This window comes from Pseudomonas sp. F220 (assembly GCF_057813935.1).
Genome location: NZ_JBVASJ010000003.1, coordinates 168,203 through 279,521, shown reverse-complemented (window position 1 = coordinate 279,521; position 111,319 = coordinate 168,203). Strand labels below are relative to the sequence as shown.

The window sequence follows — 111,319 nt, the reverse complement described above, 5'->3', positions numbered from 1 at the left end:
TTGCACATGCTGAGCGGCGTCCCGACCCAGGCTGGTCAGATAACCACCATCGGTTTGGGTGATCAGTTCTTTGTCGAACAGCCGTTGTGCAGCAGCGATGGCTTTCGGGGCAGCGGTCTGATGAATTTTCAGACCTTCCTGGGAACTGTCCAGGTTGAAGAGTGCAAGGATTTCCAGTTCGGCAACCAACTCAGGGGTAAGCGACATAAGGACTCCAGACTTTCTAGGAATTAGACGGTAGCACCTCTAAGGTGACCGCACTCATGCAGCCTGTCTAGTGTTGACTGAGGGCTTTTTTTGCCCGGGACAGCATCACCCCATGGGGCGTGCGGCAGCAGGGTGGCTAATAGTGTAGTCCGGGTCTGGAGAAATGCCGGACCGATCGGCAACCCTGTGGGACTGCGGTGTATCTGATGCACCGCAGAATCTGTGGCGAGGGAGCTTGCCCCCTCGCCACAAAAAGCCAGTCCGATAGGGGGGACGACTTACTTCTTCTCCGGCGGCAACTCCGGCAATGCTCGCAGCGCAGCCTCGTACCACTCGGTATTGAACGCACGGTCCTCTTCGAGGATCGCATCGATCTCGACAGCCAGCACATGGGCCATCAGTTGCAGGATTTCTTCGCGTTCGTAGCCGACCAGGGTCAGTTTGTTGAGCGTCGCCTTGGCTGCTGGCGGATTGTCGCTTTCAATTTGGTTCTCGATCGCTTCGATCAAAGTGGTTTCGGTGAAATCTTCTTCGTCGTTGTCGTCATTGTTGGTGCCGGGGGTTGGCTCGCTCATGGCAGGCTCCTCAAGGAAAGGCGGCCAGTTTAACTGCATTAAGCGATTTGATGCTGCTGGTCAGACTTGCGCTGAAGTTCTATAACTTGAGCGGCCAACCCCTACACGGCCTGGAGGCTTTGTGATGCTCAAGCTTTATGGATTTTCAGTCAGCAACTACTACAACATGGTCAAGCTGGCGTTGCTGGAGAAGGGACTGCCGTTTGAAGAAGTGCCGTTTTATCCCGGTCAAAGCCCGGAAGCACTCGCCATCAGCCCGCGCGGAAAAGTCCCGGTGCTGGGTGTCGAGCAAGGTTTCATCAATGAAACCAGCGTAATCCTTGAGTACATCGAACAAACCCAGCCAGGCCCGGCACTGCTGCCGAGTGATCCGTTTCAGCGGGCTCAGGTGCTGGCGCTGGCCAAGGAAATCGAGCTGTACATCGAGTTACCGGCCCGCGCGTGTTTTGCCGAGGCGTTCTTTGGCATGCCGGTGCCTGAGGCGATCAAGGAAAAAGCCAAGGCGGAGCTGTTGCTGGGATTTGCTTCGCTGGGTCGACATGGCAAGTTCGCGCCGTATGTCGCGGGCGACAGTTTGAGCGTGGCGGATCTGTATTTTCTCTACAGCGTCAGCTTGGCCTGTGCGGTCGGCAAAAAGCTGTTCGATCTGGATTTTCTGGCCGGGTTGCCGGAAGCTAAAGCACTGCTTGAGCGTCTGGAGCAGACGCCGCATGCACAGCGGATCGCAGCAGACAAAGACGCGGCGATGCCGCAGTTCCTGGCGATGATTGCGGGTAAGAAGTAGGTTTTGTAACGCTTTTGAGTCAGTCATCGTCGGAACGCCGCCCGGAGCAAGCTCGCTCCGGGCGGCGTTCCGACGATGCTTTTAGCGGCTAGCCAGTAACGCCTGGCCGCGAACCACCGCCGCCTTGACCTGAGCCGGTGCGGTGCCGCCGATGTGGTTACGCGCATTGACCGAGCCTTCCAGGGTCAAAACGGCAAACACGTCCTGCTCGATCTGGTCGCTGAACTTGCGCAGTTCTTCCAGGCTCATCTCCGCCAGGTCCTTTCCGCTTTCCACGCCGTACTTCACGGCATGGCCGACGATTTCGTGGCAGTCGCGGAAGGGCAGGCCGCGACGCACCAGGTAGTCGGCAAGGTCTGTGGCAGTGGAGAAACCGCGCAGAGCCGCTTCACGCATGATGGCGTGCTTGGGCTTGATCGCCGGGATCATGTCGGCAAAGGCCCGCAGCGAATCGCGCAGCGTATCGGCGGCGTCGAACAACGGCTCCTTGTCTTCCTGGTTGTCCTTGTTGTAAGCCAGTGGTTGGCCCTTCATCAAGGTCAGCAGGCCCATCAGCGCGCCGAATACCCGGCCGCTCTTGCCGCGGACCAGTTCAGGGACATCAGGGTTTTTCTTTTGCGGCATGATCGAGCTGCCGGTGCAGAAACGATCAGGCAAATCGATGAACTGGAATTGCGCGCTGGTCCACAGCACCAGCTCTTCAGAGAAACGCGACAGGTGCATCATCGCCAGGCTGGCGGCAGCGCAGAATTCGATAGCGAAGTCGCGATCGGAAACGCTGTCCAGCGAGTTGCCGCCGACGGCATCGAAGCCCAGCAGCTTGCATGTCAGCTCGCGGTCGATAGGGTACGTAGTACCGGCCAGTGCGGCGCTGCCTAATGGCATGCGATTGGTGCGCTTGCGGCAGTCAACCAGTCGCTCGTAGTCACGGCTGAGCATTTCGAACCAAGCCAGCAAGTGATGCCCGAAGGTCACGGGCTGCGCGGTTTGCAGGTGAGTGAAGCCAGGCATGATGGTGCCGGCTTCGCGCTCGGCCTGTTCCAGCAGACCTTTTTGCAGGCGAGTGATTTCCGCCAGAATCAGATCGATTTCATCACGCAGCCACAGGCGGATATCGGTCGCCACCTGGTCGTTACGGCTACGACCGGTGTGCAGCTTCTTGCCGGTGACGCCGATGCGGTCAGTCAGGCGGGCTTCGATGTTCATGTGCACATCTTCCAGATCGATGCGCCAGTCAAACGTACCGGCTTCGATTTCGCTCTGGATAGTCTTCAGGCCATCGATGATGCTGTCGCGCTCGGCATCGGTCAGTACACCGACTTTGGCCAACATCGTGGCGTGGGCAATCGAGCCCATGATGTCGTGGCGATAGAGGCGCTGGTCGAAGGTGACGGAGGCGGTGAAGCGGGCGACGAAGGCGTCGACGGGTTCACTGAAGCGGCCGCCCCAGGACTGATTGGTCTTGTCAGTGCTCATGAATTCGCTCGTGATTTGCTGAAGGAAGATGGCGTGAAAAGTTGTCGCGGATAATAACAGGGTTGCCAATCCTGTCGTTGACACTGGTCGATACGTTTTTTATTTCTCCAAGGGACACTTGGCGCCTTGCCGTTGAACCCGCGTGCGCAGAGACTGGGTACGTGGCGTATTGCCACTCTGGCGATCAACCCGCATCTGACCGAGCAGCGATGCCGACCCTTGCGATCTGTTCCGGGCAAATCTGGCGAGCCAGGAGGCTCGGTGTTTTGACGTGATGAGCTTGCGCTGACAAAACGATATTTGTCGATTGATCAATGTCGTCTTGGCGAGCGTCTACAGTTGGACTAGAGGATCAGCGTAAATGCAGATGATTTGCCAATCGCGCAACTGACCTTGCAACCGTTGTGGGAAAAGGCTCTGATTCAGGGCGTCGCGTCGCGTCGCGTCGCGTCGCGAATCGACGACGATGCGGTCAGAGTAGAAGCCAGCTATAAAGAGGGAGTGTTCGTATTGTGTATCAGCAATCCCAACGACGATGCCGCGCCAGAACGGGCTTCGAGTGGTAGTCAGCGGACACTGGTAAATATAGGTGTCCGACGAAGGGCACTTTTTGGCCCTCGCGCTAGTCTTAGCGTGGATCGCCGTGACGGATGTCACGTCACCTGTCTACGCTATCCTTGTGCGAGACTCACGCAGGAATCCAGCGCTATATGAATGTCCTGATCGTTGATGACGAACCCCTGGCCCGCGAGAGACTGAGCCGTATGGTCAGCGAGCTCGAGGGTTACAGTGTCCTGGAACCGAGCGCCACCAATGGCGAAGAGGCGCTTGCCCTGATTGACAGCCTTAAGCCGGATGTCGTGTTGCTCGACATCCGCATGCCTGGCCTCGACGGCTTGCAAGTGGCCGCCAGGCTGTGTGAACGCGAAACACCACCAGCGGTGGTGTTTTGTACTGCCCATGACGAGTTTGCCCTGGAGGCTTTTCAGGTCAGTGAGGTGGGGTATCTGGTCAAGCCTGTACGCGCCGAGCTTCTGCTCGAAGCGCTGAAAAAGGCTGAGCGACCCAACCGCGTCCAGCTCGCTGCCCTGACCCGCCCGGCAGCAGAAAGCGGGAATGGTCCGCGCAGCCACATCAGCGCACGTACCCGAAAAGGCATCGAGCTGATTCCCCTTAATCAGGTTGTCTATTTCATTGCCGATCACAAATACGTGACCTTGCGCCATGAAGGCGGCGAAGTCCTGTTGGACGAACCGCTGAAGGCCCTCGAAGACGAATTTGGCGAACGCTTTGTGCGGATCCACCGCAACGCGCTGGTGGCCCGCGAGCGAATCGAGCGTTTGCAGCGAACGCCCCTTGGGCATTTTCAGCTGTTTCTCAAAGGTCTCAATGGCGATGCCCTGATCGTCAGTCGACGTCATGTCGCCGGCGTGCGCAAGATGATGCAGCAGCTTTAGTCCGGCGCTTGCGCGCGGATCCCACGCCCCGACGCCAGGTAGGCGAGGCAGGGAGGCCGCGCAGTTTCTGATTCAAGTCAAAGCTGATTTGGCTGAGATGTTATTATCTGCCGTATCTATTCAGTACGGATTGATCCATGTCCTCTCGCGAAATCCGCATCGCTACCCGCAAAAGTGCTCTGGCCTTGTGGCAGGCCGAATACGTCAAAGCCCGTCTGGAGGCGGCCCATCCTGGCCTGCTCGTGACGCTGGTGCCTATGGTCAGTCGCGGCGATAAGCTGCTCGACTCACCGCTGTCGAAAATCGGTGGCAAGGGCCTGTTCGTCAAAGAGCTGGAAACCGCCCTGCTCGAACACGAAGCTGACATCGCCGTGCACTCAATGAAAGACGTGCCGATGGACTTCCCTGAAGGCCTCGGTCTGTTTTGCATCTGCGAGCGCGAAGACCCGCGCGATGCGTTCGTCTCCAATACCTACGTCAGTCTTGATGACTTACCCCATGGTAGCGTGGTCGGCACCTCGAGCCTGCGTCGCCAGGCTCAGTTGCTGACCCGTCGACCTGACCTGAACATCCGTTTCCTGCGTGGCAACGTCAACACTCGTCTGGCCAAGCTGGATGCCGGTGAGTACGACGCAATCATTCTGGCGGCCGCTGGCTTGATTCGTTTGGGCTTCGAAGATCGCATCAGCTCCGCGATCAGTGTCGACGACAGCCTACCGGCGGGCGGTCAGGGTGCAGTCGGTATCGAATGCCGCAGCGCCGATACCGAAATACATGCCCTGCTCGCGCCTCTGCATCATCAGGACACCGCCACTCGGGTCACGGCTGAGCGTGCTCTTAACAAACACCTGAATGGCGGCTGCCAAGTGCCGATCGCCTGCTACGCGGTGCTCGAAGGCGAGCAAATCTGGTTGCGCGGCCTGGTCGGAGATCCGAAGGGTGGTCTGCTGCTGAGCGCCGAGGCTCGTGGCCCGCAAAGCGCGGCGCAGGCACTGGGCGTGCAAGTGGCTGAAGACCTGCTGGCCCAGGGGGCCGATGCCATTCTGCAAGCGGTATACGGCGAGGCCGGCGAAGAGTGAAGGGCTGGCGCCTGCTGCTGACTCGTCCCGCGGATGAGTCAGCAGCGCTGGCCGCAGTCCTGGCGGAGGTCGGGGTTTTCAGCAGCAGCTTGCCGTTGCTGGAAATCGAGGCGTTGCCAGTCTCTGGCGCACAACGCGCCATGATTCTCGACCTGGATCGCTATTGTGCGGTGATTGTTGTCAGTAAACCTGCTGCCCGGCTGGGTGTGGATCTGATCGACCAGTACTGGCCGCAGCCACCGATCCAGCGCTGGTTCAGCGTGGGAGCGGCCACCGCGCAAATTTTGGCTGATTACGGTCTTGATGTGAGTAACCCCCAGGCGGGAGATGACAGCGAGGCATTGCTTGAACTGCCACAGTTGCGCGAGGCTATCTCGCGGCCTGACGCTCAGGTACTGATCCTCAGGGGTGAGGGTGGACGCGAGCTGCTGGCTGAGCGTTTACGCGAGCAAGGTGCTAGTGTCGATTATCTGGAGCTCTATCGTCGCTGCCTGCCACAGTATCTCCCCGCGGCGTTGCCTGAGCGGATTGCCGCGGAACGCTTGAACGGCCTGGTGGTCAGCAGTGGACAGGGTTTTGCGCACCTGCATCAATTGGCAGGAGCGGCCTGGCCCGAGTTGGCGCGGTTACCGTTGTTTGTTCCAAGCCCTCGGGTCGCTGAGATGGCGCGCGCTGCCGGGGCCAAAAAAGTTGTGGATTGTCGCGGTGCCAGTGCCGCGGCTTTGCTAACGGCGTTACGGGAGCAACCCGTGCCCGTTCTCTAACGCAAAGGATGGATACGTGAGCGAAACAACCTTGCCTAAAGATGAAATCCAGCCAGTGCCCGAAGCGCCGACTGAACCTGCGACCATTGCCCCGCAACGCCGAGGCAATGGGTTGGTGATTTTGGCCTTGTTGTTGGGGGCTGCGGGCGTCGCCGCTGGCGGTTGGGGGATTTGGCAGGTTCACAGCCTGCAAGCTAATAACCAGCAGCAGCTTGGGCAGTTGCAGGCGCTTGGCGATCAGGCTCAAACCCTCAAACTCAGTGAGCAGCGTCTGACCGCGCAGTTGGAGCAATTGCCTGCTGCTGAGGAGCTGGAAAGTCGGCGACGTTTGGTGGCCCAGTTGCAGGGCGATCAGCAGCGCTTGAGTCAGCGACTGGAAACCGTTTTGGGCGCCAGCCGCAAGGATTGGCGTCTGGCCGAAGCCGAGCACTTGCTGCGTCTGGCCAGCCTTCGCCTGTCGGCGTTGCAAGATATCAGCAGTGCACAGGCGTTGGTGCAAGGCGCCGACGAGATCCTTCGCGAACAGAATGACCCCGGCTCCTTCGCTGCCCGCGAGCAGTTGGCGAAAAGCCTTGCGGCGCTGCGCAGTACCGAGCAGCCGGACCGTACCGGGTTGTTTCTGCAGCTGGGAGCCTTGCGTGATCAGGTGGTCGAACTCAGCGCACTGGCACCCGAGTATCAGGACCGCGGCGATTCGCTGTTGGGCCTGACTTCTGATGGCGATGGTGCCAGTCGCTGGGCGCAGTGGTGGGATGAAGTCTCGCGTTATATCCGCATCGACTTCAATGCCGACAAGACCATTCGACCGCTGTTGGCGGGGCAAAGCCTGACCCAGGTACGTCTGGCGCTCAGCCTGGCTCTCGAGCAGGCGCAGTGGGCTGCGCTGAATGGGCAGGCACCGGTTTATACCCAGGCATTGGCTGAGGCCCGGGATGTTCTCAAAAACAACTTCAACCAGGACAACCCGCAAAGCAAAGTGATGCTTGAGCGTGTCGTCGAGTTGAGCAAGCAGCCGGTTACGGTGATCACCCCTGATCTGACGACGACGTTGAGCACGGTCCAGGCCTACCTGGAGCGTCGTAATCTGAGTGCCGAAGAATCGGTGAAAACTTCCGCCAAGCCTGCCGCGAACACTGCGCAGGAGACCAGCCCATGAAGCGCGTCTATGTGATTCTGTTCGTGGTTATCGCCGCTGCTGCGTTACTGGGGCTGGCAATCGCCGAGCACGCAGGCTATGTCCTGATTGCCTACAAGAGCTTCCGCTATGAGTCGAGCCTGTGGGCGACCCTGGCGCTGTTGGCAGTTATCTGGCTAGTGGTCTGGGGTGTGAAGGTGCTGATCGAGTTGGTGACAACGTCCGGTGGAGTGGTCAATCCATGGTCGCGACGCAACCGTAGTCGCCGTGTGCAACTGGCGATCGAGCAAGGCCAGATGGACCTCGCTGAAGGTCGATGGGCCAGCGCTCAACGGCATTTGCTTCGCGCCGCCGAAGCTGAGCGTCAGCCGTTACTGTACTATCTCGGTGCTGCGCGAGCGGCGAACGAACAGGGCCTTTATGACGAAAGTGACAGCTTGCTTGAGCGTGCTCTTGAGCGCCAACCTCAGGCCGAGTTGGCGATTGCCTTGAGCCACGCGCAGCTGCAGACCGACCGGAATGATACGGAAAGCGCGCTTGTTACACTGCAAGTCATGCATGAGCGCCATCCGCGCAGCGTTCAGGTCCTGCGTCAGTTGCAGCGCCTGCATCAGCAGCGAGGTGATTGGTCGGCAGTGATTCGTTTGTTGCCGGAGCTGCGCAAAGACAAGGTGCTGCCGCCCGCTGAACTGGCCGAACTGGAGCGTAGAGCCTGGGGTGAAAATCTCACGTTGGCAGCCCAACGAGAAGAAAATGGCGCGGTCGGATTGCAGTCACTCAATCGTGCCTGGCAGCAACTGACTTCCGCTCAACGCCAGGAGCCGCAACTGGTGATGGCGTACGCCGAACAGCTGCGCCAACTGGGCGCAGAAGTTGAGGCCGAAGAGATTCTACGCAGTGCGCTCAAGCGCAAATACGACAGCCATCTGGCCCGGCTCTATGGGCTGCTTCGTGGCAGCGATCCTTCGCGGCAATTGCAAATCGCTGAGAGTTGGTTGAAGGATCACCCGGCGGATTCAGGCCTGTTGCTGACCCTCGGTCGTCTGTGCCTGCAGAGCAGTCTGTGGGGCAAGGCGCGTGATTATCTGGAGAGCAGTTTGCGTGTGCAGCGCAATCCAGAGGCCTGCGCCGAGCTTGCACGGTTGTTGGCTCAACTGGGTGACACCGAGCGCAGCAATCAGCTCTTTCAGGAAGGTCTGGGTCTTTTGGACGAACGCTTGCTGGCTTCACCTCTGCCGGTTCCGGCTCGCGTGTAAGGCGCGCCATGGATGGCTGGCTCTTGCGCGAAGGGTGGGGGGCAGCCGTTCAGATGAGACAGATTTTTCTGTGCATGGCTGTCCGTAATGGCTGTGTCTTACATGGGGCTACACTCAATCTTCTCTTTTCTGTCGGAAATTCCTTACGGTCTTGAGGATGTGTCCGCTACGACCTGTCTTGAAAGGGTTGAGCGCTTTCCTCTACCGTAACTGTCTGTCTCTTCTGTTACGGATAAGCCATGCTTTTGGCCCCCTCACGCGTCTTGTTCTTCATGGCATTCATTGCAGGCGCTCTGGCCTTGGGTGCTTCGTTGTATCTGGAGTATGCGGTCGGGCTCCAACCTTGCTCGCTGTGTATCGTGCAGCGGTTCTTTCTGGTCGTGTTCACGGCCACTTGCCTGATTGCAGCCGTGCATGGGCCAAAGCGCTCGGGTTGTTACGTGTATTGGCTATTGAGCGTACTCAGTTGTCTGGGCGGAATGGTCACCGCATGGCGTCATGTATTGCGGCAAAGTGCAGCGCCGGAACAGTGGTTGACGTGTTCGCCCAGCCCTGAGTGCATGCTTGGGGACATGCCCTGGCTATATGCGTTGAAACAAGCCTTCCAGGGGGCCGCGGATTGCGCACAGATTTCATGGACGCTGTTTGATATGAGCCTTCCCGAATGGAGCCTGTTGTTCTTCGTCGGGATGTTGATCCTGGGCATTTTTCAGCTTCTGCACGTTCTGCGTTCCACGTACCGGATGGCCGCCAGGTGACGGTCGTCGTTCTGCGATACCGTTCAAGATTAAACGCTTGTATGAACTTTATCTCCTGCGTACCTTGAAGCCGTTGTCGCGCGGGCATAATCTGGCCCGCACGTGTTATTGGAATTATGTTGTTCGGTGGCGTTCTGCTTGGCCGAATCTTGATCTTTCAAGGCTTGCGGCGGGTGTAGGGCGGCACGACCCTTAAGGGAAGAGAGACCATGCTCGAAAGTTGTCAGAATGCTCAGGAACGCTGGGGTGGAGTGCATCTGCTGATCGATCGTTGGTTGCAGGAGCGTCACGAACTGGTTCGGGCCTATGATGCTCTCGGCGCCAAGCCAGACGCGCTAGCCGAGAACCGCAAGCCATTGCAGGAGTTCTGCGGAACTCTGGTCGATTATGTTTCGGCCGGCCATTTCGAGATTTACGAACAGCTGACCGGCGAAGCAAAGGCGTTTGGTGACAAACGTGGGCTGGAGTTGGCCGAGACGATTTACCCCCGCATCGATGTGATCACCGAGAAGTTGTTGGCGTTCAATGATCTTTGTGACGCTGGAAAGTGCGTTGCGGAAAAATTCAAAGAGCTGGGCGGCCTGTTGCATGAACGCTTCGAACTGGAAGATTGTCTGATCGAAGTGCTACACACGGCTCACAAAGAAGAGGCTCCGGCTCAGGCCTGAGTTTCGCTTTAGCGAAAAAGATCCCCGAAACGGTGCGCTATGCGCGCCGTTTTTCGTTTGTGCTATTGCTCAGCCAGTGGCACCGAGCAACTCAATGTCGAAGACTAGTGGTGTGAAGGGCGCAATCAGGTCGCCCGCTCCGTCGGCGCCGTACGCTTGGGCTGATGGAATGACCAATCGCCATTTCGCACCGGTAGGCATCTGTTGCAATGCGCTGCGCCATCCATTGATCACGCTGTCGAGGCGAAACCACTGCGGCTGATTGTTCTGATCGAACACGGTGCCGTCGGGCAGGTGACCGATATAGCGAACCTGGACTTTGCCGTTTGGTCCTGCCTTTGGGCCGTTGCCAGGCATCAGCTCGGTCAGCAGAATTCCATCCGCCAACTCGCGAACTCCCGGCTTGGCTTTTTCAGCTGTGAGAAAACGACGCTCCGTTTCGAGGGCAACTTCGCTTTGCGGTAGAGCCGATTTTTCTGTGACTTGAGCTTCGTGCTCGGCAAGGATCTGTTCAATTCGCTCCTCTTTGAGTGCCAATGGCTTGCCTTGATAGGCTTGTTGCAAGCCGTCCACCAACGCTTGAATTTCAAGATCGGGAACCTCTTGGCGCAGTCGTTCGCCAAGGCTTGCGCCGAGACTGTAAGCGAGGTCGTGGGAGTCATTTTCTTTGATTTTTTCAGCGGCCTGGGCCAAAGAAAAACACACGCATAACGATAAAAAAAGGTAACGCGACATGGGCACTCTCCGGCCTGAGATGCGAGGGATTATGCCAGTGCGAACGTGCTGACGGCTGAGCAACTTTCAAGCGCGCGAAGAACATTTTCAATTCGCTGCAACGTAGAGCATTCGATACTGTCAAGATGCCCTAGCGGCGGTAGCAGCAGAGGTCTAGTATGAGCCGCACTCACGTCAGCCAGGAGGTAAACCATGTCGGCCAATAAGAAGCCAGTAAATACTCCGTTGCACTTACTCCAACAGCTCTCGGGCAGTCTGCTCGAACATTTGGAAAATGCTTGTTCCCAAGCTTTGGCTGATGCTGAAAAACTGCTCGCCAAGCTGGAAAAACAGCGTGGAAAAGCACAGGAGAAACTGCACAAGTCCCGTACCAAATTGCAGGACGCTGCGTCGGCCGGAAAGGCCAAGGCACAAGCCAAAGCCAAGGATGCAGTGACGGAGCTTGAAGATCTGCTTGATGCACTCAAGGGTCGTCAATCCGAAACCCGCACCTACATTCTTCAGCTCAAGCGCGATGCCCAGGAAAGCCTGAAGCTGGCCCAAGGTGTTGGTCGCGTGAAAGAAGCTGTCAGCAAGGCGTTGACCCTGCGCTCCGCCAAACCTGCCGCTGCCCCGGCGAAGGCGCCAGCGGCCAAACCGGTTGCAGCTAAAGCGCCGTCCAAGGCACCTGCAAAAGCCGCTGCCAAACCAGCCGCCAAGGCACCGGTTAAAGCTGCGAGCAAACCTGCTGCAAAACCTGCGGTGAAAAAACCAGTCGCTGCCAGCGCTGCCAAACCAGCTGCTAAGTCGACTGCTGCGAAACCTGTCGCGGCCAAACCGGCAGCTGCAAAAACTGCTGCCGCTAAACCTGCCGCTAAACCCGCTGCCGCGAAAGCGACGGCTGCAAAACCAGCGGCCAAAACAGCAGCTGCGAAACCTGCAACCAAACCGGTTGCTGCTAAAACCGCCGCTGCCAAACCTGCCGCCAAACCTGCCGCTGCGAAACCAGTTGCTGCTAAAGCGCCTGCCAAAGTTGCCGCAAAACCGGCAGCCAAACCCGCAGCACCAAAAGCCGCGGCCAAACCTGTTGTCAAGCCAGCTGCAAAACCAGCAGTGAAAAAGCCGGTCGCCGCCACTAAACCAGCAACGGCTCTAGTTATGGCCAAGCCAGCGACTCCAGCACCCGCCTCAGTCGCATCGCCAACCGCAAGCACCCCGGCAGCGTCTCCTGCTACAACGACAGCAACTTCTGCCACCACCCCAACCAGCGCTTCCTAAGCCCCGGTTACCGCGACGCGTAGTTTATTCAGCGCGTCGCGGTTCAGGCTGGCGGCTTTCGCCGCCAATCCTTCCAGCCAGGCAGGTAAATCCTTTGCCTCATCTTCCGGCCAGTCTCGCGCCGTCGTCTCCAGACGCAATAACAATTGCCGTTCCGCTTCGAGCTCCAGCGCTTTAACGCGTTCGCGCAGAATATTCAGTTGCACATCCTGAAGGGCCATTGAGCGCCATTGCATACGCAGTTGCCTGAGTGGTTGCACAACATCGTCATGCCACGGTCCGGCCTGCTGATGCAGTTGCTGCAGGCGTTGTGCATTGCACGCCACACCTCGTTGGCCCAGCCAGACCGCGCACAGCAGTAGGCAGACATTGGCGCCCGCTGCTTGCATTTCCAGGCACGCGCCTTCGACGCCGGGACGGGCGTAGGTCGTGAGGGTGGAGCTCCACAGGTCAGAGGACATAGTGCTACTCGCGCCAGTTGCGAGCGAAGCTGGTAGACTCCGCCGCCATTATGATTCGACTTCAGAACCTGACTTTACAGCGTGGCCCGCAACGTCTGCTAGAAGACGCCGAGCTGACCCTGCACGCCGGCCACAAAGCCGGCCTCATCGGTGCCAACGGCGCCGGCAAATCGAGCCTGTTCGCCTTGCTTCTGGGGGATCTGCACCCGGACTCGGGTGACTGCTTCTTGCCGGCCGACTGGCGCATCGCCCACATGCGCCAGGAGATCGACACCCTCGATCGCATCGCGGTCGACTACGTGCTCGATGGTGACCTGCGCCTGCGCGAGGTGCAACGCGACCTCGCCGCAGCCGAAGCAGCCCATGACGGTGCCGCTCAGGCCCGCCTGCACGCAGAACTCGACAGCGCCGACGGTTACACCGCCGACGCCCGGGCGCGCAAGCTGCTGGCCGGTCTGGGGTTCACCAACGATCAGATGGATCGTCAGGTCGGAGATTTCTCCGGTGGCTGGCGGATGCGTCTGAACCTGGCACAGGCATTGATGTGCCCCTCGGACCTGCTGCTGCTCGACGAACCGACCAACCACTTGGACCTCGACGCCATCATCTGGCTCGAAGACTGGCTCAAAAGCTATCCCGGCACATTGATGCTGATCTCCCACGACCGGGACTTCCTCGACGCTGTGGTTGATCACGTGGCTCACGTCGATCAGCGCAAAATCACCCTCTATCGCGGCGGCTACAGCGCCTTCGAACGTGCCCGTGCCGAACGTCTGGCCCAGCAACAGCAGGCCTACGAGAAGCAGCAGGCGCAACGTGCGCACATGGAAAGCTACATCGCCCGCTTCAAGGCCCAGGCCACCAAGGCCCGCCAGGCCCAGAGCCGAATCAAGGCGCTGGAGCGCATGGAAGAGCTGTCCGCTGCCCATGTCGATTCGCCATTCGACTTCATTTTTCGCGAATCGCACAAAATCTCCAGCCCGTTGATTGATATCTCCGATGCTCGACTGGGTTACGGCGAGCGGGCCGTGCTGGAGAAGGTCAAGCTGCAACTGACTCCGGGCGCGCGCATCGGTTTGCTCGGGCCCAACGGTGCCGGTAAATCGACTCTGATCAAAAACCTCGCCGGCGAGCTCGAACCATTGTCCGGTCGCCTGACCCGTGGCGAGAACACCGTGGTCGGCTACTTCGCCCAGCATCAGCTTGACTCCCTGGATTCCAAGGCCAGCCCGTTGCTGCACATGCAGCGCCTGGCACCGACCGAGCGCGAGCAGACCCTGCGCGACTTCCTCGGTGGTTTCGACTTCCGTGGTGCACGTATCGATGAGCCGGTGCTGAACTTCTCCGGTGGCGAGAAGGCCCGTCTGGCACTGGCGTTGATCGCCTGGGGCCGGCCGAACCTGTTGCTGCTCGACGAACCGACCAACCACCTGGACCTGGAAATGCGCCTGGCGCTGACCATGGCGTTGCAGGAGTTCAGCGGTGCGGTACTGGTGGTTTCCCACGATCGTCATTTGCTCAAAAGCACCACCGACAATTTCTATCTGGTGGCGGACGGCAAGGTCGAAGAGTTCGACGGCGACCTGGAAGACTACACCCGCTGGCTCGTGGACTATCGCCAGCGCAATGCCCCGGTCAGTAACACGCCAGTGAACCCGGACAAGACCGACAAGAAGGCTCAGCGTCAGGCCGCTGCTGCGTTGCGTCAGCAATTGGCGCCGCATAAGCGTGAAGCCGACAAGCTCGAAGCTGAGTTGGGCAAGCTGCACGAGAAACTGGCGAAGATCGATGCCAGCCTCGGCGACAGTGATATTTACGAACCGGCGCGCAAGAACGAACTGCGAGATCTGCTGGCCGAGCAGGCCAGGCTGAAGGTTCGCGAGGCCGAGCTGGAAGAGACCTGGATGGAGTCGCTGGAGCTGTTGGAAAACATGCAGGCGGAGCTAGAGGCGCTGTCCTGATGGAGGCGTTCAAGCTGCCGCTGCCAGCCGTATGGATTGAGCCGCTGTTACTCGGTGGGCAAATTCTGCTGATTCTGCTGGCCGGTTATCTGACCCAGCGCTTCGTGGCCAAATGCCTGACCAATCTGGGTGAGCGCTACCCATTCCCGCCGCAATTGCTGATGCCGCTGCGTGGCGGCTTGCGTTGGCTGATCATGGGTAGCGCGCTGATCTTTGTGCTGGAGCGCCTTGGCGTCTCGGCGACAGTGCTCTGGACTGCATTGTCGGGGTTTGTTGCGGTGGCTGCGGTGGCGTTCTTCGCCATGTGGAGCGTACTGTCCAATCTGCTCTGCGCGATTCTGATCTTCACCGTCGGGCCGTTTCGCTTGGGTGATGTGGTCGAACTGGTCGACACCATCGATAAGCCTGGCGTCAAAGGCCGGGTGGTGGCGATCAATCTGCTTTACACCACGTTGATCGAGTCGGCTGAAGCCGGCACCGGCAGCGCCATGGTACAAGTCCCCAACAGTCTGTTCTTCCAGCGTTCCGTGCGCCGCTGGCGTGGCAGTGATGTGTTGCCGCTGAGCTCCAGCGAAAAACTGCCAGGCAGCTGAGCAACCTGTAACCGCAGCCTCCGGCAGCGGCTACAAGGGGCTGTGCCGGTCATCTGTCCTACAAAAAATTGATAGTCATCCGCCAAAAGGCGCATTAGCTTAGACACCTATAACGAGTCTGAGTGAGGTGTGCGATGGTGCTTGAAACATGGCTGGCGTTTTTTGCCGCCTGCTGGGTGATCAGTCTTTCTCCTGGCGCCGGGGCCATTGCGTCGATGTCCTGCGGGTTGCAGTACGGTTTTTGGCGCGGTTACTGGAACGCCTTGGGCCTCCAATTGGGCTTGGCGATGCAGATTGCGATTGTTGCCGCAGGTGTCGGTGCAATTCTCGCGACCTCGGCCACAGCCTTCTACGCGATCAAATGGTTTGGTGTGGCCTATCTGGTCTACCTGGCAGTCAAGCAATGGCGCGCGCTGCCGAGCGATATGAGTGACGACGCGGCGATCAGGCCGATCGGCAAACCACTGGCCTTGGTATTCCGTGGTTTTCTGGTGAATATCAGCAACCCCAAGGCGCTGGTGTTCATGCTCGCGGTGTTACCGCAGTTCATCGACCCGCACGCGCCTCTGGCGGCGCAGTATCTGATCCTCGGCGTGACCATGATCATTGTCGATTTGATCGTGATGGCGGGTTATACCGGTCTTGCTTCAAAGGTGCTGCGCCTGCTGCGTACGCCCAAGCAGCAGCGCCGCATGAATCGCACATTTGCTGGTTTGTTCATCGGCGCAGCCGGGTTGCTGGCGACCATTCGCCGCGCGGCGGTTTAAAAGCTTCGCTCACAAAAAGGCGCCCTTGAAGGGCGCCTTTTTCGTTTGAATGACCTTTGAAGCGATGTCCGCGGCCAGACGTCATTCAACTTTTAGGGCTTTTAGGGCTTTGGCCGACGCGATACTGAAGCGTTATTACATTGTTTGTGATCGCTAAAAAGCGGTTCTACGCCTTGAGTGGCAAGGGCTTCGGAGATTTTTTCTGCGGTTGGGTTTCAGGCATGAGTGGATGACAAGGCTTGAGTGAAACTCATTTGAAGTGAACAATGTATTACTTCGTATTTTCAATTGAGATTTATTCATGACTGCCCCGTCCCGTTTCCTGGCCTGGCTGGTGCTGCCGGTGTTCGCGTTATGCAGCTTCAATCTGCTGGCCAATACCGAGGAAGGCGCTCCACAGGCGCTGCATTTGCTCGACTACATTGGTGCGGATTACCCACCCACGGTCGAGGCGGGGAAGGTCATTGATGAGTCCGAATATCGCGAGCAGCTTGAGTTTCTGAGCGTTCTGCAAGGACTGATCGTTGCCTTGCCGACCAAACCGGAACAGGCCGAGCTGGAGCAGGGTGTCAGCAGCCTGCGCGCCGCCATCACTGCTCGCCAGGACGGTGCCATTGTCAGCCGTCAGGCGCGACAGCTGGGGGCCAAACTGGCAGTGGCTTATGAAGTCAGCCAGGCGCCGATCATCACTCCAGACCCGACTCGTGGTGCACCGCTGTATGCCCAGCATTGCTCTGTGTGCCACGGCGGTACAGGTGCTGGCGACGGCCCTGCTGGCGTCGGTCTGACGCCGCCACCGGCCAACCTGCGCGATGCTGATCGGATTGATCGCTTGAGCCTTTATGCGATCTACAACACCCTCGGATTGGGCATTGAAGGTACGGACATGCCGTCCTTCGCCGATCAACTGGATGACCGCCAGCGCTGGGATCTGGCGACCTACATCGCGAGCTTCAGCGCTGCCCCGGCTGCGGCGAAAAGCGAGAAACGCTTCAACCTAGCTGATCTGGCCCGCCAGACCCCGAATGAAGTACTGGCCGCCGAAGGCCCTGAAGCAGCGGCGACTTTCCGTGCCCAGCGCGCTCAGCCGCCGCAGGTCAAGCGAGGTCCGGCGCAGTTGCTCGATTACACCGCAACGACGCTGGACAAGAGTCTCGCAGCCTACCGCGCGGGCGATCACGAACAGGCCTATGACCTGTCGGTAGCGGCGTACCTGGAAGGTTTCGAGCTGGTCGAGAGTTCCCTGAACAACGTCGACGCCAACGTGCGTAAAGACACTGAAAAATCCCTGATGGCGTACCGTCAGTCGTTGCAGGATGGTTTGCCGGTGGCCCAGGCCGAGCAGCGCCTGAATGCCGCGAAAGCCAAGTTGAAGCAATCCGCCGATCTGTTGGGCAGCGATGGCTTGAGCTGGTCCCTGAGCTATATCTCCGGTTTGTTGATTTTGCTGCGCGAAGGCCTGGAAGCGATCCTGGTGCTGGCTGCGGTCTTGGCGTTCCTGCGCAACACCGGCCAGCAATCGGCAGTGCGCGGCGTCAACATCGGTTGGGGGTTGGCGCTGGTGGCCGGTCTGGCGACATGGGCGGTGGCGGCTTACCTGATCGATGTGAGCGGCGCCCAGCGTGAATTGCTCGAAGGTGCGACGGCGTTGTTCGCCAGCGTCATGGTGCTCTGGCTCGGCGTGTGGATGCACGACCGCCGACACGCGGCGGCCTGGCAGGACTACATCAAGAGCAGCCTGGTCAGCGGCGGGGGACGTTTCGGCTTTGCGATGCTGGCATTCTTCTCGGTTTATCGTGAGCTGTTCGAAGTGATCCTGTTCTACGAAACCCTCTGGCTGCAGGCCGGCCCGGCCGGTCACAACGCCGTGCTGGCGGGCGGCGCGACGGCGCTGGTGCTATTGATCGGTCTGGCCTGGGTGATTCTGCGCGGTTCGGCGAAACTGCCGCTGGCGTTGTTCTTCGGGATCAACGCCGGGTTGTTATGCGCGCTGTCGGTGGTCTTCGCCGGGCATGGCGTCAAAGCCTTGCAGGAAGCCGGGATCTTCGGCACCCGTCCGGTGGCATTCTTTGACTTCGACTGGCTGGGGATCCACGCTGATGCTTATTCGCTGAGTGCCCAGGCCGTGGCGATTTTCGCGATCATCGTGCTTTACAGTCGTAGCCGCATGGCAGAGAAGCGGCGGTTGCAAGCTTCTTAAGGCATTCGCTGCGCTCATTTCGCGGGCAAGCCTCGCTCCTACGGTTGGTACTGTTCTGTAGGAGCGAGGCTTGCCCGCGAAGCTTTTAGAGGAAGAAACAAAACATGCGTGTCTGGATCGATGCTGACGCCTGCCCCAAGGCGGCGAAGGATCAAATAATCAAGTTTGCATTAAAGCGCCAGTTCGAAGTGGTGCTGGTGGCGGGGCAGAGCCAGCTCAAGCCGAGCTATGCCTGTGTAAAACTGATCGTGGTGCCCAGCGGCCCGGATGCGGCCGATGATTATTTGGTCGAACACGCGGTGCCCGGCGAACTGGTAATTTGCAGTGATGTGCCGCTGGCCGATCGTTTGATCAAGAAGGGCGTCGCTGCCCTCGATCCGCGCGGCAAGGAATTCGACCCGCAGAACATGGGCGATCGGCTCGCGGTACGCAACTTGTTCACTGACCTGCGCGATCAGGGCCAGATGGGTGGCGGCCCGCCACCCCATGGCGAACGTGAGAAGCAGGCGTTCGCCAATTCTCTGGATCGGATCCTGACGCGGCTGATGCGAAAAGCTTGATCGTTGATGAGTGATCATTCCCACGCGGGAGCGTGGGAATGATCAATTTACGCATCGTCTTCGTGAGTCAACTCCAGCACCCGGTCCACCAGTTTGTTAATCCCCGAAGCCGCTTCGCTGATGGATTGCGCGAGCATGTAAGCCGGAGTGCTGACCAGTTTACGTGCCTTGTCTTCGATGATGTCGCCAACGGCGCATTCTTCATGGCTGGCGCCCATCTTGTTCATCGCTGCGGCCGTATCGGCATCGTTGCCAATGGTGCAGATCACGCCCGGGCCGTAGATCTTTGCGGCCAACGCTGGCGAGATGCAGATCAGCCCGACCGGTTTACCGGCTTCGGCAAAGGCTTCAGTCAGGGCCAGTACTTCTGGCTGGACGCTGCAACCGGCACCCTCGATGGCGAAGTTGGAGAGGTTTTTCGCCGCACCGAAACCGCCGGGCACAATCAGCGCGTCGAAGTCGGAGGCATCGGCTTCGCGAATATCCTTTACCTGACCACGGGCGATGCGCGCCGATTCAATCAGTACGTTACGCGACTCGGGCATTTCTTCGCCCGTCAGGTGGTTGATCACATGCAATTGGGCGATATTCGGGGCGAAGCACTGCACCTGCGCACCGCGCTGATCCAGGCGTAACAGGGTAAGCACGCTTTCGTGGATCTCGGCGCCGTCATAGACACCACAGCCGGAAAGAATCACTGCAACTTTTTTGCTCATGGGGTTTTCTCCAGGTTCATGGCGTTAAATGTCCACTAATTTGTCACTCGTTGCCATAGGGTTATGGGGCAACTACACCTAATCGTTCGGTAACGATTCTGATCAGGTCGCGTCATGAACTTCATCCTTTATGCAGTGCCGTTTTTCTTTGTGCTGATAGCCGTCGAGTTACTGGCTGACCGCTGGTATGGCGTGAATAACTATCGCGTGGCGGACGCGATCAACAGCCTAAGTACCGGGGTGTTGTCGACGACAACCGGTCTTTTGACCAAAGGTGTAGGGCTGATCACCTACGCTTTTGCCTTGAAGCATCTGGCCGTGATTGAGCTGTCGGCGGCTATCTGCTGAAGCTGGGCGACAGCTTGCCGATGGCCGCGCTGGTGCTGGGCTGGAGTTACATGGCGTTTGGTTTGTTTGTGCTGGGCGTGGCCCTGGAGAATCGCCCGTGGGCGTTCAGGCTGGAACTGTTGCACCTGGCGTTGAGCGTGCCACGGGTGTGGCTGGCGCCGATTCTAGGGCTTTGGCCGGCCAGCGCGGTGGGCTGGGTCGGCCTGCTCAGTTACAGCTTGCTCAGTGGCATCGGCCTCTACTGCTGTAGAAACCGACTCACTCGACTGGCGTTGTAGGTTTGCTGGTTTTGGCGTGTTCGGCGTGTTCGGCCTTTTTGACCAGTTCATCTTCGTAGATTTTTTTGGCGAGGCGGGCATTCTTGAAGCGGCGACGCAGCCATAGGACGAAGCCGAGCAGTAACAGCCCGCCCAGTACCCACAACTCGTATTTTTTGACGCTGCCCAGTATCCCTTCGAGTATCGCGCCGAAATGGTAAGCCGCCGCAGCCAGGGCTGTGGCCCAGACGGCGGCGCCAATCCCGTTGAGCAGCAGATAGCGTCCCGGTGGATAACCGGACAGGCCGATCGCCACTGGCATTACCGTGCGCAAGCCATAAACGAAGCGAAAGCTCAGCACCCAGATGTCAGGATGCTTGCGGATATGCTCCAGCGCCCGATCGCCCATCATTTGCCAGCGCGGTTTGCGCGCGAGCAATTTGCGGCCGTGTTTACGCCCCAGGAAGTACCACAGCTGATCGCCGGCATAGCTGCCGAAGAAGGCCACGACGACCACCAGGTTGATATCCATGTATCCGCGGAACGCGAGGAAGCCTGCGAGAACCAAAATGGTTTCGCCTTCGAAGAACGTGCCGAGAAAAAGGGCGAAGTAGCCGAAATCCTGAAGAAATTGTTGGAGCATTGTCTGGATGCTGGCGAAATGAACGCGCAGCCTACCCCTTCAGACACATTCAGGAAAGTATCGAAATGTGTCTCGACGTGAACATTTCCTACAAGGACAATGGCTGCGGCTACCAGTCACAGGGGTAAGCACAACTGTCATTCGTTCGTCATAATGACCGCTTATAACTGTCACACTCGTCCGCCAGCGCGGGCTCAGGAGTCTGTCGTGAGCTTCACCCCTGCCAATCGTTTGTTTCCTGCTACCCGCCTGCGTCGCAACCGTCGTGATGATTTTTCGCGTCGCCTGGTTCGTGAAAACGTTCTGACTGTTGATGACCTGATCCTTCCAGTTTTTGTGCTGGACGGTGAAAACCGTCGCGAGTCGGTGGCTTCGATGCCGGGTGTCGAGCGTCTGACCATCGACTTGCTGCTCGAAGAAGCCGCCAAGTGGGTCGAGTTGGGGATCCCTGCGTTGGCACTGTTTCCGGTGACGCCGCCTGAGCTCAAATCCCTCGACGCCGCCGAAGCCTGGAACCCGGATGGCATCGCCCAGCGTGCGACCCGCGCGTTGCGTGCGCGCTTCCCTGAACTGGGTGTGATCACTGACGTGGCGCTAGACCCGTTCACCACCCACGGGCAGGATGGCATTCTCGATGAAGAAGGTTATGTGCAGAACGACATCACTGTCGATGCACTGGTCAAACAAGCGCTATCCCACGCTGCTGCCGGTGCTCAGGTGGTCGCGCCATCGGACATGATGGACGGTCGGATCCAGGCGATCCGCGAGGCCCTCGAACTGGCCGATCACGTCAATGTACGGATCATGGCCTATTCGGCGAAGTACGCCAGCGCCTATTACGGCCCGTTCCGTGATGCTGTCGGCTCCGCGCTGAACCTGGGTAAGGCCAATAAGTCTTCCTATCAAATGGACCCGGCCAACAGCAACGAAGCCCTGCATGAAGTGGCCGCCGACTTGTCAGAAGGCGCGGATATGGTCATGGTCAAGCCTGGCATGCCGTACCTGGATATTCTTTTTCGGGTCAAAGCTGAATTCAAGGTGCCGACTTTTGTCTATCAGGTCAGTGGTGAGTACGCCATGCACATGGCGGCGATCCAGAATGGCTGGTTGAGCGAAGGGGTTATTCTTGAATCCCTGACCGCTTTCAAACGTGCAGGCGCTGATGGCATCCTGACGTACTTTGCCGTTCGTGCTGCTCAATTGTTACGAGAGCAAAAATAGCCCTCCCAGGAACACGTGATGAATACCGAAGGACTCACTGAAGTTGCAGTAAAAGACGCTCAACCTGTGGTCGAGCAAGTCGTCGAAACCCTGCCGGAGCTGGAAGCCCCGTCGCCGGCAGTGGTCGAGCCGCAGCAAGCGGTGCCGGCGATCGCGATTCCCAGCCTGGATGACAGCAGCCTGTACATCCATCGCGAACTGTCGCAACTGCAATTCAACATCCGCGTGCTGGAACAGGCGCTGGATGAGTCCTATCCGTTGCTGGAACGGCTGAAGTTCCTGCTGATCTTCTCCAGTAACCTGGATGAGTTCTTCGAGATTCGCGTGGCCGGTCTGAAGAAACAGATCACTTTCGCCCGTGAACAGGCCGGTGCTGATGGTCTGCAACCGCATCAGGCGCTGGCGCGCATCAGCGAACTGGTACACGGTCACGTCGACCGCCAGTACGCGATCCTCAACGACATTCTGTTGCCGGAGCTGGAGAAACATCAGGTCCGCTTCATTCGACGCCGCTACTGGACCACCAAACTCAAGACCTGGGTACGCCGCTATTTCCGTGACGAGATCGCGCCGATCATTACGCCGATCGGTCTTGATCCGACGCACCCGTTCCCGTTGTTGGTGAACAAGAGCCTGAACTTCATCGTTGAGCTTGAGGGTATCGACGCCTTCGGTCGCGATTCCGGTCTGGCGATCATCCCTGCGCCGCGTCTGTTGCCGCGGGTCATCAAGGTTCCGGAAGAGGTCGGCGGTACCGGCGACAACTACGTGTTCCTGTCGTCGATGATCCATGCGCACGCCGATGACCTGTTCCAGGGCATGAAGGTCAAGGGTTGCTACCAGTTCCGTCTGACCCGAAACGCTGACCTGGCGGTCGATACCGAAGATGTAGAAGATCTTGCCCGCGCCCTGCGTGGCGAGTTGTTCTCGCGTCGCTACGGTGATGCGGTGCGTCTGGAAGTGGCCGACACCTGCCCAAAACACCTGGCCGACTACCTGCTCAAGCAGTTCAACCTGCATGAGACCGAGTTGTATCGGGTTAACGGTCCGGTCAACTTGACGCGCCTGTTCAGTATCACCGGTCTGGACAGCCATCCAGAGCTGCAATACACGCCGTTCACGCCACAGATTCCCAAGCTGTTGCAGAACAGCGAGAACATTTTCAGTGTGATCAGCAAGCAGGACATCCTGCTGCTGCACCCATTCGAGTCGTTCACTCCAGTGGTCGACCTGCTGCGTCAAGCCGCCAAGGATCCGCATGTATTGGCGGTCCGTCAGACCCTGTACCGCAGCGGCGCGAACTCGGAGATCGTCGATGCGTTAGTCGATGCCGCGCGTAACGGCAAGGAGGTCACTGCGGTAATCGAATTGCGTGCGCGTTTCGACGAAGAGTCCAACCTGCAGCTGGCCAGCCGCCTGCAAGCCGCCGGCGCGGTGGTGATCTATGGCGTGGTCGGCTTCAAGACCCACGCCAAGATGATGCTGATCCTGCGTCGCGAAGCCGGGGAGATCGTCCGTTACGCACACTTGGGTACCGGCAACTACCACGCGGCCAACGCCCGTCTGTACACCGACTACAGCCTGCTGACCTCTGATGACGCGCTATGTGAAGACGTCGGCAAACTGTTTAGCCAGTTGATCGGCATGGGCAAGACCCTGCGCATGAAGAAGCTGCTGCACGCGCCGTTCACCCTGAAGAAGGGCATGCTCGACATGATTGCCCGGGAAACCCAGTTCGCCCTCGACGGCAAACCGGCGCACATCATCGCCAAGTTCAACTCGCTGACCGATCCCAAGATCATCCGCGCGCTGTACAAGGCCAGTCAGTCCGGGGTGCGTATCGATCTGGTGATACGTGGCATGTGCTGCCTGCGACCGGGTATTGCCGGGGTTTCGCACAACATTCATGTGCGCTCGATCATCGGTCGCTTCCTTGAGCACACGCGGGTGTTCTACTTCCTCAATGGTGGCGAAGAGCAGATGTTCCTGTCCAGCGCCGACTGGATGGAGCGCAACCTCGACAAGCGCGTCGAGACTTGCTTCCCGGTCGAGGGTAAGAAGCTGATTCTGCGGGTCAAGAAAGAGCTGGAAAGTTATCTCACCGATAACACCCACAGCTGGAGCCTGCAGTCGGACGGCCGTTACATTCGCAACACGCCGACCGGCAACCAGAACCCTCGCAGTGCCCAGGCCACTCTGCTCGAGCGCCTGAGCAACCCGGTGCTTAGCGTACGCTGAGACAGGACGCTTTCTCCCGGATAGCCCTACTTAAGGGCAGTCCGGGGAACACGGGTATCGACACATCTTTCAGAGCTGACCGGATCTCCTACGGGGTATTTTGCAGTCTTTTGATTAGCGCACGTTAAGCACGAAGCCGACTCGGGTCAGCCACTCCGCTTCCAGCGCGAAGTCGGCCTGAGTCAGCTGGTTTTCGTCCAGCCAGTTTTCCGGGAACAGCACATCCAGACTGTCGCCGTGGGCGAGCAGCGTGACTTGTGGCATCTCTTGGGTGCCGCGGATGTGATGGAACAGAATCGCAAAACGCAACAATACGCACAGGCGAATCAGCTTGATGCCTTCATCGCCAAACTCGGCGAACTTGTCCCGGGGAATATTGCGTCGGTGGCCACGGACCAGTAGCGCCAGCATTTGCTGGTCTTCGCGAGAAAAGCCGGCCAGATCGGAGTGCTCGATCAGGTAGGCGCCGTGCTTGTGATACTGGTAGTGGGCGATGTCCAGCCCGACTTCATGGACTTTGGCCGCCCAGCCCAGCAGTTCGCGCCAGACTCCGTCGTCCAGGTCCCAATCCGTCGCCACCTGATCGAAAGCATGCAGTGCCTTGCGCTCAACCCGTGCCGCTTGTTCCAGGTCGACGTGGTAACGCTCCATCAGCGAGCTGAGGGTGCGCTCACGGACGTCTTCGTGGTGATGACGTCCCAGGAGGTCATAGAGCACGCCTTCGCGCAGAGCGCCTTCACAGTGGTCCATGCGTTGCAGTTCGAGGGCATCGAAAATCGCTTCGAGAATTGCCATGCCGGCAGGGAAAATTGCCCGGCGATCCGGTTTGATACCGTCGAAGTCGATTTTCTCGACGTCGCCGAGCTTGAAAAGCCTGCGTTTGAGCCAGGCCAGCCCATCGGCGTTGACCTCGCCAGTACCGTGACCGCCGGCCTTGAGGGCTAGACCGATGGCGCGGATGGTGCCCGAGGAGCCGATGGCTTCATCCCAGGTCAGGCGATGCAGGGCGTGTTCGATGCTCATGATCTCTAGCCGCGCCGCAGTGTAAGCCTGGGCGTAACGGGCCGGGGTGATCTTGCCGTCGCGGAAATAGCGCTGGGTATAACTGACGCAGCCCATTTGCAGGCTTTCACGCAGCAGCGGTTCGAAGCGCTGGCCGATGATGAATTCGGTACTGCCGCCGCCGATATCGGCTACCAGGCGTTTGCCAGGGGTGTCGGCGAGGGTATGGGAAACGCCGAGGTAGATCAGGCGCGCTTCTTCACGGCCGGAGATGACTTCTACCGGGTGGCCGAGGATTTCTTCGGCGCGGCGGATAAATTCGCCACGGTTACGCGCCTCGCGCAGGGCGTTGGTGCCCACGATCCGCACCGCACCGGGGGGCATGCCGATGATCAGTTGAGCGAAACGCTTCAGGCAATCGAGCCCGCGCTGCATGGATTCTTCGGTGAGCTGACGCTCTTCGTCGATCCCGGCGGCCAGCTGAACCTTCTCGCCGAGCCGCTCCAGAATACGGATTTCACCGTTCTGGGTTTTGGCCACGACCATGTGAAAGCTGTTGGAGCCCAGGTCGATAGCGGCGATCAGAGAAAGATTAATGGCTTGGGATTGCGGCATGGTTAAAGGGTCTCGGTCGATAACCTTGTCATCCTGCCACGATCAACCGCTGACGCCAACGCGGACCTGTCGAAGGCTGCGATCTTTTGATGTGGCTCACTGTAAAGGTCGATTAAACCTGCGAGTGCTTCGCACTCGATCGCGGGCAAGGACTAGGCGCCCCCCCCTCTGCTTCTACAGGATAGCGGACGCCTAGTCCTTGCCCGCGAAAGCCGACTGGCAGGGACCACAGAAGCTTTAGACCGCGTGTTCGACTGTCCCGATAAAGTTCGCCAATTCCGCCGTCTGGGGATTGGCGAACAAAATCTTCGGATCCCCAACCTCGTGCACCTTGCCCTGGTGCATGAACACCAGCTTGTCGCCCACCTCACGGGCGAAGCGCATTTCGTGGGTGACCATGATCAGTGTCATGCCATCCTTGGCCAGTTGTCGGACCACGCTGAGCACTTCGTTGACCAGTTCCGGGTCCAGAGCCGAGGTGATCTCGTCGCAGAGCAACACTTTGGGTGACATGGCCAGCGCCCGGGCAATCGCCACGCGCTGTTGCTGGCCACCGGACAGGCGGTCTGGAAACGCATCGAATTTTTCTCCGAGGCCGACCCGTTCAAGCATCTGTCGCGCGAGGTCGGCAGCCTTGGCCTTTGGCACTTTCTGCACCACCTGCGGCGCGAGCATCACGTTTTCGCCGACGGTCAGGTGCGGGAACAGGTTGAACTGCTGAAACACCATCCCGACCTTCTGTCGCAAGCTGCGCAAATCGGCGCGAGCGGCGTCCAGGTATTCGCCGTCGACCTCAATCACCCCGTCGTTGATCGACTCCAGTCCGTTCAAGGTCCGCAGCAGGGTGCTTTTGCCCGAGCCGCTACGGCCGATGATCGCAACGACCTGACCTTCCTCGATACTGAGGTCGATGCCTTTGAGCACATGGTGGTCGCCGTAATATTTATGCAGGGCGGAAATTCTAAGCAGGGGCATGCAGTCTCCTTTCCAAGTAGTGCGCACTGAGGGACAAGGGGTAGCAGAGCAAGAAGTAACCGAGCGCCACCAGGCCGTAGACCATGAAGGGCTCGAAGGTAGCGTTGGCGAGCATGCCGCCGGTCTTGGTCAGTTCGGTGAAACCGATGATCGAGGTCACCGCAGTGCCTTTGACCACTTGCACCGAAAAGCCCACCGTTGGTGCCACGGCAATGCGCAAGGCTTGCGGCAGGATCACGTAGCGCAGTTGTTCAAGCGGCGTCAGAGCCAGGCTCGATGAGGCTTCCCACTGGCCATGGGGAATCGATTCGACGCAGCCGCGCCAGATCTCCGCCAGATAGGCGCTGGTGAACAGCGTCAGGGCAATCGCTGCTGCCAGCCACGGCGAGATATCCAGCCCCGGCAGCGCCACGCCAAAGAACACCAGAAACAACTGCATCAACAGCGGCGTGCCCTGGAACAGTTCGATGTACGTGCGGGCGAATGCACTGGGGAAAGCCTTGCTGGAGATTCGCAGCGTCATGACCAGCAAGCCGATCAGTCCGCCACCGATGAATGCCACCAACGACAGTGCCAGGGTCCACTGCAGGCCGGTGAGCAGGTTGCGCACGATGTCCAGGAACGTGAACTCGCTCATTGGCTGTTCCTCGCGCTGCTTCTTGCTATATACCGGCGGCCGATCCAGTTCAGCAATTGGCGAATCATCAGCGCCATGCACAGGTAAACCAGCGTGGTCAGGGTGTAGGTTTCGAAGGCGCGAAAGTTGCGCGATTGAATGAAGTTGGCGGCAAAGCTCAGTTCCTCGGTGGCGATCTGCGAACACACCGCCGAGCCGAGCATGACGATGATGATTTGGCTGCTTAGCGCCGGCCAGACCTTGCCCAGCGCCGGTAGCAGCACGACGTGACGAAAAGCCTCGAAACGAGTCATCGCCAAAGCCGCCGACGCTTCAAGCTGGCCGCGCGGGATCGCTTGAATGCCCGCGCGAATGATTTCCGTGGAGTAGGCGCCCAGGTTAATCACCATCGCCAGCACGGCGGCCTGCCATTCGGAAATCTGCACGCCGAGTGATGGCAGACCAAAGAAGATGAAAAACAGCTGCACCAGAAACGGCGTGTTGCGGATCAACTCGACATACACCCCGAATATCGCTGCGAACGGTTTGATCTGCCAGGCTCGAACCACTGCGCCGACGATCCCCAGGCTGACTCCAAGCATCGCGCCAATGGCCGTCAGCTCAAGGGTGAACAGCGCTCCACGCAGCAGCAGCCCGGTGTTTTCCAGTACCGGTAAAAAGTTGAACTGATAAGCCATGGCTAACCTCCGTGACAGCGATCAGAGATCAGCCGGTAGCGGCTGCTTGAGCCACCTCTGAGAGTTTTTTTCCAGACTGCCGTCGGTTTTCGCCGTGGCCAGAATCTGATTCACCTTCTCCAGCAGCGCCGGCTCGTTCTTGTTCACGCCGACGTAGACCGGCGAGTCCTTGAGTTTCACCTTCAGGGCTGGAATACGCTTCGGGTTGCGTTCGCTGATGGTGACCATCACCACGTTGCCGCTGGCAATCAGGTCAACCTGGCCGGCCAGGTAGGCGGCGATGGTCGAGTTGTTGTCTTCGAAGCGCTTGATGGTCACACCTTGTGGGGCCACGGCGGTCAGTTCGATGTCTTCGATGGCGCCACGGGTGACGCTGATGGTTTTGCCTCTCAGGTCGTCCAGGGTGCCGATAGCCGCATCGGGCGGGCCGAACACCGCGAGATAGAAGGGCGCGTAGGCGTGGGAGAAGTCGATGACTTTTTCGCGCTCAGGGTTTTTGCCGAGGCTGGAAATCACCAGGTCGACCTTGCCGGTCGTCAGGAACGGAATCCGGTTGGTGCTATTGACCGGGGTCAGTTCGAGTTTGACCTTGAGCTGCTCGGCCAGCAGCGCAGCGGTGTCGATGTCCAGGCCGCGGGGCTTCATGTCCGGCCCGACCGAGCCGAAGGGCGGGAAGTCCTGCGGCACGGCGACCTTGAGGGTGCCGCGTTTGACGACATCTTCCAGACCGTCGGCATGGGCGGGCACCTGACTCAGCATCAGGCTGGCAAACAGGGCAGTGAGCAGGGCGCTGCAACGCTGGGTCATGGCAATTCTCCGAATTCAGGGAAGTGATTTCTGCGTTCAGACACTGCACAGCCCATGCCAGCCGCCTCGAAATGTGCTGGCGAGCCGGGTTTGTCTGGGCTCTATCGGTCTTACTGGTCTGAACAGTTGAAGCGCTTTTTGCCCCGTTATCGAGCGTCGTCCGGCAGGCCTGAACCCGCTTGGGGCATGACTTGCCGTGAGTCGCCAATAGCTTTACAACTAGCCGGTCACTGGCCAGATCTCTCTGAAAAAAACATGAATTCGATCTCCCGAGCCGTACCCGAAGTGGCCCTGCAAGCCATTCGAAAACTGATTCTCGAACAAGGCTTCGGGCCGGGGGATATGCTGCCCTCACAGCGGGATCTGGCGTTGCGACTGGGTGTTAGCCGGGCCTCGTTGCGTGAGGCCTTGTCGTCCTTGAGCGCGTTGGGGGTGATCAGTGTGCAGCCGGGAAAAGGTGTGTTCGTGCAGTCGCTCATTGACTTGCCTCGCAGCGAGTCGGGTTTGTCCTGGCCCTTCGCGGCCCAGGCATCGCCTGTGGATATCTTCCAGTTGCGCTATGCCCTGGAAGGTTTTGCGGCTGGTTTGGCGGCGGTGACGCTGACGGCGGATGAACTGGATGCTCTGGAGGACAATGTCGAGGCCATGCGCAACGAGCTGCGTGCTGAAGATTTCGACGCAGCGGCGCGGCTGGATTTCGAGTTTCACCAGCGAATCCTGCTGGCCAGCGGCAATCAGGCGATGCTGAGCATTCTCAGTACCAGCGCCGAGATCTTTCTGGAAAGTCAGAAGTTACCGTTCATCCGGCCCGAACGCGCCATGGAAACCTGGCAGGAACACCGAAAAATCCTGCGTGCATTGGCTCGTCGTGCATCTGGTGCCGCGCAAAAGGCCATGCAGGAACACGTGCGTAACGCCGCCCTGCGCACCGGGATTGCCATCGTGACTCCCACGACGTCCTGAGTTGAGCTATACCCAAACTCATGCGTCACCATAGTGAGAGTCAATCACCTTCGGCTTCCTGAACGGGGGAAGGGCGGCTATGATGGGCAACGTTTTTTTTTGCTTACAATCCCGGAGACATCCATGAGCAGCGATCTTATCAAGCACGTCACCGACGCTACCTTCGAAGCAGAAGTACTTCAGGCTGCTGGCCCTGTGCTCGTTGACTACTGGGCTGAATGGTGCGGCCCTTGCAAAATGATCGCCCCGGTTCTGGACGAAATCGCTGGCACCTACGCCGGCAAACTGACCGTCGCCAAGCTGAACATCGACGAAAACCAGGAAACTCCGGCCAAGCATGGCGTGCGTGGTATCCCGACGTTGATGCTGTTCAAGAACGGCAACGTCGAAGCCACCAAGGTCGGTGCGCTGTCGAAGTCGCAGCTTGCTGCATTCCTCGACGCCAATATCTAATCGTCGTAAAAAAGCCCCGCAAATTGCGGGGCTTTTTCATGATTCAGGGCTAGACGCTCTGAAACACAGGTGGTACATTCGGCCCCGCACTGGTTTCTCCATTGCCCCCTGCAAGCCGTCGCCGACGCTCTCCTTTTCGATTAGTACGCGATCCTGTCGCCTTCTCTGCGGCGCGGCCTCATTAAGCCAAAAGCTTAATTTCCCCCCCTCCATAAATGATTACGTCATTCCTATATGAATCTGACTGAACTCAAGCAAAAGCCGATTACCGAACTGCTCGAATTGGCCGAACAGATGGGCATAGAAAATATGGCCCGTTCGCGCAAGCAGGACGTGATTTTCTCCCTGCTCAAAAAGCACGCTAAAAGCGGCGAGGAAATCTCCGGTGATGGCGTGCTGGAGATTCTCCAGGACGGCTTCGGCTTCCTCCGCTCTGCAGACGCTTCCTATCTCGCCGGCCCAGACGATATCTACGTCTCGCCGAGCCAGATCCGTCGCTTCAACTTGCGCACCGGTGACACCATCGTTGGCAAAATTCGCCCTCCGAAGGAAGGCGAGCGTTATTTCGCCCTGCTGAAGGTCGATACGATCAACTACGATCGTCCAGAGAACGCGAAAAACAAGATTCTCTTCGAGAACCTGACCCCGCTGTTCCCGACTGTGCGGATGAAGATGGAAGCCGGCAACGGTTCCACTGAAGACCTCACCGGCCGCGTGATCGATCTGTGTGCACCAATCGGTAAAGGCCAGCGTGGCCTGATCGTCGCTCCGCCGAAAGCCGGTAAAACGATCATGCTGCAAAACATCGCAGCGAACATCGCCCGGAACAACCCGGAAGTTCATCTGATCGTTCTGCTGATCGACGAGCGTCCGGAAGAAGTAACCGAAATGCAGCGCACCGTGCGCGGCGAAGTGGTTGCCTCGACGTTCGACGAGCCGCCAACCCGCCACGTGCAGGTTGCCGAAATGGTGATCGAGAAGGCCAAGCGCTTGGTCGAACACAAGAAAGACGTGGTGATCCTGCTCGATTCCATTACCCGTCTGGCTCGTGCCTACAACACCGTGATCCCGAGCTCCGGCAAGGTCCTCACCGGTGGTGTCGATGCTCATGCCCTGGAGAAACCGAAACGTTTCTTCGGCGCTGCGCGAAACATCGAAGAAGGCGGCTCGCTGACCATCATCGCCACCGCGCTGGTTGAAACCGGCTCGAAGATGGACGAAGTGATCTACGAAGAATTCAAAGGCACCGGCAACATGGAACTGCCTCTGGATCGCAAGATCGCTGAAAAACGCGTCTTCCCGGCGATCAATATCAACCGTTCCGGCACCCGCCGTGAAGAGTTGCTGACCGCTGACGACGAGTTGCAGCGCATGTGGATCCTGCGCAAGCTGCTGCACCCGATGGACGAAGTCGCGGCCATCGAGTTCCTGGTCGACAAGTTGAAACAGACCAAGACCAACGATGAGTTCTTCCTGTCGATGAAACGCAAGTAAATCGATCAGGCAAGCAAAAGCCGGGGAAACCCGGCTTTTTGCTATCTGACCATTGATGATCTGGCAGGTCACTATTCTGAACAGGTGGGTTCGGCGCTAAACTCATGCCCCCGAACGCCACGGCCAAAACGAGGCTCACGCATGCAGTATCGCGACTTGCGCGACTTTATCAGCGGCCTGGAAAAGCGCGGCGAACTTAAGCGCATCCAGGTTCCGGTGTCCCCAGTGCTGGAAATGACCGAGGTCTGCGACCGCACCTTGCGCGCCAAAGGCCCGGCCCTGCTCTTCGAAAACCCGACGGGTTATGACATTCCGGTACTTGGCAACCTGTTCGGTACGCCGGAGCGCGTTGCCTTGGGCATGGGCGCCGAAGCGGTCAGCGAACTGCGGGAAATCGGCAAACTGCTGGCCTTCCTGAAAGAGCCAGAGCCGCCGAAAGGTTTGAAGGACGCCTGGTCGAAGCTGCCGATCTTCCGCAAGATCATTGCAATGGCGCCGAAAGTCGTCAAAGACGCGGTCTGTCAGGAAGTGGTCATCGAAGGTGATGACGTCGATCTGGCCATGTTGCCGGTGCAGACCTGCTGGCCTGGCGATGTCGGCCCACTGATCACGTGGGGCCTGACGGTTACCAAAGGCCCGAACAAGGACCGGCAGAACCTTGGCATCTACCGCCAACAGGTCATTGGCCGCAATAAAGTCATCATGCGCTGGTTGAGCCATCGTGGTGGCGCGCTGGACTACCGTGAGTGGTGCGAGAAGCATCCGGGCCAGCCGTTCCCGGTTTCTGTAGCGCTGGGTGCGGATCCTGCGACCATTCTCGGTGCGGTCACGCCGGTGCCGGACAGCCTCTCCGAGTACGCTTTCGCAGGTTTGCTGCGCGGCAACCGTACTGAGCTGGTGAAGTGCCGTGGCAACGACCTACAAGTCCCGGCGACCGCCGAGATTATCCTTGAAGGCGTGATCCACCCGGGCGAGATGGCCGACGAAGGTCCATATGGCGACCACACCGGCTACTACAACGAAGTCGACAGCTTCCCGGTGTTCACTGTCGAGCGCATCACCCACCGAATCAAGCCGATCTACCACAGCACCTACACGGGTCGCCCGCCCGATGAGCCGGCGATTCTCGGCGTGGCCTTGAACGAAGTGTTCGTGCCGATCCTGCAGAAGCAGTTCCCCGAGATCACCGACTTCTACCTGCCGCCCGAAGGTTGTTCGTACCGCATGGCCATCGTGACCATGAAGAAGCAGTACCCGGGCCATGCGAAGCGGGTAATGCTCGGTGTCTGGTCGTTTTTGCGACAGTTCATGTACACCAAATTCGTTATCGTCACTGACGACGATATCAACGCACGCGACTGGAACGACGTGATCTGGGCCATCACCACGCGCATGGACCCCAAGCGCGACACGGTGATGATCGACAACACGCCGATCGACTACCTCGACTTCGCCTCGCCGATCTCAGGCCTGGGGTCGAAGATGGGGCTCGATGCCACGCATAAATGGCCTGGTGAAACCACCCGCGAGTGGGGCCGGGTTATCGTCAAGGATGAGGCGGTCACCCGCCGGGTCGATGCCATCTGGAATCAGTTAGGAATAGATTGATGCGTGTAACCTTGCAGCCGTCCGGAGCAGTGCTTGAGATAGTGCCCGGCGAGCGGATTCTCGATGGAGCACGGCGCTTGGGCTACGAATGCCCGCAGAGCTGTCGCAATGGTAATTGCCACGTGTGTGGCGCGCTGCTGGTCGAAGGTCGGGTCGAGCAGTCAGGTGATGTACGCGACCACGGCGAGTTCTACACTTGCATAGCAGAGCCGCTGGAAGACTGCATCGTGCTGTGGGATGGCGTCCTTGCGCTGGGAGAGCTGCCGGTGAGCAGTGTGTCGTGTCAGGTCACTGAGTGCGTAGACGTTGGCGGTGATACCTGGCGGGTTCGACTGCGGGCACCGGCGGGCAAGCCACCGCGCTATCACGCCGGGCAGTACCTGCTGATCGAGCGTGAGAATGGCGAAAAATCTGCCTTCTCATTGGCCTCGGCACCACACTCGGGGCGAGATCTGGAAATTCATGTGCTGGCGCGCGAAGCCAGTGCACTTGGCTTGATCGAGCAGTTGCAGCGCAATCGCATGGTGCGGATCGAAATGCCATTCGGCGATACGCATTTGGCCGAGTTGCCTGACAGTCCGCTGGTGTTGATGGCTGCGGGTACCGGCATGGGGCAGATCCACAGCCTGATCGAACATTGTCGGGCCAAGGGCTTCAAGCATCCGGTGCACCTGTACTGGGGCGTGCGGCGACCGGAAGACTTCTATCAGATCGAACATTGGGATGAATGGCTGAAGCTGCCCAACCTGTTTCTGCACAAGGTCGTCAGCGATCTGTGCGGTTGGGAAGGGCGCTGCGGCATGTTGCACGAGGCGGTTTGCGAGGATTTCCCTGACCTGAAATCCCTGCATGTGTATGCGAGCGGTTCGCCGGCGATGGTTTATGGCACCCTGGATGCGTTGGTCAATGCCGGGATGGACGCCCACCAGATGCGCGCGGACGTCTTCGCCTACGCGCCCCGGCCGCAAGCGAGTGACCCTGCCTAGAAACGCACGCCGGCGGTGATCATGGCCGCGTTGAAGCCGAGCAGTACCAGCTCGGCGGCGACCGGGCCGTAATGAGCGCCCAGTGATGGAATGATCACGGGCGCTACGCCGAAGTGGTTGAGCGGAATCTTGTCCTTGTACTCGCCGCTGTAGCCCTGGAGTAATCCACCGGTCAGCTTTATATACACCGGATAGTTGGCACTCTCGTAGCGCTTGCCAGCGTAGGCGTAATACGAGCGTTGACTGAACGAGTTACGAAAAGTCGCTGCACCAAACAACCAGCCGGACGCTTCATCGCGTTCAAGGCCAATCAGGTCCTGATTGTTATTATGGTCGGGGTCTGGCGAATAGTGCTTGGTGTAGAGACTGGTTTGCAGGTACCAGGAACCTTGGTCTTTTTGAGTCGGGTTTTCTACTGCCAGCGCCGGGGTGGCCAGCGCCAGTAACAGCAGACAGTTAATTCGTAGGTTTTTCATCTTGCGACCTCTATTGGGCAATTCGGCTTGCGCCTGTGGAGGCTGCTATACGCCTGCATTCAAAGAAGGGGGCGGCAGGGTATCAGACGAATACGTCAGAAAGATTTGTTAAGTGACCGTTGATTCTGAATGGAAGCAAGGCTTATGCATATTTCATTCGGGTATTTAAGGAACTCCAAAAAGAGTATTAGGCTATATATCTGGCTCTTTTATGGGTGTAGCCCTTGATATAGAAGGGTCATACGTCCTTTAGCACTTTTCGTTTTACGTTTACTGCTATATGTTCTATTACGTTAATCTTACTTACATCTTGTAATACTTGTGGGGCCGAACATCATTCGCCATGACAGCCATTGAATCTGCTTTTTTGAATCTGGCTTACCCTCCGCGGCTCGATCTGGGTGCGCAGCTGACTCACGAACAATTGCTCAGCTCGATGCAAGCCACCATGGCCCGGCACAAAGGCGGGCCAGTCTGGTTATTTGCCTACGGGTCATTGATCTGGCGTCCTGAATGCTCGGCGGTCGAGCGGGTGCGCGGGCGAGTGCATGGCTATCATCGCGGCTTGTATCTGTGGTCCCACGAGCACCGTGGCACCCCGGAGTTGCCTGGGCTGGTGTTCGGTCTGGATCGCGGCGGCTCGTGCAGCGGCTTCGCCTATCGGCTGCCGGAAGAACAGCTGGAAGCCTCGCTATACGCACTTTGGCAGCGTGAGATGCCGTTCCCGTCCTATCGCCCCCACTGGCTTAGCTGCCGTCTCGAAGATGGAAGTCAGGTTCAAGCCTTGGGATTTGTGCTGGAACGGCACCTGCCCAGCTACGCCGGCAACTTGCCGGATAGCGTGCTGAGCCAGGTATTCGCCAGCGCTTGCGGGCGCTACGGCACTACTCGCGATTATGTCGAGCAAACCGTCAACGCCCTGCGTAGCCACGCCATGCCAGACCGAAATCTGGAGGCAAGACTCAAGCGCTGCCATTCAGGCTCGCATTAAGCGATCGCTTCACGCTTAAAGGTAAGTAAGGGACGTGTCCTTCTCCCAGTAAAGGGGCATCTGTTTAACGAACCTGCACAACCACTTTGCCAACCGCCTTGCGCTGGCCGAGATCATTGATGGCATTCGCCGCTTGTGCCAACGGATAAACCTGCGACACCAATGGCCTCAACTTGCCCTCAGCAAACCAGCCGAACAACTGTTGGAAGTTCGCTGCGTTATCCTGCGGTTGGCGCTGGGCGAACGAACCCCAGAACACGCCGACGACTGCTGCGCCTTTAAGCAGCGCAAGGTTCACCGGCAGTTCGGGAATGCGTCCGCTGGCGAAGCCGACTACCAGCAGGCGGCCGTTCCAGGCGATGGCGCGGATGGCTTGGTCAAACAGGTCGCCGCCGACCGGGTCGTAGATGACGTCGGCACCTTGGCCGTCGGTCAGGCGTTTGATTTCGTCTTTCAGATTGGATTCGGTGTAGTTGATCAGTTCATCGGCACCGGCGGCCTTGGCGACGGCGAGTTTCTCTGCGTTGCTGGCGGCGGCGATGACGCGAGCGCCCAGGGCTTTGCCGATTTCCACTGCAGCGAGGCCGACGCCGCCGGAAGCGCCGAGTACCAACAGGGTTTCGCCGGGTTGCAGGTTGGCGCGTTGTTTGAGCGCATGCATCGAGGTGCCGTAGGTCATGCTGAACGCGGCGGCGGTGTTGAAGTCCATGGCCGCAGGAATCGGCAGTACGTTGTAGCCTGGTACCGCGACCTGCTCGGCGAAGCTGCCCCAGCCAGTCAGCGCCATGACCCGGTCGCCGACCTTGAGATGGCTGACCTTTTCGCCCACCGCACTGACCACGCCTGCCGCTTCACCCCCGGGTGAAAACGGGAAGGGTGGCTTGAACTGGTACTTGCCCTCGATGATCAGCGTGTCCGGGAAATTTACCCCGGCCGCGTGCACGTCCAGCACGATTTCGTTCTTCTTCGCTTGAGGATTGGCGACTTCTTCCAGCACCAGCGTTTCGGCAGGGCCGAAGGCTTTGCACAGCACGGCTTTCATCAGGGCTATTCCTTTGGGAGTGATGGCCGATAAGTGTAGGTGTGTGAGTCAAGCGGTCAACGAGCATGCCCCGCCCTGATAGTCAGCCATAAGCTTGTGCTTGGGCTCGCGCAGGCGGGTCGTTATGCTAGGCCGCAAACCGGATAAGGAGCGAATTGTGAAAGCGTGGATCATGTTGATGCTGGCCCTGTCTCTGCCGATGGCGGCGATGGCTGAAGAAGCCAAAGAGGGTGCAGCACCGAAAGTCGGCTACATCAGCCTGAGCCCGCCATTCGTTGGCAACTACGGTCTGGATGGCAGCCCGAAACTCAAGGTATTCAAAGCCGACGTGGCCTTGCGTGTGACGGGAGATGAAGCGGCACAAGCGGTGAAGGCCAACGAACCGTTGATCCGCAATCAGTTGGTGGCGCTGTTTTCCCAGCAAACCACCGAGTCTATGAGTAACGTCGAAGCCAAGGAAAAGCTCCGCCAGGAAGCCTTGAAGCAAACTCAGCAAGTGATGAACGACGAAACCGGCAAGCCGATGGTTGATGATCTGTTGTTCAACAATTTGATTATCCAGTAATGCTGGATCCTGTAGGAGCCGAGCTTGCTCGCGATAGCGGCCCCAAGACCGCCATCGCCGGCAAGCCGTGCTCCGCGCCGCGATCAACGAAGCGCCAACACCGCCGCCCACTGCTCAGCCGTCACCGGCATCACCGACAGTCGCGAGCCTTTCTGCACCAACGGCATCTCTGCCAGTGCCGTTTGCTGTTTCAGATAGTCGAGTTTCAGCACTTTAGGAAATGTCTCGACGTGAGCGACATTGATCGCACTCCAGGCATTTTTCTCTGGTGTGGCCTTCGGGTCGAAATAAACACTCTCGGGCTCAAGAGCCGTGGGGTCCGGGTACGCCGCTTCGGCGATTCGTCCGATCCCGGCAATCCCTGGCTCAGGGCAGCTGGAGTGATAGAAGAAAAACTCGTCGCCCACCGCCATGGCTCGCAAAAAGTTACGTGCCTGGTAATTGCGAACGCCGTCCCAGCGCGCTTCACCGAGTTTCTCCAGGCCTTTGATCGAGAGTTCTTCCGGCTCGGATTTCATTAGCCAATAGGCCATCTTTTTGCTCCTGGAGGGGGATTGGGCAAGTTGTCGGTCAATTTTATGACAAACCGACAGTCGGTTGACGCCAGCGTTTGCGTGTCGGTTCACGTTACCGCAGAATGCCGGCCTTCTAAGCTTGACGCTGCTGCACGGCCTATATCGGAAACCGTTGCTGTCATCGTGTGTGATATGCCTGAAGGGGGGCAATCGATGAAACGCAAACCGGATTTACTCTGGATTTTGGTTATTTTGTTCGGTTTGGGCGTCGTGACCACAGGTTATGCGCAGAGCTTGTGGTCGAATAAGACCGATGCACCGATTGAAGTTGCTCAGCAACAGCACCAGCAACAGAAGTCCTTCAAACGCTGATAGTGTTCACCGGACGCCGCTGACTCAAGTGGCGTCTATTCGGCGAAATACCACTTCTTGTCCGTGACCGTTCCTTGCAGCGGTACATCCCAGCTCGCCTGAGCCAGTCGTTCGACCTTCTGACATTCATGGGCCAGCCCCAGCAACGTTGGCTTGCGCCAGGTTTTGCGGCGCGCCAGATACGCCAGGCTGCGGTCATAGAAGCCACCGCCCATCCCCAGACGCCCACCGAATTCATCAAAACCAACCAGCGGTAACAACACCAGATCCAGCGCCCAGACCTTGCGTTGTCGAGCCGAGTTGACCCGTGGCTCGAGAATGCGGAAGCGGTTGGGCCGTAACTTTTCCCCGGGGCAAATACGCTGGAACACCATCTTGGTTTGTGGCCAGGCGCTGAGCACCGGCAGATAGGTGACCTTGCCCCGGCGCTGAGCGGCGCGCAGCAGCAGGCGCGGATCGATTTCACCGTCTGTAGGTAGATAAAGAGAGATATGTTTGGCCCGGCGAAACAGCGGGTGCTGTGCCAGTTGTCGATAAAGCCCGCGGGCCGCCTCGCGTTGTTCACTGGGAGTGAGTTCGCGGCGGGCTTTGCGCAGCATGCGTCGAAGTTGCGGGCGGGATAGCGGCGCAGGTTCGGTCATGGATTCTGGCTGATCAGGATCGAGCGCGGCAGGATGGCGTACTCGTTAAAAGCCAATGCCAGTCTGGATAACTGGCATTGGATTGGAATTCAGGCTCCCCGGATGAACCGCTGTCGACTTAGCCCTTGAACCCGAAAGTTCAAGGTGGAAGATGCAGTAGGCCTTAAGGCTTTCCGTCTAGCGGACATGCACACCGGCCCAACGTGCAACCTCCAGGGTAGTGCGAATCGGCTCAGGGACATCGCCAACTGGCAAGCACCCCAGGGAGTGGTGCGAGTATACCGCAACCACCCTCAGGAATCAGCTCTTGCTGACATCCGGATCGGTGGCGAGCACCAGATCGACGCGTTCCAGCAGGTCGCGTACCTGCTCGCGGGTCGAGCCGCTGGCCTGCACTTCAGAGCGTTCCTGGTTATGCAGCAGGTCATGGGTGATGTTCAGCGCGGCCATCACGGCAATGCGGTCGGCCCCGATGACTTTGCCGCTGCTGCGGATTTCGCGCATCTTGCCGTCCAGGTAGCGGGCGGCGCTCACCAGGTTGCTGCGTTCTTCCTGGGGGCAGATGATTGAATATTCTTTGTCGAGGATCTGCACGGTAACGCTATTGCTTGAACTCATGAGTCTTGCTCCAGGGCCTTCAGGCGCGAAATCATCGATTCGACCTTACGCCGGGCGATTTCGTTTTTTTCAATGAGGTGCGCGCGTTCCTCGCGCCAGGTCTTTTCCTGAGCTAATAAGAGTCCATTTTGGCTCTTTAGTTGCTCGACTCGGCTAATTAGCAGTTCGAATCTGGCCATCAGTGCTTGCAGGTCGGTGTCTTCCATAGGGTTCCACTGGATTTGTCTGATGAATGGCACTGGCTAGGGTCTGTTGACGTTTGGTGACGAACCGCGTTGCTGTGCCAACTTGTGCGAGGCAAGGCGCGGGATGCCGCCAATGGTTGTTCCCTTGGCAAATCCCGCAACGCAGCCTCGCGCAAGTTGGCGCGCAACCCGAAGGGACGGAGCCCACTTGGCGCAGGGCTGCGTTGCTCGGAACTTATTTGGAACAACCAAACCACGCTCCTCGCGCCTTGCCCTGCGCCAAGTGGGCATCCGTCGCGGTCGTCACCATACGTCAACAGACCCTAAGCAAACGAGTTGGCGGCCTTGATAGTCTTGGCGCGTCTGCCGATGCTACGATACAAGGCCTCCATTCTAGACATTGCGCCGCTTGGCGCCTAGCAGCCCATGCCCATTCAAAATTCCCCGTATCACGCGTTCGCCACACTGCTCAACACCAGCGGCCATCCTGTCTCGCCTGCCGAACTGCATGGCCTGTTGCTAGGCCGCAGTTGCGCCGGCGCCGGTTTTGAAGCCGATAGCTGGCTCAGCGATGCTGCCGAACTGCTTGGCAGCCCTGCTGAAGACAACGTCCGCAACGCCTTGATCGGCCTGCAGGAGATGGTCAAAGGCGAACTGACCAGCGACGACATGACCGTTGTTCTGCTGTTGCCGTCCGATGACGCGCCGCTGGCCGAGCGTGCCGAGGCCTTGGGCCAGTGGTGCCAGGGTTTCCTCACCGGCTTCGGTCTGACCTACCGCGACAACGCTTTGAGCGCTGAAGCCACCGAAGTCCTGCAAGACCTTGCAGCCATCGCTCAGGTGCAAGACGCCCTGGAGGAGTCCGACGACGGCGAAAGTGACTACATGGAAGTCATGGAATATCTGCGAGTCGCGCCTCTGCTGCTGTTCACCGAGACCAAGAAGCCGACTGAGCCTGCTGTAAAGCCGTCGCTGCATTAATTGTTTGATAGGGAAATCCATCTGCCCATGATTCATATCCCGAAATCGGAATACACACGCCGCCGCAAGGCGCTGATGGCGCAGATGGAACCTAACAGCATCGCGATTCTGCCGGCCGCCGCCGTGGCGATCCGCAACCGTGATGTCGAGCACGTCTACCGTCAGGACAGCGATTTTCAGTACCTCAGCGGCTTCCCCGAGCCTCAGGCGGTGCTTGTGCTCATGCCCGGTCGTGAGCATGGCGAATACGTTTTGTTCTGTCGTGAACGCAACGCCGAACGTGAATTGTGGGACGGTTTGCGCGCAGGGCAAGAAGGCGCGATCCGCGACTTCGGCGCTGATGACGCTTTCCCGATCACCGACATCGACGACATCCTGCCGGGCCTGATTGAAGGTCGCGACCGGGTCTATTCGGCCATGGGCAGCAATCCGGAATTCGACCGCCACCTGATGGACTGGATCAACGTGATCCGCTCTAAAGCGCACCTCGGCGCCCAGCCACCGAACGAATTCGTTGCTCTGGATCATCTGCTACACGACATGCGTCTGTATAAATCGGCGGCAGAAGTGAAGGTGATGCGCGAAGCCGCGCGGATTTCCTCGCAAGCCCACGTTCGCGCCATGCAGGCCAGCCGTGCCGGTTTGCATGAGTTCAGCCTGGAGGCGGAGCTGGATTACGAATTTCGTAAAGGCGGGGCGAAAATGCCGGCATATGGCTCGATCGTCGCCTCTGGGCGCAACAGCTGCATCCTGCATTACCAGCAGAATGACGCGGTGCTCAAGGACGGTGATCTGGTGCTGATCGATGCCGGTTGCGAGATCGACTGCTACGCCAGCGACATCACCCGGACCTGGCCGGTAAGCGGTAAGTTTTCCCCTGAGCAGAAAGCGATCTACGAATTAGTGTTGGCCTCCCAGGAAGCGGCGTTTGCCGAAATCGCACCTGACAAGCACTGGAACCAGGCGCACGAAGCCACGGTTCGGGTGATCACGGCGGGACTGGTGAAACTTGGCTTGTTGCAGGGCGAGGTGAATGAACTGATCGCCGGCGAAGCCTACAAGGCGTTTTACATGCATCGCGCCGGCCACTGGCTGGGGATGGATGTGCATGACGTCGGTGAATACAAGGTCGGCGGTGAATGGCGGGTGCTGGAAGTCGGCATGGCGCTGACGGTCGAGCCGGGCATCTACATCGCACCGGACAATCAGAACGTGGCGAAGAAATGGCGCGGCATTGGCGTGCGCATCGAGGATGACGTGGTAGTGACCAAGCAGGGTTGTGAAATTCTGACCAACGGTGCACCGAAAACGGTGGCCGAGATCGAAGCACTGATGGCCGCTGCCCGGACTCAAGCGGCATGAGTCGAGTCAATCTGGCAATCATTGGTGGCGGCCTGGTCGGTGCCAGCCTGGCGCTGGCCTTGCAGGCGGGGGCCAAGGCCCGCGGCTGGAAGATCGTACTGATTGAACCTTTTGCCCCCGGTGACACTTATCAACCGAGCTATGACGCCCGCTCCTCGGCGTTGTCCTTCGGTGCCCGGCAGATTTATCAGCGCCTTGGTGTATGGCAGGAGATTTCCCGTCGCGCCGAGCCGATCAAGCAGATCCATGTTTCCGATCGCGGGCGGTTTTCCACTGCGCGTTTGTCGGCCATGGAGGAGGGCGTTCCAGCGCTCGGTTATGTGGTGGAGAACGCCTGGCTCGGTCAATGCCTCTGGCAAGGGCTGGACAAGGATGTGATCAGTTGGCGTTGTCCGGCTGAAGTGACGCGCATGGAGCCGCTTGAAGACGGCTATCTCCTGACGCTTAACGATGAAACCACCCTTGAGTGCGACTTGGCGGTGCTGGCCGATGGCGGTCGTTCCGGTTTGCGCGAGCAGTTGGGTATCGGCGTCAAAAAGCGTCCGTACAACCAGAGCGCGCTGATCGCCAACATTACCCCGAGCGAAGCCCATAACGGTATGGCCTTCGAACGCTTTACCGATGACGGGCCGATGGCTTTACTGCCACTGCCGGATAACCGCTGTGCGCTGGTCTGGACCCGCATTGGTATGGACGCTCAGCGCCTGGCCAGCCTTGATGAACGCAGCTTCCTCAGTGAGTTGCAGGGTGTCTTCGGTTATCGCCTTGGGACCCTCAAACAGGTGGGTGCGCGGCATCTCTATCCGCTGACGTTGGTGGAGGCCGAAGAGCAGGTTCGTCCCCACCTGACAGTGTTAGGCAACGCGGCCCACAGCCTGCATCCGATTGCCGGTCAGGGTTTCAACCTGTCCCTGCGCGATGCACAGGCGTTGGCCGATGCGTTGTTGGCCAGCGAGAGCGTGCCGGGCGACTTCGCTACCTTGCAGGCCTATCGGGAGCGGCAACGACTGGATCAGCAACTGACCGTCGGCTTCTCCGATCAGGTCACCCGTTTGTTTGGCAGCACGCAGCCGTTGGTCTCGCTGGGTCGCAACATCGGTCTGCTCGGCCTCGATCTGCTACCGCCAGCCAAGCGTTGGTTCGCCCGACAGGCCATGGGCCTGGGCACGCGTCCTGATGCTTAAGTGGCTGATCCAACGTTTCGAGATTCATGACGTCAGCGGCACGCTGGTGGCGCGGGTCGATAAAACCCTTTACGTGCGGCTCAAGCCGCAAGCGAGACAGGCTTAAAGCATGGAAATGCGCGCAGATCTGCTGATTGTCGGGGCCGGAATGGTCGGGAGTGCTTTGGCGCTGGCGTTACAGGGCAGCGGGCTGGAGGTTCTGCTGCTCGACGGCAGCCCATTGAGCGTCAAACCCTTCGATCCTCAGGCGCCTTTCGAGCCACGGGTGAGTGCCTTATCGGCCGCCAGCCAGCGGATCCTCGAACGTCTGGGTGTCTGGGAGGGAGTCGTCAAACGTCGCACTAGCCCCTACGCCGAAATGCAGGTCTGGGACGGCAGCGGCACCGGGCAGATCCACTTCTCGGCGGCCAGTGTGCACGCCGAAGCGCTGGGGCATATCGTCGAGAACCGGGTGGTGCAGGATGCCTTGCTCGAACGATTGCATGATTGCGATATGGGCCTTCTGGCCAATGCGCGGCTGGAGCAGATGCGCCGCTCCGGCGACGACTGGCTGCTGACCCTGGCCGACGGTCGCATGCTTCGTTCGCCCTTGGTGATCGCGGCGGATGGTGCCAACTCGGCGGTTCGCCGTCTGACTGGTTGCGCGACCCGTGAGTGGGATTATCTGCATCACGCCATCGTCACCAGCGTGCGCAGTGCCAAACCCCATCAGATGACCGCCTGGCAGCGTTTTACCGACAACGGTCCACTGGCCTTTTTGCCGCTGGAGCGCGACGGTCAGCACGATTGGTGCTCGATTGTCTGGTCAACCACTCCGGCCGAGGCTGAACACCTGATGGCGCTGGACGACGAAGGCTTCTGTCGCGAGCTGGAACGTGCCTTTGAAGGTCGACTGGGTACAGTGTTAAGCGCTGACCCGCGACTCTGCGTACCGCTACGTCAGCGCCATGCCAAGCGCTATGTGGCTGAAGGCCTGGCGCTGATCGGCGACGCCGCTCATACCATTCACCCGTTGGCCGGACAGGGCGTCAACCTCGGTTTCCTCGATGCCGCTGTGCTGGCTGAAGTGTTGCTGCAAGCGGCCCGCCGTGGTGAGCGCCTGGCAGATGTCAACGTGCTCAGCCGTTACGAGCGCCGGCGCATGCCGCACAACCTGGCATTGATGGCGGCGATGGAAGGCTTCGAACGATTGTTCCAGGCCGATCCCCTGCCGCTGCGCTGGTTGCGTAATACCGGGTTGAAGATGGTAGATCAAATGCCTGAAGCCAAGGCGCTGTTTGTGCGTCAGGCTCTTGGCTTGACTGGGGATCTGCCGGAGTTGGCGAAGGCCTGAAACCTTCGCTTGCTCGCGATGGCGGCGGAACATTCACCCCCCACGCTTGTGCAACATCTCGTAACTCCTCCGCGGAGTGTTCGGTTGAGATGCTAAATGTGAGTCACTATCATTTCGCCTCAATTTGATTTCGAGAGACCGCTCCTATGTTGGCACCGAAGCGTCTACTGACTGCCCTGGCACTCACACTGATCGGCAGCACCGTCCATGCGGCCGATGAAGTAGTGGTCTACTCCTCGCGGATCGACGAGCTGATCAAGCCGGTTTTCGATGCCTACACCCAGAAAACCGGTGTCCAGGTGAAATTCATCACCGACAAGGAAGCGCCGCTGATGCAGCGGATCAAGGCCGAGGGCGAGAACGCCACCGCCGACCTGCTGCTCACGGTCGATGCCGGTAACCTCTGGCAGGCCGAGCAGATGGGCATTCTCCAGCCGTTTACCTCCAAGGTGATCGACGCCAACATTCCGCTTCAATACCGTTCGTCCGCCCATCAGTGGACCGGTTTGAGCCTGCGCGCGCGGACCATCGCTTATTCCACTGTCCGGGTAAAACCGGCTGACCTGACCACTTACGAAGCCCTCGCTGGCAAGCAGTGGGAAGGTCGCCTGTGCCTGCGCACGGCTAAGAAGGTCTACAACCAATCGCTAACCGCCACTCTGATCGAGACCCACGGCGCAGAGAAGACCGAAGAAATCGTCAAGGGTTGGGTCAACAACCTGTCCACCGACGTGTTCTCCGATGACATCGCGGTACTTGAAGCAATCAACGCCGGGCAGTGCGACGTTGGCATCGTCAACACCTACTATTACGGTCGTCTGCACAAGCAGAAGCCAAACCTGGCAGTAAAACTGTTCTGGCCGAACCAGGGCGACCGTGGTGTGCACGTCAACCTGTCGGGCATCGGCCTGACCAAGTACGCACCGCACCCGCAAGCGGCCAAGGCGCTGGTGGAGTGGATGACCACACCGGAAGCGCAAAAAATCTTCGCTGACATCAATCAGGAATTCCCGGCCAACCCAAGCGTGCCTCCGTCCGCTGAAGTGGCAAGCTGGGGCAAGTTCGTACCCGATACGTTGCCAGTGGAAGTGGCCGGCAAGCGTCAGGCCGAAGCCATTCGTTTGATGGACCGTGCTGGCTGGAACTGAGTCGCAGGTTTACGGAGCCCCGCATTTGCGGGGCGTTTTGTTTCTGACAGATTGTCAGTGCAGTTGAGATTGCCAAAAGATCGCAGCCTGTGGCAGCTCCTACGGGATTTGTATACACCCCTGACATAGTGGGCTACACGCGGTCGGTGTAGGAGCTGCCGCAGGCTGCGATCTTTTGCGGTATGCGCCAGACCACTATCGATTCAAATCACCCACCACCAGAGAGCTTTTCGTGGCCCATCCCGCTCAACGTCGTTGGTATCCGCTGGTCTTTGCCGTTGCCGCGCTGGTCCTGTTGCCGCTGAGCGTATTGCTGCTGGCGTGGCAGTCGATTGACCAGCAGATCTGGTCGCACCTGTGGGAAACCCAGATGCCGCGTTTGCTTGGCAACACGCTGACGCTGGTGCTGGGCGTCGGAGTCGGCGTAACGCTGCTGGGCGTCAGCCTGGCCTGGTTGACCAGCCTCTGCGAGTTCCCTGGGCGGCGATGGCTGGATTGGGCACTGATGCTGCCGTTTGCGATCCCGGCCTATGTACTGGCGTTCGTCTTCGTCGGTCTGCTGGATTTTTCCGGTCCGGTGCAAACCCTGTTGCGCGAATGGTTCGGCATGGGACTGCGCCTGCCTCGGGTACGCTCCACTGGTGGAGTGATCCTGGTGCTGGTGCTGGTGTTCTATCCCTATGTCTACCTGCTGGCGCGCACAGCCTTTCTCGCTCAGGGCAAAGGTCTGATGGAAGCTGCACGGGTGCTCGGCCAGTCACCTTGGCAGGCGTTCTGGCGCGTGGCGCTGCCCATGGCGCGTCCGGCCATCGGTGCCGGTGTGGCATTGGCGCTGATGGAGACCCTGGCGGATTTCGGCGCAGTGTCTGTGTTCAACTTCGATACCTTCACCACGGCCATCTACAAGACCTGGTACGGCTTCTTCAGCCTCTCCAGCGCAGCGCAACTGGCCAGCCTGTTGCTGCTAGCAGTGATGTTGGTGCTCTATGGCGAGCGCCGGGCCAGGGGTGCCAATCGAGCGGGCAACGAACGGCCTCGGAGCAAGGCGCTGTATCACTTGCGTGGATTCAAGGCCCTGGCCGCCAGTGGTTGGTGCGGTCTGGTGTTCGCCTGCGCGTTTGTGATCCCCATGCTGCAACTGGTGGTCTGGTTCTGGCAGCGTGGACGTTTCGACCTCGATGAGCGTTATGCCGGGCTGATCGTGCATACGTTGTATTTGGGCGCCATGGCGGCATTGATCACGGTCAGCGTGGCCTTGCTGCTGGCTTTTGCCCGACGACTGGCACCGACCCGGGGAATCCGCTCCGGTGTCAGTCTGGCCAATCTGGGGTACGCCTTGCCGGGTTCGGTACTCGCGGTATCGATCATGCTCGCCTTCAGCTATCTGGACCGTGAAGTGGTGATGCCGCTGTCGTCCTGGCTGGGTGGTGCTGGCAAGCCTTTGTTGCTGGGCAGTTTGTCTGCGTTGTTGATGGCGTATCTGGTGCGTTTCATTGCGGTGGCCTACGGGCCGCTGGAAAACAGCCTGGCGCGAATCCGACCTTCGTTGCCCGAAGCAGCACGAAGTTTGGGCGTCAGTGGGCCACGACTGTTTTTCAACGTGTATCTGCCGCTTTTGTTTCCAGGCACCTTGAGTGCCGCGTTGCTGGTGTTCGTCGATGTACTCAAGGAAATGCCTGCCACCTTGCTGATGCGCCCGTTCGGCTGGGACACGCTGGCCGTGAGAGTCTTCGAAATGACCAGTGAAGGCGAGTGGTCGCGGGCGTCCCTACCGGCACTGACGCTGGTTATGGTCGGGCTATTACCGGTCATCGGATTGATCCGACGCTCCGCTCATCGAATCGGGTAGGTGCCAGTCCTACACCTTGCGGCTACAATGCGCGGCATTCGGTGCGGTCCACCCTTTGGGTCGGGTCACTGAGAGCTGCTACAAGCCGCATTTTTAAAGGCTTGCAGTCAGCGCAGTGCCTGTCCGCACCCTCGCCACGCCCGGAAGGAGAAACCCATGGGACAGCGTACGCCTCTGTATGACCTGCATCTCGCCCTCGGCGCGAAGATGGTCGATTTTGGCGGTTGGGATATGCCTTTGCATTACGGCTCGCAAGTCGAAGAACACCATCAGGTGCGACGCGATTGCGGGGTTTTTGATGTGTCCCACATGACCGTGATCGACGTCAGCGGCCCCCAGGCCAAGGCCTGGCTTCAGCATTTGCTGGCCAATGATGTCGAACGTCTGCACAGCCCCGGCCGTGCCCTGTACAGCGCCATGCTCAATGAGCGCGGTGGTGTGGTCGACGATATGATCGTCTACCGTCTCGAGGCCGGTTACCGTCTGGTGGTGAATGCCGCCACTCGTGATCAGGACATGGCCTGGATGCAGGCTCAGCTCGGCACTTTCCAAGTGCAACTGCACGAGCGCCCTGAGTTGGCGATGTTGGCGATTCAAGGCCCGCAGGCCCGGCACAAGATTGCCGAATTGGTCACCCAGGCTCGCGGCACGTTGATCCAGCAGCTCAAACCCTTTGAAGGTCAGGCCGACGGCGACTGGTTTATCGCTCGCACCGGGTACACCGGTGAAGACGGTCTGGAAATTGTTCTACCGGCCGATCAGGCGCCGGCGTTCTTCAACGATCTGGTCGGCGCGGGCATTTCCCCGATCGGCCTCGGCGCTCGCGATACCCTTCGCCTTGAAGCCGGCATGAATCTCTACGGACAGGACATTCATCAGGATGTCTCACCGCTGGCCGCTAATATGGCCTGGAGCATTGCCTGGGAGCCCGCGACACGTGACTTCATCGGTCGGACCGCTCTGGAAGCTGAACGGGCGGGCGGTGTGAAATTGAAATTGGTCGGCTTGGTGCTGGAGGAACGCGGTGTTTTGCGCGCTCATCAAGTGGTTCGCATCGCCGATGTTGGCGAAGGAGAGATCACCAGTGGTAGTTTCTCTCCTACGCTTAGCAAGTCGATCGCACTGGCGCGCGTGCCCATGGCAACCGCCGACCGTGCAGAAGTGGAAATCCGTGGCAAGTGGTACCCGGTTCGGGTGGTAAAACCGACCTTTGTGCGTCATGGCAAAGCCTTGATCTAACTTTTTCTGGCGGGCAATCAACCGCTGACATTTCTTCTTGAGGACACAGAATATGAGCGAAATCCCTGTCGACCTGCGTTTTGCCGAAAGTCACGAATGGGCCCGTCTGGAAAAAAGTGGCAACGTGAAAGTGGGTATTTCAGACCATGCTCAGGAAGCTTTGGGCGATGTAGTGTTCGTGGAGTTGCCGGAAATCGGCAAAGTGTTTGCCGCTGGTGACGCTGCGGGCGTAGTCGAGTCGGTCAAGGCGGCTTCGGATATCTACTCGCCGGTTTCCGGTAAAGTCATCGCCATTAACGAAGAGTTGGCCAGCAACCCGGAACTGGTCAACAGCACGCCATACGACAGCTGGTTTTTTGAACTAGAGCCAAGCGATACCGCTGAGCTGGACAAGTTGCTCGGCGCTGCCGACTACAAGAATGCCATCGGCGAGTAACGCTTCGATATTTATCGCGAGCAAGCTCGCTCCTACAGGGTTGGTGTGAACCTGTAGGAGCGAGCTCGCGATTGCGTTTAAGGCTTCAACACCGCCTTTACTGCTTCCACCGAACGTTCGACATCGCTTTTGCTCATCGCGGTGAACATCGGCAACGAGACGATCAAACGGCCAACCCGTTCCGAAACCGGGAACATGCCTTCCTTGAAACCGCGCTCGCGGTACAGGCTCAACAGGTGGATCGGCGGGTAGTGATAGCCGATGCCGACGCCCAGCGCCTGCATCTGCTCCATGAATGTCGCACGAGCCGGTTTTCCGTCCTTGCGCTCCGGCAGCACCAATTGGAACAAGTGCCAGTTGCTGTTGGTGAAATCGGCAGGCGGCAGCTGAGCCCCGTATTGCGCTTCGAAGTCGCTGCCGAAACAGGCAAAGTAATGCTTGGCCAATTCACGGCGGTGGGCGGTGATAGCGTCGATGTGAGCAAATTGGCCCAGGCCGATGGCGGCAGCTACGTCGGTCATGTTGAATTTACCGCCCAACACATCGACATCCAACCCATCGAAACCGGTGCGGGTAACGCCTTGCAGTCGGTATTTCTCGGCCAGACGAACCTCTTCGGCGTTGTTCAGCACCAAACAGCCACCTTCGGAAGACGTAACGTTCTTGTTCGCCTGGAAGCTGAACGAGACGAAGTCACCGGTCGCACCGATACGTTGGCCATTCCAGCTCGAGCCCAGGGCTTGCGCGGCATCTTCCAGCACTCGCAGACCATGTTTCTTGGCTAGCGCGTACAAGCGCTCCATGTCCACCGGCAAACCTGCCAGGTACACAGGGAGGATCGCCTTGGTGCGCGGCGTGATCGCGGCTTCAACCTGCGCCAGATCGATATTGCGGGTGATCGGGTCGATGTCGGCAAACACCGGTGTGGCACCGACCTCGAGGATTACGTTAGCCGTGGCCACCCAAGAGATCGGGGTGGTGATGACTTCATCGCCGGCGCCAATCCCGGCGATGCGCAAGGCGATCTCCATGGTGCAGGTGCCGGAGTTGAACGTACGTACCGGCCGACCGCCAAAGTACTCCGAGAGCTGGGCTTCGAAGGCTTGCACCTTGGGGCCGCTAGTGATCCAGCCCGAGCGCAATACGTCGCCGACAGCGGCAATCGTGGCTTCATCGATGGTAGGTTTTGAAAACGGCAGAAACGGCAGTTGACTCATGATGATTGAAGTATCCAAAAGTCCGACGGTAGAGGCGTTGATGAGAACTCGCCAAGGTTAGCGCGATAACGTTGGGCATGATGATCCGGATTGACCGAAGGCGCCATACCGTCAGCGCTCAAGATCGACTGCTATGCTGCTTTGACCGTGTTGCATAGACGCCGAGCGCCACTTAAGAGAGAGCCCGTCATGTCCCAGTTGCCATCCTTGAGCCAGTTGCGAGACCCCAATGCCTTTCTGCGGCGCCATCTGGGACCTGATGCTGCCGAGCAGCAGGCCATGCTCGACAGCCTCGGGCTTGGCAGTCGAGTCGAGTTGATCGAGCAGACGGTGCCGCCAGGCATTCGTTTCAATCGCGTGCTGGACCTGCCGCCAGCACTCGACGAAGAGGCTGCATTGGCCAAACTCAGAGGTTATGCCGAGCAGAATCAGGTCTGGACCAACCTGATCGGAATGGGCTATCACGGCACCCTGACGCCGGCGGTGATCCTGCGTAACGTGCTGGAAAATCCCGGTTGGTACACCGCCTACACACCGTATCAGCCCGAGATTGCCCAAGGTCGGCTCGAAGCGCTGCTGAATTTCCAACAACTGACCATCGACCTCACAGGCCTGGAACTGGCCAATGCTTCGCTGCTGGATGAAGCCACTGCGGCAGCCGAAGCCATGGCCCTGGCTAAACGCGTGGCCAAATCCAGAAGCAATCTGTTCTTCGTCGACGAAAACTGTCACCCGCAGACCATCTCGGTGGTGCAGACCCGTGCCGAAGGGTTCGGCTTCGAAGTGGTGATTGATGCTGTGGATAATCTCACCAAGCATCAGGTTTTCGGCGCGCTGCTGCAGTACCCGGACACCCACGGTGACATCCGCAACCTGCGTCCGCTGATCGACCATCTGCACGCGCAACAGGCACTGGCCTGCGTGTCTGCTGATCTGCTCAGCCTATTGCTATTGACCCCACCAGGGGAATTGGGCGCCGACGTGGTGTTCGGCTCGTCCCAGCGTTTCGGCGTGCCCATGGGTTATGGCGGTCCCCACGCGGCGTTTTTTGCCAGTCGCGATGAGTACAAACGAGCGATTCCCGGGCGGATCATTGGCGTTTCGAAAGACTCGCGTGGCAATGTGGCGTTGCGTATGGCGCTGCAAACCCGCGAACAGCATATCCGCCGGGAGAAGGCCAACTCGAACATCTGCACTGCGCAGGTGCTGCTGGCCAACATCGCCAGTTTTTATGCGGTTTATCACGGCCCGGAAGGGCTCAAACGTATCGCTCAGCGAGTCCACCGGTTGACCTGCATTCTGGCCGCAGGCCTGGAGCGAAACGGAGTTACGCGCCTCAATAAGCACTTCTTCGACACCCTGACACTGGAAGTTGGCGGCAGTCAGACGGCGATCATCGAAAGCGCCAAGGCTGCGCAAATCAACCTGCGCATCCTTGGGCGTGGGCAATTGGGTCTGAGCCTCGATGAAACCTGTGATGAAACCACCGTGGCGCGGTTGTTCGATGTTTTTCTCGGTGCCGATCACGGGCTGGATGTCACGCAGCTGGATGCCGAAGCATTGGCCTCTGGCATCCCCAATGAACTGCTGCGCAGCTCCCCTTATTTGAGTCATCCGGTATTCAGTGCCCATCACAGCGAAACCGAAATGCTGCGCTACCTCAAACAGCTGGAGAACAAGGACCTGGCGCTCAACCAGTCGATGATCCCGCTGGGCTCCTGCACCATGAAACTCAATGCCAGCAGCGAGATGATCCCGATCACCTGGCCGGGTTTTGCCAATCTGCATCCATTCGCGCCGAAAGAGCAGGCGGTTGGCTATTCACTGATGATCAGCGAGCTGGAGAGTTGGCTCTGCGCGATCACCGGTTTCGATGCGATCTGCATGCAACCCAACTCTGGCGCTCAGGGTGAGTACGCCGGGTTGCTGGCAATCCGCAAATACCACGAAAGCCGCCAGCAGGGCGCTCGCAACATCTGCCTGATTCCTGCTTCCGCCCACGGCACCAACCCGGCCTCGGCGCAGATGGCCGGAATGCAGGTGGTAATCGTCGAGTGTGACGATGCCGGCAACGTCGACCTGGACGATCTGAAAGCCAAGGCTCAGGCTGCAAACGACAAGTTGTCGTGCCTGATGGCGACCTATCCGTCGACCCATGGTGTGTATGAAGAAGGCATCAGCGAGATCTGTGAAGTTATCCACAGTCACGGCGGCCAGGTCTATATGGACGGCGCCAACCTCAATGCTCAGGTCGGACTGGCCAGGCCGGCGGATATCGGTGCCGATGTTTCCCACATGAATCTGCACAAGACCTTCTGCATCCCTCATGGCGGCGGCGGGCCCGGCATGGGACCGATCGGCGTGCGGGCGCATCTGGCGCCGTTCGTCGCCAATCACCCGGTGGTGCCTATCGAAGGTCCGCAGCCAGAGAACGGAGCGGTCAGCGCGGCGCCCTGGGGTAGCGCGAGTATCTTGCCGATCAGCTGGATGTATATCGCATTGATGGGGCCACAACTGGCCGATGCCAGCGAAGTGGCGATTCTCGCTGCGAACTATCTGGCTGAGCACTTGAGCGGTGCCTTCCCGGTGCTCTACACCGGACGAAATGGTCGGGTGGCCCACGAATGTATCCTCGATTTGCGGCCGCTCAAGGCGCAAACCGGAATCAGCGAAGAGGATGTCGCCAAGCGTTTGATGGACTATGGCTTCCATGCGCCGACCATGTCGTTCCCGGTGCCGGGCACGCTGATGGTCGAACCGACCGAAAGCGAATCCAAGGCTGAACTGGATCGCTTCATCGAAGCGATGCTGAGCATCCGCGCCGAAATATCCCAAGTGCAGAACGGCAACTGGCCCGCCGAAGACAACCCATTGAAGCGTTCGCCCCACACGCTGGCAGATATCACCGGAGTCTGGGAACGGCCTTACACGATCGAACAGGCGGTGACGCCCAGCGCTCACACCAAGGCCCATAAGTACTGGCCGACGGTGAATCGTGTCGACAATGTCTATGGCGACCGTAATTTGTTCTGTGCCTGCGTGCCGGTGGATGCCTATCGCTGATAGAACCAGAAGATCAAGAGATCGCAGGTTCGGGCCGCGTTCGGACGATCTTTACTCCAAATGCCACGGAGCTCCTTTGTAGAATCAAAAAAATGCCGCTCGAAGGAGCGGCATTTTTTATTCAGCAGAGCAACAGATCACTCTTGCGCGATAGCGTTCTTGGCCAAAATTGCGTTGGCCAGGTCCATATCGGTTGCCTGCAAACCTGGGTTGTCGGCACGGACTTTCTGCATCGCAGCTTCCAGATACGGGCCGCGAATACCGCCATCGCTGGCAACGAAGCTGCTGGCGTCGTCTTGAGCTGCGATGACCAGCTTGTGATCACTGGAGGTCAGGTAGGTGGAACCAGTGGTCGCACCTGAGGTAAGGACGTTACGCCAGAAGGTGTCCTCCGCCATTGCCGAGCCGACAGGAAGGGACAGCAAGGCCAGGGTGGCGACAGCTAATTTGAGACGCATGGGTGACTCCGACTTTGGGTTATCTGGCGCCTTTGATGCTGATAGCCCTACTGAGTTCCATGACCCTCAATCGATGCGTTCTACCTGGATGATGACCCCTTCCTGGCCGATCACCCGAACACGGGAGCCGACTGGCGTGTCCGGCCCTTTGGCCATCCAGACACCGTCAGCGACTTTGATCTTGCCTCGACCCCCGACAATCGCTTCATGCACCACGAAGGTCTTGCCGATCAGCTCCTGGCCACGCAGATTGAGATTTGGCTGATCACTGGCTCTGACAGCGATGCGCTGGCGTTTCCACCAATACAATGCCGTCAGCACTGATAACAGGCCGAACAACAATAATTGCACTTCCCACGACAAGTCTGGAATCAGGAAGGTCAGCACGCCGACTGCGGCAGCGGCCATGCCGACCCAGAGCAAATACCCCCCGGCACCGAACACCTCTAGAATCAGCAAGACGGTGCCCAACGCCAGCCAGTCCCAGAACGACAAATGTTGCAGGAATGCCCACATAGGTCGCGCCTCAGGCCTTTTTGCTGTCAAACGTGGCTTTGACGATTTCGCCGATGCCGCCAACAGCACCGATCACCTGGCTGGCTTCCAGCGGCATCAGAATGACTTTGCTGTTGTTGGCCGACGCCAGTTTTCCCAGTGCATCGATGTATTTCTGTGCGACGAAGTAGTTGATCGCCTGCACGTTGCCGCTGGCGATCGCTTCGGATACCACCTGAGTGGCTCGGGCTTCGGCTTCGGCTTGTCGCTCGCGGGCTTCGGACTCAAGGAACGCGGCCTGACGACCACCTTCGGCTTCGAGGATCTGCGCCTGCTTTTTACCTTCAGCGGTTAGAATTGCCGACGCCCGCAGACCTTCGGCTTCGAGGATTTGCGCACGCTTGATCCGCTCGGCTTTCATCTGCCCGGACATGGCTGCCATCAGGTCCGCGGGCGGGCTGATGTCCTTAATCTCGATCCGGGTGATCTTGATGCCCCACGGCGCCGTGGCTTCGTCGACGGTACGCAGCAGTTTCTCGTTGATGGCGTCTCGCTGGCTGAGCATGGCGTCCAGCTCCATGGAGCCGAGGACGGTACGGATGTTGGTCTGTAACAGGTTGCGGATGGCATGCTCGAGGTTGTTCACCTCATAGGCGGCCTGGGCCGTGTTGACCACCTGGAAGAAGCACACGGCATCGATTTGCACGGTGGCGTTATCGGCGGTGATGACTTCCTGCGGCGGGATGTCCAGAACGCTTTCCATCACGTTGATCTTACGGCCGATGCGGTCCATGACCGGAATGATGATGTTCAGGCCCGGCTTCAGGGTGTTGGTGTAGCGGCCGAAACGCTCGACCGTCCACTGAAAGCCTTGCGGAACCACCTTGAAGCCCATGAACAAAAGCGCGATGACCAAGCCAACAAAAAGTAAAAGCACGCTACCGATCTGCATAACATTTCCCTGTTCAAGTTTTAATCAATGAGGCTGTAATAGCCTGATTGTAGCGGCGTGGGATGGGCATAAGAACCGATTAGTGCCACCTGCATCATCAGGAGACATAAAAGGGCTCATGCCGGTTTGGGGGCGTTCGGTTAAAGGCCCCGCCGTTACCTCTGCTCACTCTGCGGTGTCACGCGCAGCACTTCCTCAATGGTCGTCAACCCAGCCGCGACTTTCTGCGCACCGGACAGTCGCAGGCTGCGCATGCCTTCCTTGAACGCCTGGTGACGCACGGCCAGCAGATCGGTGTCAGGGCTGATCAGCGCTTTGACGTTGTCGCTCAGCAACATGATTTCGTAGACCCCTGCACGCCCTCGGTAACCGGTGTCGCGGCATTCCAGGCATCCGATGGCTCGCTGGGCATTGGTCGGCAATGGCGCTTGCCAGGGTTTGGTCAGGGTTTGCCAATCGTCTTCGCCCAGACTCAGTGGCGCTTTGCAGTGTGGGCAAAGGGTACGAACCAAACGCTGGGCCATGACACCGAGCAACGTGGCCTTGATCAGGTAATGCGGCACGCCGAGTTCCAATAAGCGGCTGATGGCGCTGGGTGCGTCGTTGGTGTGCAACGTCGATAGAACCAAATGCCCGGTCAGTGCGGCCTGGATTGCTATTTCCGCGGTTTCCAGATCACGAATTTCGCCGATCATGATGATGTCCGGGTCTTGCCGCATCAGCGCCCGCACGCCGCTGGCAAAGGTCAGGTCGATATTGTGCTGAACCTGCATCTGGTTGAACGCCGGCTCGACCATTTCGATCGGGTCTTCGATGGTGCAGAGGTTGACCTCCGGCGTCGCCAATTTTTTGAGTGTGGTGTAAAGCGTGGTGGTTTTGCCCGATCCGGTCGGTCCGGTGACCAGGATGATGCCGTTGGGTTGGCGGGTCATGTCTTGCCAGCGGCGCAGGTCTTCCGCAGAAAATCCCAGCTGGTCGAAGTCTTTGAGCAGCACTTCCGGGTCGAAAATCCGCATAACCATTTTTTCGCCAAAGGCTGTCGGAAGCGTCGACAGCCGCAGCTCTACTTCGCCACCATCCGGGGTTTTGGTCTTGACCCGGCCGTCCTGGGGTTTGCGTTTTTCTGCGACATTCATCCGGCCCAGGCTTTTCAAGCGGCTAACGATGGCCATGGTCACTTGCGGTGGGAATTGATAGACGTTGTGCAGCACGCCGTCGATGCGAAAGCGTACGGTGCCTTGCTCGCGACGGGGTTCGATGTGGATATCGCTGGCGCGCTGCTGGAAGGCGTACTGGAACAGCCAGTCGACGATGTTGACGATGTGCGCGTCGTTGGCGTCGGGCTCCTGATCACTGGCGCCGAGGTTGAGCAACTGTTCGAAGTTGCCCAGGGTGTTCATTTTTTGATCAGAGTTGTTGGCGCCGCTGACCGACTTGGCCAACCTGAAAAACTCTACGGTAAAACGCTGAATGTCCGCCGGGTTGGCCACCACGCGCTTGATCGGCAGCCTCAATACGTGAGTCAGATCGGCTTCCCATGCGTTGACGTAGGGCTGTGCGCTGGCCACGGTCACCGCATCGCGATCGATCGATACGGCGAGGATCTTGTGACGCTGGGCGAAGGCGTAGGACATCAGCGGAGTAATGCCTGCGACGTTGATCTTCAGCGGGTCGATGCGCAGATATGGTTGACCGGCCTGCTGTGCGAGCCACAGGGTCAGGCTTTCCAGGTCGAGCCGTTTGCCGGGTCGGCTGAGGTCGTCGAGGTGTTGGCTGGCGAGGAATTCCAGTGGGTGGAGCTGGCTGTTGGCAGCATTGCGTCGGGTGCTCAATGCGTGTTCGGCCGAGTCCTGGCTGATAAAGCCCTGAGCGACCAGTTCACGCAGCAGATCATTGAGATCCAGCCAGCGGTCCTGAGTGAGGAGGGGAACGGACATGCGGGTTCCTTTTGAACGATCCTGCAACTAGCGGTTTAGAGGTGTGCGCCTCTGACCACAGATTGCCAAGAATAGTCCCCGGATGAGCCGACCGTTCGACCATTGCCAAACCAAGCGTTGCGAGTTTTTGCTGGCGGGCCTCAGCCAGCCGCTTGCGCGGGCTGAGTCCATAAAGAATCAGCAGGTTGTAGATCCACTGAACAGACGCTGATCAAGTTCCGCAATTTTTCAGCGATCACTTGGGCGCGGTGCCAGCTCAGTCCGTCGAGCACTACATCTATCGACAGCAAATCGTCCTGTTGCAGCACGTTGACCTGCTGCGGAACCAGAAACTGCAAGGCGAAGTGATTGAGCACCCGACACAGCAGATCCGGTTCGGCCTCGGCGAGCAGCTGATAGTGCACGCGGCAATGGGCGTTGCTGACGTTCCAGACATCGGCGCGGGTTGGGGCGGTGCTGACAGCTTCGAGAGGGGGCATGGTCGTTCTCCAAAATCACTGGAGAAATTTTTACATGCTATTCGGGGTATTTCTTATCTATGATTGGACTAATTAGGCATAAATTGAATTAAGTATTTCGTGCTTGTCGGCTTTGAGGGTTTTTTTATGCATAGCGAGCTGGACGCTTACGACCGACGGATTTTGGCACTGCTCCAGGAGGATGCTTCGCTCTCCAGTGCGCAGATCGCCGAACAGGTTGGGCTGTCGCAATCGCCATGCTGGCGACGGATTCAACGGCTCAAGGAGGAGGGCGTGATTCGCGGGCAAGTGACGTTGCTGGATCGCAAGAAGATCGGTCTCAACACGCAGATTTTCGCCGAGATCAAACTCAACGCCCACGGTCGCTCCAACTTCACTGAATTCACCGAGGCGATTCGCGGCTTTCCGGAGGTGCTGGAGTGCTATGTGTTGATGGGGTCAGTGGACTTTTTGTTGCGCATCGTGACGGCGGATATCGAAGCGTACGAGCGGTTTTTCTTTGAGAAACTGTCGATGGTGCCGGGGATTCAGGAGGTCAACTCGATCGTGGCTTTGTCCGAAATAAAGTCCACGACGAGTTTGCCGGTGTAACGGTGAGGTAGGTGATTTGCGTTGGATGTGCCGACGTCATCGCGGGCAAGCCTCGCTCCTACAGGTTATGTGCCAATCGCACCGTGATGGGATGAGCGCAGCTTTTGTAGGAGCGAGGCTTGCCCGCGAGGCGATATCACAGACGCAGAAGCATTTTCCAGGCACGGTTCTGGAACACTGCAATCGCTTGCTGCTTGCGGGCATCGAGCGATTCATCGGTGATCGGCTCGTTGGCCAGTTGCTGTAACTGTTTCAGCTCACCGTAGAGGCGATCCGTTTCCGGGATCTCCAGCACCCCACGAGCCAAATGCAGCCAGGCCTGGATGCGTTCGATACGCGGCAGTTGTTCGGCCAGGTCTTCCGGCTGTTGCTGATAACGCGACAGTTGCAGGGCGACGGCTTCATCAGCCAGCAGACGTGGCAACCAGTTGCCCAATTGCGCAGCGCCCTGGCGATTGCCACGGGTGTTGCGATCGGCTGCCCATGTGCGGGCCAGCAACCAGCGCGAGGTGTTCAGCGAGAACAGGCCCCAGCGAACGTCTTCCAGTTCTTCGGCGAATTGTTCCGGCGCGGCTTTGCGCACGTCTTCGTCGTCCTGACCGGCTTGCACCAGCGGACGCCAGTCTTCCAGCAACGCATCCAGCGAGGCGCGCAAGTCGTGGGTCGATTGACGCGGTGCTGCTTGGCCCAGGCTGCCCACCAGCGCACGCAATTGAGTGAGGTTGTCGACCCAATCCTGCAACAGGCGCCAGTGGCCGTTGAAACGATATTGCTCGGCAAGACGCTGGCTGCTGCTCAGCAAGTGCCAGCTCAATGCGGCGAAGGCGTCGTCCAGCGGCAGTTCAGCGGTCAGCTTCGGAGCAGGCAGGCTCAACGAATAGCTGTTGGCATCGAACAGGCGATAGCCCCGCTCGGCTTTGCTGATATCACACGGCATCAACGCCAGGGTCGCAGCCAGTTCGGCGGCCAGTTCCAGCAGTGCGGCCGGTTCGCCTTCGCGCAGTTCCAGCTCCAGTTCGCAGATTTCTTCTTTCTGCTTGCCGGCGATCACGTGGCCCAGGTCCAGCGCAGCTTCGATGACTACTTTGGACTTGCCACGGCCCCAGGCGATTTCGGCGCGCTCGCGGACGAAGTCGGTGGTGAAGATCGGCTTGAGGGTTTTCTTGTCCAGATCGGCCAACTGTTCCGGCCAGCATTCGCCGTCGAGTTTTTTCACGTCGAGCTTGGCTTTGGGCAAGTTCCAGTCGTACTCGTTACGCTCGGACAGGCCGGCGATGCTTTGACCGCGGGTCTTGAGGGTCTGGATCACTTCTTCGCCATCACGGCGCAGGCGCAGGGCAACCTTGGCCTTGGCCAGATCGCGTTCCGGCGTGTCGAAGTACTGGTTCATCAGTTCACGGCGTTCCCAGCCACTTTTGTTGCGTTTTTTCAGTAACGGATGCTCGCGCAAAGCCGCGAGGGTTTCGCGGCTGACGCGGAGTTTGATTTCGGTTTCTTTCTGCATGGCCGGAAAATCCAGGATCGGGAGCGCAGCCGGGGGAATGTGTGGCTGCCAAGGCCGTGCAGTGTACAGGACAAGCCACCTCGACGCGCCGCGACGGTTTATTCCACGGCGCAGATGGCTCTATGATGGACCTCACCTTGGGAGTCGGGAGTCAGCGCATGCCTTTGCCATCCATGAAAGATCAGTTCGCTGCGCTGATCGCTGCGCCGTCGGTCAGTTGTACCCAACCAAGTCTGGATCAATCCAATCGCGCAGTGATCGATCTGTTGGCGACCTGGCTCGGCGATCTGGGTTTTGCCTGCGACATCCAGCAAGTCAGCCCCGGCAAATTCAACTTGCTCGCCAGTTTTGGCAGCGGCCCCGGCGGCCTGGTGTTGGCTGGGCACAGCGACACGGTGCCGTACGATGGCGCGCTGTGGCAGACCGATCCGCTGAAACTGACCGAAGTCGACGGACGCTGGATTGGCCTTGGCAGTTGCGACATGAAAGGCTTTTTCGCGCTGGCCATCGAAGCCGTCCTGCCGCTGCTGGATAAGCCGTTCAAGCAGCCGCTGCTGATCCTCGCCACCTGCGACGAAGAAAGCTCCATGGCCGGTGCTCGTGCACTGGCCGCAGCCGGCCGGCCACTAGGGCGTGCAGCGGTGATCGGCGAGCCGACCGGGCTCAAGCCGATTCGTCTGCACAAAGGCGTGATGATGGAGCGTATTGATATTCTCGGACAAAGCGGCCACTCATCGGACCCAAGCCTGGGCCACAGCGCCCTCGAAGCCATGCACGATGCCATCGGCGAGTTGAGAGGGCTGCGTCTGCGTTGGCAGCGCGAGTACCGCAATCCGCAGTTCAGCGTGCCGCAACCCACCATGAATTTTGGCTGCATCCACGGCGGTGACAATCCGAACCGGATTTGCGGCCAGTGCTCGCTGGAATTCGACCTGCGGCCCTTGCCGGGTATGGACCCGAGCGTCTTGCGCGCAGCCATTCGGCAGAAGCTCGAACCTCTGGCCGAGCGGCATCAGGTGAAGATCGACTACGCGCCGTTGTTCCCCGAAGTGCCGCCTTTCGAGCAAGCTGCAGACTGCGAATTGGTCCGCGTCGCGCAAAGGCTCACAGGCCACCTCGCCGAAGCAGTAGCGTTTGGCACCGAAGCGCCTTATCTTCAGCGCCTTGGCTGCGAGACGCTGGTGCTCGGCCCGGGCGATATTGCCTGCGCTCACCAACCGGGGGAATACCTCGAAATGTCACGCTTGCAGCCTACGGTGCATCTACTACGTCAACTGATCGAACATTATTGCCTGACACCGGCTTGACCTTAGCCGATGATCAAGCCCGTATCTATAAGGAGAGCTCGCGTGTCGCCAAGCCTGTTCCGACGATAACCAACAGCCCGCTGTGCGTTTTCTGTTTCGCCCCTTTTTTGGCTGCTTTTTATTACAGGTTCAGGTTATGCCCGAATACGTCAATTGGCTCCGTCACGCTTCTCCGTACATCAACGCTCACCGCGATTGCACCTTTGTCGTCATGCTTCCGGGCGATGGAGTCGAGCATCAGAACTTCGGCAATATCGTCCACGACCTGGTGCTGTTGCACAGCCTGGGTGTGCGGCTGGTGCTGGTTCATGGTTCGCGTCCGCAAATTGAAACCCGCCTCGCTGCTCGCGGCCTGACCCCGCACTACCACCATGCCATGCGCATCACCGATGCGGCGACTTTGGAGTGCGTCATTGATGCGGTCGGCCAGCTGCGGATTGCCATTGAAGCGCGCTTGTCGATGGACATGGCCGCCTCGCCGATGCAGGGCTCGCGCCTGCGGGTGGCAGGCGGCAATCTGGTGACTGCACGGCCGATTGGCGTGCTTGAAGGTGTCGACTATCACCACACTGGCGAAGTACGCCGGGTCGACCGCAAGGGTATCAACCGTTTGCTGGATGAGCGTTCGATCGTCCTGCTTTCGCCGTTGGGATACTCGCCGACCGGGGAAATCTTCAACCTGGCCTGCGAAGACGTCGCCACCCGTGCCGCCATCGACCTGGGCGCCGACAAGCTGCTGCTGTTCGGCGCAGACCTTGGTTTGATCGACGAAAACGGCAGGCTGGTGCGCGAACTGCGTCCGCAACAGGTGCCAGCGCACTTGCAGCGTCTGGGCGGCAACTATCAGGCTGAATTGCTGGATGCTGCGGCGCAAGCCTGCCGGGGCGGCGTAGGCCGCAGCCATATCGTCAGTTATGTAGAAAACGGCGCGTTGCTGACCGAGCTCTTCACCCGTGACGGTGGCGGTACTTTGGTCGCGCAAGAGCAGTTCGAGCTGGTGCGTGAAGCGGCCATCGAAGACGTCGGCGGTTTGCTGGATCTGATCAGCCCGCTGGAAGAGCAGGGCATCTTGGTTCGCCGTTCTCGCGAGGTGCTGGAGCGTGAAATCGAGCAGTTCAGCGTGGTCGAGCGCGAAGGCATGATCATCGCTTGTGCGGCGCTGTATCAGATTGCCGATTCGGACGCAGGGGAGTTGGCTTGCCTGGCGGTGAATCCGGAATACCGCCATGGCGGTCGCGGTGATGAATTGCTGGAACGGATCGAAACCCGTGCTCGCGAGCAGGGGCTAAAAACCTTGTTCGTGCTTACCACGCGTACCGCCCACTGGTTCCGCGAGCGTGGTTTTGTGCCAAGCAGCGTCGAGCGTCTGCCATCGGCACGGGCCTCACTGTACAACTATCAGCGTAATTCGAAGATCTTCGAGAAGACGCTTTAAACGCTTAGTCGCAGCCTTCTGATTACCCTGTAGGAGCAGGCTGCGCCAGCGCCTACAGGGGGCTGTTGATTCCTGCATGAACTTCGGGCTCACATACGGCGAATAATCGGCCAGCACCGTATCGACACCATGCTTCCGGGCTGCGGCTATTTTCGCAGGCTGAAAGAAATTATAAGCGATACAAAAACTGTAACAATTTGACTAGATAGTGCGCGTTTGGCCATGATACGTCGCCTTTTTGATCGTGATTGACGTATAAGGAATGCATCAAAGCTAAGCGATCTAAAAAACTGCGAATAAATACCATTTAGGAATTAGCGTGTGAGCCGATACTCCCATGCCCCTATTCGGTTGAGTGATGGCAAGCGTTATTCCTGAATGGTATGAAAAAGAATGAAATAATTCTTTTTGGGCTTATGGAAAATTCATTACCCTGCACGAACTAAATTACTGCCGTTAGACCATGGTCGTAGACACACATGGTTACGATTGACTTGTCAGTCACGGTACGGCGCTAATCGCGCAGCTGTGGATCGAGGGCGTAGACCCGAGACCAAGAAATAAAAAAATTAGAAACGATTAGAAACGAGAGGAGCGAAACAATGAACAAGTCCACGTTGGCCCTGGCTGTGGCCGTAGGGGTTATGGCGCAGCAGGCAGGCGCCGCCGGTTTCATCGAAGACAGCAAGGCCACCTTGGGTCTGCGCAACTTCTATATCAACAACGATAACCGTGACTCCGATGCTGGTACCGCCAAGGTCAAGGCAGGTGGTGTCCAGAACTACCAAGCCGAGTGGGGCCAAGGCTTCGACCTGCGATTCACGTCCGGCTTCACCCAGGGCACCGTTGGTTTCGGCATTGACGCCATTGGTCTGTTGGGCGTCAAGCTGGATTCCAGCGAAGCCAAGCACGGCAACCCGTTGGGTACTGCCTCTGGCGGTAACGTCTTCCCAACCGAAGGTAACCACGCTGTTGACGATTTCTCCAGCCTGGGCCTGACCGCCAAAGCCAAAATTTCGCAAACCGAACTGCGCCTCGGCACTTTGACGCCTAAAAACCCTGTGGTCGTGACCAACGACAGTCGTCTGGTCACTCAGACGTTCCAGGGCGGCCAGATCCAGTCGAACGATATCAAGGACCTGACCCTGACCGCAGGTCAGCTCGAGCACGCCAAAGGGCGTAACTCCAGCAACAACGAAGGCCTGTCCATCGCAGGCGCCAATGCCGGCTCCAATTACAATGCGGGCAAGTTCAGCAACAAGTTCTACTACGCTGGTGCCGACTACAAGCTCACCAAGGATCTGACCGCTTCGTACTACTTCGGCGAGCTGAAAGATTTCTACCAGCAGAACTTCCTGGGCCTGGTGCACAACTGGTCCATCGGTCCTGGCGTACTGAAAAGTGACTTGCGTTACTACCGCAGCCGCGACGACGGTAACAACGGTCACGACTCCGCCTACTTCACCTCCGGCTACTATCCGGACGACAGCCCGGTGACCAAAGGCAAGGTCGACAACAACCTGTACAGCGGCTTGTTCCTGTACTCGGTTGAAGGTCACACCTTCGGTGGCGGTTATCAATACAGCAATGGCGAAAGCGATTTCCCTTGGCTGAACCAGGGTGACGGCTCGTCCAACAGCACCATCACCGACATGCAAATCCAGAAGTTCGCCCGCGCTGGTGAACGTACCTGGCAGGGTCGCTACTCGTACGATTTCGCCAAGCTTGGTGTTCCAGGCCTGACCGCCGGCATCATTTACCTGCGCGGCAACAACATTGATACCACCGGTAAAGTCGGCGCGGCACAGACAACTACGCTGGGCAGCGGCACCACCGAGTGGGAGCGTGACATTGCCCTGGCTTACGTTGTGCCGGAAGGCCCGCTGAAAAACGTCGGGGTGACCTGGAAAAACGCCATGTGGCGCAACGACATCCCAGGTCAGCGCGACCAGGACGAAAACCGTCTGATCGTCAGCTACTCGATCCCGCTGTTGTAATACACGGTCTCTTGTAAACCGACGTAAAAAAGCCCCGCCCGGCGTAATGCCGAGCGGGGCTTTTGCTTTTTAAGTCAGGCCCATCCCCCGCAGCCTCTCCTTCATTGTCCTCTTTGCAGCGACCCAAGGCCTTCTCGACCCCAGATGAGAGGGGTGGTCTTTGCGTGTTCGTACGTCCACTGAATAGATTTTTTATATTCTGTTTAGGTCTAAATAAGTCAATATTTATTCTTTTTAAATAATCTTCAGTGCAGGCAGAGTAGGCTCAATAAGCACTCATCAGGAGCAGCACCATGAGCCTCAGACTTGGCGACATCGCCCCCGATTTCGAACAGGATTCCAGCGCCGGCACGATTCGTTTTCACGAGTGGCTCGGCGATAGCTGGGGCGTGCTGTTTTCCCATCCGGCGGACTTCACTCCGGTGTGCACCACAGAACTCGGTTTCACCGCCAGGCTCAAGGACGAATTCGCCAAGCGCGGCGTCAAGGCGATTGCCCTGTCGGTCGATCCGGTGGACTCGCACCACAAATGGATCGAAGACATCAACGAAACCCAGAACACCCTCGTCAACTTCCCGATCCTCGCCGACGCGGATCGCAAGGTCTGCGACCTCTACGACCTTGTCCATCCCAATGCCAATGACACCCTGACCGTGCGTTCGCTGTTCATCATCGACCCGAACAAAAAGGTGCGTTTGACCATTACCTATCCGGCCAGTACCGGGCGTAATTTTCATGAAATTTTGCGGGTGATCGATTCGCTGCAGCTCACCGACAACCACAAAGTGGCCACGCCGGCCAACTGGCAGGACGGTGACGAGGTGGTGATCGTGCCATCGCTCAAGGATGAAGAAGAGATCAAAAAACGCTTCCCGAAAGGCTACCGCGCGGTGAAGCCGTATCTGCGACTGACACCGCAACCGAACCGCTGATCTGAAATGCAAAACCTGTAGGAGCGAGGCTTGCCCGCGATCGAGTCGGGCCGCGTTCGGACGCAGCACTCGCAAATGGGGCGGTCCGGTATCACAGCTAGAATCGGGTGCTCAGGTTTTACGACTGCTGCGCAGCCGATCGCGGGCAAGCCTCGCTCCTACAGTTACTGACCGCGTACTTATCCACAAAGCAGGGGTTTCAGGCCGTTTCGACGGCCTGTTTTTTTTGCCTGGAGAAATGTTTTTCGTATATGCATTTAAAGAATAAACAAATGAACAAATAAGATTTATGGATATATAAATCAGCTGTTAAGGTCTGTTCATCTTAGCGAGATCGCAGAGAGCGAATCGCCAACAACCCCTTGAGGAATTATCTGCATGCTGGTCGTCTCACTCGGTGGAAGTCCCAGCCAACGCTCCCGTTCCGGGGTGCTGCTGGAACACTCCAAGCACTGGTTACAGCAGCAGGGTGTGGAGGTGGTGAGTTATCAGGTACGGGACTTCCCGGCCGAAGACTTGCTCCATGCGCGCTTCGACAGCCCAATGGTGATCAACCTGCTGCAACAGATTGAAAACGCCGATGGCCTGCTGATCGCCACGCCGGTTTACAAAGCGTCGTTCTCCGGCGCACTGAAGACCGTGCTCGATTTATTGCCAGAGCGCGCACTGAGCCACAAGGTTGTGTTGCCCATGGCCACCGGTGGCAGCATTGCTCACATGCTGGCAGTGGATTACGCACTCAAACCGGTGTTGTCGGCATTGAAGGCTCAGGAAATGCTCCACGGGATTTTCGCCGAAGACAGCCAGATAGCTTACGGCGAAGGCAGCGCCCAGGCGCAGTTGGCGCCGGTATTGGAACAACGCTTAAGCGAGGCGCTGGAACAGTTTTATAGCGCCATGGCGCGGCGGCCAAAGCCGATTGATCCGAATCTGTTGAATGAACGTTTGTTGAGTGCTCGCTGGAGCATTTAAGCCTTACTTGAATTTGATGTACTCGCCTTACTCGCCCGCTAACGGGCAAGCAGGTGCAGCCAAAACCCAACAGCAAAAAGGAGAGCGCTATGCGCACTGTCATTTTGCGTCGTGGTCTGGTCGCTCTGTTTGCTGCGGCTGTGTCCTTCGGCGTTATTACTCAAGCTCAGGCAAGCGCTACCAACGAAGGCGCGCTGCGCATTGGCTATCAGAAATACGGCACCCTGGTGCTGCTCAAAGCCAAAGGCTCGCTGGAAAAGCGTTTGGCAGAGCAGGGCATTCAGGTGCAATGGACTGAATTTCCCGGCGGCCCGCAACTGCTCGAAGGGTTGAACGTCGGTTCCATCGATTTCGGCGTGACCGGTGAAACTCCTCCGGTGTTCGCTCAGGCGGCCGGTGCCGATTTGCTCTACGTGGCTTATGAGCCGCCAGCGCCGACCAGCGAAGCGATCCTCGTCCCGAAAGACTCGCCAATCAAATCGGTGAAAGACCTCAAGGGCAAGAAAGTCGTCCTCAACAAAGGCTCCAATGTTCACTACCTGTTAGTGCGCGCCCTCGAAGATGCCGGCCTCAAGTACACCGATATCCAGACCGTATTCCTGCCACCGGCCGATGCCCGTGCTGCGTTCGAGCGCGGTAGCGTCGATGCCTGGGTGATCTGGGACCCGTACCAGGCTGCGGCCGAACAGCAGCTGCAAGCACGTACCCTGCGTGACGGCAGCGGCATAGTCGACAACCATCAGTTCTATCTGGCAACCAAACCCTACGCCGAAAAACACCCGCAAGTGATCAAGGCGCTGGTGGAAGAAGTGCGCGCAGTCGGCGAGTGGTCCAGGGCCAATCCTGAAGACGTGACCCAACAGGTTTCGACACTGCTCGGCCTGCCCGCAGACATCACCCTGACCTCGGTGAAACGCCAGGGTTACGGCGCGCTGTTCCTCACCCCCGAAGTGGTCGCCGCTCAGCAAAAAATCGCCGACAGCTTTTACCAACTCAAGCTGATCCCGAAACCGCTGAGCATCAAAGACGTGATCTGGACGCCTCCGGCGACCGTTGCCAAAGCGCCGTAACTCCAATTCCTTAGGAGACAACTCCATGAACCTCACTATTTTTCGGTTCCTGCCCGTTCTTCCTAAACCTGCGTCCCAGAGCTGAGGAGCGGCGATGAAGACCCACAAAATTATCCACAGCCTTGCGCCGTGGGCCTTGCCGGTGTTGTTGCTGGCGGTGTGGCAGTTGTCGGTATCGGCGGGCTGGTTGTCGACGCGGATTCTGCCGGCACCGAGTGCGGTGATCGAGGCCGGTGTGAGTCTGGTTCGCAGCGGCGAAATCTGGACCCATCTGGCAATCAGCGGCTGGCGCGCGGCGGTTGGCTTCTTGATCGGCGGCAGCATCGGTTTGATCCTGGGCTTTATCACTGGCCTGTCGAAGTGGGGCGAACGTCTGCTCGACAGTTCAGTGCAGATGATCCGCAACGTGCCGCATCTGGCGCTGATTCCGCTGGTGATTCTGTGGTTTGGCATCGATGAGTCGGCGAAGATTTTCCTGGTGGCGTTGGGCACTGTGTTCCCGATCTACCTCAACACCTATCACGGCATTCGCAACGTCGACCCGGCGCTGGTGGAAATGGCCCGCAGTTATGGTTTGTCCGGTTTTGGGTTGTTCCGTCAGGTGATTTTACCGGGAGCATTGCCTTCGATTCTGGTGGGTGTGCGCTTTGCGCTGGGCTTTATGTGGCTGACGTTGATCGTCGCTGAAACCATCTCCGCCAGTTCTGGCATCGGTTACCTGGCGATGAATGCCCGGGAGTTCTTGCAGACCGATGTGGTGGTGCTGGCGATCCTCTTGTACGCGGTACTCGGCAAATTGGCCGACCTTGCGGCCCGCGGTTTGGAGCGTGTCTGGTTGCGCTGGCATCCGGCCTATCAAGTGGCCAAAGGCGGTGCGGTATGACGGCTCAACAACTACCACCTCGCTTGCTGCGCGGGATTCCGCTGGCGGTGCGCAAGCTGCAAAAAACGTTCGGTCAACGGCAGGTGTTGCGCGAAATCGGCTTGCATATCCCTGCTGGTCAGTTTGTCGCCGTGGTCGGGCGCAGCGGTTGCGGCAAAAGTACCTTGCTGCGCCTGCTCGCCGGTCTCGACAAACCCACGGGCGGTGAATTGCTCGCAGGTTCAGCGCCATTGAGCGAGGCGATCGAAGACACCCGCTTGATGTTTCAGGAAGCGCGTTTGCTGCCCTGGAAAAAAGTCATCGACAACGTGGGGCTCGGGCTCAAGGGCAACTGGCGGCCGCAAGCATTGCAAGCGCTGGACGCCGTCGGCCTGGCGGATCGCGCCAACGAGTGGCCAGCAGCATTGTCCGGTGGGCAGAAGCAGCGTGTCGCACTGGCCCGCGCATTGATTCATCAACCTCGGTTGCTGTTGCTCGACGAACCGCTGGGCGCACTGGATGCGCTGACCCGTATCGAGATGCAGCAATTGATCGAACGCCTTTGGCAGAAACACGGATTTACCGTGCTGCTGGTGACCCACGACGTCAGTGAAGCCGTGGCGATTGCTGATCGGGTGATTCTGATCGAAGACGGCGAAATCGGCCTCGACGTGCAAGTGGAACTTCCGCGCCCTCGGGTTCGCGGATCCCATCGGCTGGCGGCGCTGGAAACCGAAGTCCTTAACCGCGTGTTGTCACTCCCCGGTTCGCCACCTGAACCGGAACCCGTTTCACCCTTGCCAACGCAATTGCGTTGGGCCCAGTAACTCCGCTCCAAAAACCTCTTACCCAAACAGGAATACAGCTCATGACCATTAAAGCCATCAACGTTCGCAACCAGTTCAAAGGCACCATCAAGGAAATCGTAGAGGGTGATGTTCTGTCGGAAATCGACGTGCAGACCGCATCCGGCGTGGTCACTTCGGTGATCACCACGCGCTCGGTCAAAGAACTGGAACTGGTCGTCGGCAGTGAAGTGATTGCCTTTGTGAAATCCACCGAGGTATCGATCGCCAAGTTGTAAGCAGTGGGCTACAGACAACCCCGAAGGGCTTAAGCCCTTCGGGGTTTTTTATGTGCGCAGTGTTGGCCGTCAAGATTGCATGCCTGTGTAGGAGCTGCCGCAGGCGGCGATCTTTTAAAGCACTTTACGTTTGGGCAAATACGGCGGCAGATACAGCCCCAGATAGGCATCGAACACCCGCATGCCTTCCTCGGCCATGCGCGGGGTGATCTGCCCATGCTGCTGCACTGATCGGGCGTACACCCGATCGCCCAGTTCCATGGCCAACGCAAACACATCGACATCCTTCGGCAGCGAGGGCAGTTCGAAATGTTGATCGAACAATTTGTGCATCAGGTCGCCGAGCTCGATGTCGTGCTGGCGGTCGGCTTGGGTGACTTCGGTCAGGCCGTGCTGAGCGAGGATCAGCTGGCGGGCGGCGGCGTCTTCGCTGTAGATGCTCAGCATGCGCTGCTCCACCAGCCGCGACAGGTCGCGCCAGCCATTGAGGGAATTATGTTCGATGGGCGCTTGCAGGCAGGCGCGAAAAGCCGCGTGAACATCGGCGGTCAAGGCTTCGAGCAGGGCCGGGACGCTGGCGAAAAAGTGATAGACCGACGACGGCGGAATCTGCGCACCGGCAGCCACGCTATAGATCGACAGGCTGGCCACGCCCTCGGCGGCAAGCAGCGTGCGGGCGGCGTCGAGTATCGAATCGATCCGGGCCTGGCTGCGTGCGCGGGGTTTGCGGATAGTGGCGGGGCGCGTCATTTGAGTCTCCTGCAGGGCAGCGGGCATTGTACGAGCAGGGTTTGATGTTGTCTGCAAGGACGCCATCGCGAGCAGGCTCGCTCCCACATGGATTAATGTTGATCACATGATTGAGGGCTGCCACAGAGCCTGTAGGAGCGAGCTTGCTCGCGATGAATGCAACTCGGTCTGGCTGAATAAACCCATAAAAAACGCCGCAGGCTGTGGGCCGGCGGCGTTGTTTTTTACTGCAACCGCTTACACGGTATGCAGGTACCAGTTGTACTCGAGGTCGGAGATGGAGTGTTCGAACTCCTCCAGCTCGCTCTCTTTACAGGCGACGAAGATATCGATGTATTTCGGGTCGATATAACGGGCCATGACTTCGCTGTCGTCCAGCTCGCGCAATGCATCGCGCAGGTTGTTCGGCAGGCTCTGCTCGTTCTGCTCGTAGGAGTTACCTTCGACCGGAGCGCCAGGTTCGATCTTGTTGGTCAGACCGTGGTGCACGCCTGCCAGAACCGAAGCCATCAACAGGTACGGGTTGGCGTCGGCGCCGGCAACGCGGTGCTCCAGACGTACTGCATCGGCGGAACCTGTCGGTACGCGCAAGGCTACCGTACGGTTATCCAGACCCCAGCACGGCGAGTTCGGCACGTAGAACTGTGCGCCGAAACGACGGTACGAGTTGACGTTCGGGCAGAGGAACGCCATCTGCGCCGGTAGGGTCTCGAGCACACCGCCGATCGCGTGACGCAATGCGGCGTTCTGCTCGGGATCCTCACTGGCAAAGATGTTCTTGCCTTCTTTATCAAGGATCGAGATGTGCACGTGCAGACCGTTACCCGCCTGGCCTGGGTAAGGCTTGGCCATGAAGGTGGTGTCCATCTCATGGTCGTAGGCGATGTTTTTGATCAGACGTTTGAGCAGTACCGCGTAATCGCAGGCCTTAATCGGATCGGCAACGTGGTGCAGGTTCACTTCGAACTGCGCCGGAGCACTTTCCTTGACGATCGCGTCGGCAGGGATGCCTTGCTCTTTCGCACCTTCCAGAATGTCCTGGAGGCAGTCGACGTATTCGTCGAGGTCGTCGATCAGGTAGACCTGTGTCGAGTGCGGGCGTTTACCGGAGATTGGCGAGCGGGGAGGTTGTGGCCGTCCATTCACGTTCTCCTGGTCAATCAGGTAGAACTCAAGCTCAAATGCGGCGCAAATGGTCAGACCGAGGTCGTCGAATTTGCTGACAACTTGTCGCAAGACTTCGCGAGGATCGGCGAAGAAAGGTTCACCTTCGATTTCGTGCATGGTCATTAACAGTTGCGCGGTCGGGCGCTTCTGCCAAGGTTCATTGCACAGGGTGTCAGGGATTGGATAACAGATTCGGTCAGCATCACCGATGTCCAGACCCAGACCGGTGCTTTCCACCGTTGAGCCATTGATATCCAGAGCAAATAGAGAGGCCGGCAGGTTGATGCCTTTCTCGTAAACCTTGTGGAGGCTGGTGCGTTCAATGCGCTTACCGCGCACCACACCATTCATATCCGCAATCAGAAGGTCAACGTACAGAACCTCAGGATGTTCCTTAAGGAACGCGTTCGCTTCGTTAAGCTGAACGGCACGCGGGGGTACCGACATGATGCAACACCTTTGTTGTTAAAAATATCAATCATTGATCTCTTCGGGATTCAGTCAACCCGAACGGCATGCCGAAGTCAAGCGAGGCCTTTTTTGCCCTGAAAAAGCGCTTGAAGGGCATTTTTTGAGCAATTTAGGGCGTTTTTTTAACTTTAGGGTCTTTGGCGCCCGCAGGCTTGAGCGGGCCGTGTTGTATTTTTTACGGGGGTGTTGTGTAAAAAAATGAACAAGGCTAAGCTCGATTCAAACCCATAACAGCAATAATACCGGGGTGCTTCATGTCTCGCCTGCCGTTAATCGGCGTCACCGCCTGCTCTAAGCAGATCGGTTTGCATGCTTATCACATCAGTGGCGATAAGTACGTCCGCGCAGTCGCAGTCGCTGCCAAGGGCTTGCCATTGATTCTTCCGTCTCTGGCGGAACTGCTCGATCCGACCGATATTCTTGACGGTCTGGATGGCATTCTCTTTACCGGCTCTCCTTCCAACGTCGAACCCTTTCACTATAGCGGACCTGCCAGCGCGCGGGGGACTGCTCATGATCCTGAACGCGATCGCACCACCCTCCCGTTGATTCGTGCCGCTGTTGCGGCGGGCGTTCCGGTGCTCGGGATTTGTCGCGGTTTCCAGGAAATGAACGTGGCGTTCGGCGGCAGTCTGCATCAGAAGGTTCATGAGGTTGGCACATTCATGGACCATCGTGAGAACGACAACGAGCCACTTGAAATGCAATACGCCCCCAGCCATCCGATGCACATTGAGTCGGGCGGCGTCCTGGCGGGTCTGGGTCTGCCGAGCGAAATTTCCGTCAATTCGATTCATGGTCAGGGCGTTGAACGTCTGGCGCCGGGCCTGCGTGTAGAGGCCAGGGCTCCCGACGGGCTGATCGAATCAATCTCCGTCGAGGGAGGCAAGGCTTTTGCTTTAGGTGTGCAGTGGCACCCTGAATGGCAAGTAAGCTCCAACCCCCATTACCTTGCCATCTTCCAGGCATTTGGCGATGCCTGTCGCAAGCGGGCAACACAACGCGACGCGGATGCGTCAACTAACGCCTGACTTATACAAGTCAGGAAACTCAGCCTAGAGGCATTTATGAGTAACAACCTCGACCAGCTCACCGATTGGTTGAAAGACCATAAGATCACAGAAGTCGAATGCATGATTGGTGACCTAACCGGGATTACCCGCGGCAAGATTTCGCCGACCAACAAGTTCATTGCCGAGAAAGGCATGCGCTTGCCCGAGAGTGTGCTGTTGCAAACAGTGACGGGCGACTATGTCGAAGATGACATCTATTACGAGCTCCTCGATCCGGCAGACATCGACATGATCTGCCGTCCCGATCAGAACGCGGTATTTCTCGTGCCCTGGGCCATCGAGCCCACGGCCCAGGTGATTCACGACACCTACGACAAGCAGGGCAACCCGATCGAGTTGTCGCCGCGCAACGTGCTCAAGAAGGTCCTGAAGCTCTATTCCGATAGGGGCTGGCAGCCGATTGTGGCGCCAGAAATGGAGTTCTACCTGACCAAACGCTGCGAAGACCCGGACTTCCCGTTGCAGCCGCCGATTGGCCGCTCCGGTCGCCCGGAAACCGGTCGCCAGTCCTTCTCTATAGAAGCAGCCAACGAATTCGACCCATTGTTCGAAGACGTCTACGACTGGTGCGAGCTGCAGGAACTGGATCTCGACACATTGATCCATGAAGACGGCACAGCGCAGATGGAAATCAACTTCCGTCACGGCGATGCCCTGTCCCTGGCTGACCAGATTCTGGTGTTCAAGCGGACCATGCGCGAAGCGGCGCTCAAGCACAACGTTGCCGCGACCTTCATGGCCAAGCCGATGACCGGTGAGCCTGGCAGTGCCATGCACTTGCACCAGAGCATCATCGACATCGAGACGGGTAAAAACGTCTTCTCTAATGACGATGGTTCGATGAGCGAGTTGTTCCTGCACCACATCGGTGGCTTGCAGAAGTTCATCCCCGAGTTGTTGCCGCTGTTCGCGCCGAACGTCAACTCGTTCCGTCGCTTCCTGCCGGACACTTCGGCACCAGTGAACGTGGAGTGGGGCGAAGAGAACCGCACCGTTGGCCTGCGGGTACCCGATGCTGGCCCGCAGAACCGCCGGGTGGAAAACCGCCTGCCGGGCGCTGACGCCAACCCGTACCTGGCCATCGCTGCGAGCCTGCTGTGCGGTTTCATCGGCATGGTCGAGGCCATTAACCCGAGTGCACCCGTGGTCGGACGTGGTTATGAACGACGCAATTTGCGTCTGCCGTTGACCATCGAAGATGCGCTGGAGCGCATGGAACGCAGCGCCACCATCGAGAAGTACCTGGGCAAGAAATTCATTACTGGCTACGTCGCGGTCAAGCGGGCCGAGCATGAAAACTTCAAGCGCGTGATCAGTTCGTGGGAACGGGAATTCCTGCTGTTCGCCGTCTGATGCGCCGGGTGCGGTTGAGAGAGACCGCACTTTAACCTGAACTTAGGAGATTCGTATGACCAGCAACAACCCGCAAACCCGTGAATGGCAAGCCCTGAGCAATGATCACCACCTGGCCCCTTTCAGCGACTTCAAACAGCTGAAAGAGAAAGGCCCGCGGATCATCACTAACGCCAAAGGCGTTTACCTCTGGGACAGCGAAGGCAACAAGATCCTCGACGGCATGGCCGGTCTCTGGTGCGTGGCTATCGGTTACGGTCGCGATGAACTGGCCGATGCCGCCAGCAAACAGATGCGTGAATTGCCTTATTACAACCTGTTCTTCCAGACCGCTCACCCGCCGGTACTGGAATTGGCCAAGGCTATCGCCGACATCGCACCTGAAGGCATGAACCACGTGTTTTTCACCGGTTCCGGCTCCGAAGGCAACGACACCATGCTGCGTATGGTCCGCCACTACTGGGCGATCAAAGGCCAGCCGAACAAGAAAGTCATCATCAGCCGTGTCAACGGCTACCACGGTTCGACCGTGGCCGGCGCGAGCCTGGGCGGCATGAAATATATGCACGAACAGGGCGACTTGCCGATCCCGGGCATCGTGCATATCCCGCAGCCGTACTGGTTCGGTGAAGGTGGCGACATGAGTCCGGAAGAGTTCGGCATCTGGGCTGCTGATCAACTGGAGAAGAAAATCCTCGAGCTGGGCGTCGACAACGTCGGTGCTTTCATTGCCGAGCCGATCCAGGGCGCGGGCGGCGTGATCGTGCCGCCAGACAGCTACTGGCCGCGCATCAAAGAGATCCTCGCCAAGTACGACATTTTGTTTGTCGCCGATGAAGTGATTTGTGGTTTCGGCCGTACCGGTGAGTGGTTCGGTACCGATTTCTACGACCTCAAACCAGACATGATGACCATCGCCAAGGGCCTGACTTCCGGTTACATCCCTATGGGTGGCCTGATCGTGCGTGACGAAGTGGTCGCGGTGCTCAACGAAGGTGGCGATTTCAACCACGGTTTCACCTACTCCGGGCACCCGGTAGCGGCTGCGGTCGCACTGGAAAACATCCGCATCCTGCGCGACGAGAAAATTATCGAGCGCGTTCATGCAGAAACGGCACCTTATTTGCAAAAGCGTCTACGGGAACTGAATGATCACCCGCTGGTGGGTGAAGTTCGTGGCGTCGGTCTGTTGGGAGCCATCGAGTTGGTTCAGGACAAGGCCACCCGTGCGCGGTATGTCGGGAAGGGCGCTGGCATGATCTGCCGGCAATTCTGCTTCGACAACGGGCTGATCATGCGCGCCGTGGGCGACACCATGATCATTGCTCCGCCACTGGTGATCAGTCATGCCGAGATCGACGAACTGGTGACTAAAGCTCGCAAGTGTCTGGATCTGACCTTGAGTGCATTGCAAAGCTAAGTGCTAGGCTCTGAGCGGGGTGCGAAGTTGGCACTCCGCTCGGTGCAAACAAAGGATGGGTCTTTCCTTGAAAGCCCGTGTTGGATCTTGCCAGACTACCCACTGTTCCAGTTGCCTGGGAATTGGCCACTGAACATGTGATTAAAAAGAATAATTGGAGCATGACGCATGAAGGCATTTGGTTTAAAGAACGCTGGCAAGACCCTCCTCGCTTTGTCCCTGATGGGCGTGATGGCTGGCGCGGCCCAGGCCGATGACAAGGTGCTGCACGTGTACAACTGGTCCGATTACATCGCACCGGACACCATCAAGAAGTTTGAAACCGAGTCGGGGATCAAGGTCGTCTACGACGTTTTCGACAGTAACGAAACCCTTGAAGCCAAGTTACTGGCAGGCAAGTCCGGTTACGACATCGTCGTACCGTCCAACAACTTCCTGGCCAAACAGATTAAAGCCGGGGTTTACCAGGAACTGGACAAGTCCAAGCTGCCTAACTGGAAAAACCTCAACGAGTCGCTGCTCAAAGCGGTATCGGTGAGCGACCCGGGCAACAAACACGCTTTTCCTTATATGTGGGGCTCGATCGGTATCGGCTTTAACGCCGAGAAGGTCAAAGCAGTACTGGGTGCCGACGCACCGACCAATTCCTGGGATTTGATCTTCAAGCCGGAAAACGCTGCGAAGCTGAAGTCGTGCGGTATCAGCGTCCTCGATTCGCCGACCGAGATGATTCCAATCGCGCTGCACTACCTCGGTTACCCAACCGACAGCCAGGACAAGAAGCAACTGGCCGAAGCTGAAGCGCTGTTCATGAAAATCCGTCCATCGATTGGCTATTTCCACTCTTCCAAGTACATCTCGGATCTTGCCAACGGCAACATCTGCGTAGCTATCGGTTATTCGGGTGACGTCTACCAGGCTAAGTCCCGTGCGGCAGAAGCCGGTGACAAAGTTAAGGTCAGCTACAACATTCCGAAAGAAGGTGCTGGCAGCTTCTACGACATGGTCGCTATCCCTAAAGATGCGGAAAACGTCGAAGGCGCCTACAAGTTCATGACCTTCCTGCAGAAGCCGGAAATCATGGCTGAAATCACCAACGCCGTGCGTTTCCCGAACGGTAACGCGGCTGCAACCGCACTGGTCGATAAAGCAATTACCAGCGACCCAGGCATTTATCCGCCAGCGGATGTGCAGGCCAAGCTGTATGCCATTGCCGACTCACCGGCCGCTACCCAGCGAATCCTGACCCGCAGCTGGACCAAAATCAAATCGGGTAAATAACCGTAAGACCCTGTAGCCGCTGCCGCAGGTGGCGGCTACAGAATTTAAATGACAGAAAGTTTTGCTGAATCGGGTTATCGAGGGTAAGTTGCGCGCCGGTTTTGTTGCCGGGCAGCCATGGCTGTCATGTAACGCGGGCACGACTGCGGCCCAACTATTTAGAGGACCTCCACTTGCCTATTTCTTTTTTTCGCAATGCCATGCTGGTAGGTACTGGCCTGACGCTGGCCGTCAGTGTTCAATCGGCACCCACCGTGCATATTTATAACTGGTCGGACTATATCGGTCAGACGACCCTGGTGGACTTCAATAAAGCCACTGGCATCAAGCCGGTGTATGACGTATTCGATTCCAATGAAACCCTGGAAGGCAAGTTGCTGGCCGGGCGTACCGGTTATGACGTGGTCGTACCGTCCAACCATTTCTTGGGCAAGCAGATCAAGGCCGGGGCATTCCAGAAGCTCGACAAGTCAAAGTTGCCGAACTATTCGAACCTCGACCCGGAGTTGCTCAAACGCCTGGAGAAGAACGATCCGGGCAACCAATACGCGGTGCCTTACCTATGGGGCACCAACGGCATCGGCTACAACGTCGAGAAGGTCAAGGCGGTGCTGGGTGTCGACAAGATCGACTCCTGGAGCGTGCTGTTCGAGCCTGAGAACATCAAGAAGCTGCACAGTTGTGGCGTAGCGTTCCTCGACTCCGCCGATGAAATGATGCCCACGGTCCTCAACTACATGGGCCTGAACGCCAACAGCACCAACCCCGAAGATTACAAAAAGGCTGAAGCCAAGTTGCTGGCGGTGCGGCCTTACGTGACTTACTTCCACTCTTCCAAGTACATCTCGGACCTGGCCAACGGCGACATCTGCGTCGCGGTCGGCTTCTCCGGCGACATCTTCCAGGCCAAGGCCCGTGCGGGTGAAGCCGGTAAAGGTGTAAATATCGCCTACGCGATTCCGAAAGAGGGCGGCGCGCTCTGGTTCGACATGCTGGCGATTCCGAAGGATTCGGCCAACGTCAAGGAAGCCCATGCCTTCATCAACTATTTGCTGAAACCTGAAGTCATCGCTCAGGTCAGTGATTACGTCGGCTACGCCAACCCAAACCCCGGGTCGGACAAACTGATGGAACAGTCCATACGCACCGACGAAGCGGTTTATCCGCCGCAAGCAGTCCTCGACAAGACCTACGTGTCTATCGAGCTACCACCGACCATTCAACGTTTAATGACCCGCAGCTGGACCAAGGTCAAGTCGGGTAAATAGCTTCAAAGGCTCAAACTATCCAAGGTTCGCCTGCATTGGGCGAACTGCAAATTTTGTTGGGAGTTTCGTAAATGGCAGTTGCCTCCGGCGCCTATAAGAAAGCCCTCGAGGGCGACCAATTACCTAAACAGGTATTGGTCAAAATCGACCGGGTCACGAAGAAGTTCGACGAGACGATTGCAGTGGACGATGTGTCCCTGGAAATCAAGAAAGGCGAGATTTTCGCTTTGCTCGGCGGCTCGGGATCGGGCAAATCCACCCTGCTGCGAATGCTCGCAGGTTTCGAGCGACCAACGGAGGGGCGCATTTTTCTCGATGGTGTGGATATCACTGACATGCCGCCGTACGAGCGGCCGATCAACATGATGTTCCAGTCCTATGCCTTGTTCCCGCACATGACTGTGGCGCAGAACATCGCCTTCGGCCTCAAGCAGGACAAGATTCCGGCGTCTGAAGTCGACGCTCGTGTGACGGAGATGCTCAAGCTGGTACAGATGAGCCAATACGCCAAGCGCAAACCGCATCAACTGTCCGGTGGTCAGCGTCAGCGAGTGGCACTTGCTCGCTCTCTGGCCAAGCGACCGAAGTTGTTGCTGCTCGACGAGCCAATGGGTGCGCTGGACAAGAAGCTGCGCTCGCAAATGCAGCTTGAGCTGGTTGAGATCATCGAGCGGGTCGGCGTGACCTGCGTGATGGTGACCCACGACCAGGAAGAAGCCATGACCATGGCTGAACGCATTGCGATCATGCACCTGGGCTGGATCGCCCAAATCGGTAGCCCGATCGACATCTACGAAACCCCGACCAGCCGTCTGGTCTGCGAATTCATCGGTAACGTCAACATCTTCGAAGGCCAAGTGGTGGACGACGCCGAGGGCCATGCACTCATTACCTGCAAGGATCTGGATCGCAACATCTACGTGGGCCACGGCGTCAGCACCTCGGTGCAGGACAAGTCCATCACCTACGCAATTCGCCCGGAAAAACTGCTGGTCACCTCCGAGATGCCGACCTGCGAATACAACTGGTCGAGCGGCAAAGTGCATGACATCGCCTACCTCGGTGGGCATTCGGTGTTCTACGTCGAATTGCCAAACGGAAAACTGGTCCAGTCGTTCGTGGCCAACGCTGAACGCCGTGGCGCGCGGCCTACCTGGGGTGACCAGGTCTACGTCTGGTGGGAAGACGACAGCGGCGTGGTACTTCGCTCATGAACATGAAAAAATTCAAGCGCCAGCTACAACGAATAACACCCGGTGGCCGTCAATTGGTCATCGGGATACCGTTCCTCTGGCTGTTCATGTTCTTCATGCTGCCGTTCTTCATCGTTATGAAGATCAGTTTCGCAGAAGCCGACGTGGCCATTCCGCCGTATACCGAGATCTACAGCTACGTCGAGCACAAGGTGCAACTGCTGCTCAACCTCGGTAACTACGCGATGCTGGGTGACGACGAGTTGTACATCGCCGCTTACCTTGGCTCGTTGAAGATGGCTTTTTTCAGCACCATCCTCTGCTTGCTGATTGGTTATCCGATGGCCTATGCCATCGCCAGCGCACGCAAGGAAATGCAGACCGTGCTGGTGCTGCTGATCATGATGCCGACCTGGACGGCGATCCTGATCCGCGTTTACGCGTGGATGGGCATCCTCAGCAACAATGGCCTGCTCAACGGCTTTCTGATGTCGATGGGCTGGATCAACGAACCGCTGCAGATACTCAATACCAACCTGGCGGTCTATATCGGCGTGGTTTACTCCTACCTGCCGTTTATGATCCTGCCGCTCTACGCCAACCTGGTGAAGCACGACAACAGTCTGCTGGAAGCTGCGTCGGACCTGGGCTCTAGCACCTTCAATAGCTTCTGGAAAATCACCGTCCCGCTGTCCAAGAACGGCATCATCGCCGGCTGCATGCTGGTGTTCATTCCTGTAGTGGGTGAGTTCGTGATCCCGGAACTGCTCGGCGGGCCGGAAACCCTGATGATCGGTAAAGTGCTCTGGCAAGAGTTCTTCAATAACCGTGACTGGCCGGTGGCGTCCGCCTTGGCCGTGGTGATGCTGGCGATCCTGATTGTGCCGATCATCCTCTTCAACCGTAGTCAGGCTAAAGAAATGGAGGGCAAAGAATGAAGCGCTTCAGTTTTTCAAGCCTGATGCTGATATTGGGGCTGGTGTTCATCTACGCGCCGATGCTGATCCTGGTGATCTACTCGTTCAACGCCTCGAAACTGGTGACGGTATGGGGTGGTTGGTCGATCAAGTGGTACGTGGGCCTGCTGGACAACACGCAACTGATGGGCTCGGTCGTCCGCTCGCTGGAGATCGCCTGCTACACGGCGTTCGCCGCGGTGATACTGGGTACGCTGGCAGCGTTCGTGCTGACTCGCATTACCCGCTTCAAGGGACGCACGCTATTCGGTGGCCTGGTCACTGCGCCATTGGTGATGCCCGAAGTGATCACCGGCCTGTCGCTGTTGCTGCTGTTCGTTGCCATGGCGCAGATGATCGGCTGGCCGCAAGAGCGCGGCATCCTCACCATCTGGATCGCCCACACGACGTTCTGTGCGGCCTATGTAGCGGTGGTGGTCTCGGCACGCTTGCGTGAGCTGGACCTGTCTATCGAAGAAGCGGCTATGGACCTTGGTGCGCGGCCGTGGAAGGTGTTCTTCCTGATCACCATCCCGATGATCGCGCCATCGTTGGGGGCGGGCGGCATGATGTCCTTCGCCCTTTCGCTGGATGACCTGGTGTTGGCGAGCTTTGTGTCGGGTCCGGGTTCGACGACCTTGCCGATGGAGGTCTTCTCGGCCGTGCGTCTGGGTGTGAAACCCGAGATCAACGCCGTGGCCAGCCTGATCCTGCTGGTGGTGTCGTTGGTGACCTTCCTCGTCTGGTTCTTTAGCCGCCGTGCTGAAGAAAGTCGCAAACGCGCAGTCCAGCAAGCCATCGATGAAGGCGCTGCTGACTCGTGGAAACAACCGGACATACGCCGCGCCCAGGCGCCGGAAGCGGCTTAATACCTGATGCCGGGTTGACCACATTCCTGTGGCCAACCCGGGCCAATGTGGGAGCGGGCTTGCTCGCGAAGACGGACTGACATTCAACATCTACTTTGACTGAAACACCGCTTTCGCGAGCAAGCCCGCTCCCACATTTGGGTCACGCCACCCAAGGTGATTTGCGGATGACCTCCACAAAATTCATCGGTTTGAACCCCGGCTCCTGATCCACCAGCACATCGGCATTCACGGTGCCGAAGGTGGTCAGCGGCCGATGTTTGAAGCCGTTGGCGAACGCACACAGGATGCATTCCTTGAAACCTTCGCCACGAGGGTGAGCATGCACTACTGCTTCACGCTGCACGGTGGAAAACGCCGCGTAGTCGATGCCCAGCACATCCATTTCGACGCCGGCGGTGACGAGCGCTACGTTCGGACGCAGGTGTTGCGGCACGCCCGGGGTGGTGTGCAGAGCGATCGACAACCACACTTGTTCGATATCGTCCTCCGACAAACCGTATGGCTTGAGGAATGCTTTGGCGGCGTTGGCGCTGTCGACTTCGAAGCGCTCGTTGTCCGTGCGATGACCTTCCACCAGACCCAAATCATGGAACATCGCGCCGACGTACAACAACTCCGGATCGTAGGTCAGTTGCTGACGCTCACCGCTCAAGGCGCCAAACAGAAACACTCGGCGCGAGTGGTGATACAACAGGTCGGACTCAATATCCCGGATGTATTCTGTGGTCGCTTTGGCAAGGGCACTGTCGGGGATTTTGATGCCGGCAATGGTGCTGCTCATGGTAGTTACCTGGTGAGGAACGCCGTGGCGGCGCTGATGAATCCAGTTTGTTCCCGCGTCCGGGAGCGAACAATCGACACGAGGCTGCGATCCCGGCCAATCAGCGCGCATATCGCGCCAACTCGCTTCTTGACCAGTGTTTCGCTAGGGTTAGCCAGTTGCCCCCAAAGATCTCCCTCGCACTGAAGGTCTTGGCCCTGCTGTCCCTCTCATAGCCATAGAAGGCGATTCATCCCATGAGCAAAACCGTTGCCATCGTAGTTTTTTCCGGGGTTCAGTCCCTGGATGTCACGGGGCCCATGGATGTGTTCTCCGAAGCCAACCGCTTTCTTACACCCGAAGATCACTACCAGTTAGAAGTGATTGGCGTGGAGCATGGGGTGATGCCCTGCTCGAATGGCTTGGTGCTGCAGGCCCATCGGCATTTCAGCGAAGCGTTCCAGGCCTATGACTTGCTGCTGGTCGCCGGCGGACCGCAGTTGCCGTATCAGGATTTTGGGGCGGGGTTTCATGCTTGGCTGCGCGAAGCGAGTGTTCGTGCGAACCGTTTCGGCTCGATCTGTAATGGCACGTTCATGCTTGCCCGCGCGGGATTGCTCGACGGGCGAACCGTCACCACCCACTGGAGCGATGCCGTTGCGCTCGCGGCGCTGTGCCCATCGACTCAAGTCGAGGCCGATCGGCTCTACGTGCAGGACGGTCAGCTCTACACCTCGGCGGGGGTGACGGCAGGGATCGATTTGTCGTTGTACCTGCTGGCCAAGGACCACGGCCCGGAAGTCGCGTTGAGCGTGGCTAAGCGATTGGTGGTGTTCACTCAGCGCTCGGGCGGGCAATCGCAGTTCAGCCCGTTCCTCACGCCCCATGCCGAGGCGACCTCGCCGGTGGCGATGGTCCAGCGCTACGTGTTGGCCAATCTGATTGGGGACCTGAGCATTGCCGACCTAGCCAAAGCCGCCAACATGAGCGCGCGTAACTTCTCCCGGGTGTTTGCCAGGGACGCAAAAATCACCCCGGCAGAATTCGTCGAGCGGGCGAGGGTGGACGCGGCGCGAGTGATGCTGGAAAGCGGTAGTGCGCCGCTCAAAACAGTTGCCTATCAATGCGGGTTTCGCGATGCGCAGCACATGCGCAGTGTTTTCAACCGCCGGCTTGGAGTGACGCCACAGCAGTTTCGAGTGAATTTTTCGGCGATGGTTTGAGCAATCACAGAAACTGTGGGAGCGAGCCTGCTCGCGAAGAGGCTGTGTCAGTCGATAGAGATGCTGACTGAACAACCGCATTCGCGAGCAGGCTCGCTCCCACAGGGTTTCATCTCACTTCTTCAAACTGTCATACGCCTCAAGCGCTCGCAGCGAGTAGATGTACGCTGCGCCGGCATTCAGTGAAATCGCGGTGGCCAGGGTCGCGGCCACTTCTTCGCGGGTCGCGCCTGCCTTGATCGCGGCGTCGGTATGCACGCCGATGCAACCGTCACAGCGGGTGGTTATGGCGACCGCGATGGAAATCAGCTCACGAGTCTTGGCATCGAGCACATTGTTTTCGGCTGCCGCTTCGCCTAGTGCCGTGTAGGCTTTGACCATTTTCGGGTTGCTCTTGCCCAGTGCACCGAAGGCGTTCTTGATGGTGGGCAGCAGTTCGGACCAGTTATTGAACATTGCGTTAACTCCAGCGAGGGTTGGGGTGTACTGTTGCGACATCTACAGTCTTGACCATCCGGGCGTATTGGGTTTGTTCGATCCGCTCACTTATTTATCCGATGCTCGCAAATGAACTCGATCGATAAACTCATCGCGTTGGCCAGCCTTCGCGGCAGTCTGGATTTACGTTGTCAGTTCCAGGGTGACTGGGCGCTGGACCATACGCCTGAAGCGCTCGGCGTGGCGCCGTATCACATTGTGCTGGCGGGCGAGTGCAGGGCCGAGTTGTCCGGTGGGCAGCGGGTGCGGTTGTCCGAGGGCGACATTCTGCTGCTGCCCGGCGGTGCGACGCATCTGCTGCGCAGCCAGGGAGCGCGTATCGCCGCGACGACACCTCGGGTGATCGAGGGTGGCTTGCTGCCGGTACATCGAATGGGCGGTGACACGCCAGACCTGGACATGCTCTGCGGACGCTTTCATTACAACCGTGAGTCGTTGCTGTTTTCGGCGCTGCCAGATTACCTGTTGATTTCCAGCCGTGAAGGTCAGTTGGATGGGCAGTTGGCGGCGTTGATCGGTTTGCTGCGAGGGGAAGCGGACGGCAATCGGATTGGCGCGCAGTTTTTTGTGGATGCGTTGTCGTCGGCGTTGTTCACGCTGATTCTGCGTGCCCATCTTGCGCAGCAGGCTCCGGTCAGTGGCACGCTTGCCTTGCTCGCCGACAAACGCTTGAACCACGCCTGGCAAGCGATGCTTGCCGACCCTGGGCGTGACTGGAGCATCGATAGCCTGGCCAGCGAAGCGTCCATGTCCCGGGCTACGTTCATGCGTGCTTTTGTCCGCGTGGCGGGTGTGTCGCCGTGGGTGCTGCTGACGCAGGTACGGATGGAGCTGGCCTTCAATCTGCTGAGCCAGTCACGTTTGGGCCTGAGTGATATCGCCGCCCGGGTGGGTTACCAATCCCAGGCAGCGTTCAGCAAGAAATTCAAGGAAACCTACGGCGAAGCGCCTGGGCGGTTGCGGCGGGGGATTTAGATTTTTGTTGGTCGGGCTGCCGCTATCGCGAGCAAGCTCACTCCCACAGGTGATCTCCAGTGGTCACAGATCCAATGTGGGAGCGAGCTTGCTCGCGATGAGGCCATCACCAACAACAAAAATCTACTGCGCAGCCCGCGCCGGCAACAGCTTCAAGGTACTGCGGGTATTGGCTGTCACTTCCTCGTCGTTGAAATACGCCTGCTGGTAAATCCCGTCGATGTACGCTTCGGCCTGGTCGTCATAGTGCTTGTCGAACGGCACGCCGCTTTGCCCTACCGGGTTGATGGTCAGGCTGTGGGCCGGGTCGGCGAAGTCGATGATGCGTCGGGTCGAGGGACCGTAGGTCACTGGCCACGGTGCGGGGCCGATCTTGGCCGAGAGATTGTTCGGTACTTCGTGAGTACCGGGCGCGTCGAACGGGCCGACGTTGAAGATTCGATCCAGCGGCTTTTGCATACCAAGCGGATGGCCGTGAGTCAGGGTGTGTGCCTTGCCCCACTGCCATTGTGCCGGGTCTTCGTCGAGGGTGGCTTTGAGATGGGCAATGCTGGCCTGCCATGCGGCTTTGACGATGTCGGCGCGATTTTCCTTGCTAAGGGTGTTGCGGTCGTCCCACCACGGCGAATCGGGGGACGCCGCCAGGCGCGGTAATGCGGCATCGATCACGTGGGTGGAGAGCAGTGTCTCGAAGAAGCCATCGCCGAGCTCATCGTGGAACACGGCGTCGGTCAGGTTGAACAAAAACTGGTTGAACAGCGTGGCGCTGGTGGAGTCCAGGGGGTAGTCGCCTTTCCACTGCGCCAGTTGCGCCACCAGTTTGAGTTCCGCGGAGTCTTTCACCACCTCGCGCAGCACCGGCAACAGCGGCGCGAGCAGGCGAGGGCCATAGGCGGTAGTGGTGCCCAGTTGCAGTTTCTGGCTGTTATCCAGGTCCCATTTGACGCTCGCGTCGCTCAGCTGTCTGTTCAACTGCTGGCCGCGATCCGCCAGGTTGTAATAGCCGGGGATCTCTATTCCGGTCGCAGAGACAGGCTGGAAGTTGGCCGAAACGATGTAGCCGCGTGCCGGGTTCTCTTCCTGAGGGTTGGCGCTGAAGGGATAGAAACCGTTCTTGTCTGCCTCGTTGGTGCTGCCGTCGAGGATGAAGCCCGGTTTGACCCCGGCGGGGCGTTTGGGCAGTTGTGCCGCGGCCCACCAGCCGATGTCGCCTTTGGCGTTGGCCCACACCAGATTCAAGCCTGGCGCATGCACCTTGGCCGCGGCGCTACGGGCCTTGACCAGGGTGTCAGCGCGGTTGAGCTGGTAGAAGCCTTCGAGGATCGGGTTTTGGGTTTCGAGGAACGCCCACCACATGGCAATCGGCGTCTTGCCGACGCTGGCACCAAGCACGTCATTGATGATCGGGCCGTGGGGTGACTGGCGCAGAGTCAGCGTGACCGGCGCCTGACCCTTCACTGCGATCTGCTGCTGCGTGATGACCATATCCACCCACTTGTCGTGGTACCAGACCTGATTAGGGTTATCCGGGTTGACCTTTTCGGCGATCAAATCGAGATCGTCATTCTGGAACATGGTCAGGCTCCAGCCGAAGTCGAGGTTGTGGCCGAGGAAGGCGAATGGCACTAGCGCCTGATGATGACCGTACAGCTCAAAACCCGGCATCGACAAGTGCGCTTCGTACCACACTGAAGGCACGGAAAAGCGAATGTGCGGATCGCCGGCCAGCAGTGGTTTGCCGCTCTTGGTCCGGTTGCCGGAAATCACCCATGCGTTGCTGCCTTCGAACTGCGGCAGGCCATTGTCGGCCAGCGCTTCTTCGCTCAGTCGGGCAATCGCGTTAAGGTCTTTCCAGTCAACGGCGGCGAGGGACGGTGAGGTGCGCGCCTGACTTTTGGCCAACGCGCCTTTAGGCTGCCAGTCGAGATCGAAGATTTTCAGATAATCGTTGCCCAGTCGATCGCGCACGAAAGTCAGCAGTGGATCGGTGCGAAAAGCTGCGGCAAAGCTGTAGGCCATGTAACCGGCGACGCTGACGGTGTCTTCAGCGGTGAACGGGCGCTTGTGGATACCCAGTACGTCGAACTCTATCGGTTGGGCGTGAGTGTTCTGATATTGGTTGATCCCGTCCAGGTAGGCTTGCAGGGCTTTCCAGGCTGGTGATTGGCGGTCAAGGCTGGCCGCATAAGTCTCGGCGCGCTCGCGGATGCGCAGGCTGCGGAACAGTTTGTCGGTATCGATCAGCTTGGGACCGAGCACTTCGGCGAGCTCGCCCTGAGCCAGACGGCGCATGATTTCCATCTGGAACAACCGGTCTTGAGCATGCACGTAACCGAGGGCGCGATAGAGGTCGGTTTCGTTCCCGGCGCGAATATGCGGCACGCCACGTTCGTCATAGCGCACCGTGACCGAGTCTTGCAGGCCCTCCAGCTCCACCAGTCCTTGGCGCGATGGCTGCTTGCTGTACACGTACCAGCCGCCACCGACAGCGAGTGCGACGATCAGGATGGCAAGTACGGTCAGGATGCGTTTCATTGAAACTCCTTGTTCTTTTTCTGGGTTGCTATCACTGAGGGCCGCGACCATTTAGCACAGGCTTTCTGTGCTGTGCAGCGTTGTCCTTGATAAGTCAGGAATGCCCTAGTCTAGTTAGCTTGGCTGCCCGGCCACGGACAATAACAGCCCCCCGCCAAGGTGTGGGTAGCGTCGACCGGGCGTCCTTCACTGAGCGCCTGCAGAATCGGTTCGATAAAGCTGTTGTTGGAATTACAGGTCAGGCCTTCGCTGTAGGGCCCGAAATACGCAAGTTTGCCGTTTCGATCCCAGATCGCCACAGCCGGGCTTGCCGGTATTTGTTCGGAGCCGGGCAAGACCGACAAGGTTTTCAGGCTGCTCAGGGTGCCGGGCAACTGGCCGTGGCTACCGGGCTTTTGCACCGAATAGAACTCCACCCCTTGTGGTGTGTAATGCTCGATCAGTTCGGCCAGGTGCTGCTGGTTGCCGACGTTGCACGGGCAGGCCGGGTCCCAGAAATGCACCAGGCGGATCGATCCGGGGCCGGCCAGTTCGGGAGGCAGGCTCAGAGGGTCGCCGGAAAACACCGCGGAGTGTTCGCTGAATGCGCGAAGGTAACGCCCCTGAAACCAGTCGTAAGCCGCCCACAGCGCCCCAGCGCACACAAGGACGAGCAGGCCGGCAAGCAGTGTCGTGCGGTAGGGCAGGCGCATACGAATTAATCCTCGAAGGTCGGGTAGCTTGCCATGCTTGCCGCGACAGATGAATATCGCAGACCCATAAAGTCTGTTTCGCGCCCGCGCGTTTGTCTGGAAACTCCGTATGCCTGCGACCTTTGAGCCCGATCACCTGCGTGCCAGCCTGCGCCCCTTGGCCTCCGCGCAGCCGCTGTCGGCGGAAGCACAGGCCTATCAGCGGTTCTATGGGCTGGATTTTGCGCAGCGCAGCGTGCCGGTCAAGCGCGCGTTGGGATGCTTCAAGGTCGGTGGTTATGAGGTGGTCAGCCAGGTCTGGTGGCCGCAGCAGGCAGTGGCCACGATGTTTTTGTTTCACGGCTTCTACGATCACATGGGGCTGTACCGGCATGTGATTGAGTGGGCGCTGGAGCAGAATTTCGTGGTGATTTCCTGCGACTTGCCGGGGCATGGCTTGTCCAGCGGCGAGCGCGCCAGCATCAAGGATTTCGCCGAGTATCAGGCGGTACTGCAAGGGCTGTTCAGCGAGGCGAAGTCCCTCAATCTGCCGCAGCCGTGGCACCTGTGCGGGCAAAGCACCGGTGGGGCGATTGTGATCGATCACCTGCTCAATCACGGCGCCGACAGCCCGGCGCAAGGCCAGACCATCCTGCTCTCGCCGCTGGTGCGGCCACGGTCCTGGGGTTGGTCGCAGTTCAGCTATTACCTGATCAAACCCTTCGTCAAAGGCATTGCCCGGCGTTTCAGCGAGAACACCAACGACCCTGATTTTTTGCCGTTCCTGCAGGCTGATCCGTTGCAGCCGTTACGGCTGCCGACCGCTTGGGTCGGAGCGCTGGCGCAGTGGATCAAACGCATCGAAGCCGCGCCGCGCAGTATGCGGCGGCCACTGATCGTTCAGGGGCAAGCGGATATGACCGTGGATTGGGAGCATAACCTGGAGATGTTGCGCAGTAAGTTCGACCAGCCGCAGGTACTCATGTTGCCTGAGGCGCGGCATCATCTGGCAAATGAAACGCAGGTGTTGCGCGAGCGGTATTTTGGTTTTTTGAGCAAGAATTCCTGAACGATCTATGCCTCAAATCACTGCGCCAGGCTCGACGTACTTTGCCCCACCGCCAACCCTGCGCGGATGGCTGCCAGCGCGGCCTGATAGTACGCCTTGCCTTCAGTTGACTCCGCGAAGGTGGCGAACTCTTCCAGCTCCGGGTCAGACAGATCGCGGTAAACGTAGAGCAAGGTGTTGTTCAGGTCGCTACCAATTTGATCCATCAGCCGCTGGCGCTGACCGTTCAACATCCCTTGGGCCTGACCGCCGCCGAGCAGGCCGGGAATCATCTGGCTCAGGCTGTCAGCGGCAACCCCTGCGATCGCCAGGCTGACTTCGGCACCGGCCTCGCGGGCAGGCAGTGCTTGAGCCAAATGGCCAATGATCAACTGACGGGTATCGCTGGCTGCGATTTTCGGCAAGCCCTGAGCGTTTTTTGCCAACTGGTCGCGACGGGTCGCCAGCAGTTCAGCGGAGATGATCTTGCGCCCCAGCGGTGACTGGAAAAACGCCAGTGCCGGTTTCGGGTCGGCAAGTTTCTTTCGCAACTGCGCCTCGGCCCGCTGATCCATTGCCTGTGGCGCAAAGCGCTGATTGCTGTTGTTCACCAGCGCCTGGAACACCGCTGGCGGCAGGCTGTTTTTGTAGCGTTGCTGGGCGGCGGTAAGGGCATCAGTAAAATGCGCGCGTTGTTCTGGCCAACCGGCGACCTTGTACAACTGGTCGAGGCTGTCTGCCCAAGAGGGCAAAGTGCAGAACATTAACAGTGAAAAAAGCAAACGGCGCATAAGGACTCCTGTCAGCAGGGCACTATTCTCCGTGTGAGTACCCGGCTTGTCGAGAATTCGTATCAGGATCACCACGCAACGTGCCTGCGCTCGATTGTGCTGCGTTAACGCTGATCTTCGCTCTGCGACGTTTCGTGGCGATCCCTGCTGTACGGCTCTGTCGGATTTACAGGCGTATGGATACTATGCGCGGCATGCAAATACCCTCTGATCACCCGCTGCTATTACGTATCGTCGACGACCTGGCTGCACGCGGCTGGTCGCAGCAGAATATTTTCCTGCCAGAGGCTCTGACCCTGGAGTTGGCGGCTGAGTGCCGCAAACGCGCCGCCGAGGGTGAATTGGCTCCTGCGGGAGTGGGCCGAGGTCCCGTCCAGGAAATTCGCGAGGGTATTCGAGGTGACCATATCCAGTGGCTCGAACCCGGTCAGGTCGAGTCTTGCGACAGCTACCTGGGGTTGATGGACAGCCTGCGGGTCGCTATGAATCGTGGGCTGTTCCTGGGTCTGGAAGATTTCGAAAGCCATTTCGCGCTGTACCCTCCGGGTGCGTTTTACCTCAAGCATGTCGACCGCTTTCGCGATGATGACCGGCGCATGGTGTCCGCGGTGATCTATCTCAATCAGGCCTGGTTGCCTGAGCATGGCGGACAATTGCGGATGTACCTGGACGACGGTGTTGAACATGATGTGGTGCCCACCGGTGGTTGCCTGGTGGTATTCCTCTCTGGCGAAGTGCCCCATGAAGTCCTGCCTGCCACTCGAGATCGCCTGTCGCTGACGGGTTGGTTTCGTCGTCGTGGTAATGAGCCGTTTTGATCATGCAAAAAATTCTGGTGAGTCGCTGCCTGCTGGGGCACCGCGTGCGTTACGACGGCGGGGCCTGCGGGCCGTTCAACCAGTTGGAACAGTGGATCGCTGAAGGTCGGGTAGTGCCGCTGTGCCCGGAAGTCGCTGGCGGCTTACCGACGCCCAGAGCGGCGGCGGAGATTCCGGGTGGGCAGGGTGGTGAAGTACTTGATGGTTATGCATCGGTGATCACCTCCGGGGGCGAGGACGTCAGCGCCGAGTTCCTCTCGGGCGCCCGGCAGGCACTGGAACTGGTGCAAAAACACGCCATCCGGATTGCCGTGCTCAAGGCCAATAGCCCGTCTTGCGGCAATTTGCTGACCTATGACGGGACGTTCAGCGGGGTCAAGGTCAGCGGCGAGGGCGTTACCGCTGCACTGCTGACCCGCAACGGGGTGCGGGTGTTCAGCGAACTGGAGCTGGCTGAGGCGGCGACTGCGTTGGCAGCACTCATCCAGCAGACTTCACATAACTAATGTGGGAGCGAGCCTGCTCGCGCTGAGGGCATTACATTCAACAATGATGTTGACTGTCAGGCCGCTATCGCGAGCAGGCTCGCTCCCACATTGGGTCTCCATTGGATTACGGTTTTGGCGGCAGACTCGCGTCCATGCCGAACCACTTCTCGGACAACGCCATCAACCGACCATCAGCTTTGATCCGTTGCAAGGCGCTGTCGAGGCTGGCCTGGAACGCCGGATTGCCCTTTTGAAAGGGGATGGCGAGGCTCAGGGTCCGAGCGGTCTTGGCGGCTTTCTGGGTGAGTGCATGGTCGTCGGTGAGTGCGTAGGGAATTACCAGGCGATCGCTGACGGGCGACGGTGAGCGCTGGGCATCGGGGTGGTCGCTGAGCAGATCGAGGCCATTCAGGATGCCGGAGCCCTCTGCGGGTGCCCGCGCCACCTTTTTGCGGTCAACCAGATCTGCGCTTGAATAGCTGTAAGGCTCGCTGAAGTCGAAACGATCCTTGCGCTCCGGGGTCAGTGCTATGTGGTTAATGGCGATGTCGTACTTGCCGCTCTCGACGCCTGGCAACAGGTCCGAGTCTTCAGTGACGACGAAGTCGGCCCGCACATCGAGTTCACTGGCGAGCATTTGGCCCAACTCGACCTCGAAGCCAGTGAGTTTGCCGTCATCCTTGAAGTTAAACGGTGGGGTATTGGCTTCCAGGGCAATGCGAAGCTCGCCGCGGTCATTTACATCGTCGATCAATTCGGCTTGAGCGTAAGTGCTCACAAGGGGCAGCAAAAGTAACAGGCCAGGCAAAAACCGCATGGTCACTCCTTTGAATTCTAATGTGCTGCGCGCGGGTTCTGGCGCGCTTTGCTATGGTGAAGAGTGCCTTCGACAACGAATTGCCACGAAGTTGTCGCAACCGTACAGATTTTGCAGAAAAACTGGAGAACAGAATGAAAACCTTTATGTCTTGTGCTGCTTTGGCCAGCCTGTTGCTGGGCGCTTCGATGCTGGCAAGCGCTGCGGATAGCGTCCCGCGCACTCCGGCCCCCAAAGGCGCAGAAGCGTTCATCGTCTCTCCGGAAGACGGTGCCACGGTGGGTCAAACCTTCAAGGTCAAATTCGGCGTCAAGGATATTGCCCTGGCCCCGGCCGGCGACCAGACCAAAAATACCGGCCACCATCACCTGCTGATTGATGTCGATAAACTACCGGTCGAGACCGCACCGATCCCGTTGGACGCCAACCACATGCACTTCGGCAAGGCCCAGACCGAAGCCGAGATCAAGCTGGCCCCGGGCAAGCACACCTTGCAGCTGGAAATGGGCGACAAGAACCACATGCCGTTCGATCCGCCGATTGTCTCGAAAAAAATCACCGTCACTGTGAAATAACAATTTCGCGTGCATAAAAAAGGGAGACCCGAAGGTCTCCCTTTTTCGTTGGCACTTGAAGCTTAGAACAGCACGCGGCAACGGATGGTGCCGTTGATGTGTTGTAGCTTCTCTTGCGCCAGGTCCGAGTATTCGGCGTCGACGTCGATGACGACGTAGCCGACTTTCTCGTTGGTCTGCAGGAACTGACCAGAAATGTTGATACCGTTTTCGGCGAAAACTTTGTTGATCTCGCTCATCACACCCGGGATGTTCTCGTGGATGTGCAGCAAACGGTGCTTGCCAGGGTGAGCCGGCAGGGCCACTTCCGGGAAGTTGACCGAGGACACCGACGTACCGTTGTCGCTGTACTTGACCAGCTTCTCTGCCACTTCCAGGCCAATGTTGGCTTGGGCTTCAGCGGTGGAACCGCCGATGTGCGGGGTCAGGATCACGTTGTCCAGGCCACGCAGCGGGCTTTCGAACTCTTCGTCGTTGGAGCGCGGCTCCACCGGGAATACGTCGATCGCTGCGCCGATCAGGTGCTTGTCCTTGATCGCGTCCGCCAAAGCTTGCAGCTCGACCACGGTGCCACGAGCAGCGTTGATCAGAATGCCGCCCTTTTTGATTGCGCGAATTTCTTTCTTGCCGATCATCCACTGGGTCGCAGCGGTTTCCGGAACGTGCAGGGTGACGATGTCGGACATGCCCAGCAGCTCGGTCAGGCTGGCGACCTGAGTCGCGTTGCCCAATGGCAGCTTGGTGATGGTGTCGTAGAAATACACCTGCATGCCGAGGCCTTCAGCCAGTACCGACAACTGAGTACCGATAGAGCCGTAACCGACGATGCCCAGCTTTTTGCCGCGAATTTCGAAGGAGTTGGCCGCGCTTTTGATCCAGCCGCCACGGTGGCAGGAAGCGTTTTTCTCAGGAATGCCGCGTAGCAACAGGATCGCTTCAGCCAGCACCAACTCAGCCACCGAACGGGTGTTGGAGTACGGCGCGTTGAAGACAGCGATGCCGCGTTCGCGAGCTGCGTTGAGGTCGACCTGGTTGGTGCCGATGCAGAAACAGCCAACAGCCACCAGTTTCTTCGCGTGATCGAAGATCTCTTCGGTCAGTTGAGTGCGGGAGCGAATGCCGATGAAGTGAGCATCAGCGATCTTTTCCTTCAACTGGGCTTCCGGCAGAGAACCTGTGAGGTACTCGATGCTGGTGTAGCCCGCCGCCGTGAGGACGTCGACAGCCGATTGGTGGACGCCTTCGAGAAGAAGGAACTTGATCTTGCTCTTATCGAGAGAAGTCTTGCTCATCTGCGTAAACCTGTGTCCCGGAGAAAAATGGCAGGAAAGGACAGCCAGAGCTGACCTGAGCGGCATGACAGCCGTCACCGCAGAACGCCTTTGGGCACTATCCTGCGGGGGCGGTATGCTAGCATACGCACCCCGCAAACACTCATTCCTGCGACGTGAAGCGTACTCAGGATGACCATGAATTGTTCGAGAGTTCTGTCGATGACCAATCCTGCGCTGATTGATGAGCTGAAGACCCTGGTTGAGCCTGGCAAAGTGCTGACCGATGCCGACTCCCTGAATGCTTATGGTAAGGATTGGACCAAGCATTTCGCACCGGCTCCAACCGCCATCGTGTTCCCGAAAACCACCGAGCAAGTCCAGGCCATCGTGCGTTGGGCCAACCAGCACAAGATCGCACTGGTGCCCTCCGGCGGTCGTACCGGGTTGTCCGCGGCTGCCGTGGCAGCCAATGGCGAAGTGGTCGTCTCGTTCGACTATATGAACCAGATCCTCGACGTGAACCTGACCGACCGTACCGCCGTCTGCCAGCCAGGCGTGGTCACCGAGCATTTGCAGAACGTGGCCGAAGAAAAAGGCCTGTACTACCCGGTGGACTTCGCTTCGGCAGGTTCCAGCCAGATTGGCGGCAATATCGGGACCAATGCCGGCGGGATCAAGGTAATTCGCTACGGCATGACCCGTAACTGGGTGGCCGGTATGAAAGTCGTCACCGGTAAGGGCGACCTGCTGGAGCTGAACAAGGACCTGATCAAGAACGCCACCGGTTACGACCTGCGTCAGCTGTTCATCGGCGCTGAAGGCACCCTCGGTTTCGTGGTCGAAGCCACCATGCGTCTGGACCGTGCGCCGAAAAACCTCACCGCCATGGTCCTCGGCACCGCCGATTTCGACTCGATCATGCCGGTTCTCCATGCTTTCCAAAGCAAGCTGGACCTGACCGCTTTCGAGTTCTTCTCTGATAAAGCGCTGGCTAAAGTGCTGGCTCGCGGTGACGTCCCGGCGCCATTCGAATCCGATTGCCCGTTCTACGCGCTGCTGGAATTCGAAGCGACCACTGAAGAAGTGGCCAACGATGCCCTGGAAACCTTCGAGCACTGCGTGGAGCAGGGCTGGGTGCTGGACGGCGTGATGAGCCAGAGCGAAACCCAGCTGCAGAACCTCTGGAAGCTGCGCGAATACATCTCCGAAACCATTTCCCACTGGACGCCGTACAAGAACGATATTTCGGTCACTGTGTCGAAAGTCCCGGCGTTCTTGAAGGAAATCGATGCGATCGTTGGTGAGCACTACCCGGACTTCGAAATCGTCTGGTTCGGACACATCGGCGATGGCAACCTGCACTTGAACATCCTCAAGCCAGAAAACCTGAGCAAGGACGAGTTTTTCGCCAAGTGCGCGACCGTCAACAAGTGGGTGTTCGAAACCGTCGAGAAGTACAACGGTTCGATTTCTGCCGAACATGGCGTCGGCATGACCAAGCGCGACTACCTGACCTACAGCCGCTCGCCGGTTGAGATCGAATACATGAAAGCAGTCAAAGCGGTGTTCGACCCGAACGGCATCATGAACCCGGGCAAAATCTTCGCTCTGTGACTTTCCAAGGCTGAGACTTTCTATCTTTGAAGCCGCAGTACCAGATGAATCAATGAAGCAGGAGTCGGTAATGAGCTATCAGCACCAGTATGTCGATGGTACTCGTATTCACTTTCCGGTCGGGAAAGTGGTGTGCATTGGCCGCAACTATGCCGAACACGCCAAGGAACTGGACAACCCGGTGCCCACCGAGCCGTTGCTGTTCATCAAACCGGGCAGCTGTGTCGTCGCGCTTGAAGGCGGTTTCACGATTCCGACCGAGCGTGGCTCGGTGCATTACGAGGCTGAAATTGCTGTGTTGATCGGCAAGCCGCTGTCGACCAAGCCGAGCCGCGAAGAAGTGCTCGACGCGATCTCCGGTTTTGCCCCGGCGCTGGACCTGACCCTGCGCGACAAGCAGGCAGAGCTGAAAGCCAAAGGCCTGCCCTGGGAAATCGCCAAGTCGTTCGATGGCGCCGCTGTACTGGCGCCATTCGTGGTCAGCAGCAGCTTTGCCGATCTGACCGACATCGGCATCCGCCTGACCATCAATGGCGAAGTCCGTCAGGATGGCAATAGCCGCGACATGCTCAACCCGATCGTGCCGATGATTCAGTACATGGCCGGTTGCTTCTCACTGCAGGCCGGTGACGTGATCCTGACGGGCACCCCGGTTGGCGTCGGCCCGCTGAATGTCGGTGATGAACTGGTGCTGGAATTGCCTGGCGTGAGCAGCTTCAACAGTAGCGTTCGCTGAGGTCTGAGCTTCGGCGCCAAAAAGATCGCAGCCGCGGCAGCACCTACATGGATCTCGTACATCCGTAGGCGCTGGCGAAGCCTGCGATCTTTTGATCTTGTTTTGCACCATGCGGCCAATACTTCTGCCTGTGGTCATTAAGTTTGAATTCATGCAATCGTGGTATTTCACCCGCCCGTTCTGTTTTTGAGCTTGCCTAATGCGCCGACTTGCACGCCCCCCACTTTTCTTCCTGCTTGTGAGTCTTGGCGCTCTGGTGCTGTTGGTGCTTGCCGGGCAGCACTTTCGACTTTTCGAGCGTGCCTGGTTCAACGTGCAGGCGTGGTGGCAGCCTGCGGATGCTCGGTCCATTGATCTTGCGGATTACCGGGTATCGCTTGAGGCCAAGGTCATCGAAGGTCTGGATGACGACGTCTCGGCGCTGACCTATGACCCGGTGCGCAAAAGCCTGCTCACGGTCACCAACAAACATTCCGAGTTGATTGAGCTGTCGCTCGATGGTCGGATCCTGCGACGTGTGGCATTGACCGGGTTCGGCGATCCGGAAGCTGTCGAGTTCATTAGCGCCAACACGTATGTGGTTGCCGATGAGCGCGGGCAGCGTCTGATCAAAGTTCATCTGGAAGACGACACGTTGTTCCTCGATGCGGCAGATGCCGAGCAGATGACCCTTGGCGTGCACATGGGCAGCAACAAAGGCTTTGAGGGGTTGGCATACGATTCGGTGGGCAAGCGGCTGTTCGTCGCCAAGGAGCGCGACCCGATGCTGATCTATGAGGTTCAGGGTTTTCCTCATTACAACCCCGAAAAGTCTTACGCGGTGCACGTGGTGAACAACCCCAAGCGTGACGCCGGGCTGTTTGTGCGAGATTTGTCCAGCTTGCAATACGACAAGCGCAGCGGGCATTTGCTGGCGCTGTCAGATGAGGCGCGGCTGGTGTTGGAGCTGGATGTCGACGGACGGCCGCTCAGCACGATGTCGTTGTACAAGGGACGTCAGGGGTTGCGTGAGACGGTACCGCAAGCAGAGGGGATCGCCATGGACGACGACGGCACGATGTATCTGGTCAGTGAGCCCAACCTGTTTTACGTCTTCAAGAAGCCGCCACAACCCTGATAAACACTGCAAAGCCAATGTAGGAGCCGAGCTTGCTCGCGATAGCGGCCTGCCATTCGACATCTCTGTCGCCTGTGACGGCCTCATCGCGAGCAAGCTCGGCTCCTACAGGGGCTGGGGTTATTTGGCGCGCAGGGTTTTCACGCCTTCGCTAGTACCCAGCAGCAACAGGTCGGCCGGCCGTGCCGCGAACAGGCCGTTGGTGACCACGCCGACGATAGCGTTGATCTGGCGCTCCAGTTCAACCGGGTTGGTGATCTGCATGTTGAACACGTCGAGAATGATGTTGCCGTTGTCGGTCAACACGCCTTCGCGGTAAACCGGGTCACCGCCGAGCTTCACCAGCTCGCGGGCCACATGGCTGCGGGCCATCGGAATCACTTCAACCGGCAGCGGGAAGGCGCCCAGCACCGGCACCAGCTTGCTGGCGTCAGCGATGCAGATGAAGGTCTTGGCCACGGCCGCGACGATCTTTTCGCGGGTCAGGGCTGCGCCGCCGCCTTTGATCAGGTTCAGGTGTTCGTCGCTTTCATCGGCGCCGTCGACGTAGAACTCCAGGTCGCTGACGGTATTGAGTTCATACACCGGAATGCCGTGGCCTTTGAGGCGTGCAGCAGTGGCTTCGGAGCTGGCGACCGCGCCGTCGAATGCGCCCTTGTGCAGGGCCAGGGCGTCGATGAAGCAGTTGGCGGTGGAGCCGGTGCCGACCCCGACGACGCTCTTGTCGTCGAGTTTCGGAAGGATGAAGTCGACGGCGGCCTGGGCCACTGCCTGTTTGAGTTGATCCTGGGTCATGCGGGCTCCGAAAGCGGGCAGAGGGGAGACAGAAGGTCGGTATTATAGGCTTCGGGCCGGGGAAGGTCATTGCCCGTTTGGCACGCGGGCACGGCAGACAATCAAAAGATCGCGGGCTGCGCCAGCTCCTGCACTGACCAAGTACAACCGCAAAATCCTCTATAGGAGCTGCCGAAGGTTCGGGCCGCGTTCGGACGATCTTTTCGGGGGCACCGTCGTTTACTCGACCGGCACCGACGCCAACCGCCTCGCCGCTGGTGGTCGGGCCAAACGCTGAGTTAGACTCCTTGACCCTGCCCAACTCGCTCAGTGATGCTTTCCGATGCTCGAACAGTACGTCAAGAAGATCCTCACCTCGCGCGTTTATGACGTTGCCGTAGAAACCCCATTGCAGACTGCCCGCCAGCTCTCCGAGCGGCTGGGCAATCAGATCTGGCTCAAGCGTGAAGACTTGCAGCCGGTGTTCTCGTTCAAGATTCGCGGCGCTTACAACAAGCTCACCCAGTTGACCGATGAAGAGCGAGCGTGTGGCGTGGTCACCGCATCGGCCGGCAACCATGCACAGGGTCTGGCGTTGGCGGCCAAGGTGCTGGGGGTCAAGGCGATCATTGTGATGCCCAAAACCACCCCGGAGATTAAGGTCGAAGGTGTGCGTTCCCGTGGCGGCAAAGTGGTGCTGCACGGCGATTCTTTCCCGGAAGCACTGGCTTACTCGCTGAAACTGGTCGACGAAAAAGGTTACGTCTACATCCACCCCTACGATGATCCGCACACCATTGCCGGGCAGGGCACCGTGGCGATGGAGATTCTGCGTCAGCATCCGGGGCGCCTGGACGCCATTTTTGTCCCGGTGGGCGGCGGCGGTCTGATCGCCGGGATTGCGGCTTATGTGAAGTACCTGCGACCGGAAATCAAAATCATCGGCGTCGAGCCGGACGATTCCAATTGCTTGCAAGCGGCCATGGCGGCTGGTGAGCGCGTGGTGTTGCCGACTGTTGGCATCTTCGCCGACGGCGTTGCGGTGGCGCAGATCGGCAAGCACACTTTTGATATCTGCAAAGACTATGTCGATGAAGTAATCACCGTCAGCACCGACGAGATCTGTGCGGCCATCAAGGATATCTACGACGATACCCGCTCGATCACTGAGCCTGCCGGTGCTTTGGGCGTGGCCGGGATCAAGAAGTACGTCGAGCTGTACGGCGTGACCGGGCAGACCCTGGTGGCCATCGACTCCGGTGCCAACGTCAACTTCGACCGGCTGCGCCATGTCGCTGAGCGCGCCGAGTTGGGTGAAGGCCGCGAAGCGATCATCGCCGTGACCATCCCGGAGAAGCCGGGCAGCTTCAAGGCATTCTGCGAAGCCATCGGCAAACGCCAGATCACTGAATTCAACTATCGCTACAACACCGGCAGCGAAGCGCACATTTTCGTCGGCGTGCAGACGCACCCGGAAAATGATCCGCGCCGTGCGTTGATCAGCAGCCTTACGGAGCAGGGTTTCCCGGTACTCGACTTGACCGACAACGAACTGGCCAAGTTGCACATTCGCCATATGGTGGGTGGCCACGCGGCGCGGGTCAGCGATGAAGTGGTGTTTCGTTTCGAGTTCCCGGAGCGGCCGGGTGCGTTGTTCAACTTCCTCAATAAGCTTGGCGGGCGCTGGAATATCTCGATGTTCCACTACCGTAACCACGGTGCTGCCGATGGGCGAGTGGTTGCAGGCCTGCAAGTGCCTCACGAGGAACGTCATCTGGTGCCCGCGGCGCTGGAAGAAATCGGCTACCCGTACTGGGATGAAAGCGACAATCCGGCCTATCAGCTGTTTCTCGGCTGAGCGGCTACGCTGATGGGCAGGCTATAAGGAAATCGAACAATGGAAACGTTAACCACCCTGAAAATCGCCCATGTCGTGGCGACGGTGCTGCTGCTGATTAGTGCGCTGGGGCTGGCGATCTGGGTCTGGCGCACGCGCCGAAAGGGTGATGCGACTGCTCACACCCGTACCTTGCAACGGCCGCGAGTGTTCATCTGGCTGGTCATGGGGTTGGCGTTGCTGAGCATGCCGTTCACCGGCTGGTGGATGGTGCATCTGGTGGGCTGGCCGCTGGGACAGACCTGGCTGCTGGCGTCCAGCGTGCTCTACACCGTGGCGGCCCTTGGCTGGTTCTGGCTGCTGGTGCGGCTCAATCGGCTGCGCAAGGTGCCGACGGGGAGCAATGGGAAGTTTACGTTTGCTTTGGCGTTGTTCAGCTTTGTGTGTTTTATCGCCATTGCCGGGTTGATGGGCGCCAAGCCGGTTTAAGGCTTGGAACCGGGTTGCCTTCATCGCGTGCAAGCTCGCTCCTACAGGTTTTGCATTGTCCTTGTAGGAGCGAGCTTGCTCGCGATAGCGTCATCAGTCGCGCAACGACATCACCGGCCAACCGCGCTTCTCGGCCTCTGCCCGCAGATTCGGATCAGGATCGACAGCAATCGGATGGGTCACCAGCTCCAACAACGGAAAATCATTCATCGAGTCGCTGTAGAAGTAGCTGTCTTGCAGGCTAAACCCGGTTTCTTCTAACCAACGATTCAAACGCGTCACCTTACCCTCGCGGAAACACGGGATGTCGGTGCTGCGCCCGCTGTAGCGGCCATCGATCATCTCGCACTCGGTAGCGATCAGGGTGTCGACGCCCAGGCGCGTGGCAATCGGCGCGGTGACGAAGCGGTTGGTGGCGGTGATGATCACCAGTTTGTCGCCGGCGGCCCGGTGTTTGGCCAGTAGCTCGATGCCCTTGGGCAGCACGATCGGTTCGATGCAATCGCGCATGTAGTCGCGATGCCATTCGTCCAGCTGGGCCATCTCGGTGCGGCCGAGGATTTCCAGGCAGAAGTTCAGGTACTCGGCGTTGTCCAGCCGGCCGGCCAGGTAGTCCTGGTAGAACTCATCGTTACGCGCCTTGTAGGCGACGGCGTCGAGGATACCCCGTTCGCACAGGTAATCGCCCCAGGCGTGGTCACTGTCACCGCCCAAAAGCGTGTTGTCCAAGTCGAATAAAGCCAGGCGCATTGCAGTTACTCGCTGAAAAGTCTGTAAAAAGGCGTCCAGAATACGGTCTTTTCATAAGAGTGCACATAAGGCAGGAAGCTTCGTTGCTGCTTTCACAACCTTTGTGGAACAATGCGGCGACATGCGTTTGCGAGGTTGTTGCCGTGATCGACCCCGATGGTTTCCGCCCCAATGTGGGGATCATTCTGACGAATGATGCCGGCCAGGTGCTATGGGCTCGCCGTATCAATCAAGATGCCTGGCAGTTTCCGCAGGGTGGTATCAACCCTCAGGAGACGCCGGAAGACGCCTTGTACCGCGAGTTGAACGAAGAAGTGGGGCTGGAACGCGAAGATGTGCAAATTCTCGCCTGCACTCGGGGCTGGTTGCGCTATCGTTTGCCGCAACGTCTGGTGAGGACGCACAGCCAACCGCTGTGCATCGGCCAGAAACAGAAATGGTTTCTCCTGCGCCTGGTCTCTAACGAGCAGCGGGTGCGGATGGATTTGACCGGTAAACCGGAATTCGATGGCTGGCGCTGGGTCAGCTATTGGTATCCGTTGGGCCAGGTGGTGACATTCAAGCGCGAGGTGTATCGACGCGCTCTCAAAGAGCTTGCCCCGCGCCTTTTAACGCGCGACTGACGACGGAGTTCGACCCCGAGCCATGCTCAATACGCTGCGCAAGATCGTCCAGGAAGTTAACTCCGCCAAGGATCTCAAGGCGGCGTTGGGGATTATTGTGTTGCGCGTCAAAGAAGCCATGGGCAGCCAGGTCTGCTCAGTCTATCTGCTGGACCCTGAGACCAACCGTTTCGTGCTGATGGCCACCGAGGGCTTGAACAAGCGCTCGATCGGCAAGGTCAGCATGGCACCCAATGAAGGTCTGGTCGGCCTGGTCGGCACGCGTGAAGAACCTCTGAACCTCGAAAACGCCGCTGATCACCCGCGTTATCGCTACTTCGCCGAAACCGGCGAGGAGCGCTTCGCCTCCTTCCTTGGCGCACCGATCATTCACCACCGCCGCGTCGTCGGCGTGTTGGTCATTCAGCAAAAAGAACGTCGCCAGTTCGATGAAGGTGAAGAAGCGTTCCTGGTGACCATGAGCGCTCAGCTCGCCGGGGTTATCGCCCACGCCGAAGCCACTGGCTCGATCCGCGGGCTGGGTCGTCAGGGCAAAGGCATTCAGGAAGCCAAGTTCGTCGGCGTACCCGGTTCGCCCGGTGCTGCTGTCGGTACGGCGGTGGTCATGCTGCCACCGGCGGATCTGGACGTGGTGCCGGACAAAGCCATCGCCGACATCGACGCCGAGCTAGGGCTGTTCAAGACCGCGATCGAAGGCGTGCGTGCGGACATGCGCGCGCTGTCTGCCAAGCTTGCCACTCAGCTGCGTCCAGAAGAGCGGGCGCTGTTCGACGTCTACCTGATGATGCTCGACGATGCCTCGCTGGGCAGCGAAGTGACCACCGTGATCAAGACCGGTCAGTGGGCTCAGGGCGCCTTGCGCCAAGTGGTCACCGACCACGTCAACCGTTTCGAATTGATGGACGACGCCTACCTGCGCGAACGTGCGTCGGACGTTAAAGACCTCGGTCGCCGTCTCCTGGCCTATCTGCAAGAAGAGCGTCAACAGACGTTGGTCTATCCCGATAACACCATTCTGATCAGCGAAGAACTGACGCCGGCGATGCTCGGCGAGGTGCCGGAAGGCAAGCTGGTGGGGTTGGTTTCGGTCCTGGGTTCGGGCAACTCCCACGTTGCGATCCTGGCCCGGGCCATGGGTATCCCGACGGTGATGGGGCTGGTTGACCTGCCGTATTCCAAGGTCGACGGCATTCAGATGATCGTCGACGGCTACCACGGCGAGGTCTACACCAACCCGAGTGAGGTGCTGCGCAAGCAATTCGCCGAGGTCGTCGAAGAAGAGCGGCAACTGGCCCAAGGGCTGGATGCACTGCGCGACTTGCCGTGCGTGACTCTCGATGGTCACCGCATGCCGCTATGGGTCAACACGGGTCTGCTGGCGGACGTGGCGCGGGCGCAGAAGCGCGGTGCCGAAGGCGTGGGTCTGTACCGCACCGAAGTGCCGTTCATGATCAATCAGCGCTTCCCAAGCGAAAAGGAGCAGCTGGCGATTTATCGAGAGCAACTTGCCGCTTTCCATCCGCAACCGGTGACCATGCGTAGCCTGGACATTGGCGGCGACAAGTCACTGTCGTATTTCCCGATTAAAGAAGACAACCCGTTCCTCGGCTGGCGCGGAATCCGCGTCACCCTCGACCACCCCGAAATCTTCCTGGTACAGACCCGCGCCATGCTCAAGGCCAGCGAAGGCCTGAACAACCTGCGCATTCTGCTGCCGATGATCTCCGGTACCCACGAGCTGGAAGAAGCGTTGCACCTGATTCACCGCGCCTGGGGCGAAGTGCGCGACGAAGGCACCGACGTGCCGATGCCGCCGGTTGGCGTGATGATTGAAATTCCCGCAGCGGTGTATCAGACCAAGGAACTGGCGCGGCAGGTGGACTTCCTGTCGGTCGGCTCAAACGACCTGACCCAATACCTGTTGGCCGTGGATCGCAACAACCCACGGGTCGCCGATCTCTACGACTACCTGCACCCGGCTGTGCTGCAAGCCTTGCAGAGTGTGGTGCGCGATGCCCATGCCGAAGGCAAGCCGGTAAGTATCTGCGGTGAGATGGCCGGTGATCCTGCGGCGGCGGTACTGTTGATGGCGATGGGCTTCGACAGCCTGTCGATGAACGCCACCAACCTGCCGAAAGTGAAGTGGATGCTACGCCAGATCAACCTGAGCATGGCCAAGGAACTGCTGGCCGAGCTGATGACCATCGACAACCCGCAAGTTATCCACAGCTCGCTACAACTGGCGCTGAAGAATCTCGGGTTGTCGCGGATGATCAATCCGGCGGCGGTCAAGACTCTCTAAAACGCTGATGCTCCCATCGCGAGCAGCCGGTCGACGCTCGATTGCTCGCGATGAGGCCAGATCTGACGACAACAAATCTAAATCCTGATCTCCACCTCCCCCAAATGCCCGCCATAGGGCCCAAAGCTGCGCTCCACGATGTGTCGTGAGCCATCGGCGTAAACGATCAGTGCGGTACTGGCGCGGGTGCCATAGCTGGGGCTGGCGATAAACACACTCGACAGTAGGCTCTCGGTCGCGAGGCCGACCCCGGTGTCGGGTAATTCGGCGAAAGGTGCAGTCTGTGGGTCGTTCAACAAGGCGAGTAGCGCCTGTGGTTGCGGGTCGTCCAGAACTTCGCGCAAGGCTGCCTTGGCCTTGAGCACTTTCGGCCATGGAGTATCGAGTCCTGCATTGGACAGTCCATAGACACCTGCCGCCAAAAGCATGGGTCCAGGCTCCAGCGCGTTGTAATGCCATAACTGATCAGTCGTACCAACCAACAGGTTAAATCCCGCATATTCAACCGATCTGCCGACAACGTCGGCTAAATAGTCCTCAATCGGCATGTCCCCGTTAAGAAAGCGTGCCACCAATTCACCGCGTGATCGACGGGCCGGTGGCTGATGCGGGTTGCGAATATTGGTCAGCGCAGCAAAGCGTCCAGCGGCACCGACTCCGAGCCAGGTGCCTCCTGCCTCCAGATCCCGACCCGCATAAACCTGCGGCGCCTCAGGCCATTGTGCCAACGGCAGGCTGGGGCGGGCATAGAACTCATCGCGGTTGGCGGCTACAACCAAAGGCTGGGCATGGCCGGGGCGCCAGGCGAACACGATCAAGCACATGGGGTTATCCCTCTGTGTTTTTTGCCCACTCTACGCAGAGATCGGACGGGTATCCATCGCCATCCAGTGGAGCCCAAGGCCATGCATCCGTTACCATGCCTGTCTTATTTCGGGATGCACGCATGGAATATCTGCTCTATCTGCTGCTGGGCGCCTGTGCGGGCGTGTTGGCCGGGCTGTTTGGCGTTGGCGGCGGAATCATCATTGTCCCGGTGCTGGTGTTCAGTTTCACCTTGCAAGGTTTCGATGCGTCGGTGTTGACTCACCTGGCGGTCGGTACGTCCTTGGCGACGATTATCTTTACCTCGGTCAACGCGGTCCGTGAGCATCAGCGCAGAGGCGCGGTGCGCTGGCCGATTTTTGTCTGGATGACGGTCGGGATCCTGATCGGCGCGGGTTTTGGTGCACTGACGGCTGAAGCTATCTCCGGGCCGAACTTGCAGAAAATCATCGGTGTCTTCGCCTTGGTCGTCGCCCTGCAAATGACCCTGGAACTCAAACCCAAGGCCAGCCGAACCGTTCCCGGAAAGCTCGGTCTGACCTTGGCCGGTAGCGTGATCGGTTGGGCTTCGGCGATCTTCGGCGTCGGCGGTGGCTCGCTGACTGTGCCGTTTCTGGCCTGGCGTGGCGTGCCGATGCAGCAAGCGGTGGCCACCTCATCCGCCTGCGGCCTGCCGATTGCCCTGGTCAGTGCATTAAGTTTCATGATTCTGGGCTGGCACGATCCACGCTTACCCGCTCATAGTCTGGGTTTTGTATATTTGCCCGCACTGCTCGGGATAGCCCTGACCAGTATGGTGTTCGCGCGATTCGGTGCACGGATGGCGCACAAGCTGTCACCACGCTTGTTGAAAAGAATGTTCGCTGGGTTGCTGTTTTGCGTGGGGTTGAGTTTTTTGCTCTGACACATGTCGCAACGTTGGCTTAATCCTGGTTTGGCATGGTCCAGCCCGGAATTTTTAGGTTTGAACTCTAACGAGGAGTCGTAATGCTGCCTTACCCGCAGATTGACCCGGTGGCCTTGGCCATCGGTCCGCTGAAAATCCACTGGTACGGCCTGATGTACCTGGTCGGCATCGGTGGCGCCTGGCTACTGGCGTCGAGCCGGATGAACCGTTTCGACCCGACGTGGACCAAGGAGAAGCTCTCCGACATGGTGTTCTGGATGTCGATGGGCGTTATTGTCGGTGGGCGTCTGGGTTATGTGCTGTTTTACGATCTGAGTGCTTATCTGGCCAACCCGACCCTGATCTTCGAAGTGTGGAAAGGCGGCATGTCGTTCCACGGTGGCTTTATCGGGGTCATGCTGGCGGCCTGGTGGTTCGGCAAGCGCAATGGCAAGTCGTTCTTCGAGCTTATGGACTTCGTCGCGCCGATGGTGCCAATTGGCCTGGGAGCCGGACGTATTGGCAACTTCATCAACGCCGAGTTGTGGGGCAAGCCGACCGACGTGCCGTGGGCGATGATCTTCCCGCCTTTCAGCGATCCTGATCAGTTGGCGCGTCACCCGTCACAGCTATATCAGTTCGCCCTGGAAGGTGTCGCACTGTTTGCCATCCTCTGGCTGTACTCACGTAAGCCTCGACCAACGATGGCCGTATCCGGGATGTTTGCCCTGTTCTACGGGATTTTCCGTTTCATCGTCGAATTCGTTCGTGTTCCAGACAAACAACTTGGTTATCTGGCATGGGACTGGCTGACCATGGGGCAAGTACTCTGCGTGCCGATGATTGTCGGCGGTCTGTTCCTGATCTGGCTGGCTTATCACCGCGCCCCGGCAGCCCCTGCTGCCAAAGACGCGGCGCTTTAAATTCGAATCCCGGGGCTGCGGCCCTGGGTTCAAGGACACAGGTAATTCATGAAGCAATATCTCGATCTGGTCGCCCATGTCATCAAGAATGGCACCAAGCAGGCCAACCGTACTGGCGTGAACACCATCAGTTTTCCCGGTGCCATGCTGCGCTATGACCTGAAGGAAGGCTTTCCGGCAATCACCACCCGCAAAATGGCCTTCAAGTCGGCCATCGGCGAGATGGTCGGTTTCCTGCGAGGAGTGAACAACGCCGCTGAATTCCGTGCTCTGGGCTGCAAGGTCTGGGACCAGAACGCCAACGAAAACGCTCAGTGGCTGGCCAACCCATTCCGCCAGGGCGATGACGACCTGGGTGAGATCTACGGTGTGCAATGGCGCAAATGGCCGGCGTACAAGCAGATCAACATCAGCAATCAGGCGGCGATCGACCTGGCGCTGAGCCAGGGCTATCGGCAGATCGCTGAAGGCTTCGATGCCGGCCAGGCCTACGTGGTGCTGTACAAGGCCATCGACCAGATTCGCCAGTGCGTCGACACCATCATCAAGGATCCGGGTAGCCGACGGATTCTGTTCCACGGCTGGAACTGCGCGCAGCTCGATGAAATGGCTTTGCCGCCGTGCCACCTGCTGTATCAGTTCCACCCGAATGTCGAGACCAGGGAAATATCCCTGACCCTCTACATCCGCTCCAACGACTTAGGGTTAGGTACGCCGTTCAACCTGACCGAAGGCGCAGCGCTGCTGAGCCTGATTGGCCGTCTGACCGGTTACACGCCACGCTGGTTCACCTATTTCATCGGTGATGCCCACGTCTACGAAAACCACCTGGACATGCTCAACGAACAACTCACCCGTGAGCCGTTCCCGATGCCGAAACTGGTGATTTCCGAGCGTGTGCCGGAGTTTGCCAAGACGGGCGTGTACCAGCCGGAGTGGCTGGAGCAGATCGAACCGAGTGACTTCTCACTCGAAGGCTACGAGCACCATGCGCCAATGACCGCGCCGATGGCGGTTTGATCAGCGGCTCAACGCCAACCGCACTACTGTAGGAGCGAGCTTGCTCGCGATCAGCCGCTAGGCTGAAATTCTGTGGCGTCCACGGAGCCGCTATCGCGAGCAATCGAGCGTCGACCGGCTGCTCCTACAGGGGGTTGGGGTGACTCAATGCCCGTGGCTTCTGCCCACATGTGAATGCTCGGCATCACTGGCCACCACTGAGCCACTCACTTCCAGGCTCTGCAAAATCCCGCACTGATCGATATCCGGCCCTTCGCTGCAGCGTTGGCGCAGGTCGAGCAGCTGTTCCTGTAAGGCCAGCAAGCCGTCGATCCGTGCCTTGACGTGGTGGATGTGCTCGTCGATCAAGGCGTTGACGCTTTCGCATTGGCCTTGCGGGCTGTCGCGCAGACCCAACAGGCTGCGGATTTCCTCGAGGGTCATGTCGAGGGTCCGACAGTTGCGGATAAAGGTCAGCCGCTCGGTGTGGGCCTGGGTGTACAGGCGGTAATTGCCTTCACTGCGCGCAGGTGGAGGCAGCAGGCCTTCGCGCTCGTAATAGCGGATGGTTTCGACCTGACAGTCGGTCAGTTTCGCCAGCTCACCTATCTTCATTTCAAATCATCTCCACTGGATGCTTGACCCTATAGTGGCTACAGGGTGTTCACTTGGCAACAGACACCTTTTCGGACGCGACCCATGAGCGACTCCATCCACACCCACAAACCCGATGCTGACCATCAGCATGCTGATCACGATCACGGGCAAAAACTCCGGCCAGTCGACAAGCACGACCACGCCAGCCATCAGCACTCCTGCTGTTCAGCGGCTGAAGCGCCGTCGCTGATCAAGCTGAGCGAAGCCCCCACTGCCGACGCTCGCTTGAGCAGTTTCCGCATTGACGCCATGGACTGCCCGACCGAGCAGACACTGATCCAGAACAAACTCGGCAAACTGGCGGGTGTGCAGCAACTGGAATTCAACCTGATCAATCGGGTGCTGAGCGTCACTCACGACCTGGCGTCCACCGCACCCATCGTCGAGGCAATCAAATCCCTTGGCATGCAAGCCGAGCCCATTGAGCAGGGGTCCGATGCTGAGATAACGATCCCAATACCGGCGAAAAAGCCCTGGTGGCCGTTGGCGTTGTCCGGCGTCGGCGCTTTGGCCGCCGAAGTGATTCATTTCACTCATGCGGCACCAACTTGGGTGGTGGCGTTCATCGCGCTGGTGTCGATTCTCAGTGGCGGGTTGGTCACTTATAAAAAGGGCTGGATCGCCCTGAAAAACTTCAACCTGAACATCAACGCACTGATGAGCATTGCGGTGACTGGCGCGGTGTTGATTGGTCAGTGGCCGGAAGCAGCGATGGTGATGTTCCTGTTCACCGTGGCCGAGTTGATCGAAGCCAAATCCCTCGACCGCGCGCGCAATGCCATCGGCGGCTTGATGCAGATGACTCCGGAACAGGCCACCGTGCAGCAGGCCGACGGCAGTTGGCTCGAACGTGAAGTGAAAAGCATCGAATTGGGCGCGCTGGTCCGGGTCCGCCCGGGCGAACGTATCGCTCTGGACGGTGAAGTGGTGTCCGGCAACTCGACCATCGACCAGGCGCCGATCACCGGTGAAAGCCTGCCGATTGAGAAAACCATCGGCGATAAAGTCTTCGCGGGCACTATCAACCAGTCCGGCTCCCTCGAATACAAGGTGACGGCTGCGGCCAATAACTCGACCCTGGCGCGGATCATCCATGCGGTGGAGCAGGCCCAAGGGGCACGGGCTCCAACCCAGCGCTTTGTCGACACCTTCGCCAAGATCTACACGCCGGTGGTGTTCATCTTCGCCTTGGCCGTGGCGGTGATTGTGCCGTTGTTCATGGGGGGTGACTGGTTCGAGTGGATCTATCGCGCACTGGTGCTGCTGGTGGTCGCTTGCCCCTGCGCTTTGGTGATTTCCACTCCGGTGACCATCGTCAGCGGCCTCGCGGCAGCCGCGCGCAAAGGCATTTTGATCAAGGGTGGCGTGTACCTGGAGAGTGGTTACAAGCTCGACTACCTGGCCCTGGACAAGACCGGCACCATCACCCACGGCAAACCGGTGCAGACCGATTATCTGTCCCTTGATCCGATAGCCGACGAGATCGCGCCGGGTATTGCCGCCAGCCTGGCCGGGCGCTCCGATCACCCGGTGTCGCTGGCCATCGCCAATGCGGCTGTGGGTAAACAGCTGACGCTGCACGCTGTGGATAACTTCGAAGCCCTGACCGGTCGCGGCGTGCGTGGTGAAATCGGTGGTCAGCTCTACCACTTGGGCAACCACCGTTTGGTGGAAGAGTTGGGCCTGTGTTCGCCCGCGCTGGAAGAGAAGCTGTTCGCCCTGGAAAAACAGGGAAAGTCCGTGGTGCTGCTGCTCGACACCTCGGGTCCGCTGGCGCTGTTCGCGGTAGCGGATACGGTGAAGGAGTCCAGCCGCGAGGCGATCCGGCAACTGCACGAGCTGGGCATCAAGACCTTGATGCTGACCGGTGACAACCCACACACCGCCCAGGCGATTGCGGCCCAGGTTGGCATCGATCAGGCCCAGGGCAACCTGCTGCCGACCGACAAGTTGCAAGCCATTGAGGCCTTGTACACACAAGGTCACCGGGTAGGCATGGTCGGCGATGGTATCAACGATGCCCCGGCGCTGGCCCGTGCCGAGATTGGGTTCGCCATGGCGGCGGCCGGCACCGATACCGCCATTGAGACTGCCGATGTCGCCCTGATGGACGATGATCTGCGCAAAATCCCGGCATTCGTCCGGCTCTCGCGGCAGACCTCGAGTATCCTCAAGCAAAACATCGCCTTGGCGTTGGTCATCAAGGCAATCTTTCTTGGGGTAACCTTCGCGGGCCTAGCCACCATGTGGATGGCAGTCTTTGCCGACATGGGCGTGAGCCTGTTGGTGGTGTTCAATGGTCTGCGCCTGTTGCGCAAATAAACAATGAGAGGGTGCAGTGCTGAGTGCCGAGCTGAAGGCTTTTTACATGGTCGCCCGTCTGGGGAGCATCACTCAGGCGGCGAAAAAACTCGGCCTGAGCCAACCGACAGTGACGACGCAGATTCGTCATCTGGAAAGCCAGTATTCAGTTGAGTTGTTCTACCGCGGCGGCCGCCGTTTGAGCGTCAGTGATGAAGGCGCGCGGTTGTTGCCAATGGTCAAGACGCTGTTACAGCAGGAAGCCGATATCGAGTTTTTCCTGCGCAACAGTGGACAGGTGCAAGGCACACTGCGCATCGCTGCCACGGCGCCGTATTACATTCTCGATCTGGTGAAAACCTTCCGCGAGCGCTTACCGCAGGTTGAGGTCTCGGTAGAGATTGGCAATTCGCAGCAGGTGCTGGAATCGCTGGAGGAATACCGGGTCGACATCGCCGCCTCTTCGCAGTTGCTGGAAGACGCGCGGCTGATTCGCCGGGTGTTGGGCAGCGATCCGCTGGTGCTGGCGGTGCATCGCAATCATCCGTTGGCGACCCATGGCCATGTTCCACTCAGCGCATTGG

At 58.7% G+C, this 111,319-nt stretch carries 107 protein-coding genes, 1 other RNA gene and 3 pseudogenes (2 of these 111 cut by a window edge); 72 read left to right on the top strand and 39 right to left on the bottom strand.

Annotated elements, in window-relative coordinates:
- Both ACZYSM_RS04885 and ACZYSM_RS04880 read right to left on the bottom strand, forming a co-directional pair.
- On the bottom strand, positions 1-207 hold the 5' portion of the coding sequence (locus ACZYSM_RS04885; RefSeq protein WP_489069400.1) for a TIGR02647 family protein. Its footprint begins 39 nt before the window's first position; 207 of the gene's 246 nt are visible here — the first part of the coding sequence; its start codon is at positions 205-207; its stop codon lies off the left edge, out of view.
- A gap of 278 nt (positions 208-485) precedes the next feature.
- Positions 486-782, bottom strand: coding sequence for a hypothetical protein (locus ACZYSM_RS04880; RefSeq protein WP_489069398.1), 297 nt, complete (start codon positions 780-782; stop codon positions 486-488).
- Positions 783-906: 124 nt separating this feature from the next.
- Between ACZYSM_RS04880 and ACZYSM_RS04875 the strand changes: the two genes are divergently transcribed.
- Positions 907-1,566 (top strand): glutathione S-transferase family protein, encoded by a 660-nt coding sequence (locus ACZYSM_RS04875; RefSeq protein WP_489069396.1) that lies wholly within the window; start codon positions 907-909, stop codon positions 1,564-1,566.
- An 81-nt stretch (positions 1,567-1,647) separates the two neighbouring features.
- On the opposite strand, the gene argH is transcribed toward ACZYSM_RS04875, so the two are convergent.
- On the bottom strand, positions 1,648-3,042 hold the full coding sequence (argH, locus tag ACZYSM_RS04870) for an argininosuccinate lyase (protein WP_489069394.1): 1,395 nt from the start codon (positions 3,040-3,042) through the stop codon (positions 1,648-1,650).
- Positions 3,043-3,256: 214 nt separating this feature from the next.
- Here argH and ACZYSM_RS04865 point away from each other — a divergent pair.
- The 8 genes and pseudogenes from ACZYSM_RS04865 to rsd form a co-directional block, all read left to right on the top strand.
- Positions 3,257-3,756, top strand: a pseudogene (locus ACZYSM_RS04865) (LytS family sensor histidine kinase); the annotation flags it as partial.
- Positions 3,753-4,499, top strand: a complete 747-nt coding sequence (locus ACZYSM_RS04860) for a LytR/AlgR family response regulator transcription factor (protein ID WP_489069392.1) — start codon at positions 3,753-3,755, stop codon at positions 4,497-4,499. The pseudogene ACZYSM_RS04865 and the gene ACZYSM_RS04860, both read left to right, overlap by 4 nt.
- A gap of 137 nt (positions 4,500-4,636) precedes the next feature.
- Positions 4,637-5,578 carry a hydroxymethylbilane synthase gene (gene hemC / locus ACZYSM_RS04855; RefSeq protein ID WP_489069390.1) on the top strand — a complete coding sequence of 314 codons (942 nt, stop codon included), beginning with the start codon at positions 4,637-4,639 and terminating at the stop codon, positions 5,576-5,578.
- Positions 5,575-6,342, top strand: a complete 768-nt coding sequence (locus ACZYSM_RS04850; protein WP_489069388.1) for a uroporphyrinogen-III synthase — start codon at positions 5,575-5,577, stop codon at positions 6,340-6,342. The genes hemC and ACZYSM_RS04850 overlap by 4 nt, the downstream gene beginning before the upstream one ends.
- A 16-nt stretch (positions 6,343-6,358) precedes the next feature.
- Positions 6,359-7,498: a uroporphyrinogen-III C-methyltransferase gene (locus tag ACZYSM_RS04845; protein WP_489069386.1), complete on the top strand. Its 1,140-nt coding sequence runs from the start codon at positions 6,359-6,361 to the stop codon at positions 7,496-7,498.
- On the top strand, positions 7,495-8,733 hold the full coding sequence (locus ACZYSM_RS04840) for a heme biosynthesis protein HemY (RefSeq protein ID WP_489069384.1): 1,239 nt from the start codon (positions 7,495-7,497) through the stop codon (positions 8,731-8,733). Before ACZYSM_RS04845 ends, ACZYSM_RS04840 begins: the two co-directional genes overlap by 4 nt.
- A 239-nt stretch (positions 8,734-8,972) precedes the next feature.
- Complete coding sequence (locus ACZYSM_RS04835) at positions 8,973-9,491, top strand: disulfide bond formation protein B (protein WP_489069382.1); 519 nt, start codon at positions 8,973-8,975, stop codon at positions 9,489-9,491.
- Between the two features lie 209 nt (positions 9,492-9,700).
- Positions 9,701-10,159 carry a sigma D regulator gene (gene rsd / locus ACZYSM_RS04830; protein ID WP_489069380.1) on the top strand — a complete coding sequence of 153 codons (459 nt, stop codon included), beginning with the start codon at positions 9,701-9,703 and terminating at the stop codon, positions 10,157-10,159.
- A 69-nt stretch (positions 10,160-10,228) separates the two neighbouring features.
- Here the strand turns inward: rsd and ACZYSM_RS04825 are convergent, their stop codons facing one another.
- Positions 10,229-10,894, bottom strand: a complete 666-nt coding sequence (locus tag ACZYSM_RS04825; protein WP_489069544.1) for an FKBP-type peptidyl-prolyl cis-trans isomerase — start codon at positions 10,892-10,894, stop codon at positions 10,229-10,231.
- 192 nt (positions 10,895-11,086) lie between these two features.
- On the opposite strand from ACZYSM_RS04825, the gene ACZYSM_RS04820 reads away from it, so the two are divergent.
- The gene (locus tag ACZYSM_RS04820; RefSeq protein ID WP_489069378.1) at positions 11,087-12,151 is read left to right on the top strand and encodes an AlgP family protein; all 1,065 of its coding nucleotides are present in this window, start codon (positions 11,087-11,089) and stop codon (positions 12,149-12,151) included.
- On the opposite strand, the gene ACZYSM_RS04815 is transcribed toward ACZYSM_RS04820, so the two are convergent.
- The gene (locus tag ACZYSM_RS04815) at positions 12,148-12,612 is read right to left on the bottom strand and encodes a TIGR02444 family protein (RefSeq protein ID WP_489069376.1); all 465 of its coding nucleotides are present in this window, start codon (positions 12,610-12,612) and stop codon (positions 12,148-12,150) included. The two genes, ACZYSM_RS04820 and ACZYSM_RS04815, sit on opposite strands and share 4 nt — an antisense overlap.
- A gap of 50 nt (positions 12,613-12,662) precedes the next feature.
- Between ACZYSM_RS04815 and ACZYSM_RS04810 the strand changes: the two genes are divergently transcribed.
- From ACZYSM_RS04810 to ACZYSM_RS04790, 5 genes are all read left to right on the top strand, one after another.
- Positions 12,663-14,573, top strand: coding sequence for an ATP-binding cassette domain-containing protein (locus tag ACZYSM_RS04810; RefSeq protein WP_489069374.1), 1,911 nt, complete (start codon positions 12,663-12,665; stop codon positions 14,571-14,573).
- Positions 14,573-15,166, top strand: a complete 594-nt coding sequence (locus tag ACZYSM_RS04805) for a mechanosensitive ion channel domain-containing protein (protein WP_489069372.1) — start codon at positions 14,573-14,575, stop codon at positions 15,164-15,166. Before ACZYSM_RS04810 ends, ACZYSM_RS04805 begins: the two co-directional genes overlap by 1 nt.
- Positions 15,167-15,300: 134 nt before the next feature.
- Positions 15,301-15,933 carry a LysE family transporter gene (locus tag ACZYSM_RS04800; RefSeq protein WP_489069370.1) on the top strand — a complete coding sequence of 211 codons (633 nt, stop codon included), beginning with the start codon at positions 15,301-15,303 and terminating at the stop codon, positions 15,931-15,933.
- A 301-nt stretch (positions 15,934-16,234) separates the two neighbouring features.
- A complete protein-coding gene (locus ACZYSM_RS04795) occupies positions 16,235-18,133 on the top strand; it encodes an FTR1 family protein (protein ID WP_489069368.1) in 1,899 nt (632 codons plus the stop codon).
- 104 nt (positions 18,134-18,237) lie between these two features.
- Positions 18,238-18,693, top strand: coding sequence for a YaiI/YqxD family protein (locus ACZYSM_RS04790; protein WP_489069366.1), 456 nt, complete (start codon positions 18,238-18,240; stop codon positions 18,691-18,693).
- A 47-nt stretch (positions 18,694-18,740) separates the two neighbouring features.
- Here ACZYSM_RS04790 and elbB read toward each other — a convergent pair whose 3' ends face one another.
- Positions 18,741-19,409 carry an isoprenoid biosynthesis glyoxalase ElbB gene (gene elbB, locus ACZYSM_RS04785; RefSeq protein WP_489069364.1) on the bottom strand — a complete coding sequence of 223 codons (669 nt, stop codon included), beginning with the start codon at positions 19,407-19,409 and terminating at the stop codon, positions 18,741-18,743.
- Positions 19,410-19,523: 114 nt separating this feature from the next.
- Here elbB and ACZYSM_RS04780 point away from each other — a divergent pair.
- Positions 19,524-20,035 (top strand): annotated as a pseudogene (locus ACZYSM_RS04780) (hypothetical protein).
- Here ACZYSM_RS04780 and ACZYSM_RS04775 read toward each other — a convergent pair.
- A complete protein-coding gene (locus ACZYSM_RS04775) occupies positions 20,016-20,657 on the bottom strand; it encodes a DedA family protein (RefSeq protein WP_489069362.1) in 642 nt (213 codons plus the stop codon). The pseudogene ACZYSM_RS04780 and the gene ACZYSM_RS04775 overlap by 20 nt on opposite strands.
- Before the next feature lie 207 nt (positions 20,658-20,864).
- On the opposite strand from ACZYSM_RS04775, the gene hemB reads away from it, so the two are divergent.
- Positions 20,865-21,878: a porphobilinogen synthase gene (gene hemB / locus ACZYSM_RS04770; protein WP_489069360.1), complete on the top strand. Its 1,014-nt coding sequence runs from the start codon at positions 20,865-20,867 to the stop codon at positions 21,876-21,878.
- Positions 21,879-21,896: 18 nt separating this feature from the next.
- Positions 21,897-24,116: a polyphosphate kinase 1 gene (gene ppk1, locus ACZYSM_RS04765; RefSeq protein ID WP_489069358.1), complete on the top strand. Its 2,220-nt coding sequence runs from the start codon at positions 21,897-21,899 to the stop codon at positions 24,114-24,116.
- A 114-nt stretch (positions 24,117-24,230) separates the two neighbouring features.
- Here the strand turns inward: ppk1 and ppx are convergent, their stop codons facing one another.
- The 5 genes from ppx to ACZYSM_RS04740 form a co-directional block, all read right to left on the bottom strand.
- Positions 24,231-25,733, bottom strand: coding sequence for an exopolyphosphatase (gene ppx, locus ACZYSM_RS04760; RefSeq protein WP_489069356.1), 1,503 nt, complete (start codon positions 25,731-25,733; stop codon positions 24,231-24,233).
- Between the two features lie 237 nt (positions 25,734-25,970).
- Positions 25,971-26,708, bottom strand: coding sequence for an amino acid ABC transporter ATP-binding protein (locus ACZYSM_RS04755; RefSeq protein ID WP_489069354.1), 738 nt, complete (start codon positions 26,706-26,708; stop codon positions 25,971-25,973).
- Positions 26,695-27,345: an amino acid ABC transporter permease gene (locus ACZYSM_RS04750; protein ID WP_489069352.1), complete on the bottom strand. Its 651-nt coding sequence runs from the start codon at positions 27,343-27,345 to the stop codon at positions 26,695-26,697. Before ACZYSM_RS04750 ends, ACZYSM_RS04755 begins: the two co-directional genes overlap by 14 nt.
- Positions 27,342-28,022: an amino acid ABC transporter permease gene (locus tag ACZYSM_RS04745; RefSeq protein WP_489069350.1), complete on the bottom strand. Its 681-nt coding sequence runs from the start codon at positions 28,020-28,022 to the stop codon at positions 27,342-27,344. Before ACZYSM_RS04745 ends, ACZYSM_RS04750 begins: the two co-directional genes overlap by 4 nt.
- A 21-nt stretch (positions 28,023-28,043) precedes the next feature.
- Positions 28,044-28,829, bottom strand: coding sequence for a transporter substrate-binding domain-containing protein (locus ACZYSM_RS04740; RefSeq protein ID WP_489069348.1), 786 nt, complete (start codon positions 28,827-28,829; stop codon positions 28,044-28,046).
- A gap of 255 nt (positions 28,830-29,084) precedes the next feature.
- Between ACZYSM_RS04740 and ACZYSM_RS04735 the strand changes: the two genes are divergently transcribed.
- The 5 genes from ACZYSM_RS04735 to ACZYSM_RS04715 all read left to right on the top strand — a co-directional run bounded on the left by ACZYSM_RS04735 (position 29,085) and on the right by ACZYSM_RS04715 (position 34,333).
- The gene (locus ACZYSM_RS04735; RefSeq protein WP_489069346.1) at positions 29,085-29,792 is read left to right on the top strand and encodes a FadR/GntR family transcriptional regulator; all 708 of its coding nucleotides are present in this window, start codon (positions 29,085-29,087) and stop codon (positions 29,790-29,792) included.
- Between the two features lie 123 nt (positions 29,793-29,915).
- A complete protein-coding gene (gene trxA, locus ACZYSM_RS04730; RefSeq protein ID WP_064680366.1) occupies positions 29,916-30,245 on the top strand; it encodes a thioredoxin TrxA in 330 nt (109 codons plus the stop codon).
- 234 nt (positions 30,246-30,479) lie between these two features.
- Positions 30,480-31,739 carry a transcription termination factor Rho gene (gene rho, locus ACZYSM_RS04725; RefSeq protein ID WP_019694195.1) on the top strand — a complete coding sequence of 420 codons (1,260 nt, stop codon included), beginning with the start codon at positions 30,480-30,482 and terminating at the stop codon, positions 31,737-31,739.
- Positions 31,740-31,880: 141 nt separating this feature from the next.
- Complete coding sequence (gene ubiD, locus ACZYSM_RS04720; protein ID WP_489069343.1) at positions 31,881-33,347, top strand: 4-hydroxy-3-polyprenylbenzoate decarboxylase; 1,467 nt, start codon at positions 31,881-31,883, stop codon at positions 33,345-33,347.
- The gene (locus tag ACZYSM_RS04715) at positions 33,347-34,333 is read left to right on the top strand and encodes a CDP-6-deoxy-delta-3,4-glucoseen reductase (RefSeq protein ID WP_489069341.1); all 987 of its coding nucleotides are present in this window, start codon (positions 33,347-33,349) and stop codon (positions 34,331-34,333) included. Before ubiD ends, ACZYSM_RS04715 begins: the two co-directional genes overlap by 1 nt.
- On the opposite strand, the gene ACZYSM_RS04710 is transcribed toward ACZYSM_RS04715, so the two are convergent.
- Positions 34,330-34,809 (bottom strand): sn-glycerol-3-phosphate transporter, encoded by a 480-nt coding sequence (locus ACZYSM_RS04710; protein ID WP_489069339.1) that lies wholly within the window; start codon positions 34,807-34,809, stop codon positions 34,330-34,332. The two genes, ACZYSM_RS04715 and ACZYSM_RS04710, sit on opposite strands and share 4 nt — an antisense overlap.
- Positions 34,810-35,152: 343 nt before the next feature.
- On the opposite strand from ACZYSM_RS04710, the gene ACZYSM_RS04705 reads away from it, so the two are divergent.
- Positions 35,153-35,800, top strand: coding sequence for a gamma-glutamylcyclotransferase (locus ACZYSM_RS04705; RefSeq protein ID WP_489069337.1), 648 nt, complete (start codon positions 35,153-35,155; stop codon positions 35,798-35,800).
- A gap of 64 nt (positions 35,801-35,864) precedes the next feature.
- On the opposite strand, the gene ACZYSM_RS04700 is transcribed toward ACZYSM_RS04705, so the two are convergent.
- A complete protein-coding gene (locus tag ACZYSM_RS04700; protein WP_489069335.1) occupies positions 35,865-36,842 on the bottom strand; it encodes an NADPH:quinone oxidoreductase family protein in 978 nt (325 codons plus the stop codon).
- A 157-nt stretch (positions 36,843-36,999) separates the two neighbouring features.
- Here ACZYSM_RS04700 and ACZYSM_RS04695 point away from each other — a divergent pair, with 157 nt between their 5' ends.
- Positions 37,000-37,407 (top strand): flagellar basal body-associated protein FliL, encoded by a 408-nt coding sequence (locus ACZYSM_RS04695; RefSeq protein WP_489069333.1) that lies wholly within the window; start codon positions 37,000-37,002, stop codon positions 37,405-37,407.
- 83 nt (positions 37,408-37,490) lie between these two features.
- Here ACZYSM_RS04695 and ACZYSM_RS04690 read toward each other — a convergent pair whose 3' ends face one another.
- Entirely contained in the window at positions 37,491-37,940 is a 450-nt protein-coding gene (locus ACZYSM_RS04690) for an EVE domain-containing protein (protein ID WP_489069331.1), read from the bottom strand.
- A 21-nt stretch (positions 37,941-37,961) separates the two neighbouring features.
- On the opposite strand from ACZYSM_RS04690, the gene ACZYSM_RS04685 reads away from it, so the two are divergent.
- A complete protein-coding gene (locus ACZYSM_RS04685) occupies positions 37,962-38,294 on the top strand; it encodes a hypothetical protein (protein ID WP_489069546.1) in 333 nt (110 codons plus the stop codon).
- Between the two features lie 35 nt (positions 38,295-38,329).
- On the opposite strand, the gene ACZYSM_RS04680 is transcribed toward ACZYSM_RS04685, so the two are convergent.
- The 4 genes from ACZYSM_RS04680 to ACZYSM_RS04665 all read right to left on the bottom strand — a co-directional run bounded on the left by ACZYSM_RS04680 (position 38,330) and on the right by ACZYSM_RS04665 (position 39,759).
- Positions 38,330-38,935: a 5-formyltetrahydrofolate cyclo-ligase gene (locus ACZYSM_RS04680; RefSeq protein WP_489069329.1), complete on the bottom strand. Its 606-nt coding sequence runs from the start codon at positions 38,933-38,935 to the stop codon at positions 38,330-38,332.
- Between the two features lie 91 nt (positions 38,936-39,026).
- A non-coding RNA gene (gene ssrS / locus ACZYSM_RS04675) (6S RNA) lies at positions 39,027-39,205 on the bottom strand.
- Between the two features lie 30 nt (positions 39,206-39,235).
- Positions 39,236-39,553, bottom strand: a complete 318-nt coding sequence (locus tag ACZYSM_RS04670; protein WP_489069327.1) for a cell division protein ZapA — start codon at positions 39,551-39,553, stop codon at positions 39,236-39,238.
- A complete protein-coding gene (locus tag ACZYSM_RS04665; protein WP_489069325.1) occupies positions 39,550-39,759 on the bottom strand; it encodes a TIGR02449 family protein in 210 nt (69 codons plus the stop codon). The genes ACZYSM_RS04670 and ACZYSM_RS04665 overlap by 4 nt, the downstream gene beginning before the upstream one ends.
- 405 nt (positions 39,760-40,164) lie before the next feature.
- On the opposite strand from ACZYSM_RS04665, the gene ACZYSM_RS04660 reads away from it, so the two are divergent.
- From ACZYSM_RS04660 to gcvH, 9 genes and pseudogenes are all read left to right on the top strand, one after another.
- Complete coding sequence (locus ACZYSM_RS04660) at positions 40,165-40,719, top strand: YecA/YgfB family protein (protein ID WP_489069323.1); 555 nt, start codon at positions 40,165-40,167, stop codon at positions 40,717-40,719.
- Positions 40,720-40,746: 27 nt separating this feature from the next.
- Positions 40,747-42,081, top strand: a complete 1,335-nt coding sequence (gene pepP / locus ACZYSM_RS04655; RefSeq protein WP_489069321.1) for a Xaa-Pro aminopeptidase — start codon at positions 40,747-40,749, stop codon at positions 42,079-42,081.
- Entirely contained in the window at positions 42,078-43,265 is a 1,188-nt protein-coding gene (ubiH, locus tag ACZYSM_RS04650) for a 2-octaprenyl-6-methoxyphenyl hydroxylase (RefSeq protein WP_489069319.1), read from the top strand. The genes pepP and ubiH overlap by 4 nt, the downstream gene beginning before the upstream one ends.
- A gap of 16 nt (positions 43,266-43,281) precedes the next feature.
- Positions 43,282-43,371: pseudogene (locus ACZYSM_RS04645) on the top strand (tetrameric acyl-CoA thioesterase); the annotation flags it as partial.
- A 9-nt stretch (positions 43,372-43,380) separates the two neighbouring features.
- Positions 43,381-44,598 carry a 2-octaprenyl-3-methyl-6-methoxy-1,4-benzoquinol hydroxylase gene (locus tag ACZYSM_RS04640; RefSeq protein ID WP_489069542.1) on the top strand — a complete coding sequence of 406 codons (1,218 nt, stop codon included), beginning with the start codon at positions 43,381-43,383 and terminating at the stop codon, positions 44,596-44,598.
- Between the two features lie 146 nt (positions 44,599-44,744).
- Positions 44,745-45,746, top strand: coding sequence for an extracellular solute-binding protein (locus ACZYSM_RS04635; protein ID WP_489069317.1), 1,002 nt, complete (start codon positions 44,745-44,747; stop codon positions 45,744-45,746).
- 232 nt (positions 45,747-45,978) lie between these two features.
- On the top strand, positions 45,979-47,595 hold the full coding sequence (locus tag ACZYSM_RS04630) for an ABC transporter permease (RefSeq protein ID WP_489069315.1): 1,617 nt from the start codon (positions 45,979-45,981) through the stop codon (positions 47,593-47,595).
- Between the two features lie 156 nt (positions 47,596-47,751).
- A complete protein-coding gene (gene gcvT / locus ACZYSM_RS04625) occupies positions 47,752-48,834 on the top strand; it encodes a glycine cleavage system aminomethyltransferase GcvT (protein ID WP_489069313.1) in 1,083 nt (360 codons plus the stop codon).
- Between the two features lie 52 nt (positions 48,835-48,886).
- Positions 48,887-49,270: a glycine cleavage system protein GcvH gene (gene gcvH, locus ACZYSM_RS04620; RefSeq protein ID WP_489069311.1), complete on the top strand. Its 384-nt coding sequence runs from the start codon at positions 48,887-48,889 to the stop codon at positions 49,268-49,270.
- Between the two features lie 77 nt (positions 49,271-49,347).
- On the opposite strand, the gene ACZYSM_RS04615 is transcribed toward gcvH, so the two are convergent.
- Positions 49,348-50,487, bottom strand: a complete 1,140-nt coding sequence (locus ACZYSM_RS04615; RefSeq protein WP_489069309.1) for a DegT/DnrJ/EryC1/StrS family aminotransferase — start codon at positions 50,485-50,487, stop codon at positions 49,348-49,350.
- A gap of 189 nt (positions 50,488-50,676) precedes the next feature.
- Between ACZYSM_RS04615 and gcvP the strand changes: the two genes are divergently transcribed.
- Positions 50,677-53,550: an aminomethyl-transferring glycine dehydrogenase gene (gene gcvP / locus ACZYSM_RS04610; RefSeq protein WP_489069307.1), complete on the top strand. Its 2,874-nt coding sequence runs from the start codon at positions 50,677-50,679 to the stop codon at positions 53,548-53,550.
- Positions 53,551-53,687: 137 nt separating this feature from the next.
- Here gcvP and ACZYSM_RS04605 read toward each other — a convergent pair whose 3' ends face one another.
- The 5 genes from ACZYSM_RS04605 to ACZYSM_RS04585 form a co-directional block, all read right to left on the bottom strand.
- Positions 53,688-54,008, bottom strand: a complete 321-nt coding sequence (locus ACZYSM_RS04605) for a DUF2388 domain-containing protein (RefSeq protein WP_489069305.1) — start codon at positions 54,006-54,008, stop codon at positions 53,688-53,690.
- A 66-nt stretch (positions 54,009-54,074) separates the two neighbouring features.
- The gene (locus ACZYSM_RS04600) at positions 54,075-54,524 is read right to left on the bottom strand and encodes an NfeD family protein (protein WP_489069303.1); all 450 of its coding nucleotides are present in this window, start codon (positions 54,522-54,524) and stop codon (positions 54,075-54,077) included.
- A 10-nt stretch (positions 54,525-54,534) separates the two neighbouring features.
- Positions 54,535-55,455 carry an SPFH domain-containing protein gene (locus tag ACZYSM_RS04595; protein ID WP_489069301.1) on the bottom strand — a complete coding sequence of 307 codons (921 nt, stop codon included), beginning with the start codon at positions 55,453-55,455 and terminating at the stop codon, positions 54,535-54,537.
- A gap of 155 nt (positions 55,456-55,610) precedes the next feature.
- Positions 55,611-57,392: a type IV pilus assembly ATPase TfpB gene (gene tfpB / locus ACZYSM_RS04590; RefSeq protein WP_489069299.1), complete on the bottom strand. Its 1,782-nt coding sequence runs from the start codon at positions 57,390-57,392 to the stop codon at positions 55,611-55,613.
- A gap of 140 nt (positions 57,393-57,532) precedes the next feature.
- The gene (locus ACZYSM_RS04585; RefSeq protein WP_489069297.1) at positions 57,533-57,871 is read right to left on the bottom strand and encodes a hypothetical protein; all 339 of its coding nucleotides are present in this window, start codon (positions 57,869-57,871) and stop codon (positions 57,533-57,535) included.
- A 126-nt stretch (positions 57,872-57,997) separates the two neighbouring features.
- Here ACZYSM_RS04585 and ACZYSM_RS04580 point away from each other — a divergent pair, with 126 nt between their 5' ends.
- Positions 57,998-58,462 carry an Lrp/AsnC family transcriptional regulator gene (locus ACZYSM_RS04580; RefSeq protein WP_150640660.1) on the top strand — a complete coding sequence of 155 codons (465 nt, stop codon included), beginning with the start codon at positions 57,998-58,000 and terminating at the stop codon, positions 58,460-58,462.
- Between the two features lie 136 nt (positions 58,463-58,598).
- On the opposite strand, the gene ACZYSM_RS04575 is transcribed toward ACZYSM_RS04580, so the two are convergent.
- The gene (locus tag ACZYSM_RS04575; protein ID WP_489069295.1) at positions 58,599-59,966 is read right to left on the bottom strand and encodes a CYTH domain-containing protein; all 1,368 of its coding nucleotides are present in this window, start codon (positions 59,964-59,966) and stop codon (positions 58,599-58,601) included.
- Positions 59,967-60,124: 158 nt separating this feature from the next.
- Between ACZYSM_RS04575 and argE the strand changes: the two genes are divergently transcribed.
- The 9 genes from argE (at position 60,125) to ACZYSM_RS04530 (ending at position 69,625) form a co-directional block, all read left to right on the top strand.
- Entirely contained in the window at positions 60,125-61,273 is a 1,149-nt protein-coding gene (argE, locus tag ACZYSM_RS04570) for an acetylornithine deacetylase (RefSeq protein ID WP_489069293.1), read from the top strand.
- Positions 61,274-61,409: 136 nt separating this feature from the next.
- On the top strand, positions 61,410-62,708 hold the full coding sequence (argA, locus tag ACZYSM_RS04565; protein WP_489069291.1) for an amino-acid N-acetyltransferase: 1,299 nt from the start codon (positions 61,410-61,412) through the stop codon (positions 62,706-62,708).
- A 602-nt stretch (positions 62,709-63,310) separates the two neighbouring features.
- Entirely contained in the window at positions 63,311-64,705 is a 1,395-nt protein-coding gene (locus ACZYSM_RS04560) for an OprD family porin (protein ID WP_489069289.1), read from the top strand.
- A 293-nt stretch (positions 64,706-64,998) separates the two neighbouring features.
- Positions 64,999-65,637, top strand: a complete 639-nt coding sequence (locus tag ACZYSM_RS04555) for a peroxiredoxin (RefSeq protein ID WP_489069287.1) — start codon at positions 64,999-65,001, stop codon at positions 65,635-65,637.
- Positions 65,638-66,015: 378 nt separating this feature from the next.
- Entirely contained in the window at positions 66,016-66,609 is a 594-nt protein-coding gene (gene ssuE / locus ACZYSM_RS04550) for an NADPH-dependent FMN reductase (RefSeq protein ID WP_489069285.1), read from the top strand.
- A gap of 89 nt (positions 66,610-66,698) precedes the next feature.
- Positions 66,699-67,679, top strand: coding sequence for a sulfonate ABC transporter substrate-binding protein (locus tag ACZYSM_RS04545; protein WP_489069284.1), 981 nt, complete (start codon positions 66,699-66,701; stop codon positions 67,677-67,679).
- A gap of 94 nt (positions 67,680-67,773) precedes the next feature.
- Positions 67,774-68,562, top strand: coding sequence for an aliphatic sulfonate ABC transporter permease SsuC (ssuC, locus tag ACZYSM_RS04540; protein WP_489069282.1), 789 nt, complete (start codon positions 67,774-67,776; stop codon positions 68,560-68,562).
- Complete coding sequence (gene ssuB, locus ACZYSM_RS04535) at positions 68,559-69,368, top strand: aliphatic sulfonates ABC transporter ATP-binding protein (RefSeq protein WP_489069280.1); 810 nt, start codon at positions 68,559-68,561, stop codon at positions 69,366-69,368. Before ssuC ends, ssuB begins: the two co-directional genes overlap by 4 nt.
- 41 nt (positions 69,369-69,409) lie before the next feature.
- Positions 69,410-69,625, top strand: a complete 216-nt coding sequence (locus tag ACZYSM_RS04530) for a TOBE domain-containing protein (protein WP_419113863.1) — start codon at positions 69,410-69,412, stop codon at positions 69,623-69,625.
- A gap of 114 nt (positions 69,626-69,739) precedes the next feature.
- Here the strand turns inward: ACZYSM_RS04530 and ACZYSM_RS04525 are convergent, their stop codons facing one another.
- The gene (locus tag ACZYSM_RS04525; protein ID WP_489069277.1) at positions 69,740-70,375 is read right to left on the bottom strand and encodes a TetR/AcrR family transcriptional regulator; all 636 of its coding nucleotides are present in this window, start codon (positions 70,373-70,375) and stop codon (positions 69,740-69,742) included.
- Positions 70,376-70,612: 237 nt separating this feature from the next.
- The gene (locus ACZYSM_RS04520; protein WP_489069275.1) at positions 70,613-71,989 is read right to left on the bottom strand and encodes a glutamine synthetase family protein; all 1,377 of its coding nucleotides are present in this window, start codon (positions 71,987-71,989) and stop codon (positions 70,613-70,615) included.
- A 278-nt stretch (positions 71,990-72,267) separates the two neighbouring features.
- Here ACZYSM_RS04520 and ACZYSM_RS04515 point away from each other — a divergent pair, with 278 nt between their 5' ends.
- The 8 genes from ACZYSM_RS04515 (at position 72,268) to ACZYSM_RS04480 (ending at position 81,426) form a co-directional block, all read left to right on the top strand.
- Positions 72,268-73,044: a gamma-glutamyl-gamma-aminobutyrate hydrolase family protein gene (locus ACZYSM_RS04515; RefSeq protein ID WP_489069273.1), complete on the top strand. Its 777-nt coding sequence runs from the start codon at positions 72,268-72,270 to the stop codon at positions 73,042-73,044.
- Between the two features lie 36 nt (positions 73,045-73,080).
- Positions 73,081-74,439, top strand: a complete 1,359-nt coding sequence (locus ACZYSM_RS04510) for a glutamine synthetase family protein (protein ID WP_489069271.1) — start codon at positions 73,081-73,083, stop codon at positions 74,437-74,439.
- 55 nt (positions 74,440-74,494) lie between these two features.
- On the top strand, positions 74,495-75,859 hold the full coding sequence (locus ACZYSM_RS04505) for an aspartate aminotransferase family protein (RefSeq protein ID WP_489069269.1): 1,365 nt from the start codon (positions 74,495-74,497) through the stop codon (positions 75,857-75,859).
- A 168-nt stretch (positions 75,860-76,027) separates the two neighbouring features.
- Complete coding sequence (locus ACZYSM_RS04500; protein WP_489069267.1) at positions 76,028-77,140, top strand: polyamine ABC transporter substrate-binding protein; 1,113 nt, start codon at positions 76,028-76,030, stop codon at positions 77,138-77,140.
- 173 nt (positions 77,141-77,313) lie between these two features.
- Positions 77,314-78,408, top strand: coding sequence for a polyamine ABC transporter substrate-binding protein (locus ACZYSM_RS04495; protein ID WP_489069265.1), 1,095 nt, complete (start codon positions 77,314-77,316; stop codon positions 78,406-78,408).
- Positions 78,409-78,479: 71 nt separating this feature from the next.
- A complete protein-coding gene (locus ACZYSM_RS04490; RefSeq protein ID WP_489069263.1) occupies positions 78,480-79,622 on the top strand; it encodes an ABC transporter ATP-binding protein in 1,143 nt (380 codons plus the stop codon).
- Positions 79,619-80,539, top strand: coding sequence for an ABC transporter permease subunit (locus tag ACZYSM_RS04485; protein ID WP_489069261.1), 921 nt, complete (start codon positions 79,619-79,621; stop codon positions 80,537-80,539). The genes ACZYSM_RS04490 and ACZYSM_RS04485 overlap by 4 nt, the downstream gene beginning before the upstream one ends.
- Positions 80,536-81,426, top strand: a complete 891-nt coding sequence (locus ACZYSM_RS04480; protein WP_489069259.1) for an ABC transporter permease subunit — start codon at positions 80,536-80,538, stop codon at positions 81,424-81,426. The genes ACZYSM_RS04485 and ACZYSM_RS04480 overlap by 4 nt, the downstream gene beginning before the upstream one ends.
- A gap of 142 nt (positions 81,427-81,568) precedes the next feature.
- Here ACZYSM_RS04480 and ACZYSM_RS04475 read toward each other — a convergent pair whose 3' ends face one another.
- Positions 81,569-82,210, bottom strand: a complete 642-nt coding sequence (locus ACZYSM_RS04475; RefSeq protein ID WP_489069257.1) for an HD domain-containing protein — start codon at positions 82,208-82,210, stop codon at positions 81,569-81,571.
- Between the two features lie 236 nt (positions 82,211-82,446).
- On the opposite strand from ACZYSM_RS04475, the gene ACZYSM_RS04470 reads away from it, so the two are divergent.
- The gene (locus tag ACZYSM_RS04470) at positions 82,447-83,412 is read left to right on the top strand and encodes a GlxA family transcriptional regulator (protein ID WP_489069255.1); all 966 of its coding nucleotides are present in this window, start codon (positions 82,447-82,449) and stop codon (positions 83,410-83,412) included.
- A 114-nt stretch (positions 83,413-83,526) separates the two neighbouring features.
- Here the strand turns inward: ACZYSM_RS04470 and ACZYSM_RS04465 are convergent, their stop codons facing one another.
- Positions 83,527-83,868, bottom strand: a complete 342-nt coding sequence (locus tag ACZYSM_RS04465) for a carboxymuconolactone decarboxylase family protein (protein ID WP_489069253.1) — start codon at positions 83,866-83,868, stop codon at positions 83,527-83,529.
- Positions 83,869-83,979: 111 nt separating this feature from the next.
- Here ACZYSM_RS04465 and ACZYSM_RS04460 point away from each other — a divergent pair, with 111 nt between their 5' ends.
- Positions 83,980-84,885 (top strand): AraC family transcriptional regulator, encoded by a 906-nt coding sequence (locus tag ACZYSM_RS04460; protein WP_489069251.1) that lies wholly within the window; start codon positions 83,980-83,982, stop codon positions 84,883-84,885.
- A gap of 123 nt (positions 84,886-85,008) precedes the next feature.
- Here the strand turns inward: ACZYSM_RS04460 and ACZYSM_RS04455 are convergent, their stop codons facing one another.
- Both ACZYSM_RS04455 and ACZYSM_RS04450 read right to left on the bottom strand, forming a co-directional pair.
- The gene (locus ACZYSM_RS04455) at positions 85,009-87,420 is read right to left on the bottom strand and encodes a penicillin acylase family protein (protein WP_489069249.1); all 2,412 of its coding nucleotides are present in this window, start codon (positions 87,418-87,420) and stop codon (positions 85,009-85,011) included.
- 110 nt (positions 87,421-87,530) lie between these two features.
- Positions 87,531-88,112: a DUF6436 domain-containing protein gene (locus ACZYSM_RS04450; protein ID WP_489069247.1), complete on the bottom strand. Its 582-nt coding sequence runs from the start codon at positions 88,110-88,112 to the stop codon at positions 87,531-87,533.
- Positions 88,113-88,221: 109 nt separating this feature from the next.
- On the opposite strand from ACZYSM_RS04450, the gene bipL reads away from it, so the two are divergent.
- On the top strand, positions 88,222-89,160 hold the full coding sequence (gene bipL / locus ACZYSM_RS04445) for a phospholipase BipL (protein WP_489069245.1): 939 nt from the start codon (positions 88,222-88,224) through the stop codon (positions 89,158-89,160).
- Positions 89,161-89,177: 17 nt separating this feature from the next.
- Here the strand turns inward: bipL and ACZYSM_RS04440 are convergent, their stop codons facing one another.
- Positions 89,178-89,930 carry a DUF2059 domain-containing protein gene (locus tag ACZYSM_RS04440; protein ID WP_489069243.1) on the bottom strand — a complete coding sequence of 251 codons (753 nt, stop codon included), beginning with the start codon at positions 89,928-89,930 and terminating at the stop codon, positions 89,178-89,180.
- A 185-nt stretch (positions 89,931-90,115) separates the two neighbouring features.
- Between ACZYSM_RS04440 and ACZYSM_RS04435 the strand changes: the two genes are divergently transcribed.
- The gene (locus tag ACZYSM_RS04435; RefSeq protein WP_489069540.1) at positions 90,116-90,748 is read left to right on the top strand and encodes a 2OG-Fe(II) oxygenase; all 633 of its coding nucleotides are present in this window, start codon (positions 90,116-90,118) and stop codon (positions 90,746-90,748) included.
- 2 nt (positions 90,749-90,750) lie between these two features.
- Positions 90,751-91,254, top strand: coding sequence for a 2-thiouracil desulfurase family protein (locus tag ACZYSM_RS04430; protein ID WP_489069241.1), 504 nt, complete (start codon positions 90,751-90,753; stop codon positions 91,252-91,254).
- Positions 91,255-91,360: 106 nt separating this feature from the next.
- Here the strand turns inward: ACZYSM_RS04430 and ACZYSM_RS04425 are convergent, their stop codons facing one another.
- Positions 91,361-92,053 (bottom strand): transporter substrate-binding domain-containing protein, encoded by a 693-nt coding sequence (locus tag ACZYSM_RS04425; protein ID WP_489069239.1) that lies wholly within the window; start codon positions 92,051-92,053, stop codon positions 91,361-91,363.
- Positions 92,054-92,187: 134 nt separating this feature from the next.
- Here ACZYSM_RS04425 and ACZYSM_RS04420 point away from each other — a divergent pair, with 134 nt between their 5' ends.
- The gene (locus ACZYSM_RS04420; protein WP_489069237.1) at positions 92,188-92,628 is read left to right on the top strand and encodes a DUF4399 domain-containing protein; all 441 of its coding nucleotides are present in this window, start codon (positions 92,188-92,190) and stop codon (positions 92,626-92,628) included.
- A gap of 62 nt (positions 92,629-92,690) precedes the next feature.
- Here ACZYSM_RS04420 and serA read toward each other — a convergent pair whose 3' ends face one another.
- Positions 92,691-93,920 (bottom strand): phosphoglycerate dehydrogenase, encoded by a 1,230-nt coding sequence (serA, locus tag ACZYSM_RS04415; protein WP_489069235.1) that lies wholly within the window; start codon positions 93,918-93,920, stop codon positions 92,691-92,693.
- 201 nt (positions 93,921-94,121) lie between these two features.
- Between serA and ACZYSM_RS04410 the strand changes: the two genes are divergently transcribed.
- The 3 genes from ACZYSM_RS04410 (at position 94,122) to ACZYSM_RS04400 (ending at position 97,369) form a co-directional block, all read left to right on the top strand.
- Complete coding sequence (locus ACZYSM_RS04410; protein WP_489069538.1) at positions 94,122-95,516, top strand: FAD-binding oxidoreductase; 1,395 nt, start codon at positions 94,122-94,124, stop codon at positions 95,514-95,516.
- A 70-nt stretch (positions 95,517-95,586) separates the two neighbouring features.
- Positions 95,587-96,252: a fumarylacetoacetate hydrolase family protein gene (locus ACZYSM_RS04405; protein WP_489069233.1), complete on the top strand. Its 666-nt coding sequence runs from the start codon at positions 95,587-95,589 to the stop codon at positions 96,250-96,252.
- A gap of 199 nt (positions 96,253-96,451) precedes the next feature.
- Positions 96,452-97,369 (top strand): SdiA-regulated domain-containing protein, encoded by a 918-nt coding sequence (locus ACZYSM_RS04400; protein ID WP_489069231.1) that lies wholly within the window; start codon positions 96,452-96,454, stop codon positions 97,367-97,369.
- A gap of 120 nt (positions 97,370-97,489) precedes the next feature.
- Here the strand turns inward: ACZYSM_RS04400 and rpiA are convergent, their stop codons facing one another.
- Positions 97,490-98,164: a ribose-5-phosphate isomerase RpiA gene (gene rpiA, locus ACZYSM_RS04395; protein ID WP_489069229.1), complete on the bottom strand. Its 675-nt coding sequence runs from the start codon at positions 98,162-98,164 to the stop codon at positions 97,490-97,492.
- A gap of 322 nt (positions 98,165-98,486) precedes the next feature.
- On the opposite strand from rpiA, the gene ilvA reads away from it, so the two are divergent.
- Together ilvA and ACZYSM_RS04385 are read left to right on the top strand one after the other, a co-directional pair.
- Positions 98,487-100,001, top strand: a complete 1,515-nt coding sequence (gene ilvA / locus ACZYSM_RS04390; protein WP_489069227.1) for a threonine ammonia-lyase, biosynthetic — start codon at positions 98,487-98,489, stop codon at positions 99,999-100,001.
- Between the two features lie 39 nt (positions 100,002-100,040).
- Complete coding sequence (locus tag ACZYSM_RS04385; protein ID WP_489069225.1) at positions 100,041-100,469, top strand: DUF2269 domain-containing protein; 429 nt, start codon at positions 100,041-100,043, stop codon at positions 100,467-100,469.
- 93 nt (positions 100,470-100,562) lie between these two features.
- On the opposite strand, the gene ACZYSM_RS04380 is transcribed toward ACZYSM_RS04385, so the two are convergent.
- A complete protein-coding gene (locus tag ACZYSM_RS04380) occupies positions 100,563-101,219 on the bottom strand; it encodes a histidinol-phosphatase (protein ID WP_489069223.1) in 657 nt (218 codons plus the stop codon).
- Between the two features lie 143 nt (positions 101,220-101,362).
- Here ACZYSM_RS04380 and ACZYSM_RS04375 point away from each other — a divergent pair, with 143 nt between their 5' ends.
- Both ACZYSM_RS04375 and ptsP read left to right on the top strand, forming a co-directional pair.
- Positions 101,363-101,842 (top strand): RNA pyrophosphohydrolase, encoded by a 480-nt coding sequence (locus ACZYSM_RS04375; RefSeq protein WP_489069221.1) that lies wholly within the window; start codon positions 101,363-101,365, stop codon positions 101,840-101,842.
- A gap of 22 nt (positions 101,843-101,864) precedes the next feature.
- A complete protein-coding gene (ptsP, locus tag ACZYSM_RS04370; RefSeq protein ID WP_489069219.1) occupies positions 101,865-104,144 on the top strand; it encodes a phosphoenolpyruvate--protein phosphotransferase in 2,280 nt (759 codons plus the stop codon).
- Between the two features lie 77 nt (positions 104,145-104,221).
- Here ptsP and ACZYSM_RS04365 read toward each other — a convergent pair whose 3' ends face one another.
- Complete coding sequence (locus ACZYSM_RS04365) at positions 104,222-104,968, bottom strand: NRDE family protein (protein ID WP_489069217.1); 747 nt, start codon at positions 104,966-104,968, stop codon at positions 104,222-104,224.
- Between the two features lie 122 nt (positions 104,969-105,090).
- Here ACZYSM_RS04365 and ACZYSM_RS04360 point away from each other — a divergent pair, with 122 nt between their 5' ends.
- From ACZYSM_RS04360 to ACZYSM_RS04350, 3 genes are all read left to right on the top strand, one after another.
- Positions 105,091-105,873, top strand: coding sequence for a sulfite exporter TauE/SafE family protein (locus tag ACZYSM_RS04360; RefSeq protein ID WP_489069215.1), 783 nt, complete (start codon positions 105,091-105,093; stop codon positions 105,871-105,873).
- Between the two features lie 83 nt (positions 105,874-105,956).
- Positions 105,957-106,778, top strand: a complete 822-nt coding sequence (lgt, locus tag ACZYSM_RS04355; protein ID WP_489069213.1) for a prolipoprotein diacylglyceryl transferase — start codon at positions 105,957-105,959, stop codon at positions 106,776-106,778.
- A gap of 48 nt (positions 106,779-106,826) precedes the next feature.
- Positions 106,827-107,798 (top strand): thymidylate synthase, encoded by a 972-nt coding sequence (locus ACZYSM_RS04350; RefSeq protein WP_489069210.1) that lies wholly within the window; start codon positions 106,827-106,829, stop codon positions 107,796-107,798.
- A 144-nt stretch (positions 107,799-107,942) separates the two neighbouring features.
- Here ACZYSM_RS04350 and cadR read toward each other — a convergent pair whose 3' ends face one another.
- Entirely contained in the window at positions 107,943-108,392 is a 450-nt protein-coding gene (gene cadR, locus ACZYSM_RS04345) for a Cd(II)/Pb(II)-responsive transcriptional regulator (RefSeq protein WP_489069208.1), read from the bottom strand.
- 84 nt (positions 108,393-108,476) lie between these two features.
- Here cadR and ACZYSM_RS04340 point away from each other — a divergent pair, with 84 nt between their 5' ends.
- Entirely contained in the window at positions 108,477-110,756 is a 2,280-nt protein-coding gene (locus ACZYSM_RS04340; protein ID WP_489069206.1) for a heavy metal translocating P-type ATPase, read from the top strand.
- Between the two features lie 16 nt (positions 110,757-110,772).
- On the top strand, positions 110,773-111,319 hold the 5' portion of the coding sequence (locus ACZYSM_RS04335; RefSeq protein ID WP_489069204.1) for a LysR family transcriptional regulator. 317 nt of this gene lie beyond the right edge of the window; only the first 547 of its 864 coding nucleotides appear in the window; the start codon lies at positions 110,773-110,775; its stop codon lies beyond the right edge, outside the window.

Excerpts from the sequence above, each read along its gene's own strand:
- ACZYSM_RS04880 (WP_489069398.1), bottom strand. The coding sequence starts at position 782 with ATGAGCGAGCCAACCCCCGGCACCAACAATGACGACAACGACGAAGAA.
- ACZYSM_RS04875 (WP_489069396.1), top strand. The coding sequence starts at position 907 with ATGCTCAAGCTTTATGGATTTTCAGTCAGCAACTACTACAACATGGTC.
- argH (WP_489069394.1), bottom strand. The coding sequence starts at position 3,042 with ATGAGCACTGACAAGACCAATCAGTCCTGGGGCGGCCGCTTCAGTGAA.
- ACZYSM_RS04860 (WP_489069392.1), top strand. The coding sequence starts at position 3,753 with ATGAATGTCCTGATCGTTGATGACGAACCCCTGGCCCGCGAGAGACTG.
- hemC (WP_489069390.1), top strand. The coding sequence starts at position 4,637 with ATGTCCTCTCGCGAAATCCGCATCGCTACCCGCAAAAGTGCTCTGGCC.
- ACZYSM_RS04840 (WP_489069384.1), top strand. The coding sequence starts at position 7,495 with ATGAAGCGCGTCTATGTGATTCTGTTCGTGGTTATCGCCGCTGCTGCG.
- ACZYSM_RS04835 (WP_489069382.1), top strand. The coding sequence starts at position 8,973 with ATGCTTTTGGCCCCCTCACGCGTCTTGTTCTTCATGGCATTCATTGCA.
- rsd (WP_489069380.1), top strand. The coding sequence starts at position 9,701 with ATGCTCGAAAGTTGTCAGAATGCTCAGGAACGCTGGGGTGGAGTGCAT.
- ACZYSM_RS04825 (WP_489069544.1), bottom strand. The coding sequence starts at position 10,894 with ATGTCGCGTTACCTTTTTTTATCGTTATGCGTGTGTTTTTCTTTGGCC.
- ACZYSM_RS04820 (WP_489069378.1), top strand. The coding sequence starts at position 11,087 with ATGTCGGCCAATAAGAAGCCAGTAAATACTCCGTTGCACTTACTCCAA.
- ACZYSM_RS04815 (WP_489069376.1), bottom strand. The coding sequence starts at position 12,612 with ATGTCCTCTGACCTGTGGAGCTCCACCCTCACGACCTACGCCCGTCCC.
- ACZYSM_RS04810 (WP_489069374.1), top strand. The coding sequence starts at position 12,663 with ATGATTCGACTTCAGAACCTGACTTTACAGCGTGGCCCGCAACGTCTG.
- ACZYSM_RS04805 (WP_489069372.1), top strand. The coding sequence starts at position 14,573 with ATGGAGGCGTTCAAGCTGCCGCTGCCAGCCGTATGGATTGAGCCGCTG.
- ACZYSM_RS04800 (WP_489069370.1), top strand. The coding sequence starts at position 15,301 with ATGGTGCTTGAAACATGGCTGGCGTTTTTTGCCGCCTGCTGGGTGATC.
- ACZYSM_RS04795 (WP_489069368.1), top strand. The coding sequence starts at position 16,235 with ATGACTGCCCCGTCCCGTTTCCTGGCCTGGCTGGTGCTGCCGGTGTTC.
- ACZYSM_RS04790 (WP_489069366.1), top strand. The coding sequence starts at position 18,238 with ATGCGTGTCTGGATCGATGCTGACGCCTGCCCCAAGGCGGCGAAGGAT.
- elbB (WP_489069364.1), bottom strand. The coding sequence starts at position 19,409 with ATGAGCAAAAAAGTTGCAGTGATTCTTTCCGGCTGTGGTGTCTATGAC.
- ACZYSM_RS04775 (WP_489069362.1), bottom strand. The coding sequence starts at position 20,657 with ATGCTCCAACAATTTCTTCAGGATTTCGGCTACTTCGCCCTTTTTCTC.
- ppk1 (WP_489069358.1), top strand. The coding sequence starts at position 21,897 with ATGAATACCGAAGGACTCACTGAAGTTGCAGTAAAAGACGCTCAACCT.
- ppx (WP_489069356.1), bottom strand. The coding sequence starts at position 25,733 with ATGCCGCAATCCCAAGCCATTAATCTTTCTCTGATCGCCGCTATCGAC.
- ACZYSM_RS04755 (WP_489069354.1), bottom strand. The coding sequence starts at position 26,708 with ATGCCCCTGCTTAGAATTTCCGCCCTGCATAAATATTACGGCGACCAC.
- ACZYSM_RS04750 (WP_489069352.1), bottom strand. The coding sequence starts at position 27,345 with ATGAGCGAGTTCACGTTCCTGGACATCGTGCGCAACCTGCTCACCGGC.
- ACZYSM_RS04745 (WP_489069350.1), bottom strand. The coding sequence starts at position 28,022 with ATGGCTTATCAGTTCAACTTTTTACCGGTACTGGAAAACACCGGGCTG.
- ACZYSM_RS04740 (WP_489069348.1), bottom strand. The coding sequence starts at position 28,829 with ATGACCCAGCGTTGCAGCGCCCTGCTCACTGCCCTGTTTGCCAGCCTG.
- ACZYSM_RS04735 (WP_489069346.1), top strand. The coding sequence starts at position 29,085 with ATGAATTCGATCTCCCGAGCCGTACCCGAAGTGGCCCTGCAAGCCATT.
- trxA (WP_064680366.1), top strand. The coding sequence starts at position 29,916 with ATGAGCAGCGATCTTATCAAGCACGTCACCGACGCTACCTTCGAAGCA.
- rho (WP_019694195.1), top strand. The coding sequence starts at position 30,480 with ATGAATCTGACTGAACTCAAGCAAAAGCCGATTACCGAACTGCTCGAA.
- ubiD (WP_489069343.1), top strand. The coding sequence starts at position 31,881 with ATGCAGTATCGCGACTTGCGCGACTTTATCAGCGGCCTGGAAAAGCGC.
- ACZYSM_RS04715 (WP_489069341.1), top strand. The coding sequence starts at position 33,347 with ATGCGTGTAACCTTGCAGCCGTCCGGAGCAGTGCTTGAGATAGTGCCC.
- ACZYSM_RS04710 (WP_489069339.1), bottom strand. The coding sequence starts at position 34,809 with ATGAAAAACCTACGAATTAACTGTCTGCTGTTACTGGCGCTGGCCACC.
- ACZYSM_RS04705 (WP_489069337.1), top strand. The coding sequence starts at position 35,153 with ATGACAGCCATTGAATCTGCTTTTTTGAATCTGGCTTACCCTCCGCGG.
- ACZYSM_RS04700 (WP_489069335.1), bottom strand. The coding sequence starts at position 36,842 with ATGAAAGCCGTGCTGTGCAAAGCCTTCGGCCCTGCCGAAACGCTGGTG.
- ACZYSM_RS04690 (WP_489069331.1), bottom strand. The coding sequence starts at position 37,940 with ATGGCCTATTGGCTAATGAAATCCGAGCCGGAAGAACTCTCGATCAAA.
- ACZYSM_RS04680 (WP_489069329.1), bottom strand. The coding sequence starts at position 38,935 with ATGACCGAACCTGCGCCGCTATCCCGCCCGCAACTTCGACGCATGCTG.
- ACZYSM_RS04670 (WP_489069327.1), bottom strand. The coding sequence starts at position 39,553 with ATGAGTTCAAGCAATAGCGTTACCGTGCAGATCCTCGACAAAGAATAT.
- ACZYSM_RS04665 (WP_489069325.1), bottom strand. The coding sequence starts at position 39,759 with ATGGAAGACACCGACCTGCAAGCACTGATGGCCAGATTCGAACTGCTA.
- ACZYSM_RS04660 (WP_489069323.1), top strand. The coding sequence starts at position 40,165 with ATGCCCATTCAAAATTCCCCGTATCACGCGTTCGCCACACTGCTCAAC.
- pepP (WP_489069321.1), top strand. The coding sequence starts at position 40,747 with ATGATTCATATCCCGAAATCGGAATACACACGCCGCCGCAAGGCGCTG.
- ubiH (WP_489069319.1), top strand. The coding sequence starts at position 42,078 with ATGAGTCGAGTCAATCTGGCAATCATTGGTGGCGGCCTGGTCGGTGCC.
- ACZYSM_RS04640 (WP_489069542.1), top strand. The coding sequence starts at position 43,381 with ATGCGCGCAGATCTGCTGATTGTCGGGGCCGGAATGGTCGGGAGTGCT.
- ACZYSM_RS04635 (WP_489069317.1), top strand. The coding sequence starts at position 44,745 with ATGTTGGCACCGAAGCGTCTACTGACTGCCCTGGCACTCACACTGATC.
- gcvT (WP_489069313.1), top strand. The coding sequence starts at position 47,752 with ATGGGACAGCGTACGCCTCTGTATGACCTGCATCTCGCCCTCGGCGCG.
- gcvH (WP_489069311.1), top strand. The coding sequence starts at position 48,887 with ATGAGCGAAATCCCTGTCGACCTGCGTTTTGCCGAAAGTCACGAATGG.
- ACZYSM_RS04615 (WP_489069309.1), bottom strand. The coding sequence starts at position 50,487 with ATGAGTCAACTGCCGTTTCTGCCGTTTTCAAAACCTACCATCGATGAA.
- gcvP (WP_489069307.1), top strand. The coding sequence starts at position 50,677 with ATGTCCCAGTTGCCATCCTTGAGCCAGTTGCGAGACCCCAATGCCTTT.
- ACZYSM_RS04605 (WP_489069305.1), bottom strand. The coding sequence starts at position 54,008 with ATGCGTCTCAAATTAGCTGTCGCCACCCTGGCCTTGCTGTCCCTTCCT.
- ACZYSM_RS04600 (WP_489069303.1), bottom strand. The coding sequence starts at position 54,524 with ATGTGGGCATTCCTGCAACATTTGTCGTTCTGGGACTGGCTGGCGTTG.
- ACZYSM_RS04595 (WP_489069301.1), bottom strand. The coding sequence starts at position 55,455 with ATGCAGATCGGTAGCGTGCTTTTACTTTTTGTTGGCTTGGTCATCGCG.
- tfpB (WP_489069299.1), bottom strand. The coding sequence starts at position 57,392 with ATGTCCGTTCCCCTCCTCACTCAGGACCGCTGGCTGGATCTCAATGAT.
- ACZYSM_RS04585 (WP_489069297.1), bottom strand. The coding sequence starts at position 57,871 with ATGCCCCCTCTCGAAGCTGTCAGCACCGCCCCAACCCGCGCCGATGTC.
- ACZYSM_RS04580 (WP_150640660.1), top strand. The coding sequence starts at position 57,998 with ATGCATAGCGAGCTGGACGCTTACGACCGACGGATTTTGGCACTGCTC.
- ACZYSM_RS04575 (WP_489069295.1), bottom strand. The coding sequence starts at position 59,966 with ATGCAGAAAGAAACCGAAATCAAACTCCGCGTCAGCCGCGAAACCCTC.
- argE (WP_489069293.1), top strand. The coding sequence starts at position 60,125 with ATGCCTTTGCCATCCATGAAAGATCAGTTCGCTGCGCTGATCGCTGCG.
- argA (WP_489069291.1), top strand. The coding sequence starts at position 61,410 with ATGCCCGAATACGTCAATTGGCTCCGTCACGCTTCTCCGTACATCAAC.
- ACZYSM_RS04560 (WP_489069289.1), top strand. The coding sequence starts at position 63,311 with ATGAACAAGTCCACGTTGGCCCTGGCTGTGGCCGTAGGGGTTATGGCG.
- ACZYSM_RS04555 (WP_489069287.1), top strand. The coding sequence starts at position 64,999 with ATGAGCCTCAGACTTGGCGACATCGCCCCCGATTTCGAACAGGATTCC.
- ssuE (WP_489069285.1), top strand. The coding sequence starts at position 66,016 with ATGCTGGTCGTCTCACTCGGTGGAAGTCCCAGCCAACGCTCCCGTTCC.
- ACZYSM_RS04545 (WP_489069284.1), top strand. The coding sequence starts at position 66,699 with ATGCGCACTGTCATTTTGCGTCGTGGTCTGGTCGCTCTGTTTGCTGCG.
- ssuC (WP_489069282.1), top strand. The coding sequence starts at position 67,774 with ATGAAGACCCACAAAATTATCCACAGCCTTGCGCCGTGGGCCTTGCCG.
- ssuB (WP_489069280.1), top strand. The coding sequence starts at position 68,559 with ATGACGGCTCAACAACTACCACCTCGCTTGCTGCGCGGGATTCCGCTG.
- ACZYSM_RS04530 (WP_419113863.1), top strand. The coding sequence starts at position 69,410 with ATGACCATTAAAGCCATCAACGTTCGCAACCAGTTCAAAGGCACCATC.
- ACZYSM_RS04525 (WP_489069277.1), bottom strand. The coding sequence starts at position 70,375 with ATGACGCGCCCCGCCACTATCCGCAAACCCCGCGCACGCAGCCAGGCC.
- ACZYSM_RS04520 (WP_489069275.1), bottom strand. The coding sequence starts at position 71,989 with ATGTCGGTACCCCCGCGTGCCGTTCAGCTTAACGAAGCGAACGCGTTC.
- ACZYSM_RS04515 (WP_489069273.1), top strand. The coding sequence starts at position 72,268 with ATGTCTCGCCTGCCGTTAATCGGCGTCACCGCCTGCTCTAAGCAGATC.
- ACZYSM_RS04510 (WP_489069271.1), top strand. The coding sequence starts at position 73,081 with ATGAGTAACAACCTCGACCAGCTCACCGATTGGTTGAAAGACCATAAG.
- ACZYSM_RS04505 (WP_489069269.1), top strand. The coding sequence starts at position 74,495 with ATGACCAGCAACAACCCGCAAACCCGTGAATGGCAAGCCCTGAGCAAT.
- ACZYSM_RS04500 (WP_489069267.1), top strand. The coding sequence starts at position 76,028 with ATGAAGGCATTTGGTTTAAAGAACGCTGGCAAGACCCTCCTCGCTTTG.
- ACZYSM_RS04490 (WP_489069263.1), top strand. The coding sequence starts at position 78,480 with ATGGCAGTTGCCTCCGGCGCCTATAAGAAAGCCCTCGAGGGCGACCAA.
- ACZYSM_RS04485 (WP_489069261.1), top strand. The coding sequence starts at position 79,619 with ATGAACATGAAAAAATTCAAGCGCCAGCTACAACGAATAACACCCGGT.
- ACZYSM_RS04480 (WP_489069259.1), top strand. The coding sequence starts at position 80,536 with ATGAAGCGCTTCAGTTTTTCAAGCCTGATGCTGATATTGGGGCTGGTG.
- ACZYSM_RS04475 (WP_489069257.1), bottom strand. The coding sequence starts at position 82,210 with ATGAGCAGCACCATTGCCGGCATCAAAATCCCCGACAGTGCCCTTGCC.
- ACZYSM_RS04470 (WP_489069255.1), top strand. The coding sequence starts at position 82,447 with ATGAGCAAAACCGTTGCCATCGTAGTTTTTTCCGGGGTTCAGTCCCTG.
- ACZYSM_RS04465 (WP_489069253.1), bottom strand. The coding sequence starts at position 83,868 with ATGTTCAATAACTGGTCCGAACTGCTGCCCACCATCAAGAACGCCTTC.
- ACZYSM_RS04460 (WP_489069251.1), top strand. The coding sequence starts at position 83,980 with ATGAACTCGATCGATAAACTCATCGCGTTGGCCAGCCTTCGCGGCAGT.
- ACZYSM_RS04455 (WP_489069249.1), bottom strand. The coding sequence starts at position 87,420 with ATGAAACGCATCCTGACCGTACTTGCCATCCTGATCGTCGCACTCGCT.
- ACZYSM_RS04450 (WP_489069247.1), bottom strand. The coding sequence starts at position 88,112 with ATGCGCCTGCCCTACCGCACGACACTGCTTGCCGGCCTGCTCGTCCTT.
- bipL (WP_489069245.1), top strand. The coding sequence starts at position 88,222 with ATGCCTGCGACCTTTGAGCCCGATCACCTGCGTGCCAGCCTGCGCCCC.
- ACZYSM_RS04440 (WP_489069243.1), bottom strand. The coding sequence starts at position 89,930 with ATGCGCCGTTTGCTTTTTTCACTGTTAATGTTCTGCACTTTGCCCTCT.
- ACZYSM_RS04435 (WP_489069540.1), top strand. The coding sequence starts at position 90,116 with ATGCGCGGCATGCAAATACCCTCTGATCACCCGCTGCTATTACGTATC.
- ACZYSM_RS04430 (WP_489069241.1), top strand. The coding sequence starts at position 90,751 with ATGCAAAAAATTCTGGTGAGTCGCTGCCTGCTGGGGCACCGCGTGCGT.
- ACZYSM_RS04425 (WP_489069239.1), bottom strand. The coding sequence starts at position 92,053 with ATGCGGTTTTTGCCTGGCCTGTTACTTTTGCTGCCCCTTGTGAGCACT.
- ACZYSM_RS04420 (WP_489069237.1), top strand. The coding sequence starts at position 92,188 with ATGAAAACCTTTATGTCTTGTGCTGCTTTGGCCAGCCTGTTGCTGGGC.
- serA (WP_489069235.1), bottom strand. The coding sequence starts at position 93,920 with ATGAGCAAGACTTCTCTCGATAAGAGCAAGATCAAGTTCCTTCTTCTC.
- ACZYSM_RS04410 (WP_489069538.1), top strand. The coding sequence starts at position 94,122 with ATGACCAATCCTGCGCTGATTGATGAGCTGAAGACCCTGGTTGAGCCT.
- ACZYSM_RS04405 (WP_489069233.1), top strand. The coding sequence starts at position 95,587 with ATGAGCTATCAGCACCAGTATGTCGATGGTACTCGTATTCACTTTCCG.
- ACZYSM_RS04400 (WP_489069231.1), top strand. The coding sequence starts at position 96,452 with ATGCGCCGACTTGCACGCCCCCCACTTTTCTTCCTGCTTGTGAGTCTT.
- rpiA (WP_489069229.1), bottom strand. The coding sequence starts at position 98,164 with ATGACCCAGGATCAACTCAAACAGGCAGTGGCCCAGGCCGCCGTCGAC.
- ilvA (WP_489069227.1), top strand. The coding sequence starts at position 98,487 with ATGCTCGAACAGTACGTCAAGAAGATCCTCACCTCGCGCGTTTATGAC.
- ACZYSM_RS04385 (WP_489069225.1), top strand. The coding sequence starts at position 100,041 with ATGGAAACGTTAACCACCCTGAAAATCGCCCATGTCGTGGCGACGGTG.
- ACZYSM_RS04380 (WP_489069223.1), bottom strand. The coding sequence starts at position 101,219 with ATGCGCCTGGCTTTATTCGACTTGGACAACACGCTTTTGGGCGGTGAC.
- ptsP (WP_489069219.1), top strand. The coding sequence starts at position 101,865 with ATGCTCAATACGCTGCGCAAGATCGTCCAGGAAGTTAACTCCGCCAAG.
- ACZYSM_RS04365 (WP_489069217.1), bottom strand. The coding sequence starts at position 104,968 with ATGTGCTTGATCGTGTTCGCCTGGCGCCCCGGCCATGCCCAGCCTTTG.
- ACZYSM_RS04360 (WP_489069215.1), top strand. The coding sequence starts at position 105,091 with ATGGAATATCTGCTCTATCTGCTGCTGGGCGCCTGTGCGGGCGTGTTG.
- lgt (WP_489069213.1), top strand. The coding sequence starts at position 105,957 with ATGCTGCCTTACCCGCAGATTGACCCGGTGGCCTTGGCCATCGGTCCG.
- ACZYSM_RS04350 (WP_489069210.1), top strand. The coding sequence starts at position 106,827 with ATGAAGCAATATCTCGATCTGGTCGCCCATGTCATCAAGAATGGCACC.
- cadR (WP_489069208.1), bottom strand. The coding sequence starts at position 108,392 with ATGAAGATAGGTGAGCTGGCGAAACTGACCGACTGTCAGGTCGAAACC.
- ACZYSM_RS04340 (WP_489069206.1), top strand. The coding sequence starts at position 108,477 with ATGAGCGACTCCATCCACACCCACAAACCCGATGCTGACCATCAGCAT.